The sequence below is a fragment of the Halobacillus litoralis genome (assembly GCF_009856355.1).
Classification (GTDB): domain Bacteria; phylum Bacillota; class Bacilli; order Bacillales; family Halobacillaceae; genus Halobacillus; species Halobacillus litoralis_B.
The window spans coordinates 55440-137642 of sequence record NZ_WMEW01000011.1; the positions used below are offsets into that span (position 1 = coordinate 55440).

96 protein-coding genes and 2 riboswitches (1 of these 98 cut by a window edge) are annotated in these 82203 nt (G+C 47.7%); of the genes, 80 read left to right on the forward strand and 16 right to left on the reverse strand.

Annotated elements, in window-relative coordinates; all coding sequences use genetic code 11:
• The 4 genes in view from qoxB to GLV97_RS15005 are tightly spaced (at most 25 nt apart) and all read left to right on the forward strand, a layout consistent with a single transcriptional unit that may run on beyond the window.
• On the forward strand, positions 1 to 661 hold the 3' portion of the coding sequence (qoxB, locus tag GLV97_RS14990) for a cytochrome aa3 quinol oxidase subunit I (RefSeq protein WP_160835134.1). 1283 nt of this gene lie to the left of the window's left edge; only the last 661 of its 1944 coding nucleotides appear in the window; its start codon lies beyond the left edge, outside the window; its stop codon occupies positions 659 to 661.
• Position 662: 1 nt separating this feature from the next.
• The gene (qoxC, locus tag GLV97_RS14995; RefSeq protein WP_160835135.1) at positions 663 to 1268 is read left to right on the forward strand and encodes a cytochrome aa3 quinol oxidase subunit III; all 606 of its coding nucleotides are present in this window, start codon (positions 663 to 665) and stop codon (positions 1266 to 1268) included.
• Between the two features lies 1 nt (position 1269).
• Positions 1270 to 1653: a cytochrome aa3 quinol oxidase subunit IV gene (qoxD, locus tag GLV97_RS15000; protein WP_160889991.1), complete on the forward strand. Its 384-nt coding sequence runs from the start codon at positions 1270 to 1272 to the stop codon at positions 1651 to 1653.
• A 25-nt stretch (positions 1654 to 1678) separates the two neighbouring features.
• Entirely contained in the window at positions 1679 to 1897 is a 219-nt protein-coding gene (locus GLV97_RS15005) for a hypothetical protein (protein WP_160889992.1), read from the forward strand.
• Positions 1898 to 1924: 27 nt separating this feature from the next.
• Here GLV97_RS15005 and GLV97_RS15010 read toward each other — a convergent pair whose 3' ends face one another.
• Positions 1925 to 2221 carry a hypothetical protein gene (locus tag GLV97_RS15010; protein ID WP_160835138.1) on the reverse strand — a complete coding sequence of 99 codons (297 nt, stop codon included), beginning with the start codon at positions 2219 to 2221 and terminating at the stop codon, positions 1925 to 1927.
• Between the two features lie 239 nt (positions 2222 to 2460).
• A complete protein-coding gene (locus tag GLV97_RS15015) occupies positions 2461 to 3858 on the reverse strand; it encodes a cell wall-binding repeat-containing protein (protein WP_160889993.1) in 1398 nt (465 codons plus the stop codon).
• Between the two features lie 270 nt (positions 3859 to 4128).
• Between GLV97_RS15015 and GLV97_RS15020 the strand changes: the two genes are divergently transcribed.
• Both GLV97_RS15020 and GLV97_RS15025 read left to right on the forward strand, forming a co-directional pair.
• Positions 4129 to 4680, forward strand: a complete 552-nt coding sequence (locus GLV97_RS15020) for a GNAT family N-acetyltransferase (RefSeq protein ID WP_237418633.1) — start codon at positions 4129 to 4131, stop codon at positions 4678 to 4680.
• Between the two features lie 12 nt (positions 4681 to 4692).
• Positions 4693 to 5040 (forward strand): VOC family protein, encoded by a 348-nt coding sequence (locus tag GLV97_RS15025; protein ID WP_160889995.1) that lies wholly within the window; start codon positions 4693 to 4695, stop codon positions 5038 to 5040.
• 48 nt (positions 5041 to 5088) lie between these two features.
• On the opposite strand, the gene GLV97_RS15030 is transcribed toward GLV97_RS15025, so the two are convergent.
• Entirely contained in the window at positions 5089 to 5268 is a 180-nt protein-coding gene (locus GLV97_RS15030; protein ID WP_160835142.1) for a hypothetical protein, read from the reverse strand.
• 232 nt (positions 5269 to 5500) lie between these two features.
• Positions 5501 to 6457: an alpha/beta hydrolase gene (locus tag GLV97_RS15035; protein ID WP_160889996.1), complete on the reverse strand. Its 957-nt coding sequence runs from the start codon at positions 6455 to 6457 to the stop codon at positions 5501 to 5503.
• 154 nt (positions 6458 to 6611) lie between these two features.
• On the opposite strand from GLV97_RS15035, the gene GLV97_RS15040 reads away from it, so the two are divergent.
• From GLV97_RS15040 to GLV97_RS20375, 7 genes are all read left to right on the forward strand, one after another.
• The gene (locus GLV97_RS15040) at positions 6612 to 7040 is read left to right on the forward strand and encodes an Rrf2 family transcriptional regulator (protein WP_160889997.1); all 429 of its coding nucleotides are present in this window, start codon (positions 6612 to 6614) and stop codon (positions 7038 to 7040) included.
• Between the two features lie 103 nt (positions 7041 to 7143).
• Entirely contained in the window at positions 7144 to 7710 is a 567-nt protein-coding gene (locus GLV97_RS15045) for a helix-turn-helix transcriptional regulator (RefSeq protein WP_160889998.1), read from the forward strand.
• 428 nt (positions 7711 to 8138) lie between these two features.
• Positions 8139 to 9152: an ABC transporter substrate-binding protein gene (locus GLV97_RS15050; protein WP_202410655.1), complete on the forward strand. Its 1014-nt coding sequence runs from the start codon at positions 8139 to 8141 to the stop codon at positions 9150 to 9152.
• Positions 9153 to 9167: 15 nt separating this feature from the next.
• Positions 9168 to 11192: an iron ABC transporter permease gene (locus tag GLV97_RS15055; RefSeq protein ID WP_160889999.1), complete on the forward strand. Its 2025-nt coding sequence runs from the start codon at positions 9168 to 9170 to the stop codon at positions 11190 to 11192.
• A gap of 228 nt (positions 11193 to 11420) precedes the next feature.
• Positions 11421 to 12389, forward strand: coding sequence for a diaminopimelate epimerase (gene dapF, locus GLV97_RS15060; protein ID WP_160842266.1), 969 nt, complete (start codon positions 11421 to 11423; stop codon positions 12387 to 12389).
• 3 nt (positions 12390 to 12392) lie between these two features.
• The gene (locus tag GLV97_RS15065) at positions 12393 to 12788 is read left to right on the forward strand and encodes a secondary thiamine-phosphate synthase enzyme YjbQ (RefSeq protein WP_160835147.1); all 396 of its coding nucleotides are present in this window, start codon (positions 12393 to 12395) and stop codon (positions 12786 to 12788) included.
• A gap of 315 nt (positions 12789 to 13103) precedes the next feature.
• Complete coding sequence (locus GLV97_RS20375) at positions 13104 to 13175, forward strand: putative holin-like toxin (RefSeq protein ID WP_373562361.1); 72 nt, start codon at positions 13104 to 13106, stop codon at positions 13173 to 13175.
• A 275-nt stretch (positions 13176 to 13450) separates the two neighbouring features.
• Here GLV97_RS20375 and GLV97_RS15075 read toward each other — a convergent pair whose 3' ends face one another.
• The gene (locus GLV97_RS15075) at positions 13451 to 14692 is read right to left on the reverse strand and encodes a YeeE/YedE family protein (protein ID WP_160890001.1); all 1242 of its coding nucleotides are present in this window, start codon (positions 14690 to 14692) and stop codon (positions 13451 to 13453) included.
• A 459-nt stretch (positions 14693 to 15151) separates the two neighbouring features.
• On the opposite strand from GLV97_RS15075, the gene GLV97_RS15080 reads away from it, so the two are divergent.
• On the forward strand, positions 15152 to 15388 hold the full coding sequence (locus GLV97_RS15080) for a hypothetical protein (protein ID WP_027953760.1): 237 nt from the start codon (positions 15152 to 15154) through the stop codon (positions 15386 to 15388).
• A gap of 74 nt (positions 15389 to 15462) precedes the next feature.
• On the opposite strand, the gene GLV97_RS15085 is transcribed toward GLV97_RS15080, so the two are convergent.
• A complete protein-coding gene (locus tag GLV97_RS15085; RefSeq protein ID WP_160890002.1) occupies positions 15463 to 15984 on the reverse strand; it encodes a GNAT family N-acetyltransferase in 522 nt (173 codons plus the stop codon).
• Positions 15985 to 16045: 61 nt separating this feature from the next.
• A complete protein-coding gene (locus GLV97_RS20380) occupies positions 16046 to 16546 on the reverse strand; it encodes a 3D domain-containing protein (protein WP_373562343.1) in 501 nt (166 codons plus the stop codon).
• Between the two features lie 279 nt (positions 16547 to 16825).
• Between GLV97_RS20380 and GLV97_RS15095 the strand changes: the two genes are divergently transcribed.
• Positions 16826 to 17977 (forward strand): zinc ribbon domain-containing protein, encoded by a 1152-nt coding sequence (locus GLV97_RS15095; RefSeq protein WP_160842262.1) that lies wholly within the window; start codon positions 16826 to 16828, stop codon positions 17975 to 17977.
• A 12-nt stretch (positions 17978 to 17989) separates the two neighbouring features.
• A complete protein-coding gene (locus GLV97_RS15100) occupies positions 17990 to 19144 on the forward strand; it encodes a S1C family serine protease (protein ID WP_160890003.1) in 1155 nt (384 codons plus the stop codon).
• A 313-nt stretch (positions 19145 to 19457) separates the two neighbouring features.
• On the opposite strand, the gene GLV97_RS15105 is transcribed toward GLV97_RS15100, so the two are convergent.
• Positions 19458 to 20924: a flavin monoamine oxidase family protein gene (locus tag GLV97_RS15105; protein WP_160890004.1), complete on the reverse strand. Its 1467-nt coding sequence runs from the start codon at positions 20922 to 20924 to the stop codon at positions 19458 to 19460.
• Positions 20925 to 21046: 122 nt separating this feature from the next.
• Between GLV97_RS15105 and GLV97_RS15110 the strand changes: the two genes are divergently transcribed.
• Together GLV97_RS15110 and zupT are read left to right on the forward strand one after the other, a co-directional pair.
• On the forward strand, positions 21047 to 21700 hold the full coding sequence (locus GLV97_RS15110) for an SIMPL domain-containing protein (protein ID WP_160890005.1): 654 nt from the start codon (positions 21047 to 21049) through the stop codon (positions 21698 to 21700).
• Positions 21701 to 21825: 125 nt separating this feature from the next.
• Complete coding sequence (gene zupT, locus GLV97_RS15115; RefSeq protein WP_160835157.1) at positions 21826 to 22626, forward strand: zinc transporter ZupT; 801 nt, start codon at positions 21826 to 21828, stop codon at positions 22624 to 22626.
• A gap of 40 nt (positions 22627 to 22666) precedes the next feature.
• On the opposite strand, the gene GLV97_RS15120 is transcribed toward zupT, so the two are convergent.
• Positions 22667 to 23254, reverse strand: coding sequence for a YgjP-like metallopeptidase domain-containing protein (locus GLV97_RS15120; RefSeq protein ID WP_160835158.1), 588 nt, complete (start codon positions 23252 to 23254; stop codon positions 22667 to 22669).
• A gap of 75 nt (positions 23255 to 23329) precedes the next feature.
• Positions 23330 to 24454: a radical SAM/CxCxxxxC motif protein YfkAB gene (yfkAB, locus tag GLV97_RS15125; protein ID WP_160842257.1), complete on the reverse strand. Its 1125-nt coding sequence runs from the start codon at positions 24452 to 24454 to the stop codon at positions 23330 to 23332.
• A 199-nt stretch (positions 24455 to 24653) separates the two neighbouring features.
• On the opposite strand from yfkAB, the gene GLV97_RS15130 reads away from it, so the two are divergent.
• The 4 genes from GLV97_RS15130 to GLV97_RS15145 all read left to right on the forward strand — a co-directional run bounded on the left by GLV97_RS15130 (position 24654) and on the right by GLV97_RS15145 (position 28643).
• The gene (locus GLV97_RS15130; protein ID WP_160890006.1) at positions 24654 to 25538 is read left to right on the forward strand and encodes an SDR family oxidoreductase; all 885 of its coding nucleotides are present in this window, start codon (positions 24654 to 24656) and stop codon (positions 25536 to 25538) included.
• The gene (locus tag GLV97_RS15135) at positions 25513 to 26262 is read left to right on the forward strand and encodes an alpha/beta hydrolase (protein ID WP_202410657.1); all 750 of its coding nucleotides are present in this window, start codon (positions 25513 to 25515) and stop codon (positions 26260 to 26262) included. The genes GLV97_RS15130 and GLV97_RS15135 overlap by 26 nt, the downstream gene beginning before the upstream one ends.
• Before the next feature lie 81 nt (positions 26263 to 26343).
• A riboswitch (TPP riboswitch) is annotated at positions 26344 to 26442 on the forward strand.
• An 87-nt stretch (positions 26443 to 26529) separates the two neighbouring features.
• Entirely contained in the window at positions 26530 to 27096 is a 567-nt protein-coding gene (thiT, locus tag GLV97_RS15140) for an energy-coupled thiamine transporter ThiT (RefSeq protein WP_160835162.1), read from the forward strand.
• Between the two features lie 101 nt (positions 27097 to 27197).
• Entirely contained in the window at positions 27198 to 28643 is a 1446-nt protein-coding gene (locus GLV97_RS15145; RefSeq protein WP_160890008.1) for a phospholipase D family protein, read from the forward strand.
• Between the two features lie 38 nt (positions 28644 to 28681).
• Here GLV97_RS15145 and GLV97_RS15150 read toward each other — a convergent pair whose 3' ends face one another.
• Positions 28682 to 29032, reverse strand: coding sequence for a general stress protein (locus tag GLV97_RS15150; RefSeq protein WP_160890009.1), 351 nt, complete (start codon positions 29030 to 29032; stop codon positions 28682 to 28684).
• 135 nt (positions 29033 to 29167) lie between these two features.
• Here GLV97_RS15150 and GLV97_RS15155 point away from each other — a divergent pair, with 135 nt between their 5' ends.
• The 3 genes from GLV97_RS15155 (at position 29168) to GLV97_RS15165 (ending at position 30867) form a co-directional block, all read left to right on the forward strand.
• Positions 29168 to 30040, forward strand: coding sequence for a DUF1028 domain-containing protein (locus tag GLV97_RS15155; RefSeq protein WP_160890010.1), 873 nt, complete (start codon positions 29168 to 29170; stop codon positions 30038 to 30040).
• Positions 30041 to 30068: 28 nt separating this feature from the next.
• Positions 30069 to 30440, forward strand: coding sequence for a hypothetical protein (locus GLV97_RS15160; protein ID WP_027953774.1), 372 nt, complete (start codon positions 30069 to 30071; stop codon positions 30438 to 30440).
• A gap of 100 nt (positions 30441 to 30540) precedes the next feature.
• Positions 30541 to 30867: a four-helix bundle copper-binding protein gene (locus GLV97_RS15165; RefSeq protein WP_160835167.1), complete on the forward strand. Its 327-nt coding sequence runs from the start codon at positions 30541 to 30543 to the stop codon at positions 30865 to 30867.
• A gap of 218 nt (positions 30868 to 31085) precedes the next feature.
• Here the strand turns inward: GLV97_RS15165 and GLV97_RS15170 are convergent, their stop codons facing one another.
• Together GLV97_RS15170 and trxA are read right to left on the reverse strand one after the other, a co-directional pair.
• A complete protein-coding gene (locus GLV97_RS15170) occupies positions 31086 to 31943 on the reverse strand; it encodes an alpha/beta fold hydrolase (RefSeq protein WP_237418634.1) in 858 nt (285 codons plus the stop codon).
• A 43-nt stretch (positions 31944 to 31986) separates the two neighbouring features.
• On the reverse strand, positions 31987 to 32301 hold the full coding sequence (gene trxA, locus GLV97_RS15175; RefSeq protein ID WP_160842251.1) for a thioredoxin: 315 nt from the start codon (positions 32299 to 32301) through the stop codon (positions 31987 to 31989).
• Between the two features lie 613 nt (positions 32302 to 32914).
• On the opposite strand from trxA, the gene arsD reads away from it, so the two are divergent.
• The 13 genes from arsD to GLV97_RS15240 all read left to right on the forward strand — a co-directional run bounded on the left by arsD (position 32915) and on the right by GLV97_RS15240 (position 41923).
• The gene (arsD, locus tag GLV97_RS15180) at positions 32915 to 33274 is read left to right on the forward strand and encodes an arsenite efflux transporter metallochaperone ArsD (RefSeq protein ID WP_160842250.1); all 360 of its coding nucleotides are present in this window, start codon (positions 32915 to 32917) and stop codon (positions 33272 to 33274) included.
• Positions 33275 to 33287: 13 nt separating this feature from the next.
• Positions 33288 to 35057 (forward strand): arsenical pump-driving ATPase, encoded by a 1770-nt coding sequence (gene arsA, locus GLV97_RS15185; RefSeq protein ID WP_160890011.1) that lies wholly within the window; start codon positions 33288 to 33290, stop codon positions 35055 to 35057.
• A 17-nt stretch (positions 35058 to 35074) separates the two neighbouring features.
• Positions 35075 to 35356 (forward strand): adhesin, encoded by a 282-nt coding sequence (locus tag GLV97_RS15190; protein WP_160835171.1) that lies wholly within the window; start codon positions 35075 to 35077, stop codon positions 35354 to 35356.
• 38 nt (positions 35357 to 35394) lie between these two features.
• On the forward strand, positions 35395 to 37041 hold the full coding sequence (locus GLV97_RS15195) for an FAD-dependent oxidoreductase (protein ID WP_160890012.1): 1647 nt from the start codon (positions 35395 to 35397) through the stop codon (positions 37039 to 37041).
• A gap of 219 nt (positions 37042 to 37260) precedes the next feature.
• Entirely contained in the window at positions 37261 to 37533 is a 273-nt protein-coding gene (locus tag GLV97_RS15200) for a hypothetical protein (RefSeq protein ID WP_337194112.1), read from the forward strand.
• Positions 37534 to 37664: 131 nt separating this feature from the next.
• The gene (locus GLV97_RS15205) at positions 37665 to 37811 is read left to right on the forward strand and encodes a hypothetical protein (RefSeq protein WP_160890013.1); all 147 of its coding nucleotides are present in this window, start codon (positions 37665 to 37667) and stop codon (positions 37809 to 37811) included.
• A 121-nt stretch (positions 37812 to 37932) separates the two neighbouring features.
• Positions 37933 to 38841, forward strand: coding sequence for a S66 peptidase family protein (locus tag GLV97_RS15210; protein WP_160890014.1), 909 nt, complete (start codon positions 37933 to 37935; stop codon positions 38839 to 38841).
• A gap of 190 nt (positions 38842 to 39031) precedes the next feature.
• Positions 39032 to 39595: a histidine phosphatase family protein gene (locus tag GLV97_RS15215; RefSeq protein ID WP_160890015.1), complete on the forward strand. Its 564-nt coding sequence runs from the start codon at positions 39032 to 39034 to the stop codon at positions 39593 to 39595.
• A 541-nt stretch (positions 39596 to 40136) separates the two neighbouring features.
• Positions 40137 to 40391: a hypothetical protein gene (locus GLV97_RS15220; protein ID WP_160890016.1), complete on the forward strand. Its 255-nt coding sequence runs from the start codon at positions 40137 to 40139 to the stop codon at positions 40389 to 40391.
• A gap of 59 nt (positions 40392 to 40450) precedes the next feature.
• Positions 40451 to 40723: a hypothetical protein gene (locus GLV97_RS15225; protein ID WP_160890017.1), complete on the forward strand. Its 273-nt coding sequence runs from the start codon at positions 40451 to 40453 to the stop codon at positions 40721 to 40723.
• Between the two features lie 22 nt (positions 40724 to 40745).
• Positions 40746 to 40928, forward strand: coding sequence for a hypothetical protein (locus GLV97_RS15230; protein ID WP_160890018.1), 183 nt, complete (start codon positions 40746 to 40748; stop codon positions 40926 to 40928).
• A 19-nt stretch (positions 40929 to 40947) separates the two neighbouring features.
• Complete coding sequence (locus GLV97_RS15235; RefSeq protein ID WP_160890019.1) at positions 40948 to 41445, forward strand: GNAT family N-acetyltransferase; 498 nt, start codon at positions 40948 to 40950, stop codon at positions 41443 to 41445.
• On the forward strand, positions 41438 to 41923 hold the full coding sequence (locus GLV97_RS15240; RefSeq protein ID WP_160890020.1) for a GNAT family N-acetyltransferase: 486 nt from the start codon (positions 41438 to 41440) through the stop codon (positions 41921 to 41923). The genes GLV97_RS15235 and GLV97_RS15240 overlap by 8 nt, the downstream gene beginning before the upstream one ends.
• Here GLV97_RS15240 and GLV97_RS15245 read toward each other — a convergent pair.
• Positions 41920 to 42201: a hypothetical protein gene (locus GLV97_RS15245; protein WP_160890021.1), complete on the reverse strand. Its 282-nt coding sequence runs from the start codon at positions 42199 to 42201 to the stop codon at positions 41920 to 41922. The two genes, GLV97_RS15240 and GLV97_RS15245, sit on opposite strands and share 4 nt — an antisense overlap.
• Before the next feature lie 294 nt (positions 42202 to 42495).
• Between GLV97_RS15245 and GLV97_RS15250 the strand changes: the two genes are divergently transcribed.
• The 27 genes from GLV97_RS15250 to GLV97_RS15380 all read left to right on the forward strand — a co-directional run bounded on the left by GLV97_RS15250 (position 42496) and on the right by GLV97_RS15380 (position 67404).
• Positions 42496 to 43920: an aldehyde dehydrogenase family protein gene (locus tag GLV97_RS15250; protein WP_160890022.1), complete on the forward strand. Its 1425-nt coding sequence runs from the start codon at positions 42496 to 42498 to the stop codon at positions 43918 to 43920.
• A 602-nt stretch (positions 43921 to 44522) separates the two neighbouring features.
• Positions 44523 to 45311, forward strand: a complete 789-nt coding sequence (locus GLV97_RS20285) for an IclR family transcriptional regulator domain-containing protein (protein WP_160890023.1) — start codon at positions 44523 to 44525, stop codon at positions 45309 to 45311.
• Between the two features lie 15 nt (positions 45312 to 45326).
• Positions 45327 to 46346 carry an ABC transporter ATP-binding protein gene (locus GLV97_RS15260; RefSeq protein ID WP_160890024.1) on the forward strand — a complete coding sequence of 340 codons (1020 nt, stop codon included), beginning with the start codon at positions 45327 to 45329 and terminating at the stop codon, positions 46344 to 46346.
• Positions 46330 to 47394 (forward strand): ABC transporter ATP-binding protein, encoded by a 1065-nt coding sequence (locus GLV97_RS15265; RefSeq protein WP_224872597.1) that lies wholly within the window; start codon positions 46330 to 46332, stop codon positions 47392 to 47394. Before GLV97_RS15260 ends, GLV97_RS15265 begins: the two co-directional genes overlap by 17 nt.
• 29 nt (positions 47395 to 47423) lie before the next feature.
• The gene (locus GLV97_RS15270) at positions 47424 to 48644 is read left to right on the forward strand and encodes a dipeptidase (RefSeq protein WP_160835186.1); all 1221 of its coding nucleotides are present in this window, start codon (positions 47424 to 47426) and stop codon (positions 48642 to 48644) included.
• 13 nt (positions 48645 to 48657) lie between these two features.
• Entirely contained in the window at positions 48658 to 50283 is a 1626-nt protein-coding gene (locus GLV97_RS15275; RefSeq protein ID WP_160835187.1) for an ABC transporter substrate-binding protein, read from the forward strand.
• 58 nt (positions 50284 to 50341) lie between these two features.
• Positions 50342 to 51292: an ABC transporter permease gene (locus GLV97_RS15280; RefSeq protein WP_160835188.1), complete on the forward strand. Its 951-nt coding sequence runs from the start codon at positions 50342 to 50344 to the stop codon at positions 51290 to 51292.
• Positions 51293 to 51303: 11 nt separating this feature from the next.
• Positions 51304 to 52197 carry an ABC transporter permease gene (locus tag GLV97_RS15285; protein WP_160835189.1) on the forward strand — a complete coding sequence of 298 codons (894 nt, stop codon included), beginning with the start codon at positions 51304 to 51306 and terminating at the stop codon, positions 52195 to 52197.
• 21 nt (positions 52198 to 52218) lie between these two features.
• A complete protein-coding gene (locus GLV97_RS15290; protein WP_237418640.1) occupies positions 52219 to 53061 on the forward strand; it encodes an alpha/beta fold hydrolase in 843 nt (280 codons plus the stop codon).
• A 209-nt stretch (positions 53062 to 53270) separates the two neighbouring features.
• The gene (locus GLV97_RS15295) at positions 53271 to 53741 is read left to right on the forward strand and encodes a PH domain-containing protein (RefSeq protein ID WP_160890026.1); all 471 of its coding nucleotides are present in this window, start codon (positions 53271 to 53273) and stop codon (positions 53739 to 53741) included.
• Entirely contained in the window at positions 53738 to 53935 is a 198-nt protein-coding gene (locus tag GLV97_RS15300; RefSeq protein ID WP_160890027.1) for a hypothetical protein, read from the forward strand. The genes GLV97_RS15295 and GLV97_RS15300 overlap by 4 nt, the downstream gene beginning before the upstream one ends.
• Positions 53936 to 54079: 144 nt before the next feature.
• On the forward strand, positions 54080 to 55147 hold the full coding sequence (locus tag GLV97_RS15305; RefSeq protein ID WP_160842239.1) for an SDR family oxidoreductase: 1068 nt from the start codon (positions 54080 to 54082) through the stop codon (positions 55145 to 55147).
• A 142-nt stretch (positions 55148 to 55289) separates the two neighbouring features.
• A complete protein-coding gene (locus GLV97_RS15310) occupies positions 55290 to 55490 on the forward strand; it encodes a helix-turn-helix transcriptional regulator (protein ID WP_160842238.1) in 201 nt (66 codons plus the stop codon).
• A gap of 5 nt (positions 55491 to 55495) precedes the next feature.
• On the forward strand, positions 55496 to 55915 hold the full coding sequence (locus GLV97_RS15315) for a hypothetical protein (protein ID WP_160890028.1): 420 nt from the start codon (positions 55496 to 55498) through the stop codon (positions 55913 to 55915).
• Between the two features lie 81 nt (positions 55916 to 55996).
• Positions 55997 to 56335: a hypothetical protein gene (locus GLV97_RS15320; protein ID WP_160835193.1), complete on the forward strand. Its 339-nt coding sequence runs from the start codon at positions 55997 to 55999 to the stop codon at positions 56333 to 56335.
• A gap of 49 nt (positions 56336 to 56384) precedes the next feature.
• On the forward strand, positions 56385 to 57428 hold the full coding sequence (locus tag GLV97_RS15325) for a serine hydrolase domain-containing protein (protein WP_160890029.1): 1044 nt from the start codon (positions 56385 to 56387) through the stop codon (positions 57426 to 57428).
• Positions 57429 to 57479: 51 nt separating this feature from the next.
• On the forward strand, positions 57480 to 57830 hold the full coding sequence (locus GLV97_RS15330; RefSeq protein ID WP_160835195.1) for a DUF2200 domain-containing protein: 351 nt from the start codon (positions 57480 to 57482) through the stop codon (positions 57828 to 57830).
• A gap of 700 nt (positions 57831 to 58530) precedes the next feature.
• Entirely contained in the window at positions 58531 to 59703 is a 1173-nt protein-coding gene (locus GLV97_RS15335; RefSeq protein WP_160890049.1) for an iron-containing alcohol dehydrogenase, read from the forward strand.
• Positions 59704 to 59750: 47 nt separating this feature from the next.
• Positions 59751 to 60212, forward strand: a complete 462-nt coding sequence (locus tag GLV97_RS15340) for a DinB family protein (protein ID WP_160842233.1) — start codon at positions 59751 to 59753, stop codon at positions 60210 to 60212.
• Between the two features lie 251 nt (positions 60213 to 60463).
• The gene (locus GLV97_RS15345; protein WP_160890030.1) at positions 60464 to 61888 is read left to right on the forward strand and encodes a DUF2254 domain-containing protein; all 1425 of its coding nucleotides are present in this window, start codon (positions 60464 to 60466) and stop codon (positions 61886 to 61888) included.
• 573 nt (positions 61889 to 62461) lie between these two features.
• Positions 62462 to 62626, forward strand: a complete 165-nt coding sequence (locus tag GLV97_RS15350) for a hypothetical protein (RefSeq protein ID WP_160890031.1) — start codon at positions 62462 to 62464, stop codon at positions 62624 to 62626.
• Positions 62627 to 62705: 79 nt separating this feature from the next.
• Positions 62706 to 64484 (forward strand): M3 family oligoendopeptidase, encoded by a 1779-nt coding sequence (locus GLV97_RS15355; protein WP_160890032.1) that lies wholly within the window; start codon positions 62706 to 62708, stop codon positions 64482 to 64484.
• A gap of 178 nt (positions 64485 to 64662) precedes the next feature.
• On the forward strand, positions 64663 to 65334 hold the full coding sequence (locus tag GLV97_RS15360; RefSeq protein WP_160890033.1) for an HAD hydrolase-like protein: 672 nt from the start codon (positions 64663 to 64665) through the stop codon (positions 65332 to 65334).
• 304 nt (positions 65335 to 65638) lie between these two features.
• Positions 65639 to 66091 carry a hypothetical protein gene (locus tag GLV97_RS15365; protein WP_160890034.1) on the forward strand — a complete coding sequence of 151 codons (453 nt, stop codon included), beginning with the start codon at positions 65639 to 65641 and terminating at the stop codon, positions 66089 to 66091.
• A 22-nt stretch (positions 66092 to 66113) separates the two neighbouring features.
• Positions 66114 to 66278, forward strand: coding sequence for a hypothetical protein (locus tag GLV97_RS15370; RefSeq protein ID WP_160835204.1), 165 nt, complete (start codon positions 66114 to 66116; stop codon positions 66276 to 66278).
• A gap of 23 nt (positions 66279 to 66301) precedes the next feature.
• The gene (locus tag GLV97_RS15375) at positions 66302 to 66931 is read left to right on the forward strand and encodes a pyridoxamine 5'-phosphate oxidase family protein (protein ID WP_160890035.1); all 630 of its coding nucleotides are present in this window, start codon (positions 66302 to 66304) and stop codon (positions 66929 to 66931) included.
• Between the two features lie 152 nt (positions 66932 to 67083).
• Positions 67084 to 67404 (forward strand): hypothetical protein, encoded by a 321-nt coding sequence (locus GLV97_RS15380; protein ID WP_160890036.1) that lies wholly within the window; start codon positions 67084 to 67086, stop codon positions 67402 to 67404.
• Between the two features lie 81 nt (positions 67405 to 67485).
• Here the strand turns inward: GLV97_RS15380 and GLV97_RS15385 are convergent, their stop codons facing one another.
• Positions 67486 to 68358, reverse strand: coding sequence for a DMT family transporter (locus tag GLV97_RS15385; RefSeq protein ID WP_160890037.1), 873 nt, complete (start codon positions 68356 to 68358; stop codon positions 67486 to 67488).
• 387 nt (positions 68359 to 68745) lie between these two features.
• Between GLV97_RS15385 and rpiA the strand changes: the two genes are divergently transcribed.
• Both rpiA and GLV97_RS15395 read left to right on the forward strand, forming a co-directional pair.
• Positions 68746 to 69429, forward strand: a complete 684-nt coding sequence (rpiA, locus tag GLV97_RS15390) for a ribose 5-phosphate isomerase A (RefSeq protein WP_160890038.1) — start codon at positions 68746 to 68748, stop codon at positions 69427 to 69429.
• Positions 69426 to 70397, forward strand: a complete 972-nt coding sequence (locus GLV97_RS15395) for a Gfo/Idh/MocA family protein (protein WP_160890039.1) — start codon at positions 69426 to 69428, stop codon at positions 70395 to 70397. The genes rpiA and GLV97_RS15395 overlap by 4 nt, the downstream gene beginning before the upstream one ends.
• Before the next feature lie 43 nt (positions 70398 to 70440).
• Here GLV97_RS15395 and GLV97_RS15400 read toward each other — a convergent pair whose 3' ends face one another.
• Positions 70441 to 70818, reverse strand: coding sequence for a nuclear transport factor 2 family protein (locus GLV97_RS15400; RefSeq protein ID WP_160835210.1), 378 nt, complete (start codon positions 70816 to 70818; stop codon positions 70441 to 70443).
• Positions 70819 to 70969: 151 nt separating this feature from the next.
• Here GLV97_RS15400 and GLV97_RS15405 point away from each other — a divergent pair, with 151 nt between their 5' ends.
• From GLV97_RS15405 to ltrA, 13 genes are all read left to right on the forward strand, one after another.
• Positions 70970 to 71332 carry a potassium channel family protein gene (locus GLV97_RS15405; RefSeq protein ID WP_160835211.1) on the forward strand — a complete coding sequence of 121 codons (363 nt, stop codon included), beginning with the start codon at positions 70970 to 70972 and terminating at the stop codon, positions 71330 to 71332.
• A gap of 53 nt (positions 71333 to 71385) precedes the next feature.
• Positions 71386 to 71487: riboswitch (purine riboswitch) on the forward strand.
• A gap of 137 nt (positions 71488 to 71624) precedes the next feature.
• On the forward strand, positions 71625 to 73370 hold the full coding sequence (gene ade / locus GLV97_RS15410) for an adenine deaminase (RefSeq protein ID WP_160890040.1): 1746 nt from the start codon (positions 71625 to 71627) through the stop codon (positions 73368 to 73370).
• Positions 73371 to 73538: 168 nt separating this feature from the next.
• Positions 73539 to 73922 (forward strand): hypothetical protein, encoded by a 384-nt coding sequence (locus GLV97_RS15415; protein WP_160835213.1) that lies wholly within the window; start codon positions 73539 to 73541, stop codon positions 73920 to 73922.
• 153 nt (positions 73923 to 74075) lie between these two features.
• Entirely contained in the window at positions 74076 to 74891 is an 816-nt protein-coding gene (locus GLV97_RS15420) for a YitT family protein (protein WP_160890041.1), read from the forward strand.
• Positions 74892 to 75268: 377 nt separating this feature from the next.
• Positions 75269 to 75763, forward strand: a complete 495-nt coding sequence (locus GLV97_RS15425) for an HIT family protein (RefSeq protein ID WP_160835215.1) — start codon at positions 75269 to 75271, stop codon at positions 75761 to 75763.
• Between the two features lie 310 nt (positions 75764 to 76073).
• Positions 76074 to 76562, forward strand: coding sequence for a GNAT family N-acetyltransferase (locus GLV97_RS15430; protein WP_237418635.1), 489 nt, complete (start codon positions 76074 to 76076; stop codon positions 76560 to 76562).
• Entirely contained in the window at positions 76541 to 77104 is a 564-nt protein-coding gene (locus tag GLV97_RS15435) for a DUF4256 domain-containing protein (RefSeq protein WP_160890042.1), read from the forward strand. The genes GLV97_RS15430 and GLV97_RS15435 overlap by 22 nt, the downstream gene beginning before the upstream one ends.
• Positions 77105 to 77119: 15 nt before the next feature.
• Positions 77120 to 77539, forward strand: coding sequence for a hypothetical protein (locus GLV97_RS15440; protein ID WP_160890043.1), 420 nt, complete (start codon positions 77120 to 77122; stop codon positions 77537 to 77539).
• Positions 77540 to 77803: 264 nt separating this feature from the next.
• Positions 77804 to 78064: a hypothetical protein gene (locus tag GLV97_RS15445; protein ID WP_160842218.1), complete on the forward strand. Its 261-nt coding sequence runs from the start codon at positions 77804 to 77806 to the stop codon at positions 78062 to 78064.
• A 200-nt stretch (positions 78065 to 78264) separates the two neighbouring features.
• Positions 78265 to 78615, forward strand: a complete 351-nt coding sequence (locus GLV97_RS15450) for a PadR family transcriptional regulator (protein ID WP_160890044.1) — start codon at positions 78265 to 78267, stop codon at positions 78613 to 78615.
• Complete coding sequence (locus GLV97_RS15455; protein WP_160842216.1) at positions 78608 to 79228, forward strand: HAAS signaling domain-containing protein; 621 nt, start codon at positions 78608 to 78610, stop codon at positions 79226 to 79228. The genes GLV97_RS15450 and GLV97_RS15455 overlap by 8 nt, the downstream gene beginning before the upstream one ends.
• A gap of 178 nt (positions 79229 to 79406) precedes the next feature.
• A complete protein-coding gene (locus GLV97_RS15460) occupies positions 79407 to 79682 on the forward strand; it encodes a hypothetical protein (protein ID WP_160842215.1) in 276 nt (91 codons plus the stop codon).
• Between the two features lie 1261 nt (positions 79683 to 80943).
• A partial coding sequence (gene ltrA / locus GLV97_RS15465; RefSeq protein ID WP_160890045.1) for a group II intron reverse transcriptase/maturase occupies positions 80944 to 82203 on the forward strand: 1260 nt, incomplete at its 3' end.

Consider the following 82203-nt stretch of genomic DNA (forward strand, 5'->3'; position numbering starts at 1 on the left):
AGGTCTTGTATTCTGGTATCCGAAGATGTTCGGTCACAAGATGAACGAACGACTTGGAAAATGGGCATTCTGGATCTTCTTCTTCGGGTTCCACGTCTGCTTCTTCCCGCAGTACTTCCTTGGTCTTGACGGAATGCCGCGCCGCCTGTTCATTACGAACGTCGTCGAGTGGCTGCCATTGAACGTCATTTCCACAGTCGGTGCATTCGGAATGGGACTTGGTTTCATTGTATTTGTATACAACGTTTACTACAGCTTCCGTCATGCGGAACGTGAAAAAACAGGAGATTCCTGGAACGGCAACGGCCGTACGCTCGAGTGGGCGACAACGACGCCGGTACCATTCTACAACTTCGCTACCGTGCCTTACGTGGACGAAATCGATCCTTACGTACGCATGAAAGAAGAAGGTAAGACAACCTATGACGAATCGCAGCTGAAGCCGATTCACATGCCGAGCTACAAAGCAACGCCGATCATTATGATGACGTTCCTCGGACTGGGAAGCTTCGGTCTCGTATTCGAATGGATGCCAGTAGCCATCTTTGGTCTGATTGGTGGAGTTGCTGTTATGATTCTCCGCTCCTTCGACTATGATGACGGCTATTACGTATCTGTAGAAGAAATCAAACGCATTGAGCGAAAAGCAAGGGGGTTATGATATGGCTGCTGAAGAACTGAAAACCGGACCATTGGAATACCGGACTCAGGAAGGACGTATGACCATTCTTGGCTTCTGGATATTCCTTGCCGCAGAAGTTGTCCTGTTCGCGACACTTTTTGCTACGTATGCCGTGTTGTTCGGCCGTACAGGAGATGCACCGGCACCAATGGAACTATTTGAGCCGGGCATTGTCCTTGTCATGACCTTCCTGCTTTTAACAAGTAGTTTCACCTGCGGTCTGGCCATTCACCAGATGCGCAGAGGGAATGTCAAAGGCTTGATGACGTGGATGATCGTCACACTCGCGCTTGGCTTTGGATTCCTCGGCTTTGAAATTTACGAGTTTGTACACTATGTGCATGAAGGAGCCAGCTTAACGTCCAGTGCATACTGGTCTGGATTCTTCGTCCTTGCCGGAACCCACGGACTTCACGTTACCCTCGGTACCGGCTGGGCCATCCTGCTGCTCATTCAGATTGCAAGACGCGGTCTGACAAATGTAACGAGCCGCAAATTCTTTATCATCAGTCTTTACTGGCACTTCCTTGATGTTATCTGGATCTTCATTTTCACATGCGTATATCTCATAGGGATGGTGATCTAAGATGGCAAAAACAGATAAAAAAGTACCGATGAATCACGTGATCGGTTTTGCGTTGTCCATCATCATGACACTGCTTGCTGCCTGGGCGGTCATTCAATCTGATCTGCCTGTGACATGGGTGATCGTATTCATCATGGTTCTCGCGCTTTTACAGGCAGGCGTACAGTTGTTCATGTTTATGCACATGACCGAAAAGGAAAGCGGCGGGGGAGCCGTTCCATGGAATATGATGTTCCACGGATTCGCCCTCGCAGCAATCCTTGTCGCCGGCTCTCTATTCACCATGTCCTTCGGGTTTGACCACGGCGATCATGGCGATCACGGTGGAGAGCACGAAGAGCACATGGAGATGGATGATAGTGAAGGAGACCACAGCGGTCATTAAAATACACATACGGGGGTGAGAAGGAATGGAGAAGAGAGAAGAGATCAACCAGGAAGAAGCAAGAGTCAGCCACTGGCCTTGGAAGGACCTGGTTGGGTTTATCCTATGTATTGCATTGACAGCATTTTCACTGACAGCGGTCCTGTATTCCTCTTACCAGCCAACGTATGTATTTATGATTCTGACTGGACTGGCGTTTACACAGGCGATGATTCAGCTTGTGAAACTTCAGCCCGGGCAATAAAAAAAAGACACGCCTCTTCCTGACGTATCAGGAAGGGAGCGTGTCTTTTTCTTTGGCGAGATTTGCCTGATATCCGGGGCTTTGTTCAACCGTAGCAATGATGAACAGGATCCAGGCGATTTGTGATCCGATCAAACCCGCGTAGAACATGGACCACGTAACGGAAAAGGCTGCGGGAGCCGTGTATAGGATGATTTGGAAGTAGTACACCCACATCCCGACAAGCAGGATGGACTGTGCAACTGCAAGGGCCGGTTTTTTCAACTGCAAGAATAAAAATGGCGTAACGGTAGACAATAGAAGGAACATGACTAATACACCCACGATATTCATCTCCTTTTCATTCTGTAAATGTTGAAAACGTTTTCTTTATATTTATATTGTAACAGAAAGTTCTCATTTTGGACACAAAATGTTCGAATTTATTTTATAAAAAGGCTTGCGCCCTTATTATACGGTGGTTGGAGAGAAATTATACGTAGAAAAATAGTGACAAAAAGCGGAAAAGCCACCGGGGATTTCCGCGGCGGCTTTTTAACCCGGCGGCATACACCGGAAAGGATTTATTCAAACAGATTCCAAATATCGTCTTCCACTTTTTCACTGACAGCACCAGGGCCGCCGAGGATGGTGAACATGAATGTATCATTCTGCTTCATATAAGCTTTCACTGATGGATCCAGCTTGGTTTTTGGAGTCAGCAGAAGAGGTGTGCCGTAAGAAAGGACAGAGCCTGATAAAGCATCAGCGAAGTGTCCTCCTGAAGCGATCGTCACTTGAAACGGATCAAGGTCGAAATAGTCGGCTACGGCCACGGAAGTAGCGTAGCGGTTTTGACCGGATATACGATCAGGATCAGGAAGCTGCTTGAACACGTTTGAACCGACTGCCCCCGTGCCTCCGATGACAAAGGAAGTGTCATAAGAGTTCAGTACCTCTCCCGTCGCCTTCGGAAGACTGTCTTTTTCTGTAAGCAGTATCGGCATCAAGTACATGGAAGCCACCGGCCCTACAGCTAACGCATCCGGGAAATTACGGCCGGAGGCAATCACGACTTCATCGGTTGGAGGAAGTTCATCAGCGATAGCTGCCGCTGTCGCATACCGGTCTATGCCTGCAATCCGATCGACTTGGATTCCCATCTGTTTCAAGGATTTTTCCGCTTGTTTAGAAACCGCTCCCGTTCCGCCAAGAATGGTCACGGATTTCGTATTCAGCACTTGGAGGGCGGATTTCGTTATCTCAGGAAGAGCGTTCTGTTTTGTTAACAGGATCGGGGCCGCATACATGGACGCCAGTGGTGAGCCGGCTAAAGCATCCGGGAAATCCTGACCTGTTGCAAGAACAACGTGTTCGACTGCCATGCCTCCGCTGCTGCGGGCAGCGATAAAGGCAGATGTTTCATACCGGTCCTTACCCGCAATCCGCTCAATATAGGGCTCTTCCTCATAAATATAAGGGAAAAGATAGTACCTTTCTCCATTGTTCCTATTCTTGAGATCGGAAGCCTCCAGATAATAAGTGCCGGGCTGCAGGTAAAAGTCTCCGAAGTATCCGAACTCACCGGCATCCTCGACATAGGCTTCCACTTTGTTTTGTTTTTCATCATAGACCGTTACATTCAATTCCATCTTCGTTTCTTCATCCGTCCCAAGGGAGAGGATGAGGTTCACTTCATCATCGCCGTCAATGGTCAGTTTATACACATCTTTGTCTTTGTCTGTGAACGTACCGGTGACCACATTATCGGGTGAAATATTATTGGACTGAGTAAACGTGTTATTTGGTTCTTTTTCTTCGGTGAATTCCCATTCGTCTGTTCCCAGCAGACGGATTTCATTGAGATTCGGTTTTTCGATTTCCGGAGCCTTCAGTGCTGCATCCACAGCCGCTTCCGCAGGCTGCGTATAAAGTACAGCTGTAAGTATTAGTGCTGTTGTCCATCCCCATGTTTTCTTCAATTCGATCGTTTCTCCTCTTCTTGTTTGAAATAGGTTCCTTTACTCACATGAAACAGTTATGGGTTCCGGGCGTCACCTTCCATTTCTTTACACTAAGAGGATTATATAGGAATGGAAGATAAAAAGGTATGTATTTTAATGGTCAAAATTCGACAATGGCGTCTTCCTGATCGATCTTATATTGAACATTCCGGATTAGTTTGAAATAATAAGACAGAGAACAATTCAATGGAAAACAACGGTACGGACAAGGAAAGGAAGCGTAATTTTTTGACACAGACGAATGAAGAAACTTTGTATCTAGCTAAAGCAACGAAACAGGATATAGCTGATTTATACTACTGGTCATTCATTGAAGAACGGCAGGAAGCAAAGGAATGGAATGCCCCTTATATACAGGAAAAGAAAATGAGCCTGGATGAATATGAAGTGCTCTGGCAGAAGGAGCTTGCCCCAGGCATACCGGACGGACTCGTTCTGCGCATGGATGACCGGGTGATCGGGTATGTCGGTTCCTACTGGCTCGACCGCCATTCCGGCTGGCTGGAGACAGGCATCGTCATCTTTGATTCGCAGTATTGGGATGGCGGCTATGGCTCCTTCGCTTATGAGAAGTGGATCGACTATATTTTTGAGCAAACGTCCATCCACCGCCTCGGTATGTCCACGTGGTCGGGGAATACACGGATGATCCGTGTGGCGGAGAAAACCGGGATGGTTGAAGAAGCCCGGGTGAGACAGGCCCGTCTTGTCGATGGTGAGTATTATGATGCCGTGAAAATGGGGATGCTGCGTTCCGAATGGGAGGCCTTAAAAGAATAAAGGGGGAGAGGTATGAAAAATCGTATCCATACGTGCTTTATCCATCTGGTGTATTATGATCGGACGAAAGAATGGTATAAACGTGTGCTGCCTTTTGACATACAGGATGAAGGAGAAGGGTACTTAAAATTCGACCTGGAAGGCACCGACCTTGTTCTGCTTCAGGCGCAGGCGGATTCGATCCGGCCGCTCCCTTACGCTCCGTTTTTCATGGAGACAGAAAATGTTGAAAAGACATCACAGGAATTGAAGGCTAAAGGGGTTAAAGTGGATGATATCGAGTCCTTCGGGGAGTCCATCCATGGCTGCCACTTTTACGATCCGGAAGGGAATCAGCTGCTGGCCTGTGAGCTGTCATAAAAAGAACCGTGACTGATTTCAGTCACGGTCTATTTGTATCTCTTCAGCTCAGCTTTCGGCCGGCATAAGAGAATGGTCGTTGTTTCCGCATTCCGGACACTGGGTCCAGACGACATAGGTTACTTTTTCGTCAAAATTTTTCGGGACGATTTTAATCACTTTCAGCTGGTGGTTAAGACAGCTTGTGCAGCGATCTTTAACCAACTGTCCGACTTCCATTTTCATCATGTGTATCACTCCAAAACTCTTAAAGATTAGTACCGAAGCTTCAAGAGTTATTCCAGTATAACGTAGGGACAGGGTGAACGTCAAAGGAAGAGGAGAGTTGTGGTTCAGCGGAACGTGCACACGGTTTCAGCCGGGGGGTTTGTTCGAAGGTAGGAGCATTTCGCAACAGCGGTGAAAACGTGCATGAGTAAAAGCAGGAACAATAAACGACCGCCCGTTCAAGGGCGGCCGTTTAGGATCGGGATCGTGTCTGTGAGTGTAATCCCCGTTTCAAGGCTTGGATATATCCAGCTTTCGCACGGACCGCTATTTCTGCATCCGGGTTAAACCCTTCAAATCCGTGATACGCTCCGGGGAAAAGGTGGAATTCCACATCTACACAAGCTTCGGCAAGCTTTGTCACATAGGTCATCGTTTCGCTACGGAAAGGATCAAGCTGCCCGACGCAGGTATACGTAGAAGGAAGACGGCTGTAATCCGTTTCTCTTGCAGGAGCGGCATAGGATGGAACCTTGTCCGTCCCATGTAAAGATCCAAGGTACATCTTCCAGCCATCTTCATTCGTTTTCTGGTTCCACACCATGCCTTCCTTGATTTCCTCTGCTGACGGGGTATTGTTCCTGTCGTCAATCATAGGGTAAAGAGGCATTTGAAAGTGAACGGAAGGATAGCCGCGGTCCCTTGCCAAAAGGGTTAAGGCTGCAGTCAAGCCGCCACCGGCACTTGCTCCTGCCACACCAATACGATCACCATCAATATTTAAAGTCTCTACATTCTCAGCGATCCATGTCAAAGCGGTGTAACAGTCTTCGAGAGGGGCTGGATACGGATGCTCCGGAGCGAGGCGGTAATCAACCGAAACGACAACACAACCCGCTTCTTTAACAAACTCTGCGCAGGAAGCATCGTTGCTTTCCACTGTCCCAAGCACATAACCTCCTCCATGAATCCATAAAAGGGCAGGTAGCTCGTCATCCCGGTCAGCAGGCTGATAGATTCTGAGCTGGAGTGGATCTCCGTCCGGACCTGCAATCGTTTCATTGTAAATGGACAGCGAATCATCCTGGGGAAGAGGGGAATACATCTGGTCAAGTCCTTCTCTGATAGACGGCAGGAATTCGGGTTTGAGGTCGATATCCTGGAACATTTCCAGGCCGGGAAGAAGGGAAGGATCTACACGATTTTTCATAAAAAACACTCCTTTTTTGTAATCGCTTTCTAAAAAAGAGAAGAAGAAAATGTAAGAAGGGTTCAATTGTGATGATTTCTGCACAATTAAATCATACGCCTGTTATGCTATAATAGTCAATAGAATATTCAGCAAATGATGGAGGAGGAATTTTATGCAGTTGATGATTCAATCCGGCGATTTAGGGCCCAAATGGTTCCATGTTGCTTTAAGGACGCTCGTACTGCTGGCTTCCTCTAATACGATGCTGAAAAGCCATCAGATAGCAGAAAAGATGGGGGAGGACCCCACGTTCGTAAGGAAGATTTTATCAAAGCTGTCCAAGTCAGGTTATGTGACAGCGCAGGGAGGCAGGTATGGTGGCTATCAACTTTCAAAGTCTCCCGGGGAGATTACGGTTAAAGATGTCTATCAAGCGCTGGGAGATTCAGAGGCTACCCCCTTTTATACTGTTCCTTCGACGGGTGTAGAGTATTTCATTGCTCAAATGATCAGTCACGCTGAGACACGTTTTCAGGAAGAGTTAAAACAGTTTACGATCCAGCAGCTTCTCGATCAGAAAGACGCACGGAGGAAATCTTAAGGTTTCCTTCAATTTTTTTGGAGAAATTTTAATAAAATAGACACCAACTCCCATACTGGTTTCGATTATAGGGTATACCGGATTTTTTTGGGAGGCCGAACCTATGAATTGGATAAACATTAAGGAACATCAGCGTTTTCAGACGAAGCAGGAACTTGACCGTCATGTACGGAGCTATCTATATCAACGCAAACCCTTTTTATCGGAAGGAACAAGAGAAGTCCTCCGCTATGTATGGCGGCATGCCGTTAAATTTCCAGGCGTCGCTTTTCCGAAACGTTCGACCATCGTTTCGGCTGTCCGCTGCAGTGAAAGTACTGTCGTCCGTGCCCTCCGCACCCTTGAAAAGGAAGGGTTGATCGAGAGAGTGCAGACGAAGAAACCGAACGGCCGGCAGGGAGTGAATTTGATTGTATTCCTTCCACAGCCGGATGTTTTTTTCCTTCTGATGACACTCCTGGCGACACCCTTCCTGACACCCCTCCATCTTTTACAACTTCAAGCGGCTCTAAGCTCCGCGCATCCAAAACTCTTCAGGAAACAAAGAGGAACCAAAGGAAAGCTTCCTTTAGTAATATTGACCCCCTGGATCATTCCCACCTGCCTTCCTTCATTCCGATCCCCTTTATTGAGGCCGCACGTCCTTTTCTTTCTCCGCCGGATGTTCTGAAAGCCTGGCGGACGGTAGAGAGCGCCGCCCGTCAGCTGGACATCGATGGGAGTGCTTACATTTCCGAGGTCGTTACAACGTTCAAGCAGGCCGTTTTCGCCTGGAAGCATGGATGGGTGAAGAAAGGGTTATTCCCTTATTTTTATGGAGGCCTGATCAAGCAGATCCATACAGCTGTGGAAAAAGAAACAAGGAAAAGGCTTGTGAAATACAACTGGGTGGATGGCTGAGAAGTTTTCTGCAGGAGGATCGGTGGTATGGAACGAAAGAGTCTGAAAAATTCCAGGAAACAGGATTGACACAACATGGGGAGTGAAGTAGGATATAAGTTGTAATGAGATTGAGAATCTTTATCATTTAGTTTATTTAGGGGTATAAAGACAGCTGGATGATAGATTCTGATTCGAATCATAGAGAGGATGCTACATATGAAGAAGATTTGGCTTTTTGCACTTATCCTTGGTCTTGTTCTGCTGGCTGCCTGCGGCGGAGGATCAGAAGAAGGAACCAATGAAGATCAGTCTGGAGAGGACGGCACTGAAGAAGCTTCCTCCGATGAATCCCGTTCTGTAACGATTGAAGACGCAACAGGAGAAAAGACCATTGAAGGCACTCCTGAGAAAGTTGTCGTATTGGAGTGGACCTATGCAGAGGATCTTCAGGCCCTGGGCATGGAACCGGTTGGTGTTGCTGAACTGGACGCCTACGGGGACTGGGTGAACGTTGGTATTCCATTCAGCGACTCTGTTGAGAATGTAGGGACACGTCAGGAGCCGAACCTGGAAGCGATTTCCCGTTTGGAGCCTGATTTGATCATCGGTGTCCAGTTCCGTCACGAAGCGATACAGGAAGAACTGGAGAAAATCGCTCCAACGGTCATGTTCGCTCCTTATTCTGAGGAAGCGGCTCAGGATCAATTTGCCAACATGAAGGAAGAATTCAATACGGTTGCAGAAATCGTTGGTAAACAGGATAAGGCTGAAGAAGTCCTCACCGATATGGAGGATACGTTTGCTGAGCAGCAGTCCCGTCTGGAGGAAGCCGGCAAAGAAGGCATGAACTACGTGCTCAGTCAGTCCTTCACGCTTCAGGATACGCCGACAATGCGTTTGTTCACAGACAATTCCATGGCCGCGCAGGTGATGAACAATATGGGCATGACGAATGATTATCAATCCGAAGAACTGGAAGTGTACGGCTACACGGAAACAACGGTTGAAACCCTGCAGAATTATCAGGACACGAACTTCTTCTACATCGTGCAGGAAGAAGACAACATTTTCGAAAACCAGCTGGCCGGCAATCCGGTGTGGGAAGAACTGGCATTTGTAAAAGAAGATCGTACCTACCAGATGCCTGGGGATGCCTGGACATTCGGTGGACCTCTTTCTGCGGAAGTTCTGGCTGAACAGGTCGTAAACGCGGCGCTGGAAGAAGAATAAAGTGAGTGTGTGCGTATGAACACAACGATGAAGAACACAATAATGGCGGTCTCCACCTTCGGGGGTGGAGCCGCATTGTTGTGTCTTTTAACTTTTATACATATCAATCAAGGGAACGTGGATCTCCCTTTTGCTACGGTCATGGATGCGCTCTTACGTCCTGAGAATACGCTGGAGCACCATACGGTCAGGACGCTTAGACTGCCGCGTGCTGTGATGGGTATTCTTGCCGGCGGGGCGCTCGCCGTTTCCGGAGTCATCCTGCAGACGGTAACGAAAAACCCGCTTTCCTCTGCCAGTACGCTCGGGATTCACTCGGGTACGTACTTTGCGGTCGTTGTCACTACGATCTTCTTACCGTCCGCATTGGTGGGCAATGGAATCGTCACCGCCTTTCTCGGTGGTCTTTTAACGTTTGGGTTCGTCTATGTATTATCCGGCGGTGGAGATGCCACTCCGGTCCGGATGGTGCTGGCCGGGATGATCATTACATTTTTATTTTCTTCGTTAACGTCTGTCCTGCAGATCTTTTATGAAAATGAAACCCGTGGGATCTTTCTATGGGGATCAGGGACACTCGTTCAGAACGACTGGGGCGGGGTCACCTTTTCTCTTCCTTTCATAGGGGTGTGCATGCTGATCGTTCTGGCGTTTGCGGGAAAATTAGACACGCTGACGCTTGGAGATGATGTAGCGACGGCTCTTGGTCAGAACGTAAGGAACGTGAAGTTCATCACTATTCTGGCTGCGGTGCTTTTGACGAGTGTAACTGTCAGCATTGTCGGGCCGATCGGGTTCGTCGGTCTTGTCGCCCCGCATTTGATCAAGCTGATCGGCTACAGGTCGCACCTGCTGCTTATTCTCGGGTCTTTCTTATGGGGAGGGAATGTCCTGCTTCTAGCCGACGTTCTTGCCCGTATCATTGATCCATCCTTTTCAGAGCTTCCTGTCGGTGCGATTACAGCTCTTGTCGGTTCGCCGTGGCTCATCTGGCTTGTCCTGCGGATGAAGCGGAACAGCTCCCAGGAGAACGGAGCGGTCATGGCGGGACGGAATTCGATTGGTCTGTCTCTCGGCCGGGTGCTCCCCGTTCTGATTGCGCTCATTATAGTGACCGTAGGTGTGAGCCTTGTGTCGGGTAACTACGGCTTTGAGCCGCTCGTCGGCTTCCGGGCATTTTTCGGCGAAGGCAGTACGTTTATGCAGGATATGATTTTGAATTTGAGACTTCCGCGGGCGCTCGTTGCCTTGTTCAGTGGAGCGGTTCTTGCGCTAAGCGGCCTCATTTTTCAGGGAGTGCTGCGGAACCCTCTGGCTGATCCCTCCGTGATCGGCATCACATCCGGGGCCGGCGTCGGTGCCCTGATGACGATGTATTGGTTCAGTGTATCGGCGGTGTGGATTCCGGTTGGAGCGATGGCCGGAGCGGTGATCTTTTTCTTCATCGTGATGGCCCTCGGGGCTAAGGCTGAGTTCCAGCCGACTGTGCTCGCTCTGCTCGGAATCGGGATCTCCGCTTTCGGGTCCGCTCTGATTCAAATTATGGTCGTGCAGGCGGACCTTGGGGTAGCTTCTGCGCTGACGTGGCTCTCCGGGACGACCTATGCAAAAGGGTGGGAGGAACTTATCCAGTACTTGATCTGGCCGGTGCTCCTGCTTGTCCCTGTCCTTGCCTTTTCCATTAAAACGCTGGATGTTCTTGGACTTGGAGACGATACAGCGAAAGGACTCGGTCTCCGTGTGGTCAATGTCCGGTTTCAAATGGCACTGATGGCGACCCTGATGGCAGCTTCCAGCGTAGCGGCTGTCGGTTCCATCGGTTTTGTCGGGCTGATTGCTCCGCATCTGGCCCGTCTGCTTGTCGGAAGTGCCAATCAAAAGCTGCTTCCGGTCACGATGCTGATTGGAGGCGTGCTCCTGGTGGCTGCTGATTTGTTCAGCCGGACGCTGCTGGCTCCTAATGAGATTCCATCCGGGATCCTCGTGGCCATCATCGGCGCGCCGTATTTCCTTTGGTTGATGAAAAGAAAGGCCGCATAGTTCCACTATAAAAAGTGCGGTATTAGTGGGAAGTTACGCGTGTCTGACATTTTGTCTTTTGATAAGGAGGGAGGATCTTTTTGTTCAACAAAAGGTCCTCTCTTTTTTAGAATGTAAGGAGCAGGGCGGTCCTGTTTTTTACTTTTTACAAAATTCAAACGCTCACGCTTCATTTGGATGGGAAATATGCTAAGATAGGGAGAAAAAGAGCGTGAAGGGGAGAGATTTATGAAGCTGCCATACATCAAATGCCATGGGTCAGGGAACGATTTCATCCTGATTGATGAAATCGAGCATGACTTTACATTTACCGAGGAAGAAAGAAGAGAGCTGTCGCTTTTGTTATGTGATCGAACGAATGGCATCGGCTCCGATGGCATTTTATTTGTCATGCCGAGTGAGAAAGCGGAGGGCCGGATGCGGATGTTTAACTCCGACGGAACAGAAGCGGAAATGTGCGGGAACGGCCTCCGTTGTGTAGCCCGCCATATGATCGAAAAGCTCGGACACGCATCGATTGCGATTGAAACCCAGGAGGCGGTGCTGCCTGTCAGCCAGGTCGCTGAAATTTTCCCGGAGATTGATACATTCTCTGTGCAGATCGAGCCGGTATCGTTTGCCCCTGCATCGCTTCCTATGATCCATGATGGAGAGGAAGCCGTGGATGTTTCCATCCCGGAACTCTCAGACAAGCGGACATTCACAGCACTGAGTGTACCGAACCCGCATATCGTCAGCCTGATGGACGACGTGGATCAGGAGGAGCTTGAACAGACCGGACGCCTGGCCAATCAACTCCCCGAGGTTTTCCCGAACGGGGTGAACGTCAGCTTTGTCCAGGTACTTGAAAAGAACAAAATCTTCGTCCGTACGTATGAGCGTGGCGTCGGACTGACCAATGCCTGTGGGACGGCGATGTCTGCCTCGTCTCTTGTGTCCACCATCCTTGGTCCTAACGATCTCGATACACCCATTGTCGTCATCAATAAAGGCGGACTCGTCAACTGTGTCGTTGAAAAGAATGAGGGACGTTTTTCCATCCAGCTGCGCGGGAATGGAACGAATGTATACGAAGCTGTGGCTGATGTTGACCTTGGAAACAGCCGCGTAGAAATCAATGAACAAACGTTTTTCGACAAGGAAAACGAAACGTATCAAAAACTGGAAGCCTATGCCGCTTCCGAAATCGGAGGGTGAAAGATGCTGAAGACGTTTCATGTACGTACAGACCATCATGACCAGATGATCGATGTCACAAGCCAGGTACAGGACTGGCTGGGTGAAGAAGGCGTGAAGGATGGCGTCGTCATCGTCTCTTCCATGCACACGACCGCGGGACTGACGGTGAATGAAAATGCCGACCCGGATGTGAAAACCGATATGCTCCGCCGTTTCCGCGAAGTGTATCCGTGGGATCATGCTGAAGATAAACACGGAGAAGGCAATACAGCCGCTCATATGAAAACGAGTACGATCGGACATGCGCAGACACTGATCGTAGAAGACGGCCGCCTCGTACTCGGCACGTGGCAGGGACTGTACTTTTGTGAATTTGACGGTCCGCGCAACCGTAAATTCGTAGCTAAAGTGTTATAAGAGAAAGAGCAGGCATCGTGCCTGCTCTTTTGCTTTAGTAAAAGGGCGTGGCAACCCGGCCTGCTGAGGCTCCTGCTGTTCCCGCAGGCGTCACCATCGAACGATTATCGTGGCGGCTGAAAAGAAGGACGGTTTTCTGTTAACCAGGAGACCGTCCTTTTTTAGGTAGAAAAGCCTGTCACGTTCTTGTGGCGGGCCATGCTATAATTTAAGGAGGATAATGGTTCCTGCCAGCTGAATAGGGTGTCGGCTGATCCCCATGTCTCATCGATGGAGGGGGTGATGCCTCTGAGTATGTATGAATCGCTGATGGTGATGATCGCGTTCAGTTCCCTGATCGTGTCCTTGCTCGGTTTGATTGTAGCGATTTTACGCATAAAAAAATAGACTCCCTATTCTGACGTGAATGCGGGTGAGTCTATTTTTCATGTAGGCTGCGCCCTTTGGCGGACCAGCTATCCGTAGAGGGATCACAGTGCCAGCTGTGGTCCCTTTTCTTATGTGTATCCTGTATCTGCTTTTATCATACCACATTTTCCGGAAAAAGAAACCTCATCGAGCATTCCTGCTCTTCCGGGTGCCGGAGGATATCAGGCTTTCTCCGCCACCGCTCCAGGCATAAAAAAATCCAGCACACCATAAGGGGCGTGCTGGATCATCATTCAGCAGATCGAATCTCTCGGATTCGGATTTTTCAATCCGAACAGCGGTCTCAGGAACAGAGCGAGGTACGTCCCGATCAGCGCCATGATCATCCACACCCAGCCGTGCAGGCTGAAGGAGGCGATGCCGCCGAAGTAGGCGCCGATGTTACAGCCGAAGGCGAGGCGGGCGCCGTATCCCATCAGGATTCCGCCTATGATGGAGGCGAAACCGATGCCTGGTTTGATTTTACCCGGCTTGAAGTTCCCCTGCGCACTGGCGGCGATGAATGCGCCGAGGATGATTCCGAAGTTCATGACACTTGTAGAGTCGGCAAGCACAGTCTGGTTCAGGGGTGCTGGATTTTCAGACCAGTACTGCCAGCTCGCTACATCCACACCGAACATTTGAATGAACTGGGAGCCCCACAGGGCGAACGCTGACGTAATCCCCCACGGGTTGCCGCGGACGGCTAGTGTGATGGCATTCAGTACACCAAGTGCTACCGCCGCAGCAAGCAGCGGCCAGGCTCCGCGCCATAGACGCTTCAGACCTGTCGTCGTTTTCAAAGGTTCCATACGGGGCGGGTTCTTTTTCCTGGCAATTTTCACGGTCACGCCGTAGATCCCCAGGAAAATAAGAAGTTGTAAAATCCAGCCGCCCAAATATCCGAGTCCTGTGGATTCAGCCAGAGAAATCGCCGGAAGCGCCGGAGTTTCCCGCCAGAATCCGATATGGTAGGCACCAAGAACAGAACCGGCGATAAAACCGATCAGCGTTAAGACCATCGAGGATTTTCCGCCGCCGACCGTATACAGGGTCCCGGATGCACAGCCGGAACCGAGCTGCATGCCGATTCCGAAAATGAACGAACCGAAAATGACACTCACACCGACGGGGAAGACGTATCCTTGGGGAGCAGTTCCGGTAAAGCTGAATCCTGTACCTAGGATGATCGCAAACCCTGTCGTTGCGACCGCAAGCATCAGCATGTGTGACTGAAGGCCCTGGACATTACCGACAGAAAGCAGTCTTCTGAAGGCTGATGTAAATCCGAAGCGTGCGTGGAGCAGCACGAGGCCGAAGGCGATTCCGATGATGAAAAGAACCCCCTGAGTGACATTGGTGATGCTGATGATGGTTATAAATAAAAGCAGGGAAGCAATGATACCCACCCACATGAACGGCTTTTGGACCGGGTCAAGCGGGGCAGGAATCGTTGAACGGTTGGAAGCCGTTTGGTGAACTGCTTGTTGCTGCATATGTGATTCCTCCTAATTCCGATTTGATTAATAAGCTTTAAACATTCTAACCGACAGTTCTTCTATTTGTAAACCAGTTTGCATACAATGGTTGTACAAAGAGAACACAGTTCAGTCTTTACGGAGATTTAACACTATATGGCAGGGACAAGTGGTACACTCGAAGTGTGGACAGGAAGGTTGAATACAATTATTGGAGGGATGTCTTATACCTGTCGTTCGCTCATATGTCACTCGCTGGTTTTTCTTTGTTTGGACCAACTCAAACCGAAGAACTTCTTGGCGTACATCAGGCGCACCTCCCCCTACATAACGATATAATGAAAAGCGACGCGTTCCGCGTGGCTTTTTTTGCTTGATCTGCATAAATTTTATGCAGGTAAGGGAATTCTATGATTAGCAGACGAAAAAGCCGGGTACTGTTACATTAATAAGCCTACATAGGAAGGGATGATTGCAATGCCGAAGAAGAAGGAATGGCACGTTATTTTCCTGCTTGACAGCAAGAGGGTCGTCACCCATGATCTTGAGTTGAGTGAGGAAATGGATGAAAAGGAAACCTCTGAGTTTATCGTCAAGCAGCTGGACCGTGGGACCTGGTGGTTCCTTGAGGATGGAGTGGCTCTTCATACAAGCGGGGTGGAAAGCTTCTACCTTGACCGCTGTGCCCGCCGCACACGCTTCAGCAGAGATTAACGCCCCCTGTTTATAATATGGAGAGAAAGTGGCGTATAGAATAGAAGGCCGGATGCCGTTCATCCGGCCTTTTTTCATGTTTCCAGAAAAGGCTGGGAATAGCGGACGATGCCGCTCACGTTTTTCAATGCGCCCGGATGCAGTTCAACAGCCATAAAGGCCTCCTCAGGAACGTCGAATGGCGCTTTGATTCCCCATTGGGAAGCAGGCTGGAACCCGAACTTTGGATAATAATCCGGGTGACCGAGAACGATGACGGAGGAAAATCCCAGGGACCTGGCGGCCGCCAGCGCTTTGGTTATCAGCATTGTACCGATGCCCTCTTTCTGTCGGTCGGGATGGACAGCAGCCGGAGCGAGAGCGAGTGACACGCTTTCCCCGACAGCGATTTTTGTGAGGAGGATATAGCCGATCACCTCTCCATCATCGACGGCTGTCAATGAAAGCTCAGGAATAAACGCATCCGAGGCCCGCAGTCTTTCGACAAGCACATGCTCGGTCTGATCACTGTGCTCTTCATGAGCGAAGGCCCGTTCGATGAGTTTCCTCACGGCCGGGATGTCCGCCCGCTGTTCCTGTCTGATGGTTACAGGCATAAAAAAACTCCCTTCTGTATCTAAAAGGGAGTTTCTCACAATCCAACGATTTATAAAAGGCTTACTCGAGAATTTCGACTTCAATCTGGCGGCGCCCGTAATCAAAGGCGTCGCTTTCTTCTGCCATAAACAAATCGATCCGGTGACCTTCAATGTCCCCGCCGATATCTCCGGCCGTGGCTGTTCCGTAGCCCGGGACGCGGACTTTCGAGCCGAGGGGAATGACAGAAGGATCGACAGCGATCACTTTCTGATCGGGATTGGCGCGGAGGTCGATGCCGGTGTAGGTCGTTCCACTGCACCCTTCGCAGAAAGCGGTGTAGGCAGTCGCTTCGACGGCCACCGTCCGTTTCACATCATCTTTGGCAGGTTGTGAAGCAAAGGAGGCTTCTTTATCTTCCTCTTCCTCAAATCGGTTGTGCTGGAGTTCTTTCTCATCGAGGGTGGTTACTTTTTTATCGGCAGGCTGAGCCGTCTTATCGGTTTCCTCAGCACTTGAAATATGGGTGATTCCGGAAAACAGGGTCAGCATGACAGCAAGGGATAGGAAATATTTCATCATGTCATACACCTCTTTCGAAGGAGTTCTTAGAGGAGTATAACAAGGACGCCCATGCATAAACAAATACAAAATACCTACAGATTGATTACAGTTCTGTGACATTCGGCGGGGGCGTGATCTGCTTTGAAAAGCAGGAACGGGACGCAGGGAGCAATCCTGAAAAAATCGAAAAAAGGGACGATAGACGTTTACGAATCTATCAATGGTCATGCTATAATAGTTGAGGATTATGTACGATTCTGGATCATTAGAAAGCTGTGAAAAAAGGAGGACCAGACCATGATCACATGTCCTCAATGTAACTATGAAAACGCCGAGGGGTCGCGTTACTGTTCCCAGTGTGGAGCATCCTTATCGGAAGAATCCCCGGCTGATACAAAACGGAAGCGATTGTGGCTGCCTATTCTCACACCTGCGATAGTCCTTGTTTTGGTGGGGGCGGCCCTTTATTTTGTCTATGATCAGCAAGCAGGTATAAACAAAGAGGTTGTCACATGGAAAACAGAAGCGGAGGAGGCCGCCCTTGCCGGCGAGTACCGGGAGGCGGAGAAGCTGCTCACCCGTGCCATCCAGGAACGTCCGGATGAAGAAGCCCTGCAGGAGGAACTGAGTCATGTGCAGACGGCGCTCAGTATGGAAAAGGAGCTTGAAGAAGTCTCCAAGCTGTTGGAAGAAGGCAGCCTTTCGGAAGCTGACGAACAGCTGGCAACGATTCAGGCGGCTCTGAAACAGGAAAACGGCCGTCTTTATCAGACCCTTGTCCCCGCACTGAATGAAATGGATTCCAGATTTACGCTTCAGGAAGTGAATGAGGAGCTTTCTAAAATTACAGACGTGGATGAGCTGGCCGCCAAGCTGAACACCCTTTCGGATCTGAATTTAGAGGAAGCGGCCAAAGTACGGGAAAAAATTTATGAGAAAATTGTCAACCGCTCTACGAAAACAGCCGAGGCTGCAGCCGAGGACAAACGGTATACCGAGGCCATTGCTCTGATTGATGAGGGGCTTCAGTATGTCTCGAACGACGAAAAGCTGATCCAGCTGAAAGAACGGGTGCAGCAGGAGAAGCAGGCGTTTGAGCAGGCCGCACAGGAGCGTCTGGAAAGTGCGATGCAGCAGGCTGCCCAGGATGAGCTCCGTAATGAAACGGAAGCTCTTGAAGTGGCGGATATCCGAATGGAGAAAGATGAATTCGGAGATTACAAGATCAGTGGTGAACTGAAGAGTGTCGCGACACAGGTGATCAGTACGATTTCTGTAAAGTACGACATTAAAACACAGGACGGAGAAGTGGTCCGTTCAGAATCCGCCAAAGTGTACCCGAACTATTTAACCCCGGGTAGTACAGGGAGCTTTGAGAAAATGTACTACAACCTGGAAGAAGGGGAATATATGGTGGAAATGACAGAGCTGGAATGGTTAGTAGAATAGGAGGATGCGGAAATGAAACGCTCCTGGATGATCAGCCTGATCGTCTCCCTGCTCATCGTTGGGGGCGGAACGGCGGGCGTTTTCTATATCCTGGACACCGTGCCGGAACAACTGGCCGTGTCGGCTGTACTCAATCAGCCTCCTGAGGAAGATAAGAAAAACGCAGAAGTACCAAAGGAAACACAGGACATTATCTATGAATCTCAAAAACTTGTCGTCCAGATTGAACTGCCGGACGGCACGATCGGCTCCGGATTTTTATACAATGACAAGGGCGATGTGATTACGAATGCCCACGTTGTGGCCAATACCGAGGAAGTCTCCGTCATTACGACGGACAGTAAAACCATGCCCGGCGATGTGATCGGGGTCAGCCGCGATACAGATGTCGCGGTTGTCCGTGTACCTGGATTGAAGGGGCGCGATGCGCTTCCGATCCGGACAGAGGGCTATGCTGAGCTTTTGGATGAAGTGCTTGCACTTGGGAGCCCGCTCGGTCTGCAGAACACAGTGACCCGCGGTGAAATCAGCGGCGTGGACCGGACGCTGGATATCGAACCGTTCCATTATGAGAATATGTATCAGATTTCTGCACCGATTTCTCCGGGTAACAGCGGCGGGCCGCTGCTGGACCGGAATACCGGAGAAGTGATCGGAATTAATTCGGCGAAGCTGGATGAGGAAACGATCGGCTTCAGTATCCCGATTGCCGACGTCATGCCGATGGTGGAGCGCTGGAGTGAGACACCGATGAAGTCGCTGCCCGAATTTCCTGAGCTGAACGACCAGGTGAAGTCACCGGTTACCGGCACCGACGCCGAACAGGCGACCTACATGGTGCAGTATTTCTACGACAGCATCAATCAGGGCGATTTTGTAACGGCTTATTCCTTGATCAGTTCAAGCTGGCAGGAGAAAACGTCATTTGAAGAGTTCCGTTCCGGCTACAACAATACGCTTAGTGTGACAGTGGACAATCTTGTCGCTGATCCAAAGGACGACCAGGTGGTTGTCACCGCCTTTATCAACGCTGAGGAAACGGTGGACGGGGAAGTCCAGATGAAGAAATATAAAGTGGTTTATCCGATTCAGAAGGAAAACCAGTCCGTGAAAATCATGCAGGGCTCCGGTGAGGAAATCAGTAACGAAGACAAGCAGGAAGAATAACGGCGAAACCTCCGCTCAACCCGGGCGGAGGTTTTCATCTGTTAAGAAACTATGGGTGTCACAGGTGGTAGATACGGATCCGTTCCGCTTATCGATGGATGCTTGCAAAGTGGATCTTCGGCTCGTGCTGTTCCCGCAGGCGTCGCCATCGAACGCTCCAAGCCCTTCGTGTGGCTTTCCCCAGGAAGATCAAACCTTCGTCCGCTCTCAAAGAATGCGTGACATTCCTGTTGGCGAAAAAAGATTATAGGAATACACAACGTACATGTCTACCATAGGAAACCACCGCTCATCGTAAGAGCGGTGGTTTTATTTATCGGTTATGGATTTCCGCTGCGCCCCTGATGCCGGACTCTATGGCTCCTTCAATCCATCCGTGATAGGAGGAGGTGTGCTCGCCGGCAAAATGAATCCGTCCTTCCGGAAGGGGGATAATATCCTCCAGGTCACGGCTCTGACCCGGAGTGAAAAGGGTGAAGCAGCCGGCAGAATAAGGGTCGCGGCTCCAGTTGTAGACGATGCTTGTCATATACGTATCATAAACGACCCGGCCGTACACTCTGGCAAGATCGCTCATCACTTCCTGCACCGCCCGTTTTTTACTGAGGCTGTTGAATAACAGCGCGTTCTGCCCCCACGTGTAACTGGCGAGCAGAATCCCGGGACCCGGTTTACCACCGTCGTGACTCGGCTGATAAATGAAGCGGGATGGATAGTCTGTGATGATATTCCCCACCGGATACTGTTCCCAGAATTTACAGGAAAACTCGATCCCGATTTTAACGGCTGGAACGTTGATGATCTCATGGATAGCCGCCCATTTTTTAATACAGATGGTATCGTATGGGTGGACGTCGATCCATTGAAACGTCGTAAATGGAATGGTCGTCAGGACATAGTCCCCGCACCAGGTGGAAAAGCCTCCATTTTTTTCGTTTTTGGAAACTACCTGCACCCCGTCTTTGTAATGGTTGATCGCCACTGCCCGTTCACAGAAGTGGATGGAGGAGGAGAGGTACGGATAAAAGGCCCACGGCAGCCGGTCATTGCCGCCTTTAATCTCCCTGAACTTCGTATCTCCTTGAAAAATCGGGAACGTAATGTCGGTGAGAATGTTAAGAAAAGCGAATTCCGGAAACCCTTCAATTCCCAGAACTACCTTGATTTTTCTCACGGCATTGAGTGACAGGGAGGGACCGTACGGGTTATTACGTAAATATTCTCCCATGGAAAGATCGGAAAATTGATCTCTCAGCCGCTCTTTTTCTGCATCGCTGCTGCTGTTATAAAGGTCCAGGAATGGCCGGACAGCGGACAAAAAGAGATCCTTGGCGGTTTTTCCCTGTTCTTCCGGGTCTACAGGGAAATCGAGAATGGCAGGGTTTTTTTCGTAGTCCTTGTAGTACACGCTTTTTCCATTGATCAACATCAGGTCATTAGTTCGTGTATTTTGGAAAGGAGCCGTTTCCAGGCCGAATTTATCAATATAGGCATACACGAGTTTATGGTTGGTCGGAATTCTCATGGCTCCTACATCGAGGTAATTGCCATTACTAAACGGAGACCGCACCGTATAGACCCTTCCGCCGAGCCGGCTGCCGGCTTCTAAAATCGTCACTTCATGGCCGGCTGCTTTTAGAAGGCTTCCGGCCGTAAGCCCCGCCATTCCCGCTCCGATGATGATGACTCGTTTTTTTTGAACGGATGAGGAAAGACCGTTGTGTATAATGTGGAGAAAATCATCCGGATATGTAAAGCCTTCCGATTGATAATTCGTCATGGAAAACACCCCCTTTTATGGCTATTCAGTCCATGTGATGAACAGTACGGTTCTATGGATGTATTTTCCAATGAGCATATTCATCATCAAACCGACATGAATTAAAGAAGGGGGGATGACAGATGTATCAAGCCTATCGACAGGACGGGGCCGACCGGCAGATCCGTGTCCACGGGTCAGGAAGCGTCAAGGTGAAGCCGGACACAGCGGTTATCCAGCTCGGAGTTGTGACGGAAGGAACGAATCTGACCAGTGTTCAGAATGAAAATGCATCCACCATCAACCGTGTGAAAAGCAAGCTGATGGCAGCAGGTGTGGAAGAGGAGAACATTCAGACGTCCGATTATTCCGTGTACCCGCAGTACGATTATGTGGACGGGAAACAGGAGTTCCGCGGTTACCAGGTTTCCCATATGCTGACCGTGACTGTAGAGGATATTGAACAGACGGGCGCGGTCATTGACGCAGCGGTCCAAAGCGGAGCAAACCGGGTGACGAATATAGAATTTACGGTCAGCCAGTCCTATTACTATTATCAAAACGCTCTGCAGATAGCCCTCGGCCAGGCGCTGGCCACCGCTCAGACCATTGCGAATACGATGAACGTGAAACTCGATCGTAAACCGTTCCGGATCGTCGAAGAAAAAGGACCGGATGTCCCTCCTGTCCAGCCTTATGCCAAAACACAGGCGCTCAGTGAAAGTGCTGTGCCGATCGAGCCGGGGCTGATGGAAATCGAGGCCCGTGTCGATGTCTGGTTTCCGTTCTATCCTTAAAACACAGGGCTTTTTGACTGTGTTTTTTTATATGGAGAAAAAGGTCTTGGTTTAAAATGTTGTGCCGAGGAAAAACATCCATTACAATGGGCAGTAACAGATGTTCGCAGGTAAGGAGAGGTCACATGGAAAACTTACTGCTCGCGTTCGGTCTCACCCTGTTTGCAGGGCTGGCTACCGGAGTAGGGAGCATACTCGCATTTTTCACATCCACAACCAACACACGATTTTTATCGCTGTCACTCGGGTTTTCGGCCGGAGTGATGATCTATGTATCCATGATCGAAATTTTCTTCAAGGCCCAGGACTCTCTTATCAGTGCGCTCGGGAATGAGATGGGCCAGTGGATCACCGTCGTGTCCTTTTTCGGAGGCATGCTGCTTATTGCCCTTATCGATAAATGGATTCCGAAAGCCGGCAACCCTCATGAAGTGAAGAAGGTCGAGGATATGACACAGGACAAGCAGAAGGACCGTGATCTTTTGAAGATGGGAACGTTCACAGCGCTCGCCATCGCCATTCACAACTTTCCGGAAGGGATTGCCACCTTCACAGCGGCATTGAATGACCCGGCCCTTGGCATTGCCATCGCCACCGCGATTGCGATCCATAACATTCCAGAGGGGATTGCCGTGTCGGTGCCGATTTATTTCGCCACGGGTGATAAGAAAAAGGCGTTCAACCTGTCCTTCTTAAGCGGGTTATCCGAGCCGGTCGGAGCCATTCTTGCCTATCTTGTACTCATGCCTTTTCTGAATGATATGATTTTCGGGATTCTTTTTGCCGGTGTGGCCGGTATCATGGTTTTTATCTCCCTTGATGAACTGCTCCCGGCCTCCAGAAGGTACGGGGAGCCGCATTTATCCATTTACGGCGTAGTCGCCGGCATGGCAGTCATGGCGCTCAGCCTGCTGCTGTTTATTTAATGAAAATCCCCCGGATGCCTCAGGGCGCCCGGGGGATTTTTTAATAGGTCTTTCCTTCAATAATATCTTCAATGACCGTCTGGATGGCGTCTTTTTTTCGGTGGATGAGCCGCCAGTTGAGCGCAATGGCATCTTCCTGTCTGCTGCCAAGACGGGTGACATCATCCTCCACCGTGACGGGCTGTTTTGTCAGGGCCTTGAATTTTTCAGCCGCTTTTTCCCGCAGCCACGCTTCGATGTGCTCGTTCAATGCGGCAATCTGTTCTTTCTCTGGCGTTGAAGGAGAGAAGCAGAACTGGAATTTTCCTTTTTGAAAAGAGAACGTGCTCTCCTCTGTGTCTGCTTCTTCAAACAATACCCGGTAGGCGCGGCCGAGATAGATGATTTTCTGCCCTTCTTCTATGGAGAGGGACTCAGGGTAAAGATCCGCGTGGGTTTTCTGCCAGTTGTCGATGATCCAGTCGGCTTTCTTTTCAACAAAAGCCTGGACTTTCTCATCTGATTTTTCCTCGGGGGCTGTCACCTGGACCCCGTTCAAGTCGTCCAGGTAAATTTTCGTAAACTGCAGCTTCGGCTGTTTATGAACGGTATATTGGATCGTTGTCTCATTATGCTGTAGGAGCGGCATATCAAGACCTCCTTTGCGTTTGAGTGATGTTGTAAAAAAACAGTGCCCCTGAAAGGAGGAGCACTGCTTGGAAATTCACAGGGTGATTTTTGCTTCCCGCTTCTGAAAATCGACGTCCTGGTAATACGAGTTCTTCACAAGAACGTTCGGACCGAGGCATTCCACTGCCGGGCAGTGACAGTTCAGGCTTTTCGCCGTATCGGTCTGCATCCACTGCTGATACGCATCTTCCAGGGAAGTGTCCTGGATGTTGCCGAGGCCGGGCTCATCCCCGAAATCGGTGACGATGATGTCGCCGCTGAAAATGTTGACGTTCAGGCGGGAACGGCCGTCCGGATCGTTTCTCACCGTTACGTTTTCCGCACTGTACAGGCGCTTCAGCATGTCCAGGTCATCATCATCCGTACTGCACGGGTAGTAAGGCAGCGTGCCGAACAGCATCCACATATCTTCATCGCGGTGATCAAGCAGGCGGTTGATCCCTTTGCGCATGTCCTCAAGACTCAGTGTTTCAAGGGCGCTTGCGAAGTCCACCGGGTACATCGGATGAATTTCGTGCCTTGCACACTTCATTTCCTTCACATGATCATGGATCGATTCCAAATAAGGGAAGGTGCGGCGGTTCAGCATCGTCTCGGCGGACACCATCACGCCTTCATCGGCCAGACGCTGGGAATTCTCCACCATCCGGTCGAAAAACTTCTTCCGGTTCTCCTCGGAAGGCTTACGCTCCATGCGGGCGAACCCGGTATGGATGAATTCTTCGAGCGTTCCCCAGTTATGTGAAATATGTAAAACATCGAGGTAGGGGATGATCGGAATATAGCGCTCATAAGGCAGCGTCAGGTTGGAGTTGATCTGTGTCCGGACTCCGCGTTCATGGGCGTATTTCAGCAGGGGCAGCACATAGTTTTCCACGGACTTTTTCGACATCATCGGCTCGCCGCCGGTTATGCTCAAGGTCCTGAGGTGAGGGATTTCGTCCAGACGCTTCCGGATCAGGTCCATCGGCAGGGCTTCCGGGTCCCTCTGCTGCAGGGTATATCCGACCGCGCAGTGCTCGCAGCGCATATTGCACAGCGTCGTCGTCGTAAATTCAATATTGGATAACGTCATATGACCGTGTTCCTTCACGTCCATGTAGGCTTCCCACGGGTCAAACTCAGGTGTAAGCTTCTGAAGCTTCATGTTGGTACTCATAGAATATGAAACTTCCTTTCTATTTTATTGATTCGGTCTTAACCTTTCCTATTCTAACATTATTCAAGCTCGAACTATACCATTCCTTCCCGGCGATCGTGAAAAAGCATCAGGAAACGTTTGCACATCGAAAAAGGAGTTTCCCCGTGTGACAGAGAAAGGAAAAGGGTAGACGAATAGATAAAGGAGGACACCATCGATGCAGCCAACCGTAATCATTACCGGATCCTCCAGCGGATTCGGACAGCAGACCGCTGTGAAATGTGCAGAGAAAGGGTTCCGTGTCATTGCAACAATGAGGAATATGGAAAAAGCGTCGGTTTTCCGAAGCGAAGACCTGTCAGAAGACGTGAAGCAGAAGATCGAAGTGTGGCAGCTGGATGTCACAGATAACGCATCCATTGAGCGTTTTAAGGAAAAAGCAGAACAACTGGACCGGTTGGATGTGCTCGTGAACAATGCCGGCTATGCCGTGGGCGGGTTTCTTGAGCAGGTCCCGCTTGAAGAATACCGCCGCCAGTTCGACACGAACGTTTTTGGTGTGATAGCCGTAACGAAGGCCGTTCTGCCCGTGATGCGCCGGCAGGGGTACGGAAAGATCCTAAATGTCAGCAGTGTCAGCGGATTGATCGGATTTCCGGGACTCTCCGCGTACGTCTCCTCCAAGCATGCCTTAGAGGGACTTTCGGAGAGTCTCCGCTTTGAACTGCAGCCGTTCGGCATTGATGTCGCGTTGATTGAACCAGGCTCTTTCCAGACGAATATCTGGTCGTCCGGTATGAAGCTTCCAGAGGAAGTACACAATCCTTCGTCGCCTTATGCTTCCTACATAAAAGGACTGTGGAGCGCTTTGAACGAAGAGTCCCGTGCCCAGCCGGGGGCCGTTGGCGATCTCATGACAGGATTGATGGAAAAAGACAGGCTCAAGAAGCTCCGTTATCCTGTCGGGGCGGGCGTGCGCACAAATGTGCTTTTGAAGCGTCTCCTGCCATGGCGGTGGCTTGAGAAAGCCGTGCTTCAGAGAATTTTAGGATCCAGACAAACAGAAGGAGGAAAGCCTGATGGACGAGTACAGCATTCTTGAAGGGGCAGAGGAAATCAAATATGAAGGCAATGAAGTAGGGATTCTCGTTTCCCACGGGTTCACAGGGACCACGCAGAGCATGCGTCCGCTTGCAGAGGCCTATGCCCGCGAGGGATATACCGTATACTGTCCGCGTTTGAAAGGTCATGGGACAGCACCGGAGGATATGGAAACGACGTCCCATAAGGATTGGATCGAGTCTGTCGAAAGTGCCTACCAGTGGCTGCACGAACGATGCAGCTCGATTTTTGTCGTCGGCTTATCGATGGGAGGGACCCTTGCTCTTTATATGGCTGGTGAGCACAAGGATATCCAGGGAGTCGTTCCGATCAACGCAGCGATCGACATCCCCGTGATGGAGGAGAGCGCAGCTGCAGAAGAGCGTTTTCTCGATGCCATCGGTTCGGATATTAAAAATCCGGAGCAGGACGAACTGGCCTACGAAAAAACGCCGGTCAAATCGATTACCGAAATCACAGTATTAATGGATGATGTGAAAAAACGTCTCGACACCATTCGCTGTCCGATTTTGATTTTCGTTTCCGATGAAGACCACGTTGTCCCTCCGAATAATTCGGAAGTGATTTTCGATTCGGTCTTCTCCGAGCATAAGGAACTTGTCCATATGGAAAACAGCTACCATGTGGCCACGCTTGATCATGATCAGGATTTGATCATCGAGCGGAGTCTGGAATTTTTCCAGATGTACACGAATACGAAGTAATGTTTATAGCCCGGGAAATAAGTTTTGTCATAACCGGGAAGTTTGATATAATAGAGTCATAGCAAGAAGAGTAATCGGTACAAAGCCTTCAAGGGGAGCCTAACGGCTGAGAGTGGACCTCGTTCAGACCCTTCGAACCTGTCAGTTAGTACTGGCGCAGGGATGGCGGCTTTTTTGATGGTGCAATGCATTTGGGATCCCTCCATCAGGAAGCGTCCCTGTCTGCATTGCTTTTTTTGTGTCTTTTTTTAAAGGAGGAATGCTGGAATGAGAAACCGCAGAGTCCTATTTTTAGTTGAAATTGCGATCTTTTCCGCATTAGCACTGCTACTGGATATCATCCCGTTTCTATCATTTAAATTGTGGGCCCAGGGCGGTTCCGTCTCGTTTGCGATGGTGCCGGTCTTCATTATGGCCTTCCGCTGGGGTGTGAAGGGCGGCGTAGCGACAGGACTGCTGCTCGGAATCTACCAGATTTTAACGGGTGCCTATATCATCACTCCACTGCAGACGCTGCTCGATTATGTCGTAGCATTTGCCGTGATCGGTGCGGCCGGCATCGTTGCCAAACCGCTTTGGAATGCGATCCGTTCCAAGGAAACGAAAGCCCTTATCGGCTGGATCATCACGGGCTGCTTTATCGGAAGTGTACTCCGCTTCTTCGGTCACTTTGCTGCGGGGATCATCTTTTACGGTGAATTCGCACCGGAAGGACAGCCGGTCTGGCTGTATTCCCTCGTTTATAACGGCGGATACATGCTGCCAGCGTTTATTTTGAGCGCCATCGTGATCAGCCTCTTGTTCATGCAGCGTCCAAAGCTTGTGCTTCATTAAATGGAAAAAAGTCTTCTGCCCCGGCGGCGGAAGGCTTTTTTTTCCATGTTTGAAACACCCCGGGGTAGTGAAAAGACAGGCAGAGAGCAGGGGGGATTGTAATGAAAAAATTTAAGAGGTTAGCAGGGAAAAAGTGGGTCTGGCTGCTGCTTTTGATCGTGCTGATCCTTTCTGTCATGATTGCCTACCATACCTCATGGAAAGCGCTCCCGGAAGGCGTTTCCTACAAGGGGGATGTCCATCAGATGGAGGATATCGAGTTTTTCCGGGACCTTTCCTATGAGGATCCGGAAGGAAATACGGTTCATGACCTGCAGGTGTTTGAGGAAATCTATAACACCATAGGTGAGGCGGATGATTTTATTGTCGCTGATATGTTTCTTTTCAACGGCTACACGAACGGCAAAAATGAATTTCCTGAAATCAGCGGCCGTCTTGTGGATGCTGTATTAGAACGAAAAGAAGAGGTGCCTGACCTTGAGGTCGTGTTTATTACCGATCAGATCAATACTATCTACGGCTCCTATGAATCGGAAACGATCCGGCGGCTGGAAGATGGCGGGGTGAACGTCGTCTTAACCAATCTTGATAAGCTGAGGGATTCCAATCCGTTATACTCGAGTGCGTGGCGTCTGATGTTTTCCTGGATGGGTACCGGAGGAGAAGGGTGGATCGGCAACCCGATTGCCAAGGAAGCGCCTGATGTTACTCTGCGGTCCTACATGAAGCTGTTGAATATTAAGGCGAACCACCGGAAGCTCCTCGTAACTGAGGATTCGGCGGTTGTTTCCACAGCAAACCCTCACGATGCCAGCGGGTATCATGAGAATGTTGCTTTTAAAATGGAAGGGCCGATCATTGAAGATATTCTGGAAGCAGAAGAAGCGGTGGCCCGCTATTCCGGCGGGGAATTCATCGACTACAGCGGCTATGAATGGGAGGAGCAGCAAGGGCCTCTCCAGACACAGTTCGTAACGGAAGGAAAAATCTATGATGCCGTGCTGGAACAGCTGGAAGCGGCCGGTGAAGGAGATGACGTCTGGATCGGGATGTATTACTTAGCCGACAAAAAGGTGACCGCCCGGATCGATGAAGCGGCCAACCGCGGGGCGGAAGTGCGCATCATCATGGACCCCAACAAAACCGCGTTCGGTCATGAAAAGCCCGGCCTTCCCAATCTACCAGTCGCTGCGGAGCTTAAGAATCTCGGGAATGAGAACATCCACCTGCGCTGGTATGATACGGACGTTGAACAGTACCATACGAAAATGCTGTATGTCGATGGGCCCGATCATGATGCCATCGTCGCCGGTTCCGCCAACTATACGAGAAGAAACCTGTCCAACCTCAACCTGGAAGCGGATGTCGTCATCCAAGGTCCGGGAGAGGAGGATGTCTTTCAGGAGGTCAACGACTACTTTACACGTATCTGGTCCAATGAAGAAGGCCACTATACGACGGAGTATGAAACCTATCAGGACAACCTGACCTCCATCCGTTATGCGACGTACTACCTGCAGAAGTGGACATGGTTTACCACTTATTAAAAGAAAGCCCCTGCCGCTTGCGGCAGGGGCTTATTTGTTCATGTCAGGACAGCCTGAGCCTTCGCTGGGTTGGTTATGATTAAAAGAACTTTCCCTTCATCCAGATCCTCTTCGTACTGTCCCGCTTCCTCTTTGGAGAATCCAATTTCCTGCATCTTTGTGCGGAGCTCATCGCCTTTTTTACTGAAGATATTCGTAAGGACACTTTTCGCATCCTGCTCGGAAGCACCGATCGTATTCGCATTCACACCCTTCGAAATCCGTTCGGTCCGGTCATCATCATGGGACAGGATGTAAATCTCTTCGTTATCCAAGCCTTCGTTCTTCAGCTTCTCTACCATATCCTTCAACTGTTCATCATTTGTGTATTCACGTACAAGGGGTTTCATGTTTTTCAACGCTCCTTTGTTTATAGAATGTTCTACAATGAAATGACCCGTTATTTTCCATCGTTAATCAGAAAATAAGTAGAGAAGGAAATCCAAATGCGTTGTCGAAGGATAAGGATATTGGAGGGGAAAGAGATGAACAATCCAATCATTGCTACATTTTCAATCGCCGCCTGTGACCCCGACCGCGGGGAATGGGGCGTGGCGGTCCAGTCAAAATTTTTAGGCGTCGGCTCCGTCGTACCATGGGCGAAAGCAGGTGTGGGGGCGGTGGCCACCCAGGCCTTTGCCAACCCTGCCTATGGTCCGGAAGGGTTGAAGCTCCTTGAGGAAGGTCTGTCTGCGGAGGAAGTCATCAAAAAATTAACGGACGCTGACCTTCAAAAAGAAGACCGCCAAGTCGGAGTCATTGACAGTTCCGGCCGGGCAGCGACGTTTACCGGAAAAGATTGTTATGACTGGGCCGGGGGAGTCACAGGGAAGCATTATACTGCTCAAGGGAACATATTAGTAAATCAAGAAACAGTGACCCAAATGGGAGACACGTTTGAAAAAGCAGAGGGGCCACTGGCTGACCGTCTCATTCAAGCGATCCAAGCCGCGCAGGAAGCGGGCGGAGACAGCCGTGGAAAGCAGTCGGCGGCCGTCCTTGTCGTTCGTGATCAAGCAGGCTACGGCGGACTCAGTGATGTCGCTGTAGACCTCAGAGTAGATGATCATCCTGAGCCGATCAAGGAACTGGAGCGGATTTACCAGCTTCATCAATTGTACTTTGGTGAAACGAAAGAAGAGAATATCCAGCTGATCGATGAAAATGTAAAAAGGGAAATGGCCGGCCATTTATTCCGCCTTGGTTACCTCAAGAGTAAGGACGTTGATGACAAGGTGTTCTATGAATCCTGGACGACGTACCTGCATACCGAAAACTTCGAAGGGCGTGAGCTGGACCAGGGGAAAGTCGATCGCAAGGTGCTGGATTTCATGAAAAGTCAGCCGGGGGAAATCTGAAGAGATTCGAGAAAGAGGGGGAAGCGTCATGGAAATCGCAGCGATTACAGCAGCCATTCTATTTGGTCTTGTGGCTGTCTTTCAAGTGTTACTCGCATTCGGGTTTCCGCTTGGAGAAGCGGCCATGGGAGGCTCCCACCGCGTCCTGCCGGCGAATTTGAGAGCAGCAAGCGCACTGAATGCCCTGCTGCTGATTTTTATGGCCGGCATCGTTCTCCAGCATGCGTTTCAATTCTCTGATCTGCTTCGTTTTTTACCCACCACGATTCTCATGTGGGTGATCATCATTTTTATGGGCATCAACACGCTAATGAACTTAATATCAAGAAGTAAAAAAGAACGTCTGATTATGACGCCTGTTTCCGGCCTGCTGTTCATCCTTTGTTTATGGGTGGTGTGATTCAAGATTTCGTGATCAAATATAGGCTTTAGATGTTTGCTTCTCATCGATTCAGGTTATTGTAAAAAATGGAAGATAATCAATGAGGAGGTTTATCTGTATGTCACATGAACAGTATCAGTCGGTCATCCAGTCCCTGCATGATTGTATGGAAGCTTGCAACCACTGTTTTGATTCATGCCTGCAGGAGGAAGACGTCAATATGATGGCTGAATGTATTCGCCTGGATCGGGAATGCGCAGATATATGCGCTTACCTTGAACAGTCCTTAGTTAGAAACTCACCTTTTTCTGCAGAACTCGCCAATGTCTGTGCGCAAATCTGTGAAGCCTGTGGGAACGAATGCCAAAAACATAACCACGATCATTGCCAAACATGCGCGGAAGCGTGCTTTGCATGCGCAGAGGCATGTAAAAGTATCGCTTAATTGTTCAATCGGATAAGGATTGAAGGCCGGCCTGGAGCCGGTCTTTTTATTTACAGGCGTCCAAATTATCCCTGCATGGTCAAATGCATGCGATATTCGAAAAGCTCCCTCTCTAAAGATGTAGACCAGCTGCTTAACATGCCGGTTTCATTACCAGAAGTAAAAAAGGAAGAGCAGTGGCGTGATGCTGGCTGCTCTTCCTTTTTATAGATCATTGTTTATATGAACTTCTTGATTTCTGCACTGAACTCTTTCGGTGCTTCCTGCGGGACCCAGTGGGCGGACTCGTCAAACCTTACGAGTGTACTGTCAGGCAGATCTTTAATGAGTTTTTCTGCTGTTTCCACCGGCTGCCACTCATCTTTCGTTCCCCATAGTAAAAGAACAGGCTGCTTGATGGTGGAAAGCTTCGACGTGATCGCCGTCGTTTCGTTTGTATTCAACGCTGCGGCGTTACGTACGAGGCTCAGCTTGCCTTCCTCATGCAGGTAAGGAGCCATGATGCCCTGTAAGAAGGTTTCGGTCAGCTGTTCCGGATGAGCGAACACTTCTTTATACGCTTTGGATAGAAACGCTTCAAATTCCTCCGTGGACTCGTTCTTCTTGGAAGGGTGTCCCATCACGAGCATATCTTGAATCGGCCAGGAATCATAAGCGACGGAATTGGATAGAACGAGCTTATTGATGCGTTCCGGCGCTTGAAGAGCGAGAAGTAAACCAATGCCTCCACCGATATCATGAGCGACAAGATTCACTTGATCCAATCCTAATTCGTCCATAAGCTTGAGCACCATATCCGCCTGCACATGAAGGGAGCGGTCGAACTGGTCACGCTGATCGGATTGTCCATAGCCGAGCAGGTCTGGAGCAATGACGCGGTAGTCTTCCTCCAGTTCAGGAATGACGCTCTGATATAAGTAGGACCAAGTCGGGATGCCGTGTAAAAGCATCACAGGCGTTCCTGAGCCTACATCCGTATAATTGACTTTAACCGGTTCTTCGACGATACCTTCCAACATAACGGATTGCTGTCTTTGTTTAAATGTTTCTTCATTCACAGTTGTCGTTTGGTTCATTCTTATACCTCCCAGGATAAAATTTTATTATGGAGCATCTTCCTTACGCATGTTTTTCGGCGATGCTTACAATTTCTTCCTTCGGCTTGAAACCTACAGCCTGATCGACGAGTTCTCCATCTTTGAAGAATAAGAGGGTGGGAACACTCATTACCCCGTATTTTTGAGCAGTTTCCATATTTTCATCAATATCTACTTTTACAATGTTCATTTGATCTCCCTGTTCTTCATCAATTTCTTCCAGAACAGGAGCGATCATTTTACAAGGACCACACCATGGGGCACCAAGGTCTGCGATAACGAGACCGCTGCTTGTCTCCTGTGCAAATGTTTCGTCTGTGGCGTTTCGGATAGCCATATTCCATTCCTCCTTGCATTTTTAATAACTACTAAATTAATATTTAGTGGTTAGAAGATTACATCATGCTGAAACAGACGTCAACCGATGAGGCATGGACAGATTCATAACCGGCGATGTTTCAGAGGAAATCGTTTGAGTGATCATAAAGAAAGAGCCTGTTTCATAAAAGGTGGTATCTTAATGGTTGACCATCCCGAACATTCTCTGAGGCGGCCTTTTCATTTTACTTAAAATCAATGAGGGTCTCCCCCCACTGGTTTTGATTTTCAATCCAGCATAGATATTCACAAGGGAGGACTTAAATAAAACCTATTCAATGAACTGGAATGTTTCATGAAAACCAGAGGCTCTCTCATTCATAACAGAGATTCAGGATAGAAGAAGAATTTTTTAGTGGGGTTTGTTACTATGAAACTCTGCCAACAGGGGGAAGAGCGGCCCTCTTCCAGCAAAAGCCTGTAAATTATCCCTTGAGATATATAAGCATTTAATTATATAATGATGCTGTAATCTTTAAATGGTGATACCGAACGGAAGATGGAAGTTCAAAAAAGCCGGCATCAGCATGCATGGTTTAATAGTTACGAACATTCCCAAGGAGGTTTTACATATGAAAAAGGTGGAAATTTTCGACCCGGCCATGTGCTGTTCCACAGGCGTCTGCGGACCGAGTGTCGATCCGAACCTGACACGAGTGGCTTCAGCCGTTTATTCATTGGAGCAAAAAGGCGTGAATATTACAAGATTCAATCTGGGTAATGAACCAGAAGCTTTTGCTGAGAATGGGGCAGTGAACGAGGTACTGCAGGAGAAAGGGGCAGATGCTCTTCCTGTAACTCTACTGGACGATCAGGTTGTCAAAGTAGGAGAATACCCGACCAATGAAGAGTTCAGTGAATGGCTTGAAATCAAAGGAGAAGAATTGACGCAGAAACCGAAAGTCCGTGTTTCCATCAATATGGACAAATAAAGGAGACGTAGTTATGCATACATCCTACCATCCACGTACACATGTTCAAACGCCGTACCTGTTTTTCACTGGAAAAGGAGGGGTTGGAAAAACATCCGTCGCCTGCGCCACAGCGGTAAGCCTGGCGGATCAGGGGAAGAAGGTTCTGCTGGTGAGCACGGATCCTGCCTCCAATCTTCAGGATGTGTTTAATATGGAGCTGACTCGTGAACCTGCAGCTGTTCCCAGTGTGAGCCATCTGTATGCCAGTAATATTGACCCGGAGGAAGCAGCAAGAGCCTACAGGGAAAAGACCGTCGGGCCGTATCGGGACAAGCTTCCCGAATCTGTCGTCAACCAGATGGAGGAACAGCTGTCCGGGGCCTGTACCGTTGAGATTGCCGCCTTTGATGAATTTTCCCACCTGCTCGCAGACGAGGGCATATTCAAGGACTTTGATCATGTCTTGTTTGATACGGCGCCCACAGGGCACACGTTAAGGCTTTTGACCCTTCCGACAGCGTGGTCCGGATATTTGGAGGAATCGACGCATGGAGCTTCCTGTCTGGGACCGTTGTCCGGCCTCGGGGACAAGAAGAATATGTACCAGAAAGCAATGGATACTCTATCCAATGGGGAGAAAACGACATTGGTCATGGTGGCAAGGTCGGAAGAATCCACCCTTCTGGAAGCAGACCGGGCATCCGTTGAGCTTGGAAGGATCGGGATTGAACATCAAATGCTGGTGATCAATGGTGTCTTCCAGCCGCAAGATAGCGGGGATGAAGTGGCGTCTGTCTTTTACACGGAGCAGCAGGAAGCCTTGAAGGAGATCCCTGACGCCCTTCAACAGATCCGCACGTATTCTTTACCTTATGTTCCTTATTCCTTAACGGATATTCAGCACATGCGTCAGATTGTGAGTGAGTCGCCGTTGGCTGAAGTGGAGATTACGGAAGAAAGCGAGGATGTTGAGCCGCTTCCTTCATTAAAAGAGGTCGTGGACGATTTCTCAGCGAAAAACACGCGTGTCATTTTTACGATGGGAAAAGGCGGCGTCGGAAAAACATCGGTGGCTTCGGCAATTGCCGTTGGATTGACTGAAAAAGGTCACCGTGTCCACTTAACCACGACAGATCCTGCTGCTCATGTAGCGGATATGTTCAAGGACAGCCGGGTCCATGAGAACCTCACCATCAGCAGCATCGATCCGGAAGTCGAAGTGGAAAACTACAAAGCCGAGGTCATTGCAAACGCTGGTGAGCTGAATGAAGATGAGCTCGCCTATCTGAAAGAAGACCTGGATTCGCCCTGCACCGAAGAGATTGCCGTCTTCCGTGCCTTTGCCGATGTTGTAGATTCTGAGGAGGAAATCGTAGTCATTGATACGGCGCCTACCGGTCATACGCTGCTTTTACTCGACTCTTCTGAGGCCTATCACAAGGAAATGAGCCGCTCCACAGGTGACATACCAGAGAGTGTAACGAAATTACTGCCGAGACTGCGAAACCCGGAAGAGACAGGTGTAGTCGTCGTAACTCTTCCGGAAGCGACTCCCGTATTTGAAGCAGGCCGTCTGCAGGAAGACTTGAAGCGGGCGGAAATTACTCCGAAGTGGTGGGTGATCAACCGTAGTTTATATGCGGCAGGAACGAAGGACCCTGTTTTAGAGGCCCGTGCAGCCACGGAAAAACAATGGATTAGAAAGGTCCAGAACGAATTGTCTGCTCAAAGTGCGCTGATTCCATGGGGCGCAGCAAAAAATGCCGGCTATGAACAATGGAAAGTCTACATTCAATCTTAATGATGAGGTGATGAAACATGAAAATTACAGAAAATGCAAAGAGTACATTACAGGGAATGATTGAAGAAAATGGAGCGGAGGGAGTCCGTTTTTATTCCATGGGGGACGGGTGCTGTGGTCCACAACTCGGCATTTCCCTCGACGCACCGGAAGAAAACGACGTTGTGAATGACATGGACGGCCTGAAGGTTTCCATTGATCAGGATGTCAAAGATACAGTGGATGGCTTAACGTTAGATCAGGAAGATACACCGGAAGGAGCACAGTTCGTCCTGCTTGGTATGGACCAGTGCTGCTGAGAAAAACATCAAGATAAAACCTGGAGGGTGACACCGAAATGAAGATCATCATTATTGGGTCCGTTGCAGCAGGTACCTCTGTCGCTGCAAAGGCACGAAGAAACGACGAAAATGCAGACATTACATTATACAATGCGGATTACGATATCTCTTATTCCATCTGCGGGATTCCTTACTTTTTAGGCGGCGAAGTGGACGAATTGGAGACCCTTACACCAAGAAGTTCCGAATGGTTTAAGAAACGCTACAACGTAGACATTCACACCCGTCACGAAGTCGTAGAGATCAATCCGGATCAAAAAGTGGTCACAGTGAAAAATCTGAACACCAATGAAATCATCGAAGATCATTACGATACACTGGTCTTTGCTACAGGAGCGGCTCCAACGACGCCACAAATCGACGGAGTGGAGATGGAGCATGTGTTCCATGTCCGCAACATCCAGAACACCGCTTCCATCCATTCGTATATGCAGGCCGAAAGTCCGGAAAAAGTGACGATTATCGGCGCAGGATTCATCGGACTAGAGATGGCTGAGCAGTTGAAGCATAGAGGACTGGATGTAACGATTGTCCAGCGCAGCAATCAAATTATGCCGCACTTGGATAAGGATATGGCTTTCCGGGTGGAAGAGCATTTGAGAGCAAACGGGGTCAACCTATTACTCAATGAAGAAGCGGCAGCCATTACAGAGACTTCCGTAGAAACAACCAAGGGAAGCGTCATCGATGCGGATATGGTCATTTTAGCGACAGGTGTACGCCCGAATACGAAGCTGGCTGAACAGATCGGTATAGAATTAGGTGTATCCGGGGCCGTTCAGGTCAACGAAAAGATGCAGACGAATATCTCTGATGTTTATGCCGTTGGAGACGTCGCGGAGAGTTATTCCATCGTTACAGGAAACCCGCTCTATCGTCCGCTTGGGTCGACAGCGAATAAAATGGGCAGGATCGCCGGAGATGTCATCACCGGTGGAGATCTGGCCCACCGCGGTATTTTAGGGACAGGAATATTAAGAGTCTTTGACTTAGCTGTCGGCTATACCGGCTTAAGTGAAAAAGATGCGGTTATGGAAGGCTTTGACATTGAAGTTCTTCACAATATTAAGCCGGCAAGAGCGGAATACCTGGGTGGTAAGGAAATGGTCATTAAAGCCATCGCCGATCGTAAAACGGGCCGGATTCTAGGTGTGCAGATTGTCGGGGAAGACGGCGTTGATAAGCGCATCGACGTGTTCGTGACGGCGATTTCCTTAAAAGCGAGTGCCGAAGATCTCTTCCATTTGGACTTAGCATATGCGCCACCATTCAGTACCACTAAAGATCCGGTCATGTATACAGGTATGGCTCTTCAGAATGCGATGGACAAAAAGAACCGGATCATCACGCCGCAGGAACTGACGAATCGAATCAAGAACGGAGAGAAGATTCAAGTCATTGATACACGAGCGCCGAAGCAGTACAAAGTATCCAATGTGGAGGGAGCGGTCAACATTCCATTGGCTGAATTGCGCGCGGAAGCGAAACAACTGGATCCTGCCATCCCGACAGTGACCTACTGCAATAAGGGTGTAACGGGAAATGCTGCCCAGAACGTGCTGATCAACATGGGATTTGAGGAAGTTTATAACCTTTCCGGGGGAAATAAGAATTACCAGAGTTTCTCTAAATCCAATCAATAATGTGAGGATTCACGAGATTATAGGGTTCGTTGATTATACTACGATGACGTTTGAGACGGAGCAGCTGTTTGCGTACAAGCAGCTGCTCCTTTTGTTGTGCTTTTATCCATTAAATGGTTTTATTTGAAACCAATTTCCTTTTTGACCGTATAGGATGGAGGGTGATTTCTCAACCGCACTTCATGAAAACTCTCAGAGGAGAAAGGAGGATGTTTTATAGTGAAAAAACTGATTAGTGTGGGGTCCATCCTGATCCCAACCGTTTTAACGATTTTGATTGTAAACTTTTTATTCGATATCGTTCCTTTGAACATACAGGGACTGCCTCTCGTCCTTCCATTTGTCATCTGTCCCATAGGAGCAGCCCTTGGTTTGATTGGCTATAAAATGAACCGTGACAACCTGGCACGGGCAGGAATGATTTTTAACATCGGTCTCTTCTTGTTCCCGATTGCTTTTAACATCATCGGGACAGTGAGCGGAGGCGTTTGAAGCGGTGAATTATAAACCAACAGCCGGCAGAGAAAAGAGATCTTCATGGTTCTTATTTTAGGTGCAGTCCTCATCCTTGGGGGGGCTTTATCCTGTATGCGTCCATATTCAAGATGAGAAGGAAGGATTATGTGGATGATGGGAGAGTTGGATCAAGCGGATACCTGGAGTGGGAAAGTCTTATGAAACTCCTGAACAAGCTTCCATACCCTCTGGCAAAGACTGTTGTCATGACTATCGGAAGTGGATTCATTCTGCTGGGCGCGTGGGTCATGTAGAGAGTGATGGTCAGGCAGGAGACACAAGGTGAAAAGCCTGGATCTGTCCTTCAAAAATGACCAGTCAAATGTATGACAGCCGATATCGATCTATTACGGATGTTCAGGAAAGGGGAGTTTTATGATAAAGCCAAATGCATTACGTGCAGGCGACCGTGTTACAGTCGTTGCACCTGCCGGGAAACCAGATCACGAACATTTAAAGCAGGGCATAAAAGTGCTGGAAAACTTCGGGCTTGAGGTCACTATTGGCCCCCACGTCTTTTCAGATGAGGAGGGGAAAGAAGCGGTTGAACAACAGGTTAAGGACCTGCACGAAGCTTTTGCGGATCCGTCTATACGGGGAGTTTTCTGTGCCACCGGAGGATTTGGATCCGCAAAAATTGCTCCTTTACTGGATTATGAAGGCATAAAAAAGAACCCGAAAATATTCTGGGGTTACAGTGACATTACATATCTATTGAATGCGATTCAAAAGAACAGCCGTCTGGTTACTTTTCACGGTCCCATGGCGGCGTCTGATTTAAACGATGAACAAAGGACTGAACAGACAGAGTCTTCGCTTTCCATGCCGTTTGTTGAAAAAACAGCGGTTTTTAGTGACCGGCACTCTTCCCTTCAGGTGTTGGCAGAAGGGGAAGGAAGAGGGCATCTGGCAGGTGGGAATTTAACATTACTTACCAATGGCCTTGGCACGCCTCATCAGGTCGATTCAGACGGAGCTGTCCTCCTCATAGAGGAAGTTGGTGAGCCGGCCTTCCTTATTGACTTAAAACTTACACACCTAAAACAGGCTGGGGTTTTCGACTCCGTACAGGGAGTTGTGTTAGGGAATTTCCAGGTGGAGGCTGATGAAGAGGAGAAAGTCAGCAAAGTCCTTCGTGATTTCTTTGCGGACGCATCTTTTCCAGTCGTAAAGAATTTTCCTTTTGGACATATGCAGCCGAACTATGGTGTACCATTGGGGGTAAACGTAAAGCTTACAACATCTCCACCTCAATTGGTTGTGGATTCCGGTGTGAGTCGATAAACTTCTGTCTCACTTGGAGAGGAGGAGGATTGTTGGATCGTCATATCATTTCCTATGCAGTGATCAGCGGGGGGATTGTGTTCTTTCTATGCTTTTTGATTACGAGACTGGTATAAAAGGAGCCGTCTGTTTCTCCTGCAGAATATGCAGGGGACAGCTCTTTGGATTTCCCTTCTTGAAGGAGGATTGTATGAAAACACACCTTTACTTAGTCCGGCATGCCCATTCGGTCTATACACCGGACGAGCATGGAAGACCCCTGTCAGAAAAGGGACAGAAGGATGTTGATAAAGTTACAGAACAGCTGATAAACGAAGGGATCGACGACGTTGTATCCAGTCCTTACTTAAGGGCGGTACAAACAGTGGAAGGGATTGCAGCTGCAATCGGGAAACCCGTACATAAGATGGAAGAATTGAAGGAACGGAAATTGATGGATGGATCGGCCCGCCATTTTGAAGAAGCCATTACGAAGCTGTGGGAGAACCCTGATTTTTCGTGGGAAGGTGGAGAATCCAACCATAAAGCCAGGTATAGAGGCGTGCAGGGCATCCAAACACTCCTGGAACAATATCAAGGCCGCCGTATTGTCGCAGGCACACACGGCAACATTATGGTGCTTATAATGAATTTTTTTCATGAACGATACGATTTTGAGTTTTGGAAAAAGCTTTCGATGCCGGATATCTATAAGCTTTCTTTTGAAAATGGCCGGCTTATCGATTGCTGTAGGGTATGGATGGATGAGGAATGATTCCAGGTGCGTTTGAACCGGTGAAGCGGTTGGTCATATATCAGCTGTTTACCGGTCTTTGTTTTAGGCTCTGTTTGTTATTTAACATGTGAGCTCCTATCCCCCTTTCTGTCCTGGGATTGGTATGAGGCGGCCTTGGGAATGACTCCCTTTCCGTGGGGTACCGTTCCCCGTGGAAAGCGAACGGTTTTCCCTGCCGTACCATGCCCTGAGTAAATAACGGACCGGACCCCTGATTCCAGACGGAAACGATTTAGTACTCGTTTAAAATATCAACAACAGACTTTAACAGAGCTTTGTTTTAAAAAAAGCAGCAGTACCTTGAATGATAGAGGAGATGAAAGGGTGGAGGAATGGATCCTTTGATGAAAAAGAAAGTAGAGTACCGTTTGATTCAGCTGGTTCTGGAAAACAGATTGGATATCAAGGGGGGCCCGAGAGGCATGCGGTCCTTTGCCGTGAAAGTCAAAGAGGAACCGGAAAGATCATGTTGGTAAAAAGTGGACATCAGGGTATAGAAATATAAAAGGAGAGTGGATCAATGATGCGTGCGTATGGATCACTGTTTTGTATCGTGACTGCCTTCATCCTGATGATCATCAATCCTGAAGCTCCCCCGGGGTCTTTCATCGAGGAGTACCGTCTGATTTTTATCGTAACGATGCTGCTGCCTGTCATCGGCTTGTTGACCGGTTTGAAAGCTCAGCGTTGGAAGACCTTCGTCGTGTTAGCGAACATCCTCGGTATTTTGACGATTACCGTTGTCCATGTCATGGCTGTTCTATCCTTTGCATGAAAAGGATAGAATCAAAAAGTTTCGTATCGAAGGGAAGTGTGTGTAACCCAAAGGAGGTGATGACTATCAAAGTTTTCGAAGTTGTGCTGCTCCTCTCCGCTATAGCTGCCGTTTGTACATATCTTTTTTATCGAGCTGATTTTCTAGTATACACAGCCCTGGCTGGTGGCATCGGTTATTCGGTCCTTCACCTCATCCGCACCTATGAAAGAAGGAAAAACGCTGTATTAGGACATCCGGAGGCCAAATACTACAATACTTTTGATTCCTATGATGACGACCTTATTACGGGAGATCTTTTTGACGATATCAGCGATCATGACGGTTCTTGATCCTATATACGGAGGTGAGTCTATGTCCAACCATTCCAACGATGATCCGTCTTTTAATGATGCCATCGACCATCAAAAGAAAATCGAAGGGTATCCAAAACCGAGTGAGGGCGGACTGCCCGGCCCGATTAAATGGATTGGGTATGTTTTGTTCGGAGGTATTGCCTTGATGATGCTTTTTGCCCTAATTGGAAACTTCATATGAAACTAAAGGAGTCGGGAACATGTTCAGCTTTACAAAAGTGCAGGAGGCTCATATCCAAAAAGAGTGTATGATTCACAACTCAAATCCTGCCTACAATAAAATTGCTTATGATAAGCAGCTTCTAGCGGTGGATGACATAAGAGCGCAGTGGAAGGAAGCGGAGGAACTCGGTAATGAAAGACATTTGGTTGGTTATGGTGATAGACTCATAGGCATTATTGAATATGGTATGCAGTCGCCGAACTCCGGAAATCCGTGGCTGAGTCTGCTGCTGATGGACAGCGCTTATCATGGACAGGGTTTTGGGAAGAAAATGTACAGGGTTTATGAGGAGCTTATGAAAAAGCGGCAGGCGGACGTGATTGAAATCGCTGTTCATGCGGACAACCTTCCTGCCGTAAAGTTCTGGGCTTCTCTTGGTTATCTTAAATACAGAGAACGTTTTTATGAAAACAAACGGATGTATAGTTACTATAAGCTGCTGCATAGGGGAGGGGAGGAAGCTGGGGATGAGTGAGGAAAGTAACGCTGTTTTAGAAACTCCGCGCTGTTATGTAAGACCTTTTACTTCCGTGGACATTGAGGCGTTCATGAGCTACCGGAATGATCTGGACTGGATGAAATACCAGGGGTTCAAAGGATTCACCCGCCAGGTCTATGAAACGACCCTGCTGAATCCGCAGAGAGTGGAAGGTGGTTCTCAGCTGGCTGTGATAAGAAAAAAAGACCAGGCGCTCCTCGGTGATGTATTTCTGCTGAAGAAGGAGGATGACTTCTGGGTGGGCTATACGATTGATCCTTCGTATAAGCGGCAGGGCTATGCGTATGAGATCATCCAAGCCCTGACTCACTGGATCCGATCCAAAGGGGATTACGTGATCAAGGCAGGTGTGGAAAAAGAAAACCTTCCATCGATCAACCTGCTGGAGAAATCAGGGTTTCAGAAGATGGAAGAGGAAGACGGCGAATTCGTCTATGTATGGAGCGGTGGTTAAGGACTATCCATCATCATCCAAGCGACGAGGATAAAGATGATACTGTAGAAAAAGGCCAGTACAGCAAAACCCGTGATAAGCAGATCTTTCTTATTCTGCGATCTCGAAAACGAGATGATGGATAATGTGAGAGCGGCTGCCGGAAGCATCCAGTTGAACAGGAATAATACATTCTCGTGGAAAGAAACGGTACCCATCAGACTGAGATTCTGGACGAGCAGAGATAGTAGGATACATAGAATGGCCAAGTGTCTGAATCCCTTGTGGTTGACAGTCATGGATATAACCTCCTTTTCTCTATTCATGTTAGCAGTGGGCGTTTGACGAGACAAGAAGGGGGCAGTTCCATTCACCTGTTCATTAACGGCTTCCCTGTCTGTAAAGGAGGCCGCTGTTTTCTTTTCGTAATTCTTATACCAAATTCCTATTCCTGCTAAATCAGTAATGGAAGCGCAGTCGGACGCATGTTCAAAAACCCCTCTTAGCTTCGAGATGTTTTGTGTAGAGCGTTAGCGGTAATACATGACTAAACAAAGCAAACTACACAACTTTTTATAAAGGAGAATTTGAATATGCGTACGATATTGAAGCATTACATTAACGGTGAATGGGTTGAATCCACGGGAAATGACACCGAGGACGTCATAAACCCTGCCACGGAAGAACCGATGGGTCAAATTAGTTTAGGTACGAAGGAAGATCTGGATAAAGCTGTTCAAGCCGCCCGCGATGCTTTCCCGGGTTTCTCTCAAACTTCTAAAGAAGAACGTATTGAAATGCTTGAGAACATAGCCGAAGCCTATGCACGACGCAAAGACGAATTCATTGATGTGATGACGGAAGAGCTGGGGGCACCGCTTGAAATTTCGGAGAAGATTCACTACAGCATGGGCTATAATCATTTTGCCCAGGCGGCTGAATCTCTTAAAAATATTGAATTCATGGAGCACCGCGGCAACCATACGGTAGTCAAGGAATCTGTCGGGGTCAGCGGCTTAATCACACCTTGGAACTTCCCGACAAACCAAGCTTCAACGAAAATTGCCAGTGCATTTGCAGCGGGAAGCCCTGTTGTATTAAAACCTTCGGAAATGACGCCGTTCGCTGCCATCATGTTAGCAGAGATCTTTGATGAAGTTGGCGTACCTAAGGGAGCGTTCAACCTGGTTAACGGTACAGGCGAAACGATAGGTGACGGTATCAGCTCCCATCCTGATATTGATTTTGTATCCTTCACAGGTTCTGCGGGCGTAGGAACGAAAATCATGCAGAATGCTTCTGAAACGATTAAAAACGTTGCTCTTGAACTTGGAGGTAAATCTCCATTGATTGTTCTGGAAGATGCGGATATGAAAGATGCGGCCCGGAATGCAGTAAGCAATATCGCCACGAATACAGGGCAGGTTTGTTCTGCTGCGACCCGGATGATTGTTCCAGCTTCCAAGAAGGAAGAATTTGAACAGGCCGTCCTGGACGTTCTTCCTGAATTTCCGGTAGGGCATCCGCGTGAAGGGAATTATGTCGGACCACTTGTATCCAAGAAACAGTGGGACACCGTTCAATCCTATATTGAAAAAGGGAAGGAAGAAGGTGCAAATCTGATTGCCGGTGGTACAGGACTTCCGGAAGGCTTAGAAAAAGGGTATTATGCTAAACCAACGATTTTTACTGATGTAACGAACGATATGGTCATAGCCCAGGAAGAGATTTTTGGACCTGTGATGAGTATTATTACGTATGACACTATTGATCAAGCCATTGAAATAGGTAATGATGTGGTGTATGGATTAGCAGGTTACGTCTATGGTAAAGATCCGGAAACACTTAAAAAAGTGGCAACATCCATCCGTGCCGGCCGTATCAAGATAAATGATGCCTCTCATGATTTCAATGCACCATTCGGCGGCTATAAACAATCTGGTATCGGTCGTGAATGGGGCGATTACGGAATTGAAGAATACCTTGAGAAAAAAGCGATTCTTGGATTCCCGTCTTAATTAGCATAGCTTAAGAAAGAGCTGTCCTCCTTTTCAGGAGGACAGCTCTTTTTTTGACGTATGAGGAAAAGTGAAGCCTGCGGATAGTTTCATCTTCTGGGGGGAGCGTTTTTCTCCATAAAAAAAGACGCCCTGTAAAGGACGTCTTTGCGTATTGCGGCGAGTGACAGCACTCCACATTAGTGCCCTGCCATAAAGGCGCGTCAATCTCGTCTTATGCAATTCAGCTCATCGCAGGATCTAGTATACCATAAGACAGCGGTTATACCTAATGAATAATTTTCCATTTTGGAGAATGGGTGCGTTCGTTAAAGGTGCCCTACGGAATAGTTGGGTTCCAGCCCCTGATGGAACAGGGGTTTAAACTGGGTAAGCTGACTGAACAAAAAGAAACGCCCAAGGTTATGGACGCTTTTTTCAACAGGACCCTTTAGATAAGAAGTCTTGAGCCGTCTGAGCTTAGGGCTTCTTTTTATTTCGGTTCTCGAAAAAAGTCGGAAAAAGTAGTTGCAAAATGGTCGTTTTGTGCTAGTATCATTAGTAATCATAAAATTCAGAATATTGGTTCGATTATAGAACCACTTAGAAAGCGGTGAAGCCGAGTGAGTTCAAAAACCGTCGATAAGGCGCTTCAGGTCCTTGATATGTTCACACTGGAACATCCGAAGTGGGGACTCCGGGAGTTGTCCAGAGCGCTTGATATGAGTCACACCATTGTCCACCGGATGCTGACCACCCTCGAAGAACGGGGGTATGTGTACCGCAGCATGGATACACAAAAGTATGAGCTCGGCATTAAGTTCCTTGAGCTCAGCAACATCGTCGAACAACATTTCCAAATCTCTGAGATCATTCATCCCATCATGCATAAGATTGCTTCCGAAACCGGGGAAAGTGTCGTCATGACACTTCTGGATAACGAGGAAGGGGTCTTCTCCAAGATTGTAGAAAGCAGCCGGCTTGTCCGCTTCGCCGGCTCGGTCGGCCGTCGTTCCCCGCTTTATGTCGGAGCTTCCCACAAAGTCATCCTTTGTCACCTGCCTAAAGAAGTTCAACGAAGAATCGTTCATGAAGGGGCTGTCCAACACCCCGGCCTTATCCCGTCAGAAACTGATATGTTGAAAAAACTTGAGGACACCGAAAGGAAGCGGTGGGCGTATTCCTCCGGCGAAACGATCAGTGATGTAGCCGCGGTTTCCATTCCCTTGTTTGATTACGGCCATATGGTTCTCGGGTCGCTATCGATAGCCGGTCCGAGCTACCGTCTCACAGAAGAGGTGGCTGAACAAATCTTACCTGACCTCATCCGGCACCGGGGAGAGCTCGATTCTGTTTTAAGCAAAGTTTGTTTTCCGACTAGACGGAACTATCTGCTTGAAAGTCTTCATTAAAGGAGGGGATCACACATGTTGAAGGTGGAAGGCCTCGTGACGGGCTACCAGGGAAAGGATGGGTTTGTACGGGCGGTCGACGGGGTGAGTTTCGATATTGAAAAAGGAGAAACCGTCTGCATCGTCGGGGAATCCGGCAGTGGGAAAAGTGTCACATCGATGTCTGTGATGAGGCTGGTCGAGTTTGAAAATGGGGAAATTGTAAGCGGGTCGATCGAGTATAGGGGGGAAGAGCTGACGACCAAATCCAATGAAGAAATGAGGAAGATCAGAGGAGCAGAGATCTCAATGATTTTCCAGGAGCCGTTGACCGCCCTTAACCCTGTCTTCACCATCGGCCAGCAGATCGTCGAAGCAATCCGTTATCATGAGCCGCTGAAGAAAAAGGAAGCGATGGACAAGGCGGAGGATTTGCTGACCCTTGTCGGGCTTTCTGAACCGAAAACAAGGTTGAAGCAGTACCCCCATGAATTGTCGGGAGGGATGAGGCAGCGGGTCATGATAGCCATTGCCCTCGCCTCCAAGCCGAAGCTTCTCATCGCAGATGAACCGACAACGGCGCTTGATGTCACAATCGAAGCGCAGATTCTCGAGCTTCTCCGAAAGTTGAGGGATGAAGAAGACATGTCCATCATGCTCATCACCCACGATATCGGTGTGGCCGCAGAGCTTTCCCATAGAATCATCATCATGTATGCCGGGAAGGTGATGGAGATTGCAGAGACCAGCGATTTGTTTGAACGCCCCTATCACCCTTACACAAAAGGGCTGCTTGAATCGATTCCGAAAATGAGCGGTGCCAGAGGGGAGCTTCTTCCGACCATTGAAGGAACGATTCCAGGCGTGAACCAGATGCCTGAAGGCTGCCGGTTTGCCCCACGCTGCAGTTTTGCGACAGAGAAATGCCATAAAGAAGAACCGGCGCTTCAAAAAATGGGCCGGCGTGACGTCGCCTGCTGGCATGTGGAAGAGTTCGCTGCCTCGCAGCTTGACCCTTTTCCAGGAAAGGAGGATCCCGTTGAATCAAAATCATGAAGAAAAGCTGTTGGAAATTCAGCATTTGAAGAAATACTTTGAGATTAAAGGAGGTGGGGCCTTAGGGAAGCGTAAGCAGACGCTGAAGGCGGTGGATGATGTTTCCTTTGATATTTATAAGGGAGAGACGCTCGGACTTGTCGGAGAATCCGGATGCGGGAAATCGACGCTCGGCCGGAACATTTTAAGACTGCAGGATCCGACAGACGGCCAGGTGCTTTATGGCCGGAAGAACATCCTAGAGTATTCGAAGAAAGACATGCGCAGACTCCGTAAGGATATGCAGATCATTTATCAGGATCCCTTCGGTTCTTTGAACCCGCGTTTTACTATCGGGCAGATTATCGGAGAGATGTATGAGATTCATGGTCTTGCCAAAGGTGCAGAAAAAGAAAGGAAAGTTAAGGAATTGTTGGAGCTCGTAGGATTGGATGCGAGCCGTTATCACAGCTACCCGCATGAATTTTCGGGAGGACAGAGGCAGCGGGTGGGCATTGCAAGGGCGCTTGCACTTGAGCCGGAATTCATTGTTGCGGATGAACCGGTATCCGCTTTGGATGTGTCCGTCCAGTCCCAGGTCATCAACCTGTTGATCCAGCTGAAGCGGGAGATGGGATTGACGCTGTTGTTCATTGCACACGGACTGAATGTCGTCCGGCATATTTCCGACCGGGTGGGTGTGATGTACTTAGGAAAACTCGTCGAACTGTCCGATACGGATTCGATCTTCAATGATCCTGCGCATCCGTATACGGCAGCACTCTTGTCCACTGTACCAGAAGCCGATCCCGAAGCAAGAAAAGAACGCATCGTCCTTAAAGGGGAAGTGCCTTCACCAGCATCTCCGCCTTCAGGATGCAATTTCCGGACGAGGTGTCCACTTGCAACAGAACGATGCAGTCAGGAAGTTCCAGCATGGCAGGAAACGCGAAACGGCCATTTCACGGCCTGCCATTACCCTTTGGAAAAAGGGCAGACGTTAAAAGAAGCTGTCGCTCAACGTCAGAAACCATCTGACAACAAAACTAATAACCTTATTATGGCATAAACGGTAATTAAAAGGAAGGGGAATATCCTTTGGCTGAACTCATACAAAAAGGGAACCAAAAAGTCTATGACGGCTATAAGTCTTTTCAATATCTGGAAGCGGACGTCGATTATAAATCTTACAATCTTGCAAAAGAAGTGGGCCGTGTCCCGAGCTTTTCCTACCCTGTGACTGATGAGCAGGAAAACGAGGTCCAGACGATCCTGGATGAGGATTTGATGATTTCCATGCATGAGCATACGTTCATCGCACCGGAAGATCTTAGCCAGTTTTACGAATTCCGCCGGCAGGGCAGGGACTTTACAGCGTTTGAAGCGCTGAGCCATTCCGGACTTGATGTCATTTTTGAAAATTTCATGGACGGAACAGCGATGATCACTTCACTCGCAGGGTGGAAATGGTCGGATGTCATTCACGACCTGGGCATCCGCTTCAGCGACATCGCTCATCAGGATATGGTGATCAAAGCCGAGCGTATCGAAGATTTGTCCAGGGCGAAACAAGAAGGAAAAATCGCTTTTGTCGGAGCCTTGGAATCGGCATCCATGATTGAAAATGAGCTGGACCGTCTTGATGTGTTGTATGGCTTCGGCATCCGCACGATGGGCGTCTGCTATTCTGAATCGAATATGCTGGGCTCCGGCCTCCGTGAACCGAATGATGCCGGCCTGTCCGTTTTTGGAAAACAGGCGGTCGAACGGATGAACAAGCTCGGTATCACTGTGGATGTTTCTCACGCCGGTGACCAAACAGCCCTCGATACGATTGAAACGAGTACAAAGCCGGTGACGATCAATCATGCCGGCGCACGGGGAGTATGGGATACGAAGCGTATGAAGCCGGACAGTGTCATTCGAGCCTGCGCAGAAAAAGGAGGGGTCATCGGAATTGAGGCAGCTCCGCACTCGACCGTTTCGGAAAATCATCCGCATCACAATATCGATTCGTTCATGGAACACTTCGAATACACGGCGAATCTGGTAGGCATCGAGCATGTGGCGTTTGGTCCGGATACCTTGTTCGGTGATCACGTCGGGCTTCATGATACACTGGCCGGCCAATTATCCATCAAAAGTGCGCAGAAATCCTCGATGGAACGTGTCGATTATGTCAAAGGGCTGGAAAACCCGGCGGAATGCTTCCCGAACATCGTCCGCTGGCTTGTGGCTAAAGGATACAGCCGGGAAGACATCCGTAAAGTTACCGGTGGAAACATTCTGCGTGTGCTGAAAGAAACGTGGGCGAAATAATAAGAGAGGGACGATGAAGATGAATAAAAAATGGTGGGTCTTTTTATCAGCTGCACTAATGGCGTTGTTCCTGGCCGCCTGTTCCTACGGCGGGGAAGAGGAAGCAGAAGGAGAGGCGGCTGCTTCGGAAGAGGCGGTCTCCGGTGGAAAGGTATCGATTCCGATTGTCGCTGATCCAACCTTTAATCCGTGGCACCCGAGTGCCTATGCCGAGTCCAATGTCATTAACCGTGTCATATTCGACGGTTTGACGAAGCCGGGGAAAGATCTCGTGCCTGCACCGGATCTTGCTGAATCCTGGGAAACATCAGAAGATGGGCTGACCTGGACCTTCCAGCTCCGTGATGATGTCACATGGCATGACGGCGAGCCGTTTACATCAGAGGACGTGGTGTTTACGTTCAACGATATTACGTTGAACGAAGAGCTTGGAGCGAACAGTGCCTCCTATTTCGGACAGGTGGAAAGTGTGGAAGCAGACGGCGATTACACCGTTATGTTCAACTTATCGAGCCCGGTTGCCGCCCTTCCGGCTTACTTGAGCTTTAATACAGAGATTATTCCTGAGCACATCTTCCAGGGAGAAGACCCATGGGATCTGACGAGCTTTAACAAGGAGAATCCTGTTGGAACAGGACCTTTCAAGCTCAAATCTTATACATCCGGCCAGAGTGTCGTGCTTGAGCGGAATGATGAGTACTTCGGCGATGCCGCGAATCTGGACGAAGTGGAATACAAAATCCTCCCTGATGCCAACACCCACGTGGCGCAGCTGTTGAGCGGCGAACTTTCCATCTTCGCTCTGGATGATACCTCTGCGGTCGAACGTATTGAGAGTGCGGACGGCGTTGATGTGGATGGACGTGATACGAACCGTTTCTTCTGGCTGATCGTCAACCAGCAGGAGGAGAGGTTCCAGGATGTGAAAGTGCGTCAGGCGATGGAATATGCCCTTGACCGTCAGAACATCATCGATACCGTTCTGCAGGGATATGGAACGATTGCAGATGCGGGAATTACGCCGGCCTTGTCGGAGTATTACACCGATGATGTGAAGCAGTACCCGTTCGATCCGGAAGAAGCGAAAAAGCTCCTTGCTGAAGCAGGCTGGGAGGATACGAACGGCGATGGATTTGTCGATAAGGATGGAGAGAACTTCGAAATTATCTTTGATATCGGTATTCAAGGGGATTTAGAAGCGATTGCCCAGCTTGTTCAGCAGTACTTGATTGATGTCGGCCTGGATGTCCAGTTGAACACGATGGACTGGAATACGATGATTGACAAAGTCGTCATCCAAAGGGATTATGCGATGACCTTGAACTGGTGGCGCTACCCGCCGGATCCCGATTTGAAGGCGTATATGCACTCTGATTTTGCCGAGCAGGGTAATAACATCCCGGCTTATCAAAATGAAGAAATGGACAAGCTTTTGGACGCTGGTGCGGAAACAAGCGATGTGGAAGAGCGGAAGGAAATCTATACTGAGGCCCAGAAGCTGATGGCTGAAGAGCTTCCGTATATGTTCCTCTGGTACCCGCAGGAAGTACAGGTGAAGCGCTCGGATATCGACGGTGTTCCTGAACTGGCCTTTGGAGATACGCTTCACTATATCCAGGAATGGTATATGGCGGAGTAAGTCATGGGAGAAGTGCACCACCGCGTGCACTTCTCTTTTATAAAAAGGGGGGACCTGTGTGATTCGTTTTTTACTCAACCGCTTTGGCCAGAGCATCATTCTATTGTTCATTGTGACTGTCATTACTTTTTTTCTCATCAACCTTGCACCAGGTGGGCCCACAGGGGTCATGCGGATGGATGCCTCACCTGAAGAACGTCAGGCGGTGATTGAACGTCTCGGTCTGGATCAGCCGGTCATCGTCCGCTATTTTGAATGGGTGGGGAATGCTGTCACCGGTGACCTGGGCACATCATTCAACTCCAGTGAAGCGGTCGTGGAAAGGATTGCAGAACGTCTGCCTTATACGATGGAACTGACCGTATTCACGATCATCTTTTCAGTCATTGCAGGCATCATCCTCGGTGTCATCTCCGCTTTGAAACGAGGAAGAGCGGCGGATCACGTGATCAACTTTTCGAGTGTCATCGGTTTGTCGGTTCCTTCCTTCTGGCTCGGGCTGATGCTGATTCTGTTATTTTCTGTTGAACTTGGCTGGCTGCCGTCGTCCGGTGTCGGACCGAGGGGCGCGGACTTTGATTTTGGGGGCTGGATGGCTCACTTAGCCATGCCGGTATTGATTCTGTCAACGACCGTGCTTCCGAATATCGTCCGCTTCACGCGATCATCGATGCTGGAAGTGATTTCACAGAACTATATCCGTACTGCTCGTTCCAAAGGGGCGAAGGAATTCGTCGTTTTGTATGTGCATGCGCTTCGGAATGCGATGATTCCGATCATCAGCATTATCGGCGTGCTGATTCCGAGGCTGCTGAGCGGTGCTGTGATCACCGAAGCGATTTTTGGATGGACAGGAATCGGAACGTTGATTATTGAAGCGGCCAATGGCCGCGATTATCCATTGATCATGGGCATTACCGTTGTCATTACGCTTGTCGTTATCATCAGCAATCTGCTTGTCGATATCATTTATTCCCAAGTCGATCCGCGTGTAAAAAATATGGCATAGGAGGGGACCGAATGTTAGGAGCTTCTATAAAAGAAGATATGGAAGAACAGCCCCTGAAAAAGGAAAAGCGGCGCTTCGTACTCCTTACAAGGTTGAAGCAGAACAAAGTGGCGTATCTATCGTTATGGTTTTTAGTCGTTGTCCACGCCGTCGTCTTTATCGGTCCTGTTCTGTGGCCGCTTTCACCGGATGAACTGACCGATGCAGGGGCTCTTGCCGGATGGACGCTGCACCACCCCTTCGGAACGGACGATCTGGGCAGGGATGTTTTTGCCCGAATGCTTCACGGCGGCCGTGTGACGCTCTTAGTCGGATTATGCGCCATGCTTTTCTCCTTGATTATCGGGACGATCATAGGCGCCTGCGCCGGATTCTTTGGAAAAGTGGTCGAAGCTGTCCTCATGCGCATTACGGAAGCAATGATGGCGATTCCGAACTTTTTCTTCGTCCTTGTCGCTCTTACGGTGCTTGGGACGACGCCGTTCATGGTCGTGCTCGTCATCGCCCTGACCGGCTGGGTGGAAATTGCCCGTGTCGTTTACGGAGAAACGTTGAAGTGGAAGGAGTACGAGTTTGTTGAAGCGGCCCATGCGGCCGGGGCCTCTGCAAAAAGGATTCTCTTGAAATATGTCGTTCCGCAGATTCTTCCCTCGATCATCGTCTCCGGGACGCTCGCTATTGCCTGGGCCATTCTTACGGAAAGTGCGATCAGCTACCTCGGTCTCGGCATCCAGCCACCGACGCCGACATGGGGGAACATGCTGCAGAACTCCCAGCAGTACATCTGGACGGCGCCGATCTTAGGTGTGCTTCCTGGTGTAGCAATCACCATTGTTGTACTCGCTTATAATTTTCTCGGGGATGGGCTGAGAGATGCCCTGGATCCGCGTTTTGCGAAAAAATAAAGAGGAGGATGCGCTTTGTTCATGAACGTGAATGACAATGAGTTGTATTATGAAGTCCATGGAAATCCCGAGGGAGAGGTGATATTCTTCATCCACGGAGCTCCGGGCCTTGGCGACTGCCGTAGTGATATCAAAGCCTTCTCAGCCTTAGGAGATACGTACAAGCTCGTTTTTATGGATATGAGAGGTTCAGGGAGGTCGGAGGGGCGGCCGCCGTTTACTCACGAACAGTGGACGGCGGATATTGAAGCTGTCCGCCGGGAGCTTGTCGGCGGTCCGATCACCATTTTAGGCGGCTCGTACGGCGGGTTTCTAACGCTCGAGTATGCCATCCGCTACCCTGACAGTGTCACCCGCGTGCTGCTGAGGGATACCGCAGCAAGCAGTGACTTTGATTACCTCTCCATCGACCGTGCCCTTGAGAGTGGGATTGAGGGCATCACTGAAGAAAACATGACCCGCCTTTTTGGAGGGGAGGTGTACTCTGATGAGGATTTGAAAGAGCTGTTCACTTTGATCCAGCCGCTTTATACCGTTGAATATGATGAAGAAGCCGTCCGTCAGCGCCTCGACCAGATTTACTACAGGCACGAAACGCATAACTTCGCTTTTCGGTATAATAAACCCGCGTTTAATCTGGTGGATCAATTAGCCGGGATCAATGCACCGATGCTTGTGACAGTCGGAAGGCATGACTGGGTCACCCCAGTGATCTGCTCGGAGACGATTGCCTCATGTGTACCGAATGCCGAGCTCGTCATTTTTGAAAACAGCGGCCACTCTCCCCAGCTGGAGGAGAATGAAAGATACGTAGAACTGGTCCGTCGTTTTCTCCATAAACATAGAGCTGTACAGCCTCTTTAACCAATAAGCAAAAGACGAAAGGGAAGATATAAAGACGAAAGAGTGTCTGGTTACATCCGGCACTCTTTCTTTTTAGTTGACTATAAGGACTTCGTATCCGGTTCTTTTCATGTTTATATCCCCGATTCAGCGGGGTGTCTCTCACGGTTGATGCTTTTTACAATATCCTCCATATTATATGAAACTTTTTCGGATAGGAACACGTATAGATGGTGGAGGTGATGGACGTGTATTTTCCGTCCAGAAAAGACTTATTGTTTGTGCTTATGTACGGAGGAACCATTGGAAGCATTGTTCTCCTCTATTTATTTGGGGGAGAAGCGGCCGGTTGGCAGTTGATTACATATAAAAGCGTGCCGGGATACCTTCTCAGTGCAGGAATCATAGGAATCCTTTCATGGATCTGGTTTACGACCGGATACAAAATTAATGCAGGGATCCTGCACATTCGATTTGGTCCCATGAGAAAAAAGATCCGCATAGAAGATATTCATAAAGTGGAGAAGAGAAACAGTCCGTTTGCCACTCCTGCACTCGCGGTGAGGCGTCTCGAAATCCATTCGTCCGACCATGCCATTACACATATTTCTCCCAAAGATGAGAAGGCTTTCCTACGCCTTCTGCAGAGGAATAATCCAGGGATTGATATCAGCCGTACGTTGAGGGAGGCGGGGACATGAGTTTGAAAAAGAGAATCATGTCCGTCCTTCTGATGTGGAGCATACTGGGCCCGTTTTCTGTTATCCTGGGATACGTCAATGATGGTGCGATCGACTGGAATCATTTAATAGGAATGCTGGTTGCCGGCTTTGTCATTGGCTTCTGGATTGCCCCTCTCAGTGATCGGAAAAAACAAAAAAAGAGGCAGGCATAAACGATCAATTAGTCATCCTGAATGAGGTGCTTGAACTTCCTTTTTTCACCATGATTGGAATGGAAGTTGTTTGGAGGAAGAATGTCGCGGGTAGAGTCATACTTATGTGAAACTCACATTAATCTGATCCGGGAGGTATGGAATATGCAGAAGAAAACAGCTGTCGTTGCCGGAGCTACAGGAGTGATCGGCAGTTACATTGCCAGGCACCTGAGTAAGCTGGAGGGCTGGGATGTTATCGGCATTGCCCGTCATATCCCTGATGATCCATCGGATATCACTTATGTTTCAGCGGATATGATGGATGGTCAGAACGTCCAGGAGAATCTGGAATCGTTCTCAGAAGTGACCCATTTCATTTATGCGGCATATCAGGACTATGAATCTGATCCTCAAAAGCAGGTGGAGGTCAATCAGACGATGTTTGAAAATACATTAAATGCCGTAGAGAAAAACGCGGACCACTTGGAGCGTGTGATTTTGATGCAGGGGGCAAAAGCCTACGGCGTGCATCTCGGACCTATTAAAACGCCAGCCAAGGAAACGGACGCCCGCCATATGCCGCCGAACTTCTACTTTACACAGGAAGACTATATGCGCCGGGCACAGGAAGGGAAAGATTGGAGCTGGACAATCCTCCGTCCGGATGTCGTCTGCGGGTATTCAGTCGGAAAGCCTATGAACCTTGCTATGGTGATCGGCGCCTACGCTTCGATATCCAAGGAACTGGGTCTGCCTCTTCGTTTTCCTGGAAAAGCGCATCCGTATCTTGCTCAGGTAACAGATGCGACCCTTCTCGCTCAGTGTGTGGAGTGGGCTGCGGTTGAGGAATCCTGCGCATTTGAAATATTCAATGTGACGAACGGGGATTACTTCCGCTGGGAGCACATGTGGAAGACGATTGCCGACTATTTTGACATGGAAGCAGCAGGAGCAGAGCCGCCAATCCAACTCTCTGAGATGATGGCCGACAAGCAGGAGTTATGGGAGCAGATGAAAGAGAAATACCACCTGCAGGACATTCCTTATGACAAATTGGCCTTATGGGGCTTTGGAGACTTCATTTTCAATTGTGATTATGATGTGATGACATCTACAACAAAACTCAGAGAATATGGATTCCACGAATTTGTAGATAGTGAAGAAATGTTCACACGCCTGTTCCGTGAATTCCAGCAGGAAGGCGTTCTTCCGGATTTCTCTAATCAATAAAGGCTTAAGATCCACTCGACATCCGGGTGGGTCTTTTTTAATAACCGTTTTTAAGCAGTAAGGCTGTTTTTGTGATAAATGGAATATATGTATTGCATTATGTAACTTATATGTTACATTGATGAGGAAGGGATAGATAATTATGGAAAATAAAGTGAAGATCGCGCGTGTCACCCTCGGTTTAACCCAGCAGGAACTTGCAGAGAAGGTCGGTGTCACACGTCAGACAATCAGCTTGATTGAGAAAGGCCGTTACAACCCAACGTTGAAGCTGTGTCTGGAGATCTGCTATGCCGTTAACCAAACGCTGGATGAAGTATTCTGGCAGGAACGAAAGGAGTAAAAGAAATGGAAAAAATTAAAGATGAACGTCTGCAGTTGAAAAATTTAAAGAACATCAGGATTACTTTTATTGTCCAGACTTTAGGAATTCTCGGAATCCTGCTTTATGATCTGATTAACTATGGGATGGACGGGATGACGAACAATCCTGTCTGGTTTGTTTTCATTTTGACAGGAGTGATTAATGCCTACCTTTCCATGAGTATCAGTGTGGAGCATGAGAAAACAAAACGGTCCCCCGTGACACGGTTGTACATATCTCTCGGTGTAATCACATTGATTTCTCTTTTATTTGTTACTTTCACCGCCTTGACGAATGGGTACAACGTGATGGACGGTTTGTTGGTTGGAGGAATCGTTTTTGTCTGTTTGGTCCTCCCCGCTTTTTATATGTACGGCCTTCGGCAGAAAGAGCGCGACGAATAGTCTTTTCTTGTACGATTTTTCCAAAAAGGATTGAGGTTCCAGGGAGGTTTTGGAATAATAGGGCCGTAAAGGAGGATGGTCATGAAAGAATTAACGACCAACATGTCATTATTAATTGTAGGCGCCTGCATCTTGTCAGGAGCAATTATTCTTTCCAACGCTCTCACGCAGAGCTCCCAGGAGGCTGGTGAACAGGTTATAGTCCGCGAACAGCCTGAGGGTCCTCAGCTGTTGAGTTATTTGGAGCTTCAGGATTACCTGGGTCTTAGTGACGAGCAGATAGAAAAGGTTCTTCCGAAGAATGAGGGGGATGGTGTGAAGAGTCAGATCCCTTATGTGAAAATCGGCTACGAATACTATTTCCCTGTCAAAGCTGTCGACAAATGGCTGGCCGAAACAGAAGCCGCCACTTTTCGCTGATTGAGATTAAAGTCTTTCATCAGGAAACAAAATGGAGCGGAGGAAATCGATGAGAATACATAAAGAGCTGCCCGAAATGATCCATGATAAAAGTAAGGACATCAGCTTTTCCGGAGTGGTCTATGTAAAGGACAGGGAACAAGTGCTTTTGAAGAAGGCCTATGGTTACGCAGACAGAGCGGAGAAAAGGCTGAATACATACAACACCCGTTTCGGAACAGCCTCCGGAAGCAAACTGTTCACCGCTGTGGCTGTCTGCCGGCTTGTGGAACAAGGACAGCTGGAGTTTGATACACCACTGGCCGACTGTCTGGCGATAGAATTCCCTTATTTTAATAAGGATGTAACCATTCATCACCTGCTGACGCATACGTCCGGCCTGCCGGATTATTTTGATGAGGAAGTGATGGAGGATTACGAGGATTTATGGACGGATGTGCCTGTCTATAAAATCGAAACGCTCAAGGATTTCCTGCCCCTTTTTCAAAAGAAACCGATGAACGGCGGTCCTGGGGAGCGGTTCCACTACAACAATGCGGCCTATATTCTGCTTGGGTTGATCATCGAGCAGCAAACAGGAGAGGCGTATACCGATTATGTAAAGTCGGAGATTTTTGATCGCTGCGGGATGTATGACTCCGGGTATTTTTCTCTCGATCAGCTCCCGGTCAATACAGCGATCGGCTATATCGATGACAAGGAAAAGGGAACATGGCGGACGAATGTTTATTCGATTCCCAAACAAGGCGGGTCAGATGGCGGCGCGTTTTTATCAGCTCCGGATATGGCGAAGTTCTGGGAAGCTTTATTCCAATATGAACTGCTGAGCGAAGAGATGACCAGCAGGCTTCTGCAGCCTTATGTGCAAGTGAATGAGATGATTTATTACGGGTACGGAATTTGGTTGAACCAAAAAGACGAGCATATATACAAATACCACGTCATGGGCTGTGATCCCGGTGTCAGCTTCCGCTCCTCTTATTATCCGGATGCAGGCCTCATCACAGTGGTTCCTTCCAATCAGGAATCCGGACCGTTCGAAGTCACTGATGTCATCGAGGATTTCCTGCTGGGATGGAATAGCGGAAAGTAAAACCATGCTATAATACAGATACAGATCCTGTTAAAAGGAAGGTGTTGTGGAATGACCAAACATAAAATCTACAGCATGAGTTTCGCCAGTGTTTATCCTCACTACGTCGCAAAAGCTGAGAAAAAAGGACGCACCAAAGAGGAAGTCGATGAAATCATCCGCTGGCATACCGGGCTGTCCCAGGCACAGCTGGAGGAGCACTTGGAGGAAAAGACGGATTTTGAAACCTTTTTCGAGGAGGCACCCGCGCTGCACCCGTCCCGGAAGCTGATCAAAGGGGTCGTCTGCGGTGTCCGGGTGGAAGACATTGAAGAACCGATCATGCAGGAAATCCGCTATCTGGATAAGATGGTGGATGAACTGGCGAAAGGCAAGGCTATGGAAAAAATACTGCGCGGGTAACAGGCAGAAAGAGAGACATTGCTCTTATAGCAGAGCCGGTGTGTCTCTTTTTTATTTACTTTGGACTTTAACTCTTCGTTCCACAATAAATCCAACGATTAAGCCGATAACAATCGGTGATATTTCAATATCCAGATCGAAAAAGAACCCATTTTCCAGTGGTTCATTTAATTCGAATGAAAACCTGAAAAGAGATACATGAAATAGATCTCCAATCCAATATAATAGAGCCATTGTCCCAACTGATGTTAATAAAGGGAGCCATATTCTCCTCAAATAAACACCTCTTTCCATTATGGTTACATCGTGAAAGTAGATAATCCAAGGGTATCATAGGTTTCAGCACTTGGAAATAAATCCCTTTCAGCCGTCGTATCATTCATTCGTCACTCTATTCAAATACCTGAAAACAGGCCGGGTAATGATTGAAATCCTTCGCTGCCGCAATGACAGCCATCCTTACGCTTGCTTTCTGAGCCGTCCCAGTGAAGGGTAACGATTGTTCTCTGCTCGTCCGCGGAAAGGGAAGGGGCTTTCGCTCCTGGCGATAAGGAAGAAAAAAGCATTTGATCTGTCGGAATATTATGTGAAAAGTTGTATAGTAGAAATGGTGACGAGGGCTGAATGATGCACGCTAAGGAAGCATACGTACATACTCAAACACAAGCCCGAAGGCCGATGAATAGAAAAGGAGGTTTTACTGTTGAATTTTGACTACTACTGCCAGACTAAAATTGTGATGGGACCTGGACGTTCCAAGGAAGTACCGGGACTGCTGAAGGAGATGACAGAGCCGGGGGCCACCGTGATGGTCGTGAGCGATCCGGGTGTGAAAAAGGCTGGAATCGTAAAGCCTGTTTTAGATTCTCTTGAAGATGCGGGCTATCGTGTGGTGGATTTTGACCAGGTATCTCCGAATCCGCGCGATACCGAATGCCTGATGGGCGCGGAAGTGTTTCAAAAAGAAGAAGCTTCCGCTGTCCTTGCGATTGGCGGTGGAAGTCCCATTGATACGGCGAAAGCGGTAGCGCTTCTTGGACCGAACGGCGGCCGTCCCGAAGACTATGTAGAAGGGAGAAGGGCTTATACGAATGCAGCACCGATTCTCTGTATTCCAACCACAGCCGGCACCGGATCAGAAGTTACCCGCTCTTCGGTCATTACACTCGCGGACTCGCACCGGAAAATCACGCTGAAGCACGCGATGCTCCGTCCGATAACAGCCGTACTGGACCCGGAATTGACGTTGACGGTGCCAAAGGACGTAACGGCAGCAACAGGAGTCGATGCCCTTGTCCATGCTATCGAGGGATATTCGTGTAAGGTGACGAACCCTGTATCACAGGCGATGGGAGCAAGAGCGATGGAGGTCATTGTCGAGCATCTTCCTCAAGTGTTTGAACATGGAGCAGATCTTCAGGCACGGGCGAAAATGCAGGAGGGAAGCCTGCTTGCGGGTCTATGCTTTGGGTCAGCGGATGTAGCGGCTGTCCACTGCTTGGCGGAAGCGCTAGGCAGCCTCTATGATACCCCGCACGGCGTAGCGAATGCCATATTCCTTCCTCATGTCATGGAATTTAATGCGCAGGAAAACGTGCCGCTGCACGCGGAAATGGCCCGGCTTATGAAGATGGCAGAAGATAACGATCCGGATGAGGAAGCAGTAGAGAAATTCGTCCGTAAAATCGATGCGTTCACAAAACAGCTGGACATTCCTCTTTTGAGTGAAATACCTTCTGTTCAGGAAGAAGATTTCGAGCGGATGGCTGAACTTGCGGAACGCAACAACTCGACCCCGAGCAATGCCCGGACGATTACGAAAGAAGATTATCTGCAGATATTAACGACGGCCTTTCAATCTCCGATTCTTTGAGAATCAATGCATAGAAGGATAGAATGGGAGAGAAGGGAGTTGTTACCATGAATGAAGAACAGGTATTTCAACAAATTGCACTCGTTAGAAAAGCGACATTGAAAATGCTGGATGGAATTACGGAGGAACAGGCAGACCTCCAGCCGAAAGGATTTGCGAACAATATCCGGTGGAATCTTGGTCATATTGTTGCTGCTCAAAATGGGATGGTGGCTAAGTTTGCCGGTACACCGGTCGAAACACCTCCGCGCTTTTTCCAATTATTCGCTCCAGGAACGAAGCCGGCGGATTGGGAAGGTAACGTCCCCAGCCTTGATGAATTGAAAAAACACCTGGAAGAGCAGCCGGCACTCCTGCAGGAAGCTCTCACAGGAAAACTTGATGAAGAGGCAGCAGAAGAGTTTCTATCCATGAAAACCGTTGGTGAAATTCTGAATTTCACGTTGTATCACGAAGGGGTACATACGGGAACAATAAAAGCAATCAAGGCACAGACCGATCAAAAGTAAGAAGCAGACCGGCCGGATTTCCGGCCGGTTTTTGCCTAGGATGAGAGGTAGAAGTATGGATGATAACGTATTCGAATAAATAGTGGAAAAGGATATCGATTTTTTTTCGGGTATATCAATTATTTTTTGCGATATATCGATAAATCGCGTCACCCACCATAAAGAATTATAAGAAATCAGGTTAGCAGCTACCGTTCAAGGGAAGGAATTAGAAGAATTCCAATACTTAAGAACAGAATGGTGTGCCGCGTATGAGTTTCTTCTACTATATAAAAAAGTACTTCAAAATGAGCCGGCGTCAACGCAAGAGTGAGCTGAAATCCACGATCTGGTTTATGCCGTTCTGGTATATTCTCGGGGCTGTCGGATTATCGGCGTTCACCTTTTACCTCGATTATATCGTGGACGTCAGCTTGTACCTGCCGGCGCCCATCGGCTTCAGCGGACAGACGCTGCAGGTGCTGCTGAGTGCGCTCGTCGGAGGCGTTCTTACTTTGAGCGCGTTTACAATCAACTCGCTGCTTGTTGCCTTAACTACGTTCAGCGGGCAGTTTTCATCCAAAATGCTCGTCAACTTTGTCAGTGACCGGGCCACTCAACATGTGCTCGGCATTTTCAACGGAAGCTTCATTTATGTGCTGTTAAACTTCCTGTATGTGACGCATGAGGAAGAGGAGTACATCGCCGCAACGCCGGTTTTATCAATTCTGACGGCGATTATTGCCGCTGTCACCTTCATCTATTTTATCAACCATACGACGACATGGATGCAGGTGCACAATATCAGCTACAATATGAACGCCAAGTCCCAGTCTGTTCAGACCGCTTTGGAGAAGGAGCTGGCTCCTTTTCATCTCGACAAGGAAATCGAACCGACTTCACTTCCTGCTGATGATGAGGGGAAGGTGTTGACATCACATCAGTCCGGTTACCTTCAGGTGGCGGATTTTGCAAAGCTCGTCAAGACGGCCTCACGGGAGGATGCTCTCCTGCGGTTTAATGTAAGGATCGGTGAGTTTGTTGTGGAGGGGACCCCGCTTCTCACTTATTGGGAAAAGGGCTCCAAGATTCATCCGGAGCGTTATTTTAAGTCGATTGAAATTGGTGTAAAGCAGACAGAAATTCAGGACCTCGAATACGGGCTGATCAAGCTTGCAGAGGTAGCCATCAAAGCGCTCGGTCATAACGACCCGCTGACGGTGACGAATACCATCCATCAGATTACGGATCTCTTGAAGCGCATCGGTCAGTCCACCAATTTCTCTCCCTACCTTTTTGACCAGGAACAGCAGCTGCGGGTGATTTTGAATCAGAAGGATTTCCGTTATTATCTTCATAAAGGATTCGCGTCGATCCGGGAATACGCCAACCAAAATTCAACGATTATGACGGAACTGCTGACGATGATTTCCCTGCTCAGCAAAACGATGGACGAGGACGTTCACGAGGATCTGTGGGAATTCGCGCGTCAGACGATTCTTGGCTTCGATAATTACAGTCTCTATGAAAATGACTGCCTGTACATTATTGAACAGCTTTCCGAGCTTTCCAAGAATACAGGTCATCAGGAGGATTACCTGTTTCTACTCGAATATATGCTGCAGCGTGTCAGTTCAAAAAGTGCAGCAACGGTACCTCAGAAAGCAACCGGAGAGTATGAGCAGGAGCTTTCTTAACACGAAAAAGGCTTATCCGATTATGGATAAGCCTTTTTCGTGCTGCGGATCATCTGTCGTTTTGTAATACTTGGAATGCAGAGGGTTATCTATTTAAAAGGGAGACGGCCGGAAATCCAAAAGGACTCCCGGCGTGCCCAGGTCATGTAGAAAGGAAATAAGTTTGCGAATGATGTTGGTCTGAACAAATTAAGTACGGATTTCGCTCCATCGGAAAGTACTTCACTGTCGTTGGTTTTAACTCCATAAAGAGTAAAAGCTGCTCGTTAGAGGTGAAAGCCCCCAGATCACAGCAGACAGGTTTGTTATATTCGTTGTGAAAACTTATTCCAGTATACATTTCCCCCCTAAGGAATTGGAGTAATTCCATTTTAAATTCCCCCTCAGAACATGCATTCCCGTCACTGAGTCTCATAAACATTTTTGAGGAATAATTTTTAATTACTATCTTATGATATTTATTGGCTGTTTGTAGGAGCTATTATTTAAGGGGAATCGTGAGAGGCTTGACATCGCTCTGATTTAGGGTGTGTACAAAACTTTTAATGACCCGCATGAGAGAGGGGGACTGTAATGGAGACGGTTATTTTAGCTGTTGTTGTAACCATTCTTGTAGTCGCAGGATGGGGAGGAATCATGCTGAAAGATCTGCCTGTGAAGCTGAATGGACAGTGGATGTATGTGGCCGCTGCGGTATTGAGTGGAATTATTTTGATTTTAACCGCTCTCAATTTTTAGAACATTCATTGTTTTTGAGGAAAAGAATTCCAATTTATATTACAATGAAACCAGCTTATTTACATAGGAGGGTTTTTGGATGAGGGTGAAAACAACCCAATGGGATCTGGAATCTGTCCGCCCAGGTGGGCGGGAAGTGGCGCTGGAGGAACAGATGGAGCAAATCGTTCATCAGCTTGAAAGAAGAAAGAGCGAGTTGGAGAAAGGGAATGAAGATACGCTGATAGAGGAAGCTGTTGAAAACATTCTACATGTACAGGAACTTCAAACAAAGATATTCGAATTGGATGAATATATCATCTGCCGGCAGTCCACAAACGTTACAGATGCAAAATGGCGCGATATGGCCGGGCGGTGCAGCATTTTAAAATCTAAATTTAATACGATGATGGTTTCGTTCCGCTTGTTCCTGGCAAAGATTTCGATCACTCAATGGGAACAACTCGTAGAACATCCGGAGGTTCGATCCGCCCGATTTTATTTAAATGAAGAAAGAAGAAAAATGGAGGACCAGCTTTCTCCTGAGATGGAAGCACTTATTCATGACCTTGCTGTGGATGGGTTTGATGGGTGGGAAGATCATTACGAGCAGGAATTATCGAACCTGCGCGTAAGGGTGGAAGCGAACGGAGAAGCTCAGAGTATTCCTTTCAGCCAGGCTTTTGTACAAGCGGCCTTTTCTCACGATCGTCGTGTAAGGAAAGCTGTAGGTGAAGAAATCTTAAACACCTGTGAAGCGAATGCCGATCGGTTTGCTTCTATTTTCAATCACTTTGCTGGATTTCGAAACGAGCTTTACCGAATTCGTGACTGGTCTAATCCGTTGAAGGAAATGCTGGATCAAAACCGCATACGTGAAACGACCATCTCGAGTTTGATGAACACTCTGCATGAACATAAACACTTGCTGCATCAATTTTTCCAAAGAAAAGCTGAATTGAGTAAGGTCGATAAGCTGACATGGTATGACACGCAGGCGCCGACGTATACCTCAGAAACATCGCTCACCTATGACGAAGCGGCACAAATTATTATTCGTCAGTTCCACTCTTTCAGTGAAAAACTGGGGGTGTTTGCTGAACGCGCATTCGAACAGGGGTGGATTGATGCAGAGCCTTCTGAACATAAACGTCATGGTGCCTTTTGTGCATCACTTCCGGCGGCTGAAGAAAGCCGCGTACTTCTGTCGTTTACAGGCAGTTATCAGGATCTGGTCACGCTTGCCCACGAACTGGGGCATGCCTACCATAATTTAATCCTTCATGAACAGCCGGGTTTTGCCAGACAGATTGGTACAGGACTTGCAGAAACAGCTTCTACATTCCTTGAAAATCTTGTCCTTGATGCAGCAATTGAACATGCGGAAACAAAAAATGATCAGCTCTCTCTTTTGGAGATGAAAATTACTAATGGACTGAAGTATACCGCCTTTATCCCGGCAAAGTTTGAGTTTGAAAGAGCGTTTTATGAACGTCGGAAGCATGGGGCCCTTTCAGCTGATGAACTCGTTCAATTGAATACTGAAAAAGAAGAGGAGTGGTTCAAAGGCACCTTGGCGGATGTAAATGGATATACATGGATGACGATTCCACATTTCTATAGTACAGAAAAGGCCTATTATAACCTTCCGTACACGATAGGTTACTTGTTCAGTAACGGTCTATATTCGATGTACTTAAAGGAACGGGAGGGCTTTCCAATAATGTATGACCAACTGCTTGAGAATTCTGGAAAGCGTACGATGGAAGAACTGGGAAGGGAGTTTCTGAATGAGGATTTGACTGGATCAGACTTCTGGGAAGCTTCTTTAGAACCTTTAAAGGATGCAGTAGAAAAGTATATAAAACTTACAAAGTGACTTTTTAGAGTGAATGCCTCATAATTCCGTCGATCTCGTACATCTGCGGAGGATTGTCTATCGATAATTTCATTGATCTTTCTGGACTTATTGTGATGTCTAATCCTAAATTCCTTCATGAGGACCATGGATTAACCAGAGGAACAACAAATGACTGAAAAACGGAAGGCAGGGTACTATGACAAAAGCCATCATTTTTGATATGGACGGAACACTATTTCAAACGAATCAAGTCCTGGAAGCCTCTCTTGAAGATACTTTCCAGAAGTTGAGGAAAATCAACAAATGGGAAGGAGATGCCCCGCTGGCTGAATATCAGCAGATTATGGGGGTGCCTCTTCCAAAAGTGTGGGAGACACTGCTGCCTGAGTTTACTCCATACGAAAGAAACGAAGTGGACGCGCTCTTTTTAGACAGGCTCATCAGCCATATTCGAAACGGCAGAGGCGCCTTGTACCCCGGTGTGAAAGAGACGATGGGACAACTGACGAATCAGGGCTTTTCTGTATACATAGCCAGTAATGGCCTCAAACGTTACCTGCAGACGATTGTAGAATATTACCGTCTCAATAGCTGGGTAACGGAGACGTTCAGTATTGAACAGATCGATTCCCTTGATAAATCCAGTCTTGTACAGGAGATTATCCGAAAGTATCATATACAGGAAGGGGCAGTTGTCGGGGACAGACTGTCTGATATCCGGGCGGCCAAGGAAAATGGTCTTACAGCGGTGGGGTGCCGCTTTGATTTTGCGCAGGAGGAAGAACTCGCGCAGGCGGATCATGTCATCGAAGACCTGCGTGAATTGAAGAACGTCATACCGTTACTGGAAGGAACAACCTATCCATAACAACTTGTAAGCGTAAGGGCTGTACATACATGTGTAGTGCAGCCTATTGATTTCGGAGAGGGGCCCGGGTGCGAGGGGCGGTCGGGATGGTATTGATCAGCGCTTCGAATGCTGTTGCCATGGTTGTCTTTATTGTGGCGGCATCTGCCTGATCGTCATAACAAAAAAGATCGTTCTTAAGGAACGATCTTTTTTTTCTGAGCTCTCCCGAGAGAATGATGGAACTGAGAAGAGAGGGTGTGACAAAAACACCCATAACTTATAGAATTTAGGTAGATGTATAACAAAGGAAGAGGGATTCATCATGAAAACCAATGAAAATAAGACATGGAAAAGGAAGCTGGGTTATGCAGGCTTTGTACTGGCTGCCTTCGGTCTATCCTACTTCCTCGCTTGTTCGCTCAGCTATACGCCCCTCGGTTATGATGCTGTCGGATTTAAGATGGTTAATGAGGATTTCACAGCGGTCACGGTTGAGAAAAACAATGCATTCGGAATGACAGAGGAAACCGTGATGTATGATCCACCTGAAGAAGATCAATGGAAAGCCAACATGCTCGTCGATCAGCTCAATGACCAGTCCATTCACTACTGGCTGTTTTTCACTTCCATCTTCGCAGCGTTGTACTGGGTTGCCGTTGATGTGAAAAAAGGGGAGAGCGTTCGGAAAACCATTCTATACAGTTCCTTTGGGGTTGTGTTGACGGGTCTTTCTTTAATGGATCAGCTGTATGATATTAAAGACATCCTGTCATGAATGGGAGAGAGGAAGAGAGACGGTGTACGGGTGGCTGACAGGGATATCGATTCTTTTACTTGCTTTCATGCTGTATCTTAATCGCAGGACATTGTTTACAGACGTGGAAAATGTGAAGGTGCTGATCATGATTTTTGTTTTCCTTCCTCTTTTACTCGTTTTTATCGCAGGGGCTGTGTTTTTATAAGAAAACAGAAGGGTGGAAACGGGATGTATCGGTTCAAGAAGACGATTTCGGATGAGAAAGAGCTCCGGGGTCTTGTTGGAGCTCCAAGTGATCTCGTTCGCAACAAGGTGATTAACAGTCTGGATGACGGCTGTATGGATTTTATCTCTAAATCTCCGTTTCTCGTGCTTACGACTTCAGGTGAAAAAGGGCAGCCGGACGCCTCTCCGAGAGGGGACCACCCAGGCTTTGTCCACATCCTCAACGAAAAACAGCTGGTTATACCGGAAAGGCCGGGAAATAAACGGGTGGATTCCCTGCGTAATATTATTGCCAATCCACGTGCAGGTCTGCTTTTTTTCATTCCGGGACTTGGAGAAACGCTCCGTATTAAAGGTCGTGCGGAGATCATACAGGATCCGGATGTGCTGAAGAAAATGGCAGTCAAAAATCGTCTGCCTGAGCTCGGCATTGCTGTGGAGGTGGAGGAGTGTTTTATTCACTGTGCCAAAGCCTTCATCCGCTCGAAGCTCTGGCAGCCGGAAGCATGGATCGCAGAAGGGAAACATCCGAATGCCGCCCGGATGCTTTTTACACATGCCAAGCTCCCTGGTTCCACGATGGACTCCATTCAGGACCGTCTGGATGAGAGTTATCATAACAGACTGTATTAGTTGGAGGTGGGCTTGGGATGGATGTGATTATGAACATCTTAATTGGCGTCGGCCTTGTTTATTTTGTTTTCTTTCTTATCGCTTTCATTTCCGCAGTGAAAAAGTAAAGGGTATTTATAATAGGCGGAGTTAAGTTTTAGGGTTGCTTACCTTTGGAAAATAACTCTCCTATCATTGGAGTTTATAATGGTTATTCAGGGGCTGCTGGTGTACAGATATCTATAGGAGTTAAATTTCGCAGAAACAAAAGGGGAATTGGGATGAACAAAAAGACTATTTTGATTTCAGCTATCATTTTCGCAGCTGTGACCTTAATCTTAAACAATGTCCTGCAGACGGCTGTTGGGGGATTTTTGATGACTTTAAGTTTTTCAGCATTTGTAGTGCTGATTACTGGGGCTGTTTACTACATTAGTAAGTTCTACATTAATCAAATTCATTACAACCAAAAGAACCGGGAAAACATTAAATAATTTCGTCAACTATCCATATAAACCTTAAAGCCTTATAAAAAAGAAAAGCCGTCCAGTAACTGGAACGGCTTTTTTTTGGATTCAATCTTGAGCCTGTTTAAAGGATAGCAGAGTGATGGTCACCAGGATAATAACCATTCCGGCACCTTGGATGAGCGATAAACTGTCACTGAGAATAAGGACGCCGAAAATGGAGGCCGTGACCGGTTCCACCATAGCAACAATGGAAGCTGTAGTTGGAGCTGTCCGTTTAATCCCGAATACATAGAGGACGAAGGAAATGCCTGCACCAATCAATCCGAGTACGATGAACAGAGGCAGGTCCTCTGATGTAAGAACGGAAGCCGCTTCCTGAATATCCATATAGAAAAACAACAGGATGCTGAAAACGATGAAGGAAATCGTCAGAGTCGTTGGTGCGCTTCCTTCTGCGGCTGCTTTTTTGAAGGCGAAAATGAACAGAGCGTAGGACAGGCCTGAGCCCAGTCCAGTGAGCGCTCCGGTCAGATTGACGGATGCCCCGCTGCTGCTATAGGCTCCGGTAAGCAGTACGATCCCGATCAATACGGAAACGATACAGCCCCATTTCAGCCAGGAAGACCGTTCGATCCCTAAAAAGAAAGAAGCAAGCATCACAAACACAGGTGCGGTGTACATGAGGGTCGCCGCTACCGCAATACTGGATGATTCTATACTAAGAAAATAAAGTGTGAAGTTCCCGGCGACGCCGACACCAGCCAGAGCTGCCCATAAAACGAGCGAATACGTGCGCGGCATATGCTGGCGGGGCTTGATGATAAACCAAATGAAAACACAGACGAGACCGACGGCTCCCCTGTAAAAGGAAATGACGCCCGGGCTCCATCCTTTATCCATTAAAATGTCCGCCACACCACCAGTCATCCCCCATAAGACAGCGGCGGTCAAAATAAATGTGACACCGATATATTTCATATGCTTCCTCCTCTATTTACCAGATCTATTTAGGGCATATTCCATCAGGAAACCCTTATTAAACGTAGAATCATCAACAACTATAACAATCGGTATAATGGAGTAGGGACTTTGGGGGATAAAGATATTCTGAGATAACATATTGTGTTGAATTTTCAGATTTTGCAAGACGTTCAATACCTGTAACGATTTCTTTCCATGGAGGGAGAGGGTTTCTGCGACATAAAGGAGTCCTTATCGGTCCGGCGTAGATAGGGACTTTTATGAAACGAGAAGAGTTCGGCTCCCTTGTAAACAGGCAAAGAGACGACTTGGATAAAAATGGAGCGTATACATTGCAGAAATGACGCCCTTGCTGTACATTTGTGCCAAGGTGGTGGAGAATAGATGGATGTGAAACAGCGTTGTGCGGAGAAGGCACTGGAATACATAACCGAAGGCAGCATCATTGGGCTTGGTGGAGGAAGTACGATCAAGCACCTGATTACGCTGCTGAAAGAAAATAAGATGTATGTAAAAGTAGTGACGCCGTCATGGGAGACGAAGCAGACCTGTAATGACGCCGGTCTGGAGGTTGTTTCCATCACAGATGTTACGAAAATCGATACGGCTTTTGACGGATGTGATCAGGTCGACCAGCAGCTTCATGCTTTGAAAAGCGGCGGAGGCATTCATACGAGGGAGAAGCTGGTCGCTGGACTTTCAGAAGAATATATCCTCCTTGTTGATGAGACAAAGGTTGTCCCGGTATTAACCTATGACCATCCGGTGGTGTTGGAAGTGCTGCCGCAGGCCCTACGTTTCGTTACCCAGCAGGTGGAATCGTTTCCTGTCCGCTCCTCTCATGTTCGTCACAGTAGTGAACAGGATGGGCCGGTACGCACAGAAAACGGGAACCTTTTACTAGACGTTTTCATGAAAGCGGGGCAGGACAGTGCTGATCTGGAACGCCGGTTCAAAGGTGTGAACGGCGTGGTTGATTCCTCGTTGTTTACATCTGTCGTTACCAAGGTACTGGTAGCTGGAGAAACAGGAGTACAGGAAATGAATAAAGGAGGAGATGTAAGATGAGACAAGTGAATTGGGGAATTGTAGGGCCCGGCGGGATTGCCGGAAGCTTTGCCAAAGCGATCCAGGAGGTGAATGGAAGCGTATACGCGGTATGGGGCCGCAACCCTGAGAAGACTCAAGCCTTTGCTGATGAATACCAAGTCGAGCACGTCTATGAAGAAACCGCACAGCTGCTTCAGGATGACAACGTGGATGTGGTATATATAGCTACCCCGCACAGCATTCATTACCGTTATATTATGGACGCACTAAAGCACGGCAAGCACGTCTTCTGTGAAAAAGCGATTACGATGAACGGCGAGCAGCTACAGGAAATTATTGATTTTGCAGAAGCTGAAAACCTCATCGTTGCTGAAGCGATGACGCTGTACCATATGCCTTTGTATCAGAAGCTTGCTGACCTGATTCAAGCAGGGAAAATCGGGAAGGTGAACATGGTCAACGTGACATTTGGAAGCTGTAAGGAGGATGATCCATCCAACCGCTTCATCAACCCGGATCTGGCCGGCGGCGGAATGCTGGATATCGGCACCTATGCGCTGTCGTTTGTCCGTTTCTTCCTGTCCAGCCAGCCGACAGAGCTTCATACGACCGTGAAAAAATATCAGACGGGCGTCGATGAACAGTCCGGCATCGTCATGAAGAATGATGATGACGAAATGGCCGTCGTCTCCCTTGCGATGCGTGCGAAGATGCCGAAGCGCGGGATTATCGCTGGTGATGAAGGCTTCATTACCGTGGATGATTTCCCGAGAGCCGAAAAAGCGACCATCACCTATACAGCAGATGGCTCCGTTGAAACGATCGAGGCCGGTGATACGAAGCAGGCCCTGCAGTATGAGGTCGAGGCCATGAACCGTTTGATACTGGAAAAAGGGGACAACTGGACCCTTCCGCTTTCCCGCCAGGTGATGGCGTTAATGGATGAAGCCCGCCAGCAGTGGGAGTTAACGTACGACTTTGAATAAAGGAAAAAGGCAGCGCTCCACGTGGAGCGCTGCCTTTTTATGATCAGTACGCGTCAAACAAATCCTGCTGATCCGGAATGTTTTCGAGGTAGGTGATTTCCCCATTTTCATTGAGCATCGCCTTGTCGATGCCGGTCTGGGTGTAGACTTTGCCGGAAGCGAGTTTTCCGCAGACGGCCCATCTCGTTATATATAAATCCGTCCCCTCGTGCTTTCTCCAGCCTTCATACATATGCTTCAAATCCACGTTGTTTTCGTAAATGCTGCGGACGAAGGCTTTCCAGTTCTCCAAGCCTTCCTTACGGTCACCGTTCAGAACGAAAACGATATCTTCACTGAACAGCTGGTGAAGCTCTTCTTCCGCTTGTTCACTCGTTCTTGAGCGGTCGAATAAGTCGAAATACAAATCCAAATTTTTCATGGTGTCTCTCCTTCAGTAGATCAATGGGATACGCGTTTAAACATATAGAAAAAGAACCCCCTTTGTCAAAAAGCCGGCCTGCTTTTCCGCTTTTTCCTCCGGGTCTCTGTGGTAAAATGTACGGTATATGGTTCACAAAGGGGACGTACGTATGATTTCATTTCTATTAACATTGAAGCGGCTGTTGACCGCCTTGTTCCGGAGTATGAAGGAGCCGGTCTTCCGCTCGCTGCTGACGACACTTGCATTCATTCTGCTGTCCGGTACGTTGTTTTACAAAGGGGTGGAGGACTGGACGTATCTGGACGCCTTTTATTATGCCTTCAGCAGTCTGATCCCAACCAGCGGAAACACCGGCCTTGTCCCGCAGGAGGATTTGAGTAAATGGTTTACGATGATCTACCTGTTTGTCGGCATGGGTGTGATGGCGATGGTGTTAATTAAAGTGGGATTGGCGGTAGCGGATTTTGAGAAGCACGATGAAAATCAAACCCAGCGCAGAAAGACATTATAAAATTTTTGTTGACCGGACAACCGTCTCTGCTTACAATAGAAAACAATATCTTTAAACACAACTTCAGAACGACTCGTATAACGTTGGAAATAAGGTCCAAAAGTCTCTACCAAACTACCGTAAATAGTTTGACTACGAGGAAGAAATGAGAGGGGAGCGTCTAACTATGGACAGGTTCCCGTTTATTCATTACTCCTTAACGTCAAACTCCAGGTCTGTTTCCTGGAGTTTTTTTATATCGATGACCAGCCGGCGGTACGTGCTTATCTCGTTCAAAGAAAGGGGCAGGAGCATGGATCAACACAAAGAGCAGTTACGTAAGCGTATAGAGGTGGCAGCTGGGAAACGACCGGCTGACATGATTATAAAGAATGGGCAGGTGATCGACGTCTTTAACCAGCGGGTGGTGGAGAAGGACATCGCCATCGTGGATGGTCTCATCGTCGGGCTTGGAAGCTATGATTCGGCCGAAGAGATGGTGGATGCCGCTGGAATGTACATCGCGCCCGGCTTCATCGACGGACACGTCCATATTGAATCGTCCATGGTCAGGCCGAGTGAGTTTGCCAAAGTTGCACTTTCCCGTGGCGTGACGTCTGTGGTGACAGATCCTCATGAAATCGCCAACGTCTGCGGAAAGGCAGGCATCCAGTTCATGATGGATGATGCCGCAGACAGCCTGCTGGATGTTTATTTTATGCTGCCGTCCTGTGTGCCCGCTGCAAGCCTTGAACAGAACGGAGCGCACCTTATGGCTGATGACCTCGAAGGTTTCTATCACAATAAACAGGTGCTCGGTCTCGCTGAAGTCATGGACTTCCCTGCGGTGGAAGCCGGTTCAGATGACATGATGGACAAGGTGCTTGCCGCATTCTATTATAATGTACCGATTGACGGTCATGGTGCAGGGTTTGATGAGAGGGCCCTGAACATATATAAAGCCGCCGGTATTACGACGGATCATGAATGCAATACAGGCGAAGAAGCCCTGGAGCGGATTGAACGGGGCATGCATGTCCTCATCCGGCAGGGATCGGCCTCCAAGGATCTCGCATCTATTGTTCCTGTGGTAACCGATCGTAATGCGCACAGGTTCCTATTCTGCACCGATGATAAAGGTTTGGACGAATTAATGGAGGAAGGCAGCATCGATGATAACGTCCGGTTGAGCATTGAACATGGGATCGACCCGGTGCAGGCGATTCAAATGGCGACCATCAATGCAGCGGAATGCTACGGCCTGAAACAGAAGGGAGCCGTGGCTCCCGGGTATGAAGCAGACCTTGTTTTCTTTGATGATTTAGAGAACATAAAGGTTCAAACGGTCTATAAATCAGGAGTAAAGGTGGCGGGGGAAGGGGCCTATGCCGGTGATTCTCGTGAAGCTGATTCTGTCGTTCCAGCGGTCTGCGACACCGTTCATATTCCTGAAATGCAGGAAGGCTCCCTTGATATCCCTGTCTATCACCAGCAGGGCACAGTTATCGAAGTCGTCCCCAACCGGCTGCTGACACATAAGCGCAGGGAAGAGGTGGAAGTGGAGAATGGGCTGTTTGTTCCGTCGCCTGCACGTGATCAAAGCAAACTCGTCGTTGTTGAGCGTCATCAGAACACGGGGGATACAGGTCTCGGAATTGTGAAAGGGCTGAAAATGAACAATGGGGCCATCGCATCGACCGTCGCTCACGACTCTCATAACCTGGTGGCGGCAGGAACGAGTGACAAGGATATCCTGACTGCGGTCCATCATCTCCACGACATGGGCGGAGGTCTCGCTGTCGTTCAAAACGGGAAGGTTCTGGCTTCCGTGGAGCTTGAAATCGCCGGACTGATGTCCAAGCAGGACGCACCAGCGCTTTATGACGGATTGAAAAAAATCGATGCAGCGTTGGAACGCGTATTAAAGAATGATGTCGATATCAATCCGTTTTTGACCTTATCCTTCTTAACCCTCCCCGTCATACCGGAGTTGAAGCTGACAACGAAAGGGTTGTTTGATACGATCCAGCAGAAGCACATCCCTGTCAGTTCATCCTGAACACGAAAAGCTGAAGCAGCACGTGTCTTCAGCTTTTTTCTTTTTTGCAGGGAAGATATTGAGGAATGTGGGGGATTCTGAAATAATTGTCATACCCTGGTCTTTGATGCTAAAAGCCGCATCATTTTCTCTGAAATAAACCTCACAAAAAGAAAGGGTTCTGGAAACATGAAGGGATGGAGCATAACGGCCTTTCTCGCTTTACTCCTTTTATGCAGCTGTTCCAATCAGGAACGCTACATTTATGAAGGGGATAGTGAACATTGGCACGGAGAACTGGAAGTGAATGTGACGGAGAAGGAAACGACGAAAGACTTTGCCTTGCTATTCAACGGAGATGTGGAGGAACTGGAGGAAGCTGGTTATGTAGAATACGAGTATGAAATGAACACGTCTACAGGAAACGGAGAAATCACCCTCAAACATACACCGGAAAATGGGACATTTACGCACCATTCCGGCAGTAACTCTACCATGTTCAACAGCGATCAGACCATCCGAGTGACCGTCGAATGGGGAGAAAACAAAGAAGAATTCGTATTGAAAAAATGACGGCTGAACCTTTGTTCTTCAGCTGAAAAAACAGGTTTATCTATGGATTTCGAAGTGAATCATTTACAAATCCATCTTTTTCTATTCGCTTTTAATAAAAGAGTCTGTTAGAAAAGGTGGATGACATTTTGGTTGGAGATGGGAGGAAAAACTATGAAAAACACCCTGTACATTATTATTGGATCTCTTTTATTTGCGCTGGCGGTGACGCAGCTGGCGATGCCGAACTCCATCGCTGAGGGCGGTATTGTCGGTGCTTCTCTTTTGATTTACTACGGCACCGGAATCTCCCCCGGGATTACGACACCGATCATATTCGTCGCCCTTCTCGGTGTCGGCATAAGGTATCTTCCGAAGCCGATGGTAATCAAAACCGTTTTTAATGTGGCCTTATTTTCCTTTTTACTATGGTTTTTCGAACACATCTGGGCGTATCCGATTGAAGATGCGCTGCTTGCTGCCATTTTTGCCGGGGTTATTACCGGAATCGGTTTCGGCTTCATTTATCAGGCCGGCAGTTCGGTCGGAGGAACCTCTATTATCGCCCGGATGCTCAATCATCAGCTCGGGTGGGATTTGACCGGAGTGACGTTCGCGCTTGATGCGATGGTCGTTGTTGCAGGTATCTTTATCATCGGTCCCATCTCCACGATGTACACGCTGATCACCTTGTACGTCGGAAAGATCGTGACAGACTTCGTGCTCGGAGGGTTTGACTCGAAGAAAGCGATCAATATCATTTCCCCTAAGACCGAGGAAATTTCTCAGCGGATTACGACGGAGCTCGCTTCCAGTGCGACGCTGTTCTACGGAACAGGGGAATATTCCAAGCAGGAGCGCCGGGTCCTGTACATCATCGTTCATACCCACCGTCTTCTCAAGCTGAAGCGGGTCGTCAAAGAAACCGATCCTGACGCCTTCATTGTCGTACACAACGTGAAGGACGTCTCGGGCGGATTCATTTCATAGGTGCGTAAAAAGGCAGTTATTCGTTGTGAATAACCGCCTTTTTTATTGCTGTAGTATTTATCAGCTGGTCCTTCGCTTGGATTTTTACAATTTCAATATTCCCTGCGTATTGAACTTTCACGGATTCAAGGGAAATGGTTACTTCTACTATATAACTCCCCGGGGAATCAGGGATTTCAAATTCACCTGATTCAAGTTGTAGTCTCCTCTCTTCATGAGCTTTTCAAAGGGAAGCCTTGCATTCATCAAGTTGAAAATCCTGATGCCTCAAAATGAACTTGAATCTTCTATCTTTCATACTTTCTCCAACCAGGAAGGGAATTTTTGGTTCTTTGTCGAAGGGGGAGGGATTAGAGTGAAAGAAAGGGGAGAGTACGATGGTAAACAAAGAAGCATGGAAAAAAGACCGGATCCAGTCGGCAGCCAACGGCACCAATCCGATGGTCATCGCAAAGATGAAAAGTGGATATGCAGCCATCGGGGACACGCAGTTTCTTCCGGGGTATTGTGTGCTTCTGCCTTTTCATCCATATCGGTCGCTCGAAGATATGCCGGTCAGCGAGCGTAAGGACTATCTGTTTGATATGAGTCTGATCGGGGACGCTGTCCAGGATGTATGTGAACCGAGACGTCTGAACTATTCCATTTACGGCAATTCCGACCCTTTTCTGCACGCTCACATTTTCCCGCGTTATGACTGGGAGCCGGAAGAACGAATGGCGTATCCGGTCTGGCAGTATCCGGAGGTTAAATGGAAGAGTGAAAGATACCAATATACGGATGAATGGCATGGGAAAATGCGGGAACGAATCGGCAGGAAAATCGTAGAATTAATGGAAGAAGCCTATTTGTCACAAAACATCCAGAAATAAGGAGAGGGTTGTTATCGATTTCGCTCTATTATTTGGTGTGCTGCTGACTTTGTTTCCGCTCATAACGATTCGGAAGGTAAAAGAGGAAACTACATTTCAGCGGATCATTCACATCGGTTGCCTGTGCACCGGCATCGTTTTGTTATTCGGTTTTATTATTCAGTTTCAAGAATTTATCGGAAAATATTAAGAGGAGGCTCCAATTTGATTGTCATTGTTTTAGCATTCATCGCTCTAGTACTTATTGTTATTGCACGTAATCTTCAGTTTATCGGGAAACAGCTGGAAAAGTTAGCGGAAAGTAATCGTCATGATGGATAAGGAGAAGTTCCATATTCAAGAAATCACTCCGGAAGAGACCTATCTGCTGCGCCATCAAATACTGCGGCCGCATCAGTCTTTTGCTGCGTGTCAGTACGATACCGATCATGATGCCGATACGTTTCATTTGGGGGCGTTCACGAAGGAGAAATTGATCGGTACAGCATCCTTTTATCATGAACCCACACTTGTAATCGGCGGCGCTCATTCCTATCGATTAAGGGCTATGGCAGTACTGCAGGAGTACCGGGGGAGGAGTGCAGGGCGTGCACTGATTTTAGACGGGCAGAAGCGAATCAAAAACGCCGGTGGAGATCTTCTGTGGTGCAAAGGGCGTACGTCTGTCCAGCCCTTTTATGAAAAACTCGGATTTTCCCCTTATGGAGATGTGTTCGATTACCCGCCCATAGGCCCGCATATTATTCTTTACAAAAAACTGTTCAAGGAGGAAGAAGCATGTCTGAACAAAATGTTTTAGCCGAAGAGGAAATGAATGCGTTCCTTACTGTACTGCAGAAGCGTTTTGAGAAACATACGGAACGACATCCGGATATTCAGTGGGGGGATGTGGAAAGAAAGCTGAACGCTCACCCTGAAAAAACGGCTGTGCTTTATCGTATGGAAGAAACCGGAGGCGAGCCGGATGTAGTGCTTTACGAGGAAGAGGCAGATGATTTCATCTTTTATGATTGTGTGAAGGAAAGTCCAAAAGGCAGGAGAAGCGTCTGCTATGACCGGGAGGCACTGGAGGCGAGGAAGAAATACAAACCGGAAACCTCCGCGGTGGATCTGGCCGGAGAAATCGGCATCACCATTCTTACGGAACAGGAATATCATTTTCTTCAGGAAACAGGAGATTATGATAAGAAAACATCCAGCTGGGTAAAAACGCCGGACGATATCCGCTCCAAAGGCGGGGCCCTTTTCTGCGATCGCCGTTACGGGCGTGTATTCACCTATCATAATGGGGCGGAATCCTACTATGCCGCCCGTGGGTTCAGAGGTTCACTCCGACTGTAAAAGAAGAAAGGCGATTTGATGAAATACGCCGTATCCGTAACTGATACAACCCATATACAATCCCATGAAAAAAGCGGGAAGCTGATTTTGGAAGAGCTCGAAAGGTTCTATGAACACCCCCGTTCGATTTCCCCGTATGAATCCCCGCTGGGCATCGTGTTTCACAATGTTGCGTCCGCCACAGGACTTTATTCCACCCCAACGTATACGTCCAGGGATCTGATTCATGTACATCCTGTGGTGGAGACGTGGAAGGAGCTGTATAGACTCAGTGCAGCAGGAGTACCGGAAGCAGAGGAGTATTACAACAGCCTGACCGTAAAAGATGTGGCTGTGATTGCCGATCACGAACTCACTCACCAGGCTGATGTCTTTCATTCAGAATTTGAAACGTGGGATGACGAGGATGCCGGAGATATGTGGTATGAATCATGATGCTGACAACGGTGATTAATATTTGCGCTTACTTATATACATAAGAAAAATAGGGAAGATGCGGCCATATTCTCTTTCATTAACTGTTTCTTAGAAGACGTAGGAGAGAGGGGTATTATCGTGGAATCGAGTCTTTCAGTATAGGGCAGGTTTCTATAAGACTCAGTTTCGAGATAGTTAGCTTTTGAAACTTAATTCAAACAAAATCGTACCTGTACTATGAGTTTTAAATCCAAATTTTGTCTTTGTCCTGGAGGGTTATTTATGGTTGGAATTAATGTAAGAGAAAAAGACGGATATGTTATTATTTCGTGGCATTTTAGTAAAGTGGAAATACATAAGACTGACATTATAGAAGTTATTGATGATGATACTTATGGTGGCGAAGAGAAAACTGCAGTAAGAATGGGGTATCCATATGCCACGACCGAAAGACTTTTTATAAGGACAAATAATCAGAATTATATTCTTTTCACCAACAACACATCAATAAAAGGGAAAATTGAAAGTATGATGAACACATAATTTTATTGGAAGTGAAGGCAGCAAATGCCTTGACTTCGAGTCTTCAATATAAGGGGGCGATTCTGCAATAAAAGGATTAACATTAACCACAACTAACTATAGCTTTACTTTATTCCCTGCACTGAATTATTAGTAGCGGGGATTTTAAAAAACTAATATGTGTCATTGAAACATATATATCACTGATATAGCATATAGCTATGGATACAAAAAATGACAAATGGCACACTCAGTTAAGAAAAGGAACTTTTGAATTAGCTATTCTATTGCTTCTGAAGAATGATTCCATGTACGGGTATCAAACAACGAAAAAAATGCAAGATGACAGTAGTTTTCCAATAGCAGACGGATCAATTTACCCTATTCTGAGAAGGATGAGTGCAAACAAATGGATTGATTCATTTAAAGAAGAATACGAAGGAAGGAACAGAAAATATTATTATTTAACAGATTTAGGAAAGGAGATTTTAGAAGCTCGGTGGAAGGAGTTTCTAAGTGTCTATACGTTTTTAAATAACTTGAAATCTGGAGGGAGAGAAGGAAATGAGTAAAAGGTATACCGTGGAGGATTACCTAAGTCAGTTGGAACATAAATTAAGAGATTTGCCAGCAAATGAAAGACGTACTCATCTTAATGAAATTAGAGATCACCTCATGGAATTGGTCGCAGAAGAAGGAAAAACAGAGCATCAAATTGTTGACTCATTTATTTCTCCTGAACAACTCAGTAAAGACATTCTCCTGGAAGAACAAACTTCCAAACAAAAAACAGAATTTGAATTACCAGATTATTGGTTTGGGGTTACAGTTGTTTCAGTAGTAGCTCCTTTTGGTGCATTAGCTCTGCCACTTATAATGGAGCACATAGACATTGGTTTGTATTTACCGTTCTTATTACAATTCATAGTAGGGACTATTGTATTGTTTGGTTTTTATAAAACCAGACTCGCAAACAAAAGAGGAGATACTCTTCGGAAAATAGGCAGAGTCATGATTCCGGTGTTAGCAATCCCATTTGCATTTTTTTCTATAAATATAATGCAGACAGGAAATTTGAGTACGTTTAAAATTGCTTACCTTGCTTGTTACTTATTTACTTGGATATTGACTTATTTTTCTGTGCGAAACTTATACCTTAGAAATATTAAGGTAGTAATAGTTTAGAGTAGGAATCGAGTTATAAATGCGGTTTATATAAAACATCTCGAAATCAAGTCTTATAAAAACGGGGGCAATTCATCAATAGTGGTTCGCTTCCTTTTAAATAAGTGATTGAAAGTATTCAAGTGACTAAGCAGAATAAGTAGAGAAGTTAAATCCTTACTACAAAAGAGGTGGTGCTTTGGAAAAATCAGGTGATAAACAACACAAAGAAGGTGCATTTCCTGGATTAATAGCTATATTTTTGATATTAGTAATTGCTTTTAGTGATTTGCCGAATTATTATACAGGGATTGCACTAATAACTGTATATCTCGTAAACTTTCTTTGGAGTATTTCTAAGAAGGAGAATAGAGAAAATAAATCGTATAAAGAGTCCCTAAAAACACTCCTATATGTGATTTTTATAGTATTAATAATTTCCTTAATAAGAATTATTGTTGGAATTTCTTACTAACAAGATAAGATGAAAAAATAATTCAATAAGGATCGTTAGTAAACTAACAGGTTCTTAGTTTGGGAAGGATAAAGATATCTCGAAATCAAGTCTTCCTGTAATGGGGGCGTTAGTTTAATAATTACTTTTGTATATTGTACTGACGGAGAAGTAATGTCGATAAAAAATGATTATTGTTACTCAAAGTAGGTTGTATATTTTGTTGTTGAAGGTAGTAAAACACCTTATTGGTGGTAACTTAGGAGGGGAAGGTATGAAGCATATTTTGCAATTTACAATGGGGTAGTTGGGGTATTTTCTAGTAGGATTCATGGCTTTAAGGGCTATGTTAATACAAGATGACAATGTGGGATTTGCTACCTCAATCGTTGGATTACTTTTACTTGTGAACTATATAGCATATTTAGAGAAAAACCATGGAACACCTAAATATAGTGGTTATATAAAGTTAATTCTAATTGTAGTGTTTATAGCATCAGGGTTTACCATATTAAACTAATCGGAGCGATAGTTGTAGATCAACTCCAAAGTATCTCGGTTTCGAGTCTTACATAAACGGGGGCGCGCGACAAGTTCTGCTATAAACGCATTTTAGCGTGAAAAGCAGGAAGTTTATTTAACTAAATTTTAACTGTACAACGGAGGATGGGAATGAAGGATCCATGTTTCCCGAAACCATCCCGTCAACACTCCTGCATGCGTTAAGACGGACAGGTCTTAGGGTGTGAAGCACAGGTAGATTGGGCAGAACGAAGGCTGAAGCCATAAAGGTATGCCGACGGATATGCCTCACGGCTGAAAAAACTAGATAGGATGAGAATTGTTCTTTGAGATAGGAACTGACGAACTTCCGAAGGTAAGGGTCTAGAGTTTAGAATGTAAGGAAACTTACGTGTCATCTTACGATGACGTGAGTGGTGTGGAGTAAAACTGCCCCCTCTGAAAGACGCTATACCGAACGATGGCGGTATCGAGCTCACAGGCTTATAGGAAGCATCTACGTCTAGTATGGATAGCTACGTTGTATGGTACTTGGAAAGCAAGGGACGTTGAATCAAGGGCTGTCACCCGAAACGGTTGCTATAAAGGTATGCTGAAAAGCATTTGTCCTTGTGAGGGTAGGGGAATGACTGATGAAATTTCTGTAATGGAAGTGGAGGAATAGCCCCAAGTCTAGAGTATGAAATGATTATTTTCCTTACGTGAATGGCACCGATCGGGTAGGAACGTGGGAACATCGCTCCAAAGGAGGGATGCCACAGTGTCAACGCTGCGAAACTGGGATTATTATAATATGACGGAAACCTTTACGGATCTTCATGAAAAAGCGAGTCAGGGAAGTACGTTTTCACATCTATATGAAACCATCATATCGAGAGAAAACATCCTGCTCGCTTTTCGCATGATCAAAACCAATAAAGGTGCCAAAACACCAGGAACCGATGGGAAGACCATCGATGACATGAAAGAGCTCTCAGAAAATGATCTGGTAAATGAAGCCCGAAGTAAACTTCAAAACTATTGCCCGAAGAAAGTTCGAAGAGAATGGATTGAAAAAGAGAACGGAAAATGGAGACCTCTTGGGATTCCATGCATCTTGGATCGTGTGATCCAACAATGTTTCAAGCAAGTTCTCGAACCGATTGTAGAATCGCAATTCTTCAAACATAGCTACGGTTTCAGACCTTTACGGTCTGCTCATCATGCTATGGCAAGGATACAATCTTTGATTAATCGCGGTCAACTTCATTACGTCGTTGATGTAGATATTAAGAGTTTCTTTGATAACGTAAATCATCGTCTATTAAAGAAGCAACTCTGGAATATCGGTATTCAAGACCGTAAGGTACTGGCTTGTATTTCTAAAATGGTAAAGTCAGAAATTGATGGAGAAGGAGTGCCTGAGAAGGGTTCACCACAAGGTGGAATCTTATCTCCCCTTCTTTCTAATGTCGTCTTAAATGATCTAGACCAATGGGTTGCAGACCAGTGGGAAGTCTTTCCCTTGTCGAAATCCTACAGTTCGGATGATGCAAGAAGGCGAGCAAGAAAACAAACGAATTTGAAACAAGGATATCTGATCCGGTATGCAGATGACTTTAAAATTCTATGTCGGGATGGAAAGACAGCGCAAAGGTGGTACCATGCGGTACGTCTATACCTCAAAGAGCGTTTAAAGCTGGACATCTCACCAGAGAAATCTCAAATTGTAAACTTAAGAAAACGAGAATCGGAGTTCTTAGGGTTCACCATTCGTGCGAATAAAAAGGGTGAGAAACGAGTGGCCCATACTAGGGTCATTTCTTCAAAAAGAAAGAAAATGAAGCAGGAAGCGAAAAAGCTCATTCGAAGAATGAAAGCTTCGCCTTCTGCTGAGAATATTCATCGTTACATTAGCTTTGTTTTAGGACTTCACCAATATTTTAAACGAGCGACCCATGTAAATCTTGTGTTCTCACGTCTTGCTTACGATCTTAGACCATTTTTAGTGAACCGCCTTCGACCGGTAGGAACGCTAAAA

Bases quoted from the DNA above. Each gene is read 5' to 3' on its own strand.
- GLV97_RS15230 (WP_160890018.1), top strand. From the start codon at position 40,746: ATGTCCAACCATTCCAACGATGATCCGTCTTTTAATGATGCCATCGAC.
- dapF (WP_160842266.1), top strand. From the start codon at position 11,421: ATGAAGCTGCCATACATCAAATGCCATGGGTCAGGGAACGATTTCATC.
- zupT (WP_160835157.1), top strand. From the start codon at position 21,826: ATGGAAAACTTACTGCTCGCGTTCGGTCTCACCCTGTTTGCAGGGCTG.
- GLV97_RS15435 (WP_160890042.1), top strand. From the start codon at position 76,541: ATGTCTGAACAAAATGTTTTAGCCGAAGAGGAAATGAATGCGTTCCTT.
- GLV97_RS15045 (WP_160889998.1), top strand. From the start codon at position 7,144: ATGAATTGGATAAACATTAAGGAACATCAGCGTTTTCAGACGAAGCAG.
- GLV97_RS15190 (WP_160835171.1), top strand. From the start codon at position 35,075: ATGAAAATTACAGAAAATGCAAAGAGTACATTACAGGGAATGATTGAA.
- GLV97_RS15325 (WP_160890029.1), top strand. From the start codon at position 56,385: ATGAGAATACATAAAGAGCTGCCCGAAATGATCCATGATAAAAGTAAG.
- GLV97_RS15160 (WP_027953774.1), top strand. From the start codon at position 30,069: ATGGAAATCGCAGCGATTACAGCAGCCATTCTATTTGGTCTTGTGGCT.
- GLV97_RS15225 (WP_160890017.1), top strand. From the start codon at position 40,451: ATGACTATCAAAGTTTTCGAAGTTGTGCTGCTCCTCTCCGCTATAGCT.
- GLV97_RS15300 (WP_160890027.1), top strand. From the start codon at position 53,738: ATGAGTTTGAAAAAGAGAATCATGTCCGTCCTTCTGATGTGGAGCATA.
- GLV97_RS15395 (WP_160890039.1), top strand. From the start codon at position 69,426: ATGAGACAAGTGAATTGGGGAATTGTAGGGCCCGGCGGGATTGCCGGA.
- GLV97_RS15245 (WP_160890021.1), bottom strand. From the start codon at position 42,201: ATGACTGTCAACCACAAGGGATTCAGACACTTGGCCATTCTATGTATC.
- GLV97_RS15080 (WP_027953760.1), top strand. From the start codon at position 15,152: ATGCCGAAGAAGAAGGAATGGCACGTTATTTTCCTGCTTGACAGCAAG.
- GLV97_RS15330 (WP_160835195.1), top strand. From the start codon at position 57,480: ATGACCAAACATAAAATCTACAGCATGAGTTTCGCCAGTGTTTATCCT.
- GLV97_RS15310 (WP_160842238.1), top strand. From the start codon at position 55,290: ATGGAAAATAAAGTGAAGATCGCGCGTGTCACCCTCGGTTTAACCCAG.
- thiT (WP_160835162.1), top strand. From the start codon at position 26,530: ATGAGAAACCGCAGAGTCCTATTTTTAGTTGAAATTGCGATCTTTTCC.
- GLV97_RS15105 (WP_160890004.1), bottom strand. From the start codon at position 20,924: ATGACGAATTATCAATCGGAAGGCTTTACATATCCGGATGATTTTCTC.
- GLV97_RS15150 (WP_160890009.1), bottom strand. From the start codon at position 29,032: ATGAAACCCCTTGTACGTGAATACACAAATGATGAACAGTTGAAGGAT.
- GLV97_RS15415 (WP_160835213.1), top strand. From the start codon at position 73,539: ATGAAGGGATGGAGCATAACGGCCTTTCTCGCTTTACTCCTTTTATGC.
- GLV97_RS15315 (WP_160890028.1), top strand. From the start codon at position 55,496: ATGGAAAAAATTAAAGATGAACGTCTGCAGTTGAAAAATTTAAAGAAC.
- GLV97_RS15455 (WP_160842216.1), top strand. From the start codon at position 78,608: ATGAGTAAAAGGTATACCGTGGAGGATTACCTAAGTCAGTTGGAACAT.
- rpiA (WP_160890038.1), top strand. From the start codon at position 68,746: ATGGATGTGAAACAGCGTTGTGCGGAGAAGGCACTGGAATACATAACC.
- GLV97_RS15050 (WP_202410655.1), top strand. From the start codon at position 8,139: ATGAAGAAGATTTGGCTTTTTGCACTTATCCTTGGTCTTGTTCTGCTG.
- GLV97_RS15320 (WP_160835193.1), top strand. From the start codon at position 55,997: ATGAAAGAATTAACGACCAACATGTCATTATTAATTGTAGGCGCCTGC.
- GLV97_RS15095 (WP_160842262.1), top strand. From the start codon at position 16,826: ATGATCACATGTCCTCAATGTAACTATGAAAACGCCGAGGGGTCGCGT.
- GLV97_RS15275 (WP_160835187.1), top strand. From the start codon at position 48,658: ATGAAGATGAATAAAAAATGGTGGGTCTTTTTATCAGCTGCACTAATG.
- GLV97_RS15360 (WP_160890033.1), top strand. From the start codon at position 64,663: ATGACAAAAGCCATCATTTTTGATATGGACGGAACACTATTTCAAACG.
- GLV97_RS15260 (WP_160890024.1), top strand. From the start codon at position 45,327: ATGTTGAAGGTGGAAGGCCTCGTGACGGGCTACCAGGGAAAGGATGGG.
- GLV97_RS15165 (WP_160835167.1), top strand. From the start codon at position 30,541: ATGTCACATGAACAGTATCAGTCGGTCATCCAGTCCCTGCATGATTGT.
- GLV97_RS15100 (WP_160890003.1), top strand. From the start codon at position 17,990: ATGAAACGCTCCTGGATGATCAGCCTGATCGTCTCCCTGCTCATCGTT.
- arsA (WP_160890011.1), top strand. From the start codon at position 33,288: ATGCATACATCCTACCATCCACGTACACATGTTCAAACGCCGTACCTG.
- arsD (WP_160842250.1), top strand. From the start codon at position 32,915: ATGAAAAAGGTGGAAATTTTCGACCCGGCCATGTGCTGTTCCACAGGC.
- GLV97_RS15365 (WP_160890034.1), top strand. From the start codon at position 65,639: ATGAAAACCAATGAAAATAAGACATGGAAAAGGAAGCTGGGTTATGCA.
- GLV97_RS15240 (WP_160890020.1), top strand. From the start codon at position 41,438: ATGAGTGAGGAAAGTAACGCTGTTTTAGAAACTCCGCGCTGTTATGTA.
- GLV97_RS15145 (WP_160890008.1), top strand. From the start codon at position 27,198: ATGAAAAAATTTAAGAGGTTAGCAGGGAAAAAGTGGGTCTGGCTGCTG.
- GLV97_RS15195 (WP_160890012.1), top strand. From the start codon at position 35,395: ATGAAGATCATCATTATTGGGTCCGTTGCAGCAGGTACCTCTGTCGCT.
- GLV97_RS15235 (WP_160890019.1), top strand. From the start codon at position 40,948: ATGTTCAGCTTTACAAAAGTGCAGGAGGCTCATATCCAAAAAGAGTGT.
- yfkAB (WP_160842257.1), bottom strand. From the start codon at position 24,454: ATGAGTACCAACATGAAGCTTCAGAAGCTTACACCTGAGTTTGACCCG.
- GLV97_RS20380 (WP_373562343.1), bottom strand. From the start codon at position 16,546: ATGATGAAATATTTCCTATCCCTTGCTGTCATGCTGACCCTGTTTTCC.
- GLV97_RS15425 (WP_160835215.1), top strand. From the start codon at position 75,269: ATGGTAAACAAAGAAGCATGGAAAAAAGACCGGATCCAGTCGGCAGCC.
- qoxC (WP_160835135.1), top strand. From the start codon at position 663: ATGGCTGCTGAAGAACTGAAAACCGGACCATTGGAATACCGGACTCAG.
- GLV97_RS15345 (WP_160890030.1), top strand. From the start codon at position 60,464: ATGAGTTTCTTCTACTATATAAAAAAGTACTTCAAAATGAGCCGGCGT.
- GLV97_RS15355 (WP_160890032.1), top strand. From the start codon at position 62,706: ATGAGGGTGAAAACAACCCAATGGGATCTGGAATCTGTCCGCCCAGGT.
- GLV97_RS15430 (WP_237418635.1), top strand. From the start codon at position 76,074: ATGATGGATAAGGAGAAGTTCCATATTCAAGAAATCACTCCGGAAGAG.
- GLV97_RS15085 (WP_160890002.1), bottom strand. From the start codon at position 15,984: ATGCCTGTAACCATCAGACAGGAACAGCGGGCGGACATCCCGGCCGTG.
- GLV97_RS15025 (WP_160889995.1), top strand. From the start codon at position 4,693: ATGAAAAATCGTATCCATACGTGCTTTATCCATCTGGTGTATTATGAT.
- GLV97_RS15220 (WP_160890016.1), top strand. From the start codon at position 40,137: ATGATGCGTGCGTATGGATCACTGTTTTGTATCGTGACTGCCTTCATC.
- GLV97_RS15290 (WP_237418640.1), top strand. From the start codon at position 52,219: ATGAACGTGAATGACAATGAGTTGTATTATGAAGTCCATGGAAATCCC.
- GLV97_RS15445 (WP_160842218.1), top strand. From the start codon at position 77,804: ATGGTTGGAATTAATGTAAGAGAAAAAGACGGATATGTTATTATTTCG.
- GLV97_RS15005 (WP_160889992.1), top strand. From the start codon at position 1,679: ATGGAGAAGAGAGAAGAGATCAACCAGGAAGAAGCAAGAGTCAGCCAC.
- GLV97_RS15420 (WP_160890041.1), top strand. From the start codon at position 74,076: ATGAAAAACACCCTGTACATTATTATTGGATCTCTTTTATTTGCGCTG.
- ade (WP_160890040.1), top strand. From the start codon at position 71,625: ATGGATCAACACAAAGAGCAGTTACGTAAGCGTATAGAGGTGGCAGCT.
- GLV97_RS15285 (WP_160835189.1), top strand. From the start codon at position 51,304: ATGTTAGGAGCTTCTATAAAAGAAGATATGGAAGAACAGCCCCTGAAA.
- GLV97_RS15030 (WP_160835142.1), bottom strand. From the start codon at position 5,268: ATGATGAAAATGGAAGTCGGACAGTTGGTTAAAGATCGCTGCACAAGC.
- GLV97_RS15110 (WP_160890005.1), top strand. From the start codon at position 21,047: ATGTATCAAGCCTATCGACAGGACGGGGCCGACCGGCAGATCCGTGTC.
- GLV97_RS15400 (WP_160835210.1), bottom strand. From the start codon at position 70,818: ATGAAAAATTTGGATTTGTATTTCGACTTATTCGACCGCTCAAGAACG.
- GLV97_RS15065 (WP_160835147.1), top strand. From the start codon at position 12,393: ATGCTGAAGACGTTTCATGTACGTACAGACCATCATGACCAGATGATC.
- GLV97_RS15295 (WP_160890026.1), top strand. From the start codon at position 53,271: ATGGTGGAGGTGATGGACGTGTATTTTCCGTCCAGAAAAGACTTATTG.
- GLV97_RS15130 (WP_160890006.1), top strand. From the start codon at position 24,654: ATGCAGCCAACCGTAATCATTACCGGATCCTCCAGCGGATTCGGACAG.
- GLV97_RS15405 (WP_160835211.1), top strand. From the start codon at position 70,970: ATGATTTCATTTCTATTAACATTGAAGCGGCTGTTGACCGCCTTGTTC.
- trxA (WP_160842251.1), bottom strand. From the start codon at position 32,301: ATGGCTATCCGAAACGCCACAGACGAAACATTTGCACAGGAGACAAGC.
- GLV97_RS15035 (WP_160889996.1), bottom strand. From the start codon at position 6,457: ATGAAAAATCGTGTAGATCCTTCCCTTCTTCCCGGCCTGGAAATGTTC.
- GLV97_RS15450 (WP_160890044.1), top strand. From the start codon at position 78,265: ATGGATACAAAAAATGACAAATGGCACACTCAGTTAAGAAAAGGAACT.
- GLV97_RS15075 (WP_160890001.1), bottom strand. From the start codon at position 14,692: ATGCAGCAACAAGCAGTTCACCAAACGGCTTCCAACCGTTCAACGATT.
- GLV97_RS15340 (WP_160842233.1), top strand. From the start codon at position 59,751: ATGAATGAAGAACAGGTATTTCAACAAATTGCACTCGTTAGAAAAGCG.
- GLV97_RS15055 (WP_160889999.1), top strand. From the start codon at position 9,168: ATGAACACAACGATGAAGAACACAATAATGGCGGTCTCCACCTTCGGG.
- GLV97_RS15375 (WP_160890035.1), top strand. From the start codon at position 66,302: ATGTATCGGTTCAAGAAGACGATTTCGGATGAGAAAGAGCTCCGGGGT.
- GLV97_RS15215 (WP_160890015.1), top strand. From the start codon at position 39,032: ATGAAAACACACCTTTACTTAGTCCGGCATGCCCATTCGGTCTATACA.
- GLV97_RS15305 (WP_160842239.1), top strand. From the start codon at position 54,080: ATGCAGAAGAAAACAGCTGTCGTTGCCGGAGCTACAGGAGTGATCGGC.
- GLV97_RS15120 (WP_160835158.1), bottom strand. From the start codon at position 23,254: ATGCCGCTCCTACAGCATAATGAGACAACGATCCAATATACCGTTCAT.
- GLV97_RS15350 (WP_160890031.1), top strand. From the start codon at position 62,462: ATGGAGACGGTTATTTTAGCTGTTGTTGTAACCATTCTTGTAGTCGCA.
- GLV97_RS15210 (WP_160890014.1), top strand. From the start codon at position 37,933: ATGATAAAGCCAAATGCATTACGTGCAGGCGACCGTGTTACAGTCGTT.
- GLV97_RS15385 (WP_160890037.1), bottom strand. From the start codon at position 68,358: ATGAAATATATCGGTGTCACATTTATTTTGACCGCCGCTGTCTTATGG.
- GLV97_RS15040 (WP_160889997.1), top strand. From the start codon at position 6,612: ATGCAGTTGATGATTCAATCCGGCGATTTAGGGCCCAAATGGTTCCAT.
- GLV97_RS15250 (WP_160890022.1), top strand. From the start codon at position 42,496: ATGCGTACGATATTGAAGCATTACATTAACGGTGAATGGGTTGAATCC.
- GLV97_RS15155 (WP_160890010.1), top strand. From the start codon at position 29,168: ATGAACAATCCAATCATTGCTACATTTTCAATCGCCGCCTGTGACCCC.
- qoxD (WP_160889991.1), top strand. From the start codon at position 1,270: ATGGCAAAAACAGATAAAAAAGTACCGATGAATCACGTGATCGGTTTT.
- GLV97_RS15170 (WP_237418634.1), bottom strand. From the start codon at position 31,943: ATGAACCAAACGACAACTGTGAATGAAGAAACATTTAAACAAAGACAG.